Annotated in this window: 118 protein-coding genes, 5 tRNA genes, 2 rRNA genes and 1 pseudogene; 69 read left to right on the top strand and 57 right to left on the bottom strand. The window is 70.7% G+C overall.

What is annotated here, in order from left to right; all coding sequences use genetic code 11:
- Positions 1 to 5: 5 nt before the first annotated feature.
- Positions 6 to 935 (top strand): hypothetical protein, encoded by a 930-nt coding sequence (locus E3328_RS00615; RefSeq protein WP_135362700.1) that lies wholly within the window; start codon positions 6 to 8, stop codon positions 933 to 935.
- A 19-nt stretch (positions 936 to 954) separates the two neighbouring features.
- On the opposite strand, the gene E3328_RS00610 is transcribed toward E3328_RS00615, so the two are convergent.
- Entirely contained in the window at positions 955 to 2637 is a 1683-nt protein-coding gene (locus tag E3328_RS00610; RefSeq protein ID WP_135362699.1) for a tRNA uridine(34) 5-carboxymethylaminomethyl modification radical SAM/GNAT enzyme Elp3, read from the bottom strand.
- A 126-nt stretch (positions 2638 to 2763) separates the two neighbouring features.
- Between E3328_RS00610 and E3328_RS22665 the strand changes: the two genes are divergently transcribed.
- From E3328_RS22665 to E3328_RS00595, 4 genes are all read left to right on the top strand, one after another.
- Entirely contained in the window at positions 2764 to 2898 is a 135-nt protein-coding gene (locus E3328_RS22665; protein WP_281275746.1) for a hypothetical protein, read from the top strand.
- Positions 2899 to 3003: 105 nt separating this feature from the next.
- A complete protein-coding gene (locus E3328_RS00605; RefSeq protein ID WP_135362698.1) occupies positions 3004 to 3375 on the top strand; it encodes a winged helix-turn-helix domain-containing protein in 372 nt (123 codons plus the stop codon).
- Positions 3376 to 3705 (top strand): type II toxin-antitoxin system PemK/MazF family toxin, encoded by a 330-nt coding sequence (locus tag E3328_RS00600; RefSeq protein WP_135362697.1) that lies wholly within the window; start codon positions 3376 to 3378, stop codon positions 3703 to 3705.
- Positions 3706 to 3780: 75 nt separating this feature from the next.
- The gene (locus E3328_RS00595; RefSeq protein WP_135362696.1) at positions 3781 to 4158 is read left to right on the top strand and encodes a cupin domain-containing protein; all 378 of its coding nucleotides are present in this window, start codon (positions 3781 to 3783) and stop codon (positions 4156 to 4158) included.
- A gap of 60 nt (positions 4159 to 4218) precedes the next feature.
- On the opposite strand, the gene E3328_RS00590 is transcribed toward E3328_RS00595, so the two are convergent.
- The 6 genes from E3328_RS00590 to E3328_RS00565 form a co-directional block, all read right to left on the bottom strand.
- On the bottom strand, positions 4219 to 4800 hold the full coding sequence (locus E3328_RS00590) for a hypothetical protein (RefSeq protein WP_135362695.1): 582 nt from the start codon (positions 4798 to 4800) through the stop codon (positions 4219 to 4221).
- A gap of 59 nt (positions 4801 to 4859) precedes the next feature.
- On the bottom strand, positions 4860 to 5384 hold the full coding sequence (locus E3328_RS00585) for a cupin domain-containing protein (protein WP_135362694.1): 525 nt from the start codon (positions 5382 to 5384) through the stop codon (positions 4860 to 4862).
- A gap of 36 nt (positions 5385 to 5420) precedes the next feature.
- Positions 5421 to 5813 (bottom strand): hypothetical protein, encoded by a 393-nt coding sequence (locus E3328_RS00580; protein WP_135362693.1) that lies wholly within the window; start codon positions 5811 to 5813, stop codon positions 5421 to 5423.
- A 149-nt stretch (positions 5814 to 5962) separates the two neighbouring features.
- A complete protein-coding gene (locus E3328_RS00575) occupies positions 5963 to 8176 on the bottom strand; it encodes an OB-fold nucleic acid binding domain-containing protein (protein WP_135362692.1) in 2214 nt (737 codons plus the stop codon).
- A gap of 134 nt (positions 8177 to 8310) precedes the next feature.
- Positions 8311 to 8574 (bottom strand): hypothetical protein, encoded by a 264-nt coding sequence (locus E3328_RS00570; RefSeq protein WP_135362691.1) that lies wholly within the window; start codon positions 8572 to 8574, stop codon positions 8311 to 8313.
- A gap of 102 nt (positions 8575 to 8676) precedes the next feature.
- Positions 8677 to 9297 (bottom strand): YIP1 family protein, encoded by a 621-nt coding sequence (locus E3328_RS00565; protein ID WP_135362690.1) that lies wholly within the window; start codon positions 9295 to 9297, stop codon positions 8677 to 8679.
- A gap of 667 nt (positions 9298 to 9964) precedes the next feature.
- On the opposite strand from E3328_RS00565, the gene E3328_RS00560 reads away from it, so the two are divergent.
- The gene (locus E3328_RS00560) at positions 9965 to 10273 is read left to right on the top strand and encodes a transcription initiation factor IIB family protein (RefSeq protein WP_135362689.1); all 309 of its coding nucleotides are present in this window, start codon (positions 9965 to 9967) and stop codon (positions 10271 to 10273) included.
- A gap of 158 nt (positions 10274 to 10431) precedes the next feature.
- On the opposite strand, the pseudogene E3328_RS00555 reads toward E3328_RS00560, so the two are convergent.
- The 5 genes and pseudogenes from E3328_RS00555 to E3328_RS00535 all read right to left on the bottom strand — a co-directional run.
- Positions 10432 to 10911 (bottom strand): annotated as a pseudogene (locus E3328_RS00555) (phosphopantetheine adenylyltransferase); the annotation flags it as partial.
- 83 nt (positions 10912 to 10994) lie between these two features.
- A complete protein-coding gene (locus tag E3328_RS00550) occupies positions 10995 to 11651 on the bottom strand; it encodes a winged helix-turn-helix domain-containing protein (RefSeq protein WP_135362687.1) in 657 nt (218 codons plus the stop codon).
- 223 nt (positions 11652 to 11874) lie between these two features.
- The gene (locus E3328_RS00545) at positions 11875 to 12957 is read right to left on the bottom strand and encodes a glutamate--cysteine ligase (protein WP_135362686.1); all 1083 of its coding nucleotides are present in this window, start codon (positions 12955 to 12957) and stop codon (positions 11875 to 11877) included.
- A gap of 144 nt (positions 12958 to 13101) precedes the next feature.
- Positions 13102 to 13551 carry a DUF7313 family protein gene (locus E3328_RS00540; RefSeq protein ID WP_135362685.1) on the bottom strand — a complete coding sequence of 150 codons (450 nt, stop codon included), beginning with the start codon at positions 13549 to 13551 and terminating at the stop codon, positions 13102 to 13104.
- 132 nt (positions 13552 to 13683) lie between these two features.
- Positions 13684 to 14427 (bottom strand): NAD(+)/NADH kinase, encoded by a 744-nt coding sequence (locus E3328_RS00535; RefSeq protein ID WP_246022840.1) that lies wholly within the window; start codon positions 14425 to 14427, stop codon positions 13684 to 13686.
- Between the two features lie 218 nt (positions 14428 to 14645).
- Between E3328_RS00535 and E3328_RS00530 the strand changes: the two genes are divergently transcribed.
- The gene (locus E3328_RS00530; RefSeq protein ID WP_135362683.1) at positions 14646 to 15446 is read left to right on the top strand and encodes a halocyanin domain-containing protein; all 801 of its coding nucleotides are present in this window, start codon (positions 14646 to 14648) and stop codon (positions 15444 to 15446) included.
- A 126-nt stretch (positions 15447 to 15572) separates the two neighbouring features.
- Positions 15573 to 16241 (top strand): plastocyanin/azurin family copper-binding protein, encoded by a 669-nt coding sequence (locus E3328_RS00525; RefSeq protein ID WP_135362682.1) that lies wholly within the window; start codon positions 15573 to 15575, stop codon positions 16239 to 16241.
- 30 nt (positions 16242 to 16271) lie between these two features.
- On the opposite strand, the gene E3328_RS00520 is transcribed toward E3328_RS00525, so the two are convergent.
- From E3328_RS00520 to E3328_RS00510, 3 genes are all read right to left on the bottom strand, one after another.
- Positions 16272 to 16802, bottom strand: coding sequence for an SRPBCC family protein (locus E3328_RS00520; protein WP_135362681.1), 531 nt, complete (start codon positions 16800 to 16802; stop codon positions 16272 to 16274).
- A 98-nt stretch (positions 16803 to 16900) separates the two neighbouring features.
- Positions 16901 to 17365, bottom strand: coding sequence for a DUF5518 domain-containing protein (locus E3328_RS00515; protein WP_167837261.1), 465 nt, complete (start codon positions 17363 to 17365; stop codon positions 16901 to 16903).
- A 98-nt stretch (positions 17366 to 17463) separates the two neighbouring features.
- Positions 17464 to 17886 carry a universal stress protein gene (locus E3328_RS00510; protein ID WP_135362680.1) on the bottom strand — a complete coding sequence of 141 codons (423 nt, stop codon included), beginning with the start codon at positions 17884 to 17886 and terminating at the stop codon, positions 17464 to 17466.
- Between the two features lie 186 nt (positions 17887 to 18072).
- On the opposite strand from E3328_RS00510, the gene trpB reads away from it, so the two are divergent.
- Complete coding sequence (trpB, locus tag E3328_RS00505; protein ID WP_135362679.1) at positions 18073 to 19230, top strand: tryptophan synthase subunit beta; 1158 nt, start codon at positions 18073 to 18075, stop codon at positions 19228 to 19230.
- 39 nt (positions 19231 to 19269) lie between these two features.
- On the opposite strand, the gene E3328_RS00500 is transcribed toward trpB, so the two are convergent.
- A complete protein-coding gene (locus E3328_RS00500; protein ID WP_135362678.1) occupies positions 19270 to 20334 on the bottom strand; it encodes a M48 family metalloprotease in 1065 nt (354 codons plus the stop codon).
- A 94-nt stretch (positions 20335 to 20428) separates the two neighbouring features.
- On the opposite strand from E3328_RS00500, the gene E3328_RS00495 reads away from it, so the two are divergent.
- The 6 genes from E3328_RS00495 (at position 20429) to coaBC (ending at position 27546) form a co-directional block, all read left to right on the top strand.
- A complete protein-coding gene (locus E3328_RS00495) occupies positions 20429 to 21541 on the top strand; it encodes a DUF4129 domain-containing protein (RefSeq protein ID WP_135362677.1) in 1113 nt (370 codons plus the stop codon).
- Between the two features lie 44 nt (positions 21542 to 21585).
- Positions 21586 to 22218 (top strand): DUF7269 family protein, encoded by a 633-nt coding sequence (locus E3328_RS00490; protein WP_135362676.1) that lies wholly within the window; start codon positions 21586 to 21588, stop codon positions 22216 to 22218.
- The gene (locus E3328_RS21640; RefSeq protein ID WP_167837260.1) at positions 22215 to 23810 is read left to right on the top strand and encodes a DUF58 domain-containing protein; all 1596 of its coding nucleotides are present in this window, start codon (positions 22215 to 22217) and stop codon (positions 23808 to 23810) included. Before E3328_RS00490 ends, E3328_RS21640 begins: the two co-directional genes overlap by 4 nt.
- Positions 23807 to 25249 carry a hypothetical protein gene (locus tag E3328_RS00480; protein ID WP_135362675.1) on the top strand — a complete coding sequence of 481 codons (1443 nt, stop codon included), beginning with the start codon at positions 23807 to 23809 and terminating at the stop codon, positions 25247 to 25249. Before E3328_RS21640 ends, E3328_RS00480 begins: the two co-directional genes overlap by 4 nt.
- A gap of 44 nt (positions 25250 to 25293) precedes the next feature.
- Entirely contained in the window at positions 25294 to 26079 is a 786-nt protein-coding gene (locus E3328_RS00475) for an NAD(P)/FAD-dependent oxidoreductase (RefSeq protein ID WP_135362674.1), read from the top strand.
- Positions 26080 to 26388: 309 nt separating this feature from the next.
- On the top strand, positions 26389 to 27546 hold the full coding sequence (coaBC, locus tag E3328_RS00470) for a bifunctional phosphopantothenoylcysteine decarboxylase/phosphopantothenate--cysteine ligase CoaBC (protein ID WP_135362673.1): 1158 nt from the start codon (positions 26389 to 26391) through the stop codon (positions 27544 to 27546).
- Positions 27547 to 27577: 31 nt separating this feature from the next.
- On the opposite strand, the gene E3328_RS00465 is transcribed toward coaBC, so the two are convergent.
- The 11 genes from E3328_RS00465 to E3328_RS00415 form a co-directional block, all read right to left on the bottom strand.
- Positions 27578 to 28918, bottom strand: coding sequence for a glycosyltransferase family 87 protein (locus tag E3328_RS00465; protein WP_135362672.1), 1341 nt, complete (start codon positions 28916 to 28918; stop codon positions 27578 to 27580).
- A gap of 121 nt (positions 28919 to 29039) precedes the next feature.
- A complete protein-coding gene (locus tag E3328_RS00460; RefSeq protein WP_135362671.1) occupies positions 29040 to 29807 on the bottom strand; it encodes an SAM-dependent methyltransferase in 768 nt (255 codons plus the stop codon).
- Between the two features lie 119 nt (positions 29808 to 29926).
- Positions 29927 to 31687: a Na(+)/H(+) antiporter subunit D gene (locus tag E3328_RS00455; protein ID WP_135362670.1), complete on the bottom strand. Its 1761-nt coding sequence runs from the start codon at positions 31685 to 31687 to the stop codon at positions 29927 to 29929.
- Complete coding sequence (locus E3328_RS00450) at positions 31687 to 33444, bottom strand: cation:proton antiporter (RefSeq protein WP_135362669.1); 1758 nt, start codon at positions 33442 to 33444, stop codon at positions 31687 to 31689. The genes E3328_RS00455 and E3328_RS00450 overlap by 1 nt, the downstream gene beginning before the upstream one ends.
- On the bottom strand, positions 33441 to 35006 hold the full coding sequence (locus E3328_RS00445) for a monovalent cation/H+ antiporter subunit D family protein (RefSeq protein ID WP_135362668.1): 1566 nt from the start codon (positions 35004 to 35006) through the stop codon (positions 33441 to 33443). Before E3328_RS00445 ends, E3328_RS00450 begins: the two co-directional genes overlap by 4 nt.
- A complete protein-coding gene (locus E3328_RS00440; protein ID WP_135362667.1) occupies positions 34999 to 35355 on the bottom strand; it encodes a cation:proton antiporter subunit C in 357 nt (118 codons plus the stop codon). The genes E3328_RS00445 and E3328_RS00440 overlap by 8 nt, the downstream gene beginning before the upstream one ends.
- Positions 35352 to 35846 carry an MnhB domain-containing protein gene (locus E3328_RS00435; protein WP_135362666.1) on the bottom strand — a complete coding sequence of 165 codons (495 nt, stop codon included), beginning with the start codon at positions 35844 to 35846 and terminating at the stop codon, positions 35352 to 35354. Before E3328_RS00435 ends, E3328_RS00440 begins: the two co-directional genes overlap by 4 nt.
- Positions 35843 to 36379, bottom strand: a complete 537-nt coding sequence (locus E3328_RS00430) for a DUF4040 domain-containing protein (RefSeq protein ID WP_135362665.1) — start codon at positions 36377 to 36379, stop codon at positions 35843 to 35845. Before E3328_RS00430 ends, E3328_RS00435 begins: the two co-directional genes overlap by 4 nt.
- Positions 36376 to 36690: a monovalent cation/H(+) antiporter subunit G gene (gene mnhG, locus E3328_RS00425; RefSeq protein WP_135362664.1), complete on the bottom strand. Its 315-nt coding sequence runs from the start codon at positions 36688 to 36690 to the stop codon at positions 36376 to 36378. Before mnhG ends, E3328_RS00430 begins: the two co-directional genes overlap by 4 nt.
- Positions 36690 to 36965 carry a cation:proton antiporter gene (locus E3328_RS00420; protein ID WP_135362663.1) on the bottom strand — a complete coding sequence of 92 codons (276 nt, stop codon included), beginning with the start codon at positions 36963 to 36965 and terminating at the stop codon, positions 36690 to 36692. The genes mnhG and E3328_RS00420 overlap by 1 nt, the downstream gene beginning before the upstream one ends.
- Positions 36962 to 38002 carry a monovalent cation/H+ antiporter subunit E gene (locus E3328_RS00415; RefSeq protein WP_135362662.1) on the bottom strand — a complete coding sequence of 347 codons (1041 nt, stop codon included), beginning with the start codon at positions 38000 to 38002 and terminating at the stop codon, positions 36962 to 36964. Before E3328_RS00415 ends, E3328_RS00420 begins: the two co-directional genes overlap by 4 nt.
- A 408-nt stretch (positions 38003 to 38410) precedes the next feature.
- Here E3328_RS00415 and E3328_RS00410 point away from each other — a divergent pair, with 408 nt between their 5' ends.
- The 6 genes from E3328_RS00410 to hpt all read left to right on the top strand — a co-directional run bounded on the left by E3328_RS00410 (position 38411) and on the right by hpt (position 43621).
- The gene (locus E3328_RS00410; protein ID WP_135362661.1) at positions 38411 to 38881 is read left to right on the top strand and encodes a type IV pilin domain-containing protein; all 471 of its coding nucleotides are present in this window, start codon (positions 38411 to 38413) and stop codon (positions 38879 to 38881) included.
- A gap of 216 nt (positions 38882 to 39097) precedes the next feature.
- Positions 39098 to 39682 carry a DUF7344 domain-containing protein gene (locus E3328_RS00405; RefSeq protein ID WP_135362660.1) on the top strand — a complete coding sequence of 195 codons (585 nt, stop codon included), beginning with the start codon at positions 39098 to 39100 and terminating at the stop codon, positions 39680 to 39682.
- A 237-nt stretch (positions 39683 to 39919) separates the two neighbouring features.
- The gene (locus tag E3328_RS00400) at positions 39920 to 40462 is read left to right on the top strand and encodes a type IV pilin domain-containing protein (RefSeq protein ID WP_135362659.1); all 543 of its coding nucleotides are present in this window, start codon (positions 39920 to 39922) and stop codon (positions 40460 to 40462) included.
- An 88-nt stretch (positions 40463 to 40550) separates the two neighbouring features.
- On the top strand, positions 40551 to 41039 hold the full coding sequence (locus E3328_RS00395; protein WP_135362658.1) for a hypothetical protein: 489 nt from the start codon (positions 40551 to 40553) through the stop codon (positions 41037 to 41039).
- Positions 41036 to 43012, top strand: a complete 1977-nt coding sequence (locus tag E3328_RS00390; protein WP_135362657.1) for a hypothetical protein — start codon at positions 41036 to 41038, stop codon at positions 43010 to 43012. The genes E3328_RS00395 and E3328_RS00390 overlap by 4 nt, the downstream gene beginning before the upstream one ends.
- A 39-nt stretch (positions 43013 to 43051) precedes the next feature.
- Positions 43052 to 43621 (top strand): hypoxanthine/guanine phosphoribosyltransferase, encoded by a 570-nt coding sequence (gene hpt / locus E3328_RS00385; RefSeq protein ID WP_135362656.1) that lies wholly within the window; start codon positions 43052 to 43054, stop codon positions 43619 to 43621.
- Positions 43622 to 43640: 19 nt separating this feature from the next.
- Here the strand turns inward: hpt and E3328_RS00380 are convergent, their stop codons facing one another.
- The 5 genes from E3328_RS00380 to E3328_RS00360 form a co-directional block, all read right to left on the bottom strand.
- Positions 43641 to 43880 carry a hypothetical protein gene (locus E3328_RS00380; protein ID WP_135362655.1) on the bottom strand — a complete coding sequence of 80 codons (240 nt, stop codon included), beginning with the start codon at positions 43878 to 43880 and terminating at the stop codon, positions 43641 to 43643.
- Position 43881: 1 nt separating this feature from the next.
- On the bottom strand, positions 43882 to 44679 hold the full coding sequence (locus tag E3328_RS00375) for a M48 family metallopeptidase (protein WP_246022838.1): 798 nt from the start codon (positions 44677 to 44679) through the stop codon (positions 43882 to 43884).
- A 339-nt stretch (positions 44680 to 45018) separates the two neighbouring features.
- Positions 45019 to 45093, bottom strand: a tRNA-Met gene (locus tag E3328_RS00370).
- A 69-nt stretch (positions 45094 to 45162) separates the two neighbouring features.
- Entirely contained in the window at positions 45163 to 45690 is a 528-nt protein-coding gene (locus E3328_RS00365) for a GtrA family protein (protein WP_135362653.1), read from the bottom strand.
- Entirely contained in the window at positions 45683 to 46447 is a 765-nt protein-coding gene (locus tag E3328_RS00360) for a glycosyltransferase (RefSeq protein WP_135362652.1), read from the bottom strand. The genes E3328_RS00365 and E3328_RS00360 overlap by 8 nt, the downstream gene beginning before the upstream one ends.
- A 151-nt stretch (positions 46448 to 46598) precedes the next feature.
- Between E3328_RS00360 and E3328_RS00355 the strand changes: the two genes are divergently transcribed.
- The gene (locus E3328_RS00355; protein ID WP_135362651.1) at positions 46599 to 49034 is read left to right on the top strand and encodes a DUF2298 domain-containing protein; all 2436 of its coding nucleotides are present in this window, start codon (positions 46599 to 46601) and stop codon (positions 49032 to 49034) included.
- Between the two features lie 4 nt (positions 49035 to 49038).
- Here the strand turns inward: E3328_RS00355 and E3328_RS00350 are convergent, their stop codons facing one another.
- Positions 49039 to 50082, bottom strand: a complete 1044-nt coding sequence (locus E3328_RS00350; RefSeq protein ID WP_135362650.1) for an Mrp/NBP35 family ATP-binding protein — start codon at positions 50080 to 50082, stop codon at positions 49039 to 49041.
- A 191-nt stretch (positions 50083 to 50273) separates the two neighbouring features.
- Here E3328_RS00350 and E3328_RS00345 point away from each other — a divergent pair, with 191 nt between their 5' ends.
- The 4 genes from E3328_RS00345 (at position 50274) to E3328_RS00330 (ending at position 54019) form a co-directional block, all read left to right on the top strand.
- Complete coding sequence (locus tag E3328_RS00345; protein ID WP_167837259.1) at positions 50274 to 51599, top strand: PKD domain-containing protein; 1326 nt, start codon at positions 50274 to 50276, stop codon at positions 51597 to 51599.
- 44 nt (positions 51600 to 51643) lie between these two features.
- Positions 51644 to 52444 (top strand): hypothetical protein, encoded by an 801-nt coding sequence (locus tag E3328_RS00340; RefSeq protein ID WP_135362648.1) that lies wholly within the window; start codon positions 51644 to 51646, stop codon positions 52442 to 52444.
- 94 nt (positions 52445 to 52538) lie between these two features.
- A complete protein-coding gene (locus tag E3328_RS00335; protein ID WP_135362647.1) occupies positions 52539 to 53255 on the top strand; it encodes a proteasome subunit beta in 717 nt (238 codons plus the stop codon).
- Complete coding sequence (locus E3328_RS00330; protein WP_135362646.1) at positions 53255 to 54019, top strand: archaeal proteasome endopeptidase complex subunit alpha; 765 nt, start codon at positions 53255 to 53257, stop codon at positions 54017 to 54019. Before E3328_RS00335 ends, E3328_RS00330 begins: the two co-directional genes overlap by 1 nt.
- A 27-nt stretch (positions 54020 to 54046) precedes the next feature.
- Here the strand turns inward: E3328_RS00330 and E3328_RS00325 are convergent, their stop codons facing one another.
- Positions 54047 to 55204, bottom strand: a complete 1158-nt coding sequence (locus E3328_RS00325) for an ArsR/SmtB family transcription factor (RefSeq protein ID WP_135362645.1) — start codon at positions 55202 to 55204, stop codon at positions 54047 to 54049.
- A 147-nt stretch (positions 55205 to 55351) separates the two neighbouring features.
- Here E3328_RS00325 and moaA point away from each other — a divergent pair, with 147 nt between their 5' ends.
- Positions 55352 to 56434, top strand: a complete 1083-nt coding sequence (gene moaA / locus E3328_RS00320) for a GTP 3',8-cyclase MoaA (protein ID WP_135362644.1) — start codon at positions 55352 to 55354, stop codon at positions 56432 to 56434.
- Positions 56435 to 56518: 84 nt separating this feature from the next.
- Here moaA and fni read toward each other — a convergent pair whose 3' ends face one another.
- The 3 genes from fni to E3328_RS00305 form a co-directional block, all read right to left on the bottom strand.
- Complete coding sequence (gene fni, locus E3328_RS00315; protein ID WP_135362643.1) at positions 56519 to 57589, bottom strand: type 2 isopentenyl-diphosphate Delta-isomerase; 1071 nt, start codon at positions 57587 to 57589, stop codon at positions 56519 to 56521.
- A 420-nt stretch (positions 57590 to 58009) separates the two neighbouring features.
- Entirely contained in the window at positions 58010 to 58558 is a 549-nt protein-coding gene (locus tag E3328_RS00310) for an NUDIX domain-containing protein (protein ID WP_135362642.1), read from the bottom strand.
- 39 nt (positions 58559 to 58597) lie between these two features.
- Entirely contained in the window at positions 58598 to 58885 is a 288-nt protein-coding gene (locus E3328_RS00305) for a hypothetical protein (RefSeq protein WP_135362641.1), read from the bottom strand.
- Positions 58886 to 59104: 219 nt separating this feature from the next.
- Here E3328_RS00305 and E3328_RS00300 point away from each other — a divergent pair.
- The 31 genes from E3328_RS00300 (at position 59105) to E3328_RS00150 (ending at position 84424) form a co-directional block, all read left to right on the top strand.
- Positions 59105 to 59189: transfer RNA gene (locus E3328_RS00300), tRNA-Ser, on the top strand.
- Between the two features lie 22 nt (positions 59190 to 59211).
- Complete coding sequence (locus tag E3328_RS00295; protein WP_135362640.1) at positions 59212 to 59736, top strand: 30S ribosomal protein S13; 525 nt, start codon at positions 59212 to 59214, stop codon at positions 59734 to 59736.
- Positions 59736 to 60254, top strand: coding sequence for a 30S ribosomal protein S4 (locus tag E3328_RS00290; RefSeq protein WP_135362639.1), 519 nt, complete (start codon positions 59736 to 59738; stop codon positions 60252 to 60254). The genes E3328_RS00295 and E3328_RS00290 overlap by 1 nt, the downstream gene beginning before the upstream one ends.
- A 1-nt stretch (position 60255) precedes the next feature.
- Positions 60256 to 60645, top strand: coding sequence for a 30S ribosomal protein S11 (locus E3328_RS00285; RefSeq protein WP_135362638.1), 390 nt, complete (start codon positions 60256 to 60258; stop codon positions 60643 to 60645).
- Between the two features lie 2 nt (positions 60646 to 60647).
- Positions 60648 to 61415 carry a DNA-directed RNA polymerase subunit D gene (locus E3328_RS00280; protein ID WP_135362637.1) on the top strand — a complete coding sequence of 256 codons (768 nt, stop codon included), beginning with the start codon at positions 60648 to 60650 and terminating at the stop codon, positions 61413 to 61415.
- Positions 61416 to 61592: 177 nt separating this feature from the next.
- Positions 61593 to 61677, top strand: a tRNA-Leu gene (locus tag E3328_RS00275).
- A gap of 15 nt (positions 61678 to 61692) precedes the next feature.
- Positions 61693 to 62043, top strand: a complete 351-nt coding sequence (locus E3328_RS00270; protein ID WP_135362636.1) for a 50S ribosomal protein L18e — start codon at positions 61693 to 61695, stop codon at positions 62041 to 62043.
- The gene (locus E3328_RS00265) at positions 62040 to 62477 is read left to right on the top strand and encodes a 50S ribosomal protein L13 (RefSeq protein WP_135362635.1); all 438 of its coding nucleotides are present in this window, start codon (positions 62040 to 62042) and stop codon (positions 62475 to 62477) included. The genes E3328_RS00270 and E3328_RS00265 overlap by 4 nt, the downstream gene beginning before the upstream one ends.
- Positions 62471 to 62869: a 30S ribosomal protein S9 gene (locus E3328_RS00260; protein WP_135362634.1), complete on the top strand. Its 399-nt coding sequence runs from the start codon at positions 62471 to 62473 to the stop codon at positions 62867 to 62869. The genes E3328_RS00265 and E3328_RS00260 overlap by 7 nt, the downstream gene beginning before the upstream one ends.
- 7 nt (positions 62870 to 62876) lie before the next feature.
- Positions 62877 to 63077, top strand: coding sequence for a DNA-directed RNA polymerase subunit N (locus E3328_RS00255; RefSeq protein WP_135362633.1), 201 nt, complete (start codon positions 62877 to 62879; stop codon positions 63075 to 63077).
- Positions 63074 to 63250 (top strand): DNA-directed RNA polymerase subunit K, encoded by a 177-nt coding sequence (locus E3328_RS00250; RefSeq protein WP_135362632.1) that lies wholly within the window; start codon positions 63074 to 63076, stop codon positions 63248 to 63250. The genes E3328_RS00255 and E3328_RS00250 overlap by 4 nt, the downstream gene beginning before the upstream one ends.
- Positions 63247 to 64452, top strand: coding sequence for a phosphopyruvate hydratase (gene eno, locus E3328_RS00245; RefSeq protein ID WP_135362631.1), 1206 nt, complete (start codon positions 63247 to 63249; stop codon positions 64450 to 64452). Before E3328_RS00250 ends, eno begins: the two co-directional genes overlap by 4 nt.
- Entirely contained in the window at positions 64449 to 65237 is a 789-nt protein-coding gene (gene rpsB, locus E3328_RS00240; protein ID WP_135362630.1) for a 30S ribosomal protein S2, read from the top strand. The genes eno and rpsB overlap by 4 nt, the downstream gene beginning before the upstream one ends.
- An 88-nt stretch (positions 65238 to 65325) precedes the next feature.
- Positions 65326 to 65913, top strand: a complete 588-nt coding sequence (locus tag E3328_RS00235; protein WP_135362629.1) for a TetR/AcrR family transcriptional regulator — start codon at positions 65326 to 65328, stop codon at positions 65911 to 65913.
- 153 nt (positions 65914 to 66066) lie between these two features.
- Positions 66067 to 66717, top strand: a complete 651-nt coding sequence (locus tag E3328_RS00230; RefSeq protein ID WP_135362628.1) for a DUF2306 domain-containing protein — start codon at positions 66067 to 66069, stop codon at positions 66715 to 66717.
- A gap of 89 nt (positions 66718 to 66806) precedes the next feature.
- Positions 66807 to 68417 (top strand): molybdopterin-dependent oxidoreductase, encoded by a 1611-nt coding sequence (locus tag E3328_RS00225; RefSeq protein ID WP_135362627.1) that lies wholly within the window; start codon positions 66807 to 66809, stop codon positions 68415 to 68417.
- A gap of 93 nt (positions 68418 to 68510) precedes the next feature.
- Positions 68511 to 68888: a DUF5518 domain-containing protein gene (locus tag E3328_RS00220; RefSeq protein WP_135362626.1), complete on the top strand. Its 378-nt coding sequence runs from the start codon at positions 68511 to 68513 to the stop codon at positions 68886 to 68888.
- A 79-nt stretch (positions 68889 to 68967) separates the two neighbouring features.
- A complete protein-coding gene (mvk, locus tag E3328_RS00215) occupies positions 68968 to 69951 on the top strand; it encodes a mevalonate kinase (RefSeq protein ID WP_135362625.1) in 984 nt (327 codons plus the stop codon).
- Positions 69948 to 70694, top strand: a complete 747-nt coding sequence (locus E3328_RS00210) for an isopentenyl phosphate kinase (RefSeq protein ID WP_135362624.1) — start codon at positions 69948 to 69950, stop codon at positions 70692 to 70694. The genes mvk and E3328_RS00210 overlap by 4 nt, the downstream gene beginning before the upstream one ends.
- 79 nt (positions 70695 to 70773) lie before the next feature.
- Positions 70774 to 72381: a hypothetical protein gene (locus E3328_RS00205; RefSeq protein ID WP_135362623.1), complete on the top strand. Its 1608-nt coding sequence runs from the start codon at positions 70774 to 70776 to the stop codon at positions 72379 to 72381.
- A gap of 280 nt (positions 72382 to 72661) precedes the next feature.
- Positions 72662 to 74002 carry a ribonuclease J gene (locus E3328_RS00200; protein WP_135362622.1) on the top strand — a complete coding sequence of 447 codons (1341 nt, stop codon included), beginning with the start codon at positions 72662 to 72664 and terminating at the stop codon, positions 74000 to 74002.
- A gap of 1 nt (position 74003) precedes the next feature.
- Complete coding sequence (gene idsA3 / locus E3328_RS00195; RefSeq protein WP_135362621.1) at positions 74004 to 75050, top strand: geranylfarnesyl diphosphate synthase; 1047 nt, start codon at positions 74004 to 74006, stop codon at positions 75048 to 75050.
- A 52-nt stretch (positions 75051 to 75102) separates the two neighbouring features.
- Positions 75103 to 76836, top strand: a complete 1734-nt coding sequence (locus E3328_RS00190; RefSeq protein WP_135362620.1) for a glutamate--tRNA ligase — start codon at positions 75103 to 75105, stop codon at positions 76834 to 76836.
- Positions 76837 to 77010: 174 nt separating this feature from the next.
- On the top strand, positions 77011 to 77664 hold the full coding sequence (locus tag E3328_RS00185) for a helix-turn-helix domain-containing protein (RefSeq protein ID WP_135362619.1): 654 nt from the start codon (positions 77011 to 77013) through the stop codon (positions 77662 to 77664).
- Positions 77665 to 77828: 164 nt separating this feature from the next.
- Positions 77829 to 78158 carry a 4Fe-4S dicluster domain-containing protein gene (locus E3328_RS00180; RefSeq protein WP_135362618.1) on the top strand — a complete coding sequence of 110 codons (330 nt, stop codon included), beginning with the start codon at positions 77829 to 77831 and terminating at the stop codon, positions 78156 to 78158.
- Positions 78159 to 78402: 244 nt separating this feature from the next.
- On the top strand, positions 78403 to 79299 hold the full coding sequence (locus E3328_RS00175) for an electron transfer flavoprotein subunit beta/FixA family protein (RefSeq protein ID WP_135362617.1): 897 nt from the start codon (positions 78403 to 78405) through the stop codon (positions 79297 to 79299).
- 2 nt (positions 79300 to 79301) lie between these two features.
- Positions 79302 to 80972: an electron transfer flavoprotein subunit alpha/FixB family protein gene (locus E3328_RS00170; protein ID WP_135362616.1), complete on the top strand. Its 1671-nt coding sequence runs from the start codon at positions 79302 to 79304 to the stop codon at positions 80970 to 80972.
- Between the two features lie 2 nt (positions 80973 to 80974).
- Positions 80975 to 82642, top strand: coding sequence for an FAD-dependent monooxygenase (locus tag E3328_RS00165; RefSeq protein WP_135362615.1), 1668 nt, complete (start codon positions 80975 to 80977; stop codon positions 82640 to 82642).
- A gap of 39 nt (positions 82643 to 82681) precedes the next feature.
- The gene (locus tag E3328_RS00160; RefSeq protein WP_135362614.1) at positions 82682 to 83080 is read left to right on the top strand and encodes a DUF8055 family protein; all 399 of its coding nucleotides are present in this window, start codon (positions 82682 to 82684) and stop codon (positions 83078 to 83080) included.
- A gap of 109 nt (positions 83081 to 83189) precedes the next feature.
- Positions 83190 to 83921: a GNAT family N-acetyltransferase gene (locus E3328_RS00155; RefSeq protein WP_135362613.1), complete on the top strand. Its 732-nt coding sequence runs from the start codon at positions 83190 to 83192 to the stop codon at positions 83919 to 83921.
- 149 nt (positions 83922 to 84070) lie between these two features.
- The gene (locus E3328_RS00150; protein WP_135362612.1) at positions 84071 to 84424 is read left to right on the top strand and encodes a DUF7344 domain-containing protein; all 354 of its coding nucleotides are present in this window, start codon (positions 84071 to 84073) and stop codon (positions 84422 to 84424) included.
- Between the two features lie 53 nt (positions 84425 to 84477).
- On the opposite strand, the gene E3328_RS21635 is transcribed toward E3328_RS00150, so the two are convergent.
- Complete coding sequence (locus E3328_RS21635) at positions 84478 to 84642, bottom strand: DUF8014 family protein (protein WP_167837258.1); 165 nt, start codon at positions 84640 to 84642, stop codon at positions 84478 to 84480.
- Positions 84643 to 84922: 280 nt separating this feature from the next.
- Here E3328_RS21635 and E3328_RS00145 point away from each other — a divergent pair, with 280 nt between their 5' ends.
- Positions 84923 to 85267 (top strand): hypothetical protein, encoded by a 345-nt coding sequence (locus E3328_RS00145; RefSeq protein WP_135362611.1) that lies wholly within the window; start codon positions 84923 to 84925, stop codon positions 85265 to 85267.
- A 6-nt stretch (positions 85268 to 85273) separates the two neighbouring features.
- On the opposite strand, the gene E3328_RS00140 is transcribed toward E3328_RS00145, so the two are convergent.
- From E3328_RS00140 to E3328_RS00090, 11 genes are all read right to left on the bottom strand, one after another.
- Entirely contained in the window at positions 85274 to 86671 is a 1398-nt protein-coding gene (locus tag E3328_RS00140; RefSeq protein WP_135362610.1) for an FAD-dependent oxidoreductase, read from the bottom strand.
- Positions 86672 to 86981: 310 nt separating this feature from the next.
- Positions 86982 to 87065 (bottom strand) — tRNA-Ser (locus E3328_RS00135).
- Between the two features lie 95 nt (positions 87066 to 87160).
- The gene (locus E3328_RS00130; RefSeq protein WP_135362609.1) at positions 87161 to 87919 is read right to left on the bottom strand and encodes a glycosyltransferase family protein; all 759 of its coding nucleotides are present in this window, start codon (positions 87917 to 87919) and stop codon (positions 87161 to 87163) included.
- Positions 87920 to 88006: 87 nt separating this feature from the next.
- The gene (locus E3328_RS00125) at positions 88007 to 89641 is read right to left on the bottom strand and encodes a M61 metallopeptidase family protein (protein ID WP_135362608.1); all 1635 of its coding nucleotides are present in this window, start codon (positions 89639 to 89641) and stop codon (positions 88007 to 88009) included.
- Between the two features lie 79 nt (positions 89642 to 89720).
- Positions 89721 to 90263 carry a DUF5804 family protein gene (locus tag E3328_RS00120; protein ID WP_135362607.1) on the bottom strand — a complete coding sequence of 181 codons (543 nt, stop codon included), beginning with the start codon at positions 90261 to 90263 and terminating at the stop codon, positions 89721 to 89723.
- Positions 90264 to 90287: 24 nt separating this feature from the next.
- Entirely contained in the window at positions 90288 to 91505 is a 1218-nt protein-coding gene (locus tag E3328_RS00115; RefSeq protein WP_135362606.1) for a tRNA sulfurtransferase, read from the bottom strand.
- 93 nt (positions 91506 to 91598) lie between these two features.
- Entirely contained in the window at positions 91599 to 92801 is a 1203-nt protein-coding gene (locus E3328_RS00110) for a methionine adenosyltransferase (protein ID WP_135362605.1), read from the bottom strand.
- 60 nt (positions 92802 to 92861) lie between these two features.
- The gene (gene cyaB, locus E3328_RS00105) at positions 92862 to 93437 is read right to left on the bottom strand and encodes a class IV adenylate cyclase (RefSeq protein WP_135362604.1); all 576 of its coding nucleotides are present in this window, start codon (positions 93435 to 93437) and stop codon (positions 92862 to 92864) included.
- 106 nt (positions 93438 to 93543) lie between these two features.
- A complete protein-coding gene (locus E3328_RS00100; RefSeq protein ID WP_135362603.1) occupies positions 93544 to 94320 on the bottom strand; it encodes a ZIP family metal transporter in 777 nt (258 codons plus the stop codon).
- 153 nt (positions 94321 to 94473) lie between these two features.
- Positions 94474 to 95811 carry a class-III pyridoxal-phosphate-dependent aminotransferase gene (locus E3328_RS00095; protein ID WP_135362602.1) on the bottom strand — a complete coding sequence of 446 codons (1338 nt, stop codon included), beginning with the start codon at positions 95809 to 95811 and terminating at the stop codon, positions 94474 to 94476.
- Between the two features lie 93 nt (positions 95812 to 95904).
- Positions 95905 to 97182, bottom strand: a complete 1278-nt coding sequence (locus E3328_RS00090; RefSeq protein WP_135362601.1) for an MgtC/SapB family protein — start codon at positions 97180 to 97182, stop codon at positions 95905 to 95907.
- 105 nt (positions 97183 to 97287) lie between these two features.
- Here E3328_RS00090 and E3328_RS00085 point away from each other — a divergent pair, with 105 nt between their 5' ends.
- Entirely contained in the window at positions 97288 to 98544 is a 1257-nt protein-coding gene (locus E3328_RS00085) for an AI-2E family transporter (protein WP_135362600.1), read from the top strand.
- Here the strand turns inward: E3328_RS00085 and E3328_RS00080 are convergent.
- Positions 98541 to 98816, bottom strand: a complete 276-nt coding sequence (locus tag E3328_RS00080; protein ID WP_123539147.1) for a PadR family transcriptional regulator — start codon at positions 98814 to 98816, stop codon at positions 98541 to 98543. The two genes, E3328_RS00085 and E3328_RS00080, sit on opposite strands and share 4 nt — an antisense overlap.
- 257 nt (positions 98817 to 99073) lie before the next feature.
- Between E3328_RS00080 and E3328_RS00075 the strand changes: the two genes are divergently transcribed.
- Both E3328_RS00075 and E3328_RS00070 read left to right on the top strand, forming a co-directional pair.
- Entirely contained in the window at positions 99074 to 99352 is a 279-nt protein-coding gene (locus E3328_RS00075; protein WP_135362599.1) for an amphi-Trp domain-containing protein, read from the top strand.
- A gap of 473 nt (positions 99353 to 99825) precedes the next feature.
- A complete protein-coding gene (locus E3328_RS00070; protein WP_135362598.1) occupies positions 99826 to 100545 on the top strand; it encodes a DUF7117 family protein in 720 nt (239 codons plus the stop codon).
- Positions 100546 to 100566: 21 nt separating this feature from the next.
- Here E3328_RS00070 and E3328_RS00065 read toward each other — a convergent pair whose 3' ends face one another.
- Complete coding sequence (locus tag E3328_RS00065) at positions 100567 to 101457, bottom strand: tetrahydrofolate dehydrogenase/cyclohydrolase catalytic domain-containing protein (protein WP_135362597.1); 891 nt, start codon at positions 101455 to 101457, stop codon at positions 100567 to 100569.
- Between the two features lie 107 nt (positions 101458 to 101564).
- Complete coding sequence (locus tag E3328_RS00060) at positions 101565 to 101747, bottom strand: hypothetical protein (protein WP_135362596.1); 183 nt, start codon at positions 101745 to 101747, stop codon at positions 101565 to 101567.
- A gap of 205 nt (positions 101748 to 101952) precedes the next feature.
- On the opposite strand from E3328_RS00060, the gene E3328_RS00055 reads away from it, so the two are divergent.
- The 3 genes from E3328_RS00055 (at position 101953) to E3328_RS00045 (ending at position 104831) form a co-directional block, all read left to right on the top strand.
- Entirely contained in the window at positions 101953 to 103029 is a 1077-nt protein-coding gene (locus tag E3328_RS00055) for an mRNA surveillance protein pelota (protein ID WP_135362595.1), read from the top strand.
- Positions 103030 to 103182: 153 nt separating this feature from the next.
- The gene (locus E3328_RS00050) at positions 103183 to 104343 is read left to right on the top strand and encodes a sensor histidine kinase (protein WP_135362594.1); all 1161 of its coding nucleotides are present in this window, start codon (positions 103183 to 103185) and stop codon (positions 104341 to 104343) included.
- A gap of 41 nt (positions 104344 to 104384) precedes the next feature.
- The gene (locus E3328_RS00045; protein ID WP_135362593.1) at positions 104385 to 104831 is read left to right on the top strand and encodes a pyridoxamine 5'-phosphate oxidase family protein; all 447 of its coding nucleotides are present in this window, start codon (positions 104385 to 104387) and stop codon (positions 104829 to 104831) included.
- A gap of 10 nt (positions 104832 to 104841) precedes the next feature.
- On the opposite strand, the gene E3328_RS00040 is transcribed toward E3328_RS00045, so the two are convergent.
- Positions 104842 to 105042 carry a hypothetical protein gene (locus tag E3328_RS00040; protein WP_135362592.1) on the bottom strand — a complete coding sequence of 67 codons (201 nt, stop codon included), beginning with the start codon at positions 105040 to 105042 and terminating at the stop codon, positions 104842 to 104844.
- Between the two features lie 211 nt (positions 105043 to 105253).
- Positions 105254 to 105337: transfer RNA gene (locus E3328_RS00035), tRNA-Leu, on the bottom strand.
- 228 nt (positions 105338 to 105565) lie between these two features.
- On the opposite strand from E3328_RS00035, the gene E3328_RS00030 reads away from it, so the two are divergent.
- Both E3328_RS00030 and E3328_RS00025 read left to right on the top strand, forming a co-directional pair.
- Entirely contained in the window at positions 105566 to 106660 is a 1095-nt protein-coding gene (locus E3328_RS00030; RefSeq protein ID WP_167837257.1) for a S1C family serine protease, read from the top strand.
- 66 nt (positions 106661 to 106726) lie between these two features.
- The gene (locus E3328_RS00025; RefSeq protein ID WP_135362591.1) at positions 106727 to 107050 is read left to right on the top strand and encodes a DUF7967 family protein; all 324 of its coding nucleotides are present in this window, start codon (positions 106727 to 106729) and stop codon (positions 107048 to 107050) included.
- A gap of 12 nt (positions 107051 to 107062) precedes the next feature.
- Here the strand turns inward: E3328_RS00025 and E3328_RS00020 are convergent, their stop codons facing one another.
- Positions 107063 to 107470 (bottom strand): acyl-CoA thioesterase, encoded by a 408-nt coding sequence (locus E3328_RS00020; protein ID WP_135362590.1) that lies wholly within the window; start codon positions 107468 to 107470, stop codon positions 107063 to 107065.
- Between the two features lie 124 nt (positions 107471 to 107594).
- Between E3328_RS00020 and E3328_RS00015 the strand changes: the two genes are divergently transcribed.
- Complete coding sequence (locus E3328_RS00015; RefSeq protein WP_135362589.1) at positions 107595 to 108089, top strand: DUF309 domain-containing protein; 495 nt, start codon at positions 107595 to 107597, stop codon at positions 108087 to 108089.
- A gap of 173 nt (positions 108090 to 108262) precedes the next feature.
- The gene (locus E3328_RS21630) at positions 108263 to 108433 is read left to right on the top strand and encodes a hypothetical protein (protein WP_167837256.1); all 171 of its coding nucleotides are present in this window, start codon (positions 108263 to 108265) and stop codon (positions 108431 to 108433) included.
- A 246-nt stretch (positions 108434 to 108679) separates the two neighbouring features.
- Here the strand turns inward: E3328_RS21630 and rrf are convergent.
- Positions 108680 to 108801 (bottom strand): 5S ribosomal RNA (gene rrf / locus E3328_RS00010).
- A 142-nt stretch (positions 108802 to 108943) separates the two neighbouring features.
- Positions 108944 to 109122 (bottom strand): 23S ribosomal RNA (locus E3328_RS00005); the annotation flags it as partial.

Raw genomic sequence — 109122 nt, 5'->3', positions numbered from 1 at the left:
CTGATATGAGACGCAGGACGACCCTCGCTCTCGCGCTCGTCGCCCTCCTCGCGGGACTGGGCGGGTGCTCGGCGGCGGGGTCGCTCTCGCTTACCCCCGTCGACGACCGGGCGCTCGCCGAGGAAGCGAGCCGTCCCGCACCCACCGACGCGCCGCCGGACGCCGACGAAGGCGTGGTGCAGCGAGCGATCGACAACGGGACCGCCACGGCGGTCGGTGACCACCCGCCCGTCGACGAGCGACTGCCCTTCCGTTACGACGGGCGCTTCTACGCCGTCGACTACGCCGAGAACGGGACCGCACCGGGATACGACGTCGGGATCCGGATCGACTTCAACGCCTCGGCGGTCGACGGGACGGTCGTCGACTACGACGAGTTGCCGGCCGTCGACAGGGAGACCCTGGAGTTCGTGCTCTCCCAGGAGCCGCCCGACGAGGAGCGCCTCGAACCGGGGTACGACTTCGGCGTCGGCGCCACCTACACGGAGAGCGACGCCGAGTCGTCGGTGCTGGCCCCGACACAGGAGTACGACGCGGTCAGATACGAGGGGGAGGTCTATCCCATCGACGTGGAGGCCGAACGGGAGACGCTGACCGTCTACCGCTACGAGGCCGAACTGGTCGCCGAGAGCCACGAGGCCTACGCCGAGTCGCTCCGGGAGCGTCACGAGTTCGAGCTCTCGGGCCTCTCCGACGCCGAGCGGACTGTCGTCGAGGACGCGCTGAACGGCACCAACTACATCGAGGACAGCGACAACGAGGCGTTCGACTCGCTGGTCGACCGGTTCCGCGCACAGGAGCCCGTCGAGGAGACCGACTACGGCGGCTCCTACGTTGTCCGCTACGACGGCCGGCTCTACTGGGCCGAGATCGACTACGGGAGCTACGTGACCGACGACGACGGCCCCACGCGACCGGCGGAGACGCCGCCGTAGCTGTGACCGGGACCGCCGGTCACAGTCGCTTGCTGACGTACGGGCCGTCCTGACGGTAGCCGAGCTTCTCGCGGTAGTACTGCCGGACGCCGATCCCAGAGAGGACGGCCAGTTTGCCGTAGCCGGCGTCGGCGGCCAGCCGCTCGGCCTCCCGGAGGAGTCGCCTGCCGTACCCCTGATGTTGGTGGCTCCCGTCGCCGTCGCCCGCTGACTGCCCCACACCGACTTCGCTCCCGTAGACGTGGAGTTCGCGGACCACGGCGGCGTCCTGCAACTCGCGGCGCACGGGGTCGTTCGGGAACCGCAGCCGGCAGAACCCGACGAGGATCCCCTTCTCGCGGTCCTCGAAGCTGATGAAGTGCTCGCGGCCGCCCGCCACCTCGTAGGTGTCGGTGTCGAGCGTGACCTCATCGGGTTCCTCGTCGTGGTGGCCGACCTCCCGACAGCGGATGCAGTCGCAGGACCAGCCGTGCTCGTCCATGCGCTGGCGGGCGAGCTGGCGGAGGTTGGACTTCCAGACGCCGCCCTCGATGAAGTCGGCGGGGATGTCGCGCTGGACGCGCTGGAGGCGCGTGTATTCGGGGATCATGGACTTGATCTCCGCGACGAGTTCGGCGGCTTCGTCGTTGTCCAGCGGTTCGAACTCGTCCTTTCGCCACCAGTCGTAGGTGACCGTCCCCTCGACGACGAGGGTGGGGTAGATCTTCAGGAAGTCCGGCCGCCAGTCGGTGTTCTCGAAGATCCGCCGGAAGTCCTCCAGGCACATCTCCTTGCTCATCCCGGGCTGGCCGGGCATCATGTGGAAGCCGACCTTGAAGCCCGAGTCGCGCAGCCGTCGGTTGGCGTCGATGGAGGCCTGGACGCCGTGCCCGCGGTGCATCTCCCGGTTGATCCGCTCGAAGGTGGTCTGGACCCCCACCTCGACCTTCGTCGCGCCGAGGTCGAGCATCCGGTCGATCTGCTCGGGGTCGCACCAGTCGGGCTTGGTCTCGAAGGTGGTCGCGACGTTGCGCACGTCGGCGGTCTCGTTCTCGGCGATCACGTCCTCAAGGTAGCTGAACTCGTACTCCTCGGGGTCCTGCGCGAAGCTCTCGTCCTCGGCCGGTTCGGGCTCGCCCTCGGGGTCGTACTCGTTCATCGCCTCCAGGGCGCGCTTGACGAACCACTCCTGGTAGTCGTGGCTCCGGGCGGTCATCGTCCCGCCCATCAGGATCAGCTCTACTTTGTCGACGGGGTGGCCGATCTGCCGGAGCTGTTCGAGCCGCAGGCGCACCTGCCCGTAGGGGTCGTAGTCGTTCTGTACCCCGCGGGCGGCCGCGGGCTCGTGGCCCGTGTAGCTCTGCGCGCTGGAGAACTCGGAGTCCGGGCCGCCGGGACAGTAGAGACACTTCCCGTGGGGACACCGTTTCGGCGAGGTCATGATCGCCACCGGCGAGACGCCCGAGGCGGTCCGGACGGGCTTGCGCTGGAGGACCTCCGCCAGTTCCTCGCGGCGGTCGTCGGGCCCGAAGTCGATGAGGTCGGAGTTGCGCGGCACCTTCGGCGAGGAGTACTTGCCGCAGACCTCCTTCTTCGCGCTCTCCACCTCCTCGCTCTCGATCTCGCCCGCGAGGATCCGGTCGACGAGCTCCCGGCAGGCCTGCAGGAAGGCCTCGGGCTCGTCGGGCTCGGAGTCGGTCGCGTCCGGCGTCTCGGTGCTCATCGCGTTGTCAGGGATCGTCGCCTGGCGCGAATAAGCGTGTCGCTCGCCCGAGAGCCGCCGGCGACCCGTGCGGTCGCCGCGCACATCGACGGTACTTTCTTGCCCGGCGAGTCCTCCCGTTCGACCATGATCGCCACAGCCGACGCGAACGAGTCGGACGAAGGGCCGAGCAGGCCGAAGTTCCGCGGCTGCGTCTTCTGTTACTCGGCCGAGTGGGCCTACTACGGCGCGAAGAAGGGGATCCGCGCGGTCCGGGACTGACTCGCGGCCGCTCCCGGAACGCGGGCGGGCGACTCCGAGCCCCCTCGCTGGTCGTGACGTGCGACGCTCCGAACGCCTAATACAGTTCGCGTACAATTCTCGTATATGCCCGTCGACTTCGAGACGCACGACCCCGGGGACCCGCGCATCGACCTGTCAGAGGGTACCAACGCGCGGCGGTTGCTGGAGTTCCTGCTGGAGACGCCGACCGTGGGGTACACGCCGGCGGAACTGGCGGAGGAGACCGGCGTTCCCCGCGGGAGTGTCGGCCCGACGCTGAACCGGCTCGAATCCGCGGGGCTCGTCCGACACAAAGAACCGTACTGGGCGGCCGCCGAGGACGACCGGATCGCGTCGGCCGCTGCCTCCTTCCTCGGGGTCGAGGCGGCCGCCGACGCGTACGGCGACGACTGGTACGCGCGGAACGACGGCTGGGCCGAGGAGTTGCCCGACCTGAGCGACGAGGAGCGGGACTGAATGGCGTACTCGCAGGGGGCGGTCGTCGTCGCGACTGACCCGTTCGGCGACAATCCGAAGCGCCCGTACCTGGTGCTCTCGAACGATACCGTTCCCTTCCACGGCCAGGAGTACGTCGCGGCGGTCGTCACGACGACGGCCCGGGACGAGGCCGTCGAACTCACCGACGACAGGTTCGAGCGCGGACGGCTGCCGCGCACCTCCTACGTCTCCCCGTGGTCGGTCGTGACGCTCAAAGACTGGATGGTCGACAAACAACCCGCGGAAGCAACCGATGCGACCGTCGACGAGGTGCGCCGGGAGTTGAACACGTATCTCCACACCGGATAGGTCGGAGAGCGCCCGTCGACGGGACCGAACCGATTCGGCCCAGCGGCCTTTCCGCGCGGCGTCGACGTTCTAGCCATGCCAGCGACGGACTTCGACGCCGAACGGGAGTACGACGACGACCAGTTCTCCGCGCAGGGGGTCTTCAAGAGCGACCACCTGAAGGCGGTCTGTGGCTACTTCGAGCCCGGCCAGTTCATCCCGGTCCACGCGCCCGACAGCGACGTGGTCGTCCACGTCCGCGAGGGCACGGGCGTCGTCCGCGAGGGCGACACCGACCACGAGGTCGCCCCCGGCGACGTGGTGGCGGTCCCCGCGGGGGTCGACCGCGGCGTGAAGGCCGACGGGGGCGGTCGGCTGGAGGCGTTGCTCGTGACCGCGCCGCCGCCGACCGACGCCGAACACGACCCCGTCCGCGAGGGGCTACGCCGCGGCGTGTTCGACCCAGGCGAGTGAGCGCGGGCGGCCGGAGCGAGGAACGGACCACCGCCGGCGGGTCGGCCGAGTCTGTGGCCGTCAGTCGCCGCCGTCTGCCGTCGGCTCCGACGCCGTACCGACCGAACAGGCCATCGACGTGGTGAACGTCCCGTACTCGACCGGATCCGACTCGGGGACCCGGACGGTCGTCCGCGAGTCGTTGCAGTCGACGTAGCTCGCCGCGATGTCGAACCCGTACCACGTCCCGCCCTTCACGTGGACGGCCACCTCGTAGTCGACTCGCTCCGTCAGCTCGAACAACAGGTACGCGCCGGGTTCCAGCTGGGGCGTCGGCGAAACCGCGATGTCGGCCGCCGGCGCCGACACCTCGACGGTCACCGGGCGCACCGGGCCGTCCCGCCAGACGACGAGTTCGTGCGCCTGCGCGCCGCTCGGCGGCCCGTCGCCGAGCCGGTACGTCTCGTCCGGCGATTCCGCTTCGGGGTCCGACTGGGGGGCGCGCTGCTCGGCCGGTTCGACGGTTCGGGTCCTCCCGTCGCTCGCGGACGGTCGCTCGGTGTCGGTTCCGCTGTCGGTCGACCCGTCGTCCCCCGGCCCGCTCCGACCAAGACAGCCCGCCGACCCGAGCGCCAGGGCGGCCACGAAGGCGCGTCGTCGCATACCCGTCGAGTCGTTCCCCACCGGAAAACGGCTTCCGTTGGCTCAACTAGACCGTTGAGCTACCCGTCCCAGTAGTCGACCTCCGCGTCCAGGTCCACGGTCTTCGAGATGTATCGGTCCTCGTAGTTACCGGGCGCGCCGCCCGCGAACAGCATCGCCGCGTCGCGCTCGACGAGGACGGACAGGTCGGGCTCGTTCATCGTCGAGACAACGAGAAATCGGGCAGTCTCGTCGCCGCGCGCCTCGACCTCGTGGGCGTGGTCCGGCCCGCTCGGCAGGGCGGCGTAGTCGCCCGGTTCGAGGACGTGTTCACTCACCTCGCCGTCGTTCTCGTCCGCGCCGCGCTCCAGATACAGCGTCAGTTCGCCGCCGAGCACGTAGATGGCTTCCTCGTTGCCGGCGTGGTAGTGGCGGGGCCACGTGCGATTACCGGGTTCGAGTTCGTAGAGGCTCGTTCCTAACTCCTCGCCGCCGGCCGCGACGCCGAGTTGCTTCCGACGGAACTGCCGGTCACCGTGGTCGTACTCGTCCCACTCGAGGTCCGATTCGGAGACGACGGTCGCGTCCTCGCTGTCGTCGCTCATGGCTCGACCCAGCGGCGCGACCGACAAAAACCGTCGCTACAGTTCCAGGGAGACGAACTCGATGTCCTCTTCGATCATGTACTCCCGGAAGTCGGCGACGATGGCCGGCAGCGTCGCGAAGATCCCGCGGTCGAAGGCGGCGACCGCGACCGTGTCCTCGACGAACCCCGTGAACAGCACCTTGTCGTCGGCGACCTTGATGATCTGGTTGACGTTCGTCGCGTCCATCGCCGCCTCGTAGGACGCCTTCGCGGTGAGTTCGTGGAGCTCCTCCTCGACCTCGCGCTCGCGGGCGTCGGTCCAGTCGAGCCCGTCCCGCCGGTGGTGGACGGTCACCGCCCGCGACTCCGGCTCGACTTCCGCGAAGTACCTGAGCGACTCGCCGGCGTGGTCGGCGGTGATCTCTGCCATGTCGGCGACGACGGACATACCGACACGAACGAAATGATGGGGAAAAAGCTTCGGCCGCGACTGTCGGCTGTGATACTCGGCCGCTCATACGGAGTATTGCAAGCGTTTACCGAGTCGACCGCACGACCGCGTGCGGTCGATCTCGGAATGTCTTGCAATACTCCGTATCAGGCCACTTCGTCGGCGACCACGTCGATGACGGTGTCGAGCACCGCCGAGCGCTCGCCGGCGATGTATTCGAGTTTGCCGTCGCGGGCGGAGGAGGCCGTGAGGCCGGCGTTGGGCACCCACTCGCGGGCGCGGTCGGCCACGTCGCGCACGTCGATGGCGCGGTCGCTGCGGATGTGGAGTTCGTCGTCGGAGACGCCGATGACCGCGCTCACGTCGTCGCGGTGGCGGCGGTGCAGCTCGTCCAGCAGCAGCGTCGTCGGCGGGAACTCGTAGCGGTGGGTGAACGCGTCGGTGTCCAGCACCGCGATGTCGGTCCCCTCGACGGTCTGGGTGTCGAGGTTGGCCTCCGCGGTCTCGATCTCCGCGTCGAGCTTCTCGCGGAACTGCTCGCTGACGTGGCCCGCGAGCCCGCCGGGGCCGTCGCCCTCGCCAAAGAGGAGGTCCGTGATGAGTTCGCGCTTGTCCTCGTAGGACTGGTAGTAGGCCTCCAGCGCGACGGCCTCGCGGACCTCGCGGACGGCCGCCTCGTCGTAGCCCGCCTCGTCCGCGGCCTCGGCGTAGGCCTCGGGGGTGTCCTCCCAGTAGCTCACCGCCGGGAGGTGCTGCAGGTCCTCGCGCACGCCGTCGTTGACGTGGGCGGCGACGTTGGCGGCCAGCGTCGCGGCGGTCGTCTCCGGCGCGTCGGTGCCCTCGGGCGCGACGGCGGCGTCGACCGCCGCCTCGATCTCGGGGTCGACCGCCACGTCGTCGACCAGCGCGCGGCCGGCGCCGTACAGGTCGAGCAGCTCGAAGCCGTCGAGCGACTCGCCGGTGGCGCCGGCGGCGACGAAGACGAACAGCGGCAGCTTCTCGTCGTGGCGCTCGCGCGCTTCGAGCATCCGCGTCGCGTCCTTCGTCGCGTCGTCCATGTCGTAGACGCCCTCCTCCAGCGGCCGGCGGTCGAAGTAGTGGTAGACCGCGTCGTGCTGGTCGTGCTGGTCGCGGACGAGCGGGAGCGTCGCCCGCTCCAGGGCGACGCCGCCCACGTAGCCGTCGGCGGTCGCCGCGTGGCGGACGACGACGGGCCGCTCCTCGAGGACCGCGCGCCGGACCGCGGTCGCGACCTCGCGCACGTCCTCGCTCAGCGCCTCGACCGTCTCGTCGGCGGCGATGGGCTCGACCGCGTCGGGCTCGGCCTGCGCGGTCAGCGCGTCGGCCAGCCGGTCGGCGACGGTCTCGCGCTCCTCGCCCTCGAGTTTCACCAGCGCCTCGGTCTCGACCTGGAGCTCGCCGCGTCGCTCGCGGACCTCGCCGTCCAGGCGGACCACGTCGTCGGTGTCGATCTCGGGGTAGGCGCGGACGCCCGCCTCCTTGAACGCGGCGCACTCGACGCTGTCGGTCTCGTCGCGGATCTCGAAGACCGTCGGACCGCTCGTCTGGCGCGCGCTCTCGACGACGCCCTCCAGTCGAACCGTCTCGCCGACCCGGTCGTCGAGCGTCTCGACGGCGACGTGTGTCGGCTCCGCGTCCGGTTCGGCGTCCGGCTCTTCCCCGGAGACGGCGGTCGCGCCGCCCCCGCTGGCGGCCGCCGCGCCGCCCTCGCCCGAGCCGGCCCCGGCGTCGCCGTCGGTCGCCGTCGCCGGCGTCTCGGTCGCGGCCGCGGCGGCGGGCGGCGGTTCGGCGGCCGCGTCGTCGCGCTCGTCGCCGCGGGTCGTCTCCGACTCCGAGTCGTCGCCGCGGGTCGTCACGTCGGAGTCGTCGGACCCGGCTCCGGCGTCGCTGTCGGTGTCGGACGCGTCGGCAGCCGAACCGTCGTCGGCTGCCGCGTCCTCATTTCCCGACTCGTCCTCTTTGAGATACGGTGCGCCCTGCTCGGGGTCGTCGACGAGGGTGCCGCGGAACTCGTTTTCGGCCTGGCGGATCGACCAGCCCAGGTCCACGTTCCCGTTGTCTCGCACCTGCTGGACCTGCACGAAGACGGTGTCGCCGGACTCCCAGTCGAGGCTCTCGAGCCGCTGGTCGAGCTCGCTCCGGTGGAGCAGTCCGGTGACGCTGTCGCCGATGTCGACGAACACGCCGAACTCGGCGTAGCCGTCGACGGTCCCGCGGTAGTAGCGGTCGACCGTCAGCTGGTCGGGCTGGTTCCCGCGGAACTCGAAGACGACGTCTTCCTCGTGGAGGTCGCAGATGCGACCGTCGACAGACTTCCCGCAGATGATACACGAACCCATTGGCAGGTAGAAATGCCCCGGGCCTAAAACGGTTGTCGAAACGCGTCCGTCGCTCGTCCGCACGTTCCGGCGCTCGCGTGCCGCACGATATTCGCGCCCTCAGGCCCGAAAACCGGCAAACAGGCCGCCACGGATCACTCGAAGACCGGACTGTCGTCTTCGAGCGCCTCGATCCCGCGTGCGACCTCCGCGGCCGCCTCCGGGAACAGCGCGACCTCCACCTCGTTGCCGTCCTCGTCCGCGAAGGCGAGCTTGACGCGCTTGTCGCCGAACTCCCGCACCTCGACGCCCTCCACGTCGTACAGCTTCGCCGTCGCCGCCGAGTTCGACGGGCCGACGTGCTTGACCGCGCCGTCCTTGAGTTCGAACGCGAACTCCTCGAAGTCCAGCGTGAGCATACCGGCGATCCGACCGGCGCGCGCTTAAACGGCCGTGGTCGCCTCGGGCGCGGCGCCGCGTGCGGCCACCGACCGGGCCCGCGTCGGCCGGGCACGGAGCCGTCACCCGAGAGCCCCGAGCACGTCGGCCCACGTCAGGCCGGTCAGTTCCGACAGCGCGGCGAACCCCCGGAAGCCGTAGCCGAAGACGAGCGCCGCCGGGAGGGCCGTCAGGACCGCGGCCCTCGGCAGCGACACGTCGTGCACGGCGCTCACGCCGACCGCGAGGAGGACACTCGCGTACGCGGTCGCGGCCACGCGGACGCCCGGATAGGGGAGGCCGGCGAAGGCACAGGGCGCCGCGGCGTAGGCGATGACCTGCACCGTCTCGCTGACGCCCGCGCGGTCCGGCGCCGCCGCGATGAGGATCAGCGTCTGGAGCGCCGCCGTCAGGTGCAGCGCCGCCGGCGCGACGAGGACGACCGCCAGCGCCAGAAAGAGGAGCGTCGAGAGGAGGGGCCGCCCGCCCAGGACCGGGTAGGCGGCCGCCCCCGACGCGACCCGGGTCAGCTCCTCCGCGAGGACGACCGCGCCGGCGAACACCAGCCCGGGAGCCTGGTCGCCCGGCGCCACGCCCGACCGGAACAGCCGACGGGGCCTGACCAGCACCTCCGCCCACGCGCGCGCGAGTGCGACCGCTCCCCGGTCCCGCCCGCCCGTCGGATTCTCGACCCACTGAGTCACGCCCGCAAGTAGGGAGTGGGCCCCAATCACGCTTACTCATCTGTTTCGAGCGGCGACTCTCCGCGCTGTCGCGTCTGCGTGTTCGGTGCAGGTGACGGCTGTTGTAGTGAGCGGTTGCGGTGCGGTTGGCGCGCGCTGGAGCGCGCTCTTGTGCGCGCGACGACACCGCGCGAGGGATTCGCGACTCGCGTGTCGCGAATCGGCTGGGGAGGCTCGTGGCCGTCTGCGGTGCCGTGCGGGGTGGTTGGGGTGCTGTGCGGGGTGGTTGCGGTGCAGTGCGGTGCGGTCCTGGCGGACTGAAAGGGCGAGGCGCGCTCGCGCCGAGAGTCGCCTGAGCGGGCACTATCCGCGCGGGCGGTGCGGAGAGCGCGGATATCCCGCTTGGTTCGAGAGAGCTCCGCTCTCTCGTCATCCCGAAAATCTTCGATTTTCGGCGACAGCGACCGCGAGCGCGTCGAGGGCTTTCAACGCTTGCTGTCCCCTGCAGTAGAGACTCCAGATAGCGAGCGGGCCGAGGGCTTTCAGCGCTCACCGGCGACTGCGGCCACTCCGAGACGACTTCCCTCCCCGACAAGCCCACCAGAAACCACTACTCGACTCGCAGAACGAACCGAACGATTCGGGGCGCGTCGTGCATTTATGTATCCCGAACGCGAACGTCACGGTGATGTACAGCGCCCGCGACCAGGTCGAGAACGCGGAGTGGCTCGACGAGATCGAGGCGACCGCCGAGCGCCTCGACATGGACGAAGCCGCCCGCTCGCGGGCGGCCGATCTGTTCCTCTCGAACGTCCCGGAGACCGACCGCTCGAAGCGGGCCGTCCTCGCGACGAGCGTCTACGTCGCCGGGCTCGTCGAGGGCGACAGCCGCAGCCAGCAGCGCGTCGCCGAGGCCGCGGACGTGTCCCGGCTCACCATCTCCCAGCGCTACGAGGCGATGCTGGAGAATCAGGGGCTGGACGCGCCGGGCTGGTAGGTCGAGTCGGCGGTCGTCGGCGGCGCGCCCGCGACTCAGGCGTCGTCGGAGTCCGCGCCGGGGCCGCCGTCGGCGGTCGCGTCCGTAGCCTCGGTCGCGTCCACTGGTTCGGTCGCGTCCACGGCGCCGCTGGCGGTCTCGGCGTCGGTCTCCCCGGGGGCGTCGCGGCCGTCGCGGTCGGGGGTGAGGTTGCCGTGCTCGTCGATCTCGCCGCGGACGATGCGGGTGCTGGAGATGATCTCGCCGTCCTCGGCGTGGACGTGGTCGACGACCTCGATGTCCAGCGGTTCGACCCCGTCGTCGCGGCGTATCTCGTTGATGCGCTTGGCGCCGGTCACCGTCTCGGGGGAGACGACGATGGCGTCGAACTGCGGCTCGGGTGCGAAGCCGGTCGGGTCGTCGATCCGGCGGATCTCGTAGTCGCGGTCGTACTCCTCCGCGAGTTCGGCGAGTTCGGCGTCGAGGTCGCGGTGGCGCCGGTCGTACGGGCGGACGTAGCGGTCCTCGCGGCGAGTCTTCGGCGCGAGGTCGTCGCTCGTCAGACCGACCGTCGCGTCGCCCAGCTCGAAGGCGCGCCTGAACAGCGCGCGGTGCCCGTCGTGAACCGGGTCGAAGGTGCCACCCAGCGCGACCTTCATACTGGCTCAGTCGGGCCAGGCCGGTAAAGTGCCTTCGGCTTCCGGTGCCCGCCACACCACCGAACGGAACGGTCTCCGGACGGTCAGCCGTCGGTCGCGTCGTCGCCGTCCTCGTCCGCTTCGGCGCCGTCCGCGTCGTCGGTCGGTCCCTCGTCCGTGTCCCCGGCTTCGCCCGTGGCGCCCCACTCGTCGGTCCCGTCGCCGGCCTCGTCGCCGTCTCCGTCGGCGGCCCCGGGGTCGTCCTCGACGGTGATGGTGACGGGCTCGGAGTCGACGGTGGGGTGGTCGTCGTCGCTGCCGAGGATCTCGTCGAGATTGAAGACGGTGTTGAGCTCCGCCTGCACGTCGTCGACGACGTTGCCGACGAGGTCGCTCGGCGCCATCGCCGCGTACTCGTAGGGGTTGTTGCCGGCGCCGTCGTTCTCGCGTTTCCCCCGGGTGACCTTCCCCTCGTCGTGGAGTTCCGCGAGGGCCTCCCGGACCGTGCTCGGGTACAGGCCGGTCCCCTCGGCGATCTCGTCGCTCGTGCTGTCGGGGTTCTGCCGGAGGAAGACGTAGATGCGGGCGCGGGTCTCGGTCTCCAGCACCCACGAGAGCATGTCCACGATCCCCTCGTCGAAGCCCGTCACCGCCCTGTCGGCCTCCTGTTCCAGCCGTTCGCGGACGTTCCCGCCGTCCTGTGGGTCCGCCTCGGGCTCGTCGCTCCCCTCGCCGTCGTCCGCAGGATCGTCTGTAGACATACGTCGCCTCTACGAGGACGAAAGCCCCAGCCGGGTAAAAATCTTGCCGACGTTCCCACGCGCCCGAAATCTCGGGATAGCGCACCAGCGACCGGTCGGGGCCCCGCCGTCCCGCGACGGGCGGCCGGTCCCGTCGTCCGCGCCCGACCCGGATCCGACCCGCGCCCGATCCGGAGCCGACTCGCACCCGGAGCCGACCCGTGCCCGGCCCGGTGCCCCGGCGTCACTCGTACTGCAGCCGCAGCGAGTCACACAGCGCGTCGACGCCCTCCTGTTCGCGCAGCCGGCGCTGGCGCTCGGCGCCGCTCTCGGCGTCGTAGACCTCGCGGATGCCCGAGACGCCGAGCCGTTCGGCCTCCCGGTCGACGAGCTCACCGAGGTCGACCGTCGACTCGAACGATCGGTCGAGCAGCGCGGCGTCGTGGCCGTGGCGCATCGCGCGCCACTTGTGCTCGTCGTACAGCTCCCGCCGGGCGTCGGTGCCGGACTCGCCGTCCTCGTAGCGGGCGGCCAGGTCCTCGACCAGGGCGTGGGTGTACTCGACGAACGCCAGCACCACGTCCGGGTCGGCCTGGCCGTCCGGCGTCCGGACCTCGACGGTGCCGTGGCCCGAGTGGGGGCGCACGTCGAACCACAGTTCCCCGCGGTCGTCGATGCTCTCGGTCTCCAGCATCCGCCGCTCGTAGTCGTCGAAGGCGTCGTAGTCCTCGAAGGCGGTCGGCATCCCGGTGTTCGGGAGCGCCTCGAAGATCTTCGCCCGCGCCGACTGGAGCCCCGTGTCGAAGCCGTTCCAGTACGGGGAGTTGGCCGACAGCGCGAGCATCACCGGGAGGTGCCAGCGCAGCTCGTTCGCGATCCACACCGCCTTGTCCGCGTCGTCGACGCCGACGTGGACGTGCAGCCCCGCCGTCGTGTTGCGGTGCTGGGGGTACTGGATGCGGTCGAGCTGTGCCTTGTACCGGGGTTTCTCCGCGTGTTCGAGCTCGCGCCACTTCGCGAGCGGGTGCAGCCCGGCGGCCGCGATGTCGAACCCGCGGGCGGTGGCGTGGTCGACCAGCGCCTCGCGGACCGCGAGCAACTGCTCGCGGGCGTCTGCGAGGTCCTCGATGACCGGCGTCTGGGACTCGATGACGCACTTGAACAGCTCGTGGTCGAGCCGCCCCGCCAGAATTTCGGGCGGCTCGGACTCGTAGACGAGTTCGTCCGTGCCCGAGGTCGGCCGGCCCTCGTCGTCGACGACGTAGTACTCCTCCTCGATGCCGATCGTGCCCATCCGGCTGAACGCCTCGCGCGAGCCCCGGTCCATCGCTCCGTACGACGGGTCGACGGCGCTAAAAATTTCCCTTCGCGGCACGGAGGCCGCCAGCGTCACCGCGCGCCGACCGCACCGCGCCCTGTCTCTCCGATACCTGTCTGCGAGTCGCGAGCGGAAAACCGGGGGAGAGCGGGCCTACAGGAACTGCCCGAGGGGGCCGTAGAAGAACGTGACGTAGGCGACGTACAGCAGGGCGACGACGGAGGCGCCGATGGCGGCCTTGGGGCGCTCGACGTCGATCTCGCGGCGGACCTCGACCTTGCGGGACTCGAACTCGAAGATGTCCGTCAGGAGGACGAAGACGGCGATGACGGAGAAGACCATCCCGGGGTGGTGGGCGACGGTGAGGTAGTAGAAGCCACCGAGCACCAGGGCGACGTTGGTGAGGACGTGGAAGGGGTGCCGGGAGAGTTCGTCGGCGTCGCCGCTCTCGGCCTGGGAGAGGTGGCGTCGGTGCGCCAGCGCGCGCGCCGCGATGTTCAGGACCACCAGACCGAGGAGGACCGCCTCGATCACGAGGACCTCCCCGGTGATGTGGCTGTCGAGGACCGCGTCGACCGGTCCGAACAGCTCGTATGCAACCATACCGGGAAGATCCGTCCGTCGCCCATTAGAGCTTTTCCAATCCCGCGCGCTCTCGGCCCCGCTCGCGCGCCGAACGTGTGCGAGGCGGTGCGGGACGACCCGTGACGGCCCCACAGCGAAGGGCGGGCGCGCTCAGGCCGGGGGGAACGGCGACCGGCCGGCGGCGACGACGGCGACCGAGACCGACCCCGCGGGGACCACGCGGACGGGCTCGTCGGGCTCGACCGGGCCGACGACCCTGTCGTCGGCGAGGAGGTGGACGGCGGTCTCGTCGCGTTCGACGGTGACGCCGAGGCCGTCGGCGGGGAGGACCCAGTGGTCGATGTCCGTCTCGAAGGGCGCGACGGGGACGACGGCGACGGCGTCGGTGTCGGGCGCCAGGACGGGCCCGCCGGCGTCGCTGGCGTAGCCCGACGAGCCAGCGGGGGTGGCGACGACGACGCCGTCGGCGCGGAACCGGGCCACACGGTCGTCGCCGCGTTCGACCGTGTACTCCGATATCTGTGCGGGCTCGGCGCTGACGAGCATCAGGTCCAGCAGCGCCGTGGCGCGGGTCCGGTCGGCGACGCGCACGTCGACCAGCGGGTGCGAGGCGCGCTCGTAGTCGCCGGCCACCAGGTCGGCGACGGCGTCGGCGACCGCCGCCCGGGGCACCGAGCAGACGCCGGCGCCGGCCTCGACCGGGAGGACGGGGGCGTCCGTGCCGGCGCGGGCGACCGCGAGCAGCGCGGGTTCTCCGACGGCGACGACGGCGTCGCTCCCGTCGACCACGCGGCTGGCCGTCCCCGCGGTCGCGCGGCCGCCTGCGGACTCGACGGCCGCGACGGCCGCGTCGGCGTCGGGCCCCACGACGCCGACGAGCGGGCTATCGCTCATCACCGGAGCGTGGCGGTGACTCGGCAAAAAGGCACCGCACCGCGGGCGCGTCGCCCGCCGGCCGGCGGTCGGGGCTCGGGGCTCGGGAGGTCGTCCGGCGGCTGGCGATACCGTCCGGCGGTCGGACGGGGGGCGCGGAAACTGCGCCGGACGGTCGGACCCCGACCGGTTGGCGTTGCAAGCCGCGGACTCACGCGCGTCGCCGACCGATCGGGGGTATGCGAGAGACCACGCGACGCGGCTTCGTGACCGGCCTGGCCGGCGTCGGCGCGGCCGGAGCGGCGAGCGCGACCGCGGCCGCCCAGGAGACCGAAACCGACGGCGGCGGCGACACGACGACCGGGGAGGGGACGCCGACCGGAGGGGGGAACGGCACGGCGACCGACGGTGGGACGGCGGCCGGCACGGCGACCGACGGGGGGACGGCCGACGGCGGAGGCGGGGCCGCGGACGGCGGAACGGCCGGCGGTGGCGGGGGCGGCCAGCCGGACTTCGACGGCTGGTTCGAGGGCGTGGGCAACTACACCGGCGAGGTCGTCGACCTGCGCGACGAGTCGGACCCGGAGGTCCAGGTCGGGACCGAGGCCAACGGCGGGGCCTTCGGGTTCGGCCCGCCCGCGGTCCACGTCGAGAACGGCGCGACGCTCACCTGGACCTGGACCGGGGAGGGCTGTCCGCACAACGTCGTCGAGGACGAGGCGGTCTTCGACTCCGGGGAGCCCGGCTGCGAGGGGGCCTCACCGTTCGAGTACACCTTCGAGGAGGACGGCATCTACCCGTACGTCTGCGAGCCGCACGTCCAGCTCGGGATGAAGGGGGCGGTCGTCGTCGGAACCGACTACCCGACGGTCGACGCCGGCGGGGGCGGCGGGGGCGGGGGCGGCCCCGGGATCCCGGAGGTGCCCGACGCGGCGCGGACCCTGGGGGTCGCCACGGGCGTCGCGATGGCCGCGACGCTCGGGCTGACGTACCTCTTCATCAAGTACGGCGGCGACTACGGCGAGTTCGAGGAGGCCTGAGTTGCCGGTCCCGCCCGGAGACGCCCTCAACATCCGATCGCGGGGAGTGTGGCGGGGCCGGAGATATCACCGTGAGCCCGGCGCCGTTCCGGTGGATTCACTACGGGCGGGTCCATACGGCCGGGCATGAGCGACCAGAGCGCGGACGTGTCACGGCGTGCGTTCCTGCGCGCCGGCGCAGGCGCCACAGCAGCCGCGGCCGGTGCGGGCACCGCGGCCGCACAGGAGGGGACCGACTCCGGCGGCGGTGGCGGCGGCAACGTCAGGCCCGTGTGGCCCGACTACGTCAGCGACGCCAACGGGGGCGACTACGAGGACCTGCGCGGCCAGTCCGAGGCGACCGTCGAGGTCGGCGTCGGCTCCGGCGGGTTCGCGTTCGGCCCCACCAACATCTGGATCGATTCGGGCACGACGGTCGTCTTCGAGTTCGTCGAGGCGGGCCACAACGTCAAGCCCGAGAGCCAGCCCGACGGCGGGGGCCTCGACGGCACCGAGGGCGGCGAGTTCGCCACGATCGCCGCGGGCCAGACCTATGAGGTCACGCTGGAGACCGGCGGGATGTACACGTACAACTGCGCGCCCCACGCGGGCCAGGGCATGAAGGGCGCCATCGCCGTCGGCAGCGACGTGGAGACCGAAGAGGTCGACACCGGCGGCGGCGGGGGCTCCCGCCCGGAGGTCCCGGACGCGGCGAAGTCGCTCGGTATCGCCACCGGCTTCGGGATGGCCGCGACGCTCGGGCTCGCCTACTTCTTCGTCAAGTACGGCGGCGACTACGGCGAGTACGACGAGTAGACTGGGGCAGTCCCGGTCTCTCCGCTCGGCTCACAGCGCGTCCGGGCGGGTGTGGACCGTCAGGTCGACCTCGCGGGGCCGACCCTCGATGTCGGCGACGATCCGCTCGACGACGCGCTCGGCCTCCTTCTGGATCAGCGGCTTGACCTTCTCGACGACCCACGACAGCGAGACGAACCGCGGGAGGTCGATGCTGCCGGCGTTGACGGAGCCGGGGTCGTACTCGATACGCAACGAGACTCGCGAGGCCGCCTCGACCCCGTCGGGCGCCTCGTCGGCCGCCTCCTCGATGCGCCAGTGGCCGTCGGCGTCGATGTTCCTGGTGACGCGCCAGTCGAGGCGCTGGGGCGGGTCGGCGTCGACGACCTCCGTGTGGGCGGTGTAGGTGAGCTTCCACCAGGCGAAGCGCAGCGCGTAGCGGGTGCCGGGCGACCCGTCGCCGTCGCGGCGGACTTCCTCCAGATACTCGGAGTAGTCGGCGTACCGCGGGAAGTCGACGATGAACTCGTAGGCCTCCGCGGGCGGCACGTGGATGACCGTGCTGACCTCGACTTCGTCCACACCCGCCCTGGGGCCCGCTGGTACTAATAGCCTCGCGACGCGGGCGTTTCGAACGGATCGTGCGGACGGCAGGGAAGGAAAACGGGGTCGGTCGCCGCTCAGGGCGCGGTCTCGGGGTCGACCTCGACGGTCGGATCGACGGCGGCCGGCCCGTGGTCGTCGGCGTCGTCGTCGGTGCGCTCCCGGAGGTAGACGCCGAGGTAGCCGCCGACGGCGCCGGTCCCGGCGACGACCGCGGCGGTGACCGCGAGCGCGAACAGGAGTATCGCGGCGAAGACGGCGGCCCCGAACGCCTCGCCCCCTGCGACCGCGCCGAAGCTGAACACGCTGAACACCAGTACGAGCACCGCGAAGACGGGCACGGCGGCGAGCAGCCCGGAGACCGCGCCGATCCTGGCGCCCTCCGTGCGGGTGCCCCGCTGGAGGTAGCCCGCGACGCCGCCGCCCAGCACCGTCGCGAACGGGATCCACGACAGGACCACCATCACGACCGCGCCGATCAGCGCGTTTACCCAGAAGTCACCCTCGCGGCGCTCGACGAACGAGTCGGATCTCGTAGCCATGAGGAAGTGTACGCTCGCTCACACGATAAAGCTATGTGCCAGTTCGTCCCCGCTTCGGGCTCTGAGACCCGATATTCCGTGTCCGGCCGCGCCGGCGGTCACCGCGTGACGGTCACCGGGACCGACGCCTTGTCGATGACGCTCTTGGCGACGCTCCCGACCGCGCCCGGCGTCTCGGAGCGGCCGCGGTGACCGACGAAGACGGCGTCGACGCCGGCGTTCTCGGCGTACTCGGTTATCGCGCTCGCAGGCCGTCCGGTCAACAGTTGCGTCTCGATCGCGACGGCGCCGCCCTCGGCGGCGTCCGCGGCCGTCTCGACGGCGGCGTCGAGGATCCCCTCGGCGTGGTCGACGGCCGAGGCCTCGCCCGGAAGGACGATGTCCCCGTCGACCAGTTTCGTCTCCGGGGTCAGCACGTGGACGACCTCCAGGTCCGCGTCCCGGACGCTCGCTTCGTCGGCGGCGTGTTCGACGGCGCGGTCGCTGACTGTCGACCCGTCCGTTGCGACGAGGTAGTGCATACCCGACCGTTCGCCGCCGACGCTATAATCGCCTCCGGCCGTTCCCCCTCGCTGAGAACCGGAGCGTGGCCCCCGGTGGGTGCCGGAAGGGTCCGGTGGCGGCCCGACGGACCTCTTGTGGCGGCCCGACGGACCCGCCGCGCCCGCCCGATAGACCTATTGTCGAGAGCGTGGACAGGGGCGGGTATGAGCGACAGCGAGGAGTTCGGCGAGTTCGGCGGCCGACACGTTCCGGAACCGATGCAGGAGCCGCTGGCGCGGCTGGCCGACGCCTTCGAGACGGTGGCACAGACCGAGGAGTTCCGCGCGGAGTTCCGCGCGATCCTCGAAGAGTACGCGGGGCGGCCGACACCGGTCTTCCACGCGGAGAACCTCAGCGAGCGCTACGGCGCGGAGATCTACCTCAAGCGGGAGGACCTGCTCCACGGCGGCGCCCACAAGATCAACAACGCCGTCGGGCAGGCGCTGCTCGCGGCAAAGGCCGGCAAGTCGCGGCTCATCGCCGAGACGGGCGCCGGCCAGCACGGCACCGCGACGGCGATGGTCGGCGCGCTGTTCGACCTCGACACGGAGATCTACATGGGGAAGAAAGACGCCCGGCGCCAGCGGATGAACGTCTTCCGGATGCGCCTGATGGGCGCGGAGGTCAACGAGGTCGAGCGCGAGGGCCAGGGCCTCTCGGAGGCGGTCGACGCCGCCCTCGAAGATTTCGTCGAGAACATCGACGACACGCACTACCTCGTCGGCTCCGTGGTCGGCCCGGACCCGTTCCCGCGGATGGTCCGGGAGTTCCAGTCGGTCATCGGCCGCGAGGCGCGCGAGCAGTTCCTGGAGCGGGTGGGCGAGTTGCCCGACGCGGCCGTCGCCTGCGTCGGCGGGGGGTCGAACGCCATCGGCCTGTTCCACGCGTTCCGCGACGACGACGTGGCGTTCTACGGCGGCGAGGGCGGCGGGGAGGGCGCCGACTCCGGCCGCCACGCCGCGCCGCTGGACGACGGCCGGGAGGACGTGCTCCACGGGATGAAGACCCGCGTCATCGACGACGACACCGAGGTCCACTCCGTCTCGGCGGGGCTGGACTACCCGGGCGTCGGCCCGGAACACGCCATGTTCCGCGAGATGGGCCGTGCGGAGTACCGGGCGATCCCCGACGACGAGGCGCTCGAAGCCTTCCGCGCGCTCAGTGAGGAGGAGGGGATCATCCCGGCGCTGGAGACGGCCCACGGGCTGGCGATGGCAAAGCGGGTCGCCGAGGAGACCGACCACGAGACGATCCTCGTCAACCTCAGCGGCCGGGGCGACAAGGACATGGAGACCGCCGCCGAGCGGTTCGACCTGTCCTGACGGTTCGCCGGTCCCCCGCCCGCGGTCGCATCGCCATCCTCACCGCCGGTCGACCAACTCGCGCAGCCGCGCGACCCGCTCGTCGGTGGGCGGGTGCGACCGCGTCTCGACGTGGAACTCGTCGGGGTCGGCCGGCTCGTCGGCGCCGAACCCGGCGGGAAGCAGACAGAGGCCGCGCACCTCGTCGTAGGCGAGGCGCTTGTCGACGGTCGGGGCCGCGGCCGTCTCGTCGTCCAGCGTCGCGAGCGCGTCGGCGAGAGCGGCGGGGTCACCGGTGAGCCGTCCGGCCGCCCGGTCGGCGGCGAACTCGCGGTAGTGTGATAGCCGACGGGCGACGGCGGTCGTCGCCGTGGCGAAGACGCCCAGGGCGACGCCGCCGAGGACGACCGCGGCGAGTAGTCCGCCGGCGAAGCCCAGCGCGTAACCGGGGTCGAGGGGAGTCGTCCCCGTTGTGACCGCGCCCAGGAGGTAGAGCGCGGCGACGCCGGCGGCCCAGGCGGCGCGGCTGCGGGCCCACGGACCGAGGGAATCCAGCAGGGAGTAGCGGTCGCCGGTCAGCGCCGGGAGGAACGAGGCGAGGGTCATGACGGTCGCGTCGCGGTGCTGGAGGTGGGCGAGTTCGTGGGCGAGCACGCAGTCCAGCCGGTCGCCGTCGAGCGTTTCCAGCAGGCCGGTGCTGACGACGACCGCGGGCGGGCCGGCGCCGTCGAGCGCGAAGCTGTTGGGCGTCTCGCTGTCGACGACGTGGCAGTCGGGCGCCGGGACCCCCGCCTGCGCGGCCAGCCGGGTTATCCGGCTGTCCAGGTCGGGGTACGCGTCGGGGTCGGCGGGTTCCGCGTCGACGGCGGCGAGGGTCTCCCGGCGGACGTAGCGCAGCTGCGCCCAGACGCTGGCGGCGACGAGCGCGGCCGCCACCGGGAGCCACCACAGCGCGGCGACCGACCCGGGGAGGCCGACCGAGCGGGCGACCCGCTCGGCGAGGGCGCCCAGCCACGGGGCGGCCAGCGTGAGGAGGACGCCCACGAACAGGGCGTTCGCGGCGACGACGACGACCAGCGCCGCGGCCATCCGAACGGCGAGCCCGCGGTCGTTCCGGAGGGACACGCGCTCCCGTACACCCCGTCGGGTGAAAAACTGTACGGTCGCTGAACTGTGTCCCGGACGGAAAGGTTTTGACGGGGAGCCCCGACTGTCCGATGTGAAGCAGACGGGTCCCCGCACCGTCCTCGTAGCGCTGGCCGTCCTCGCGGTCGCACTGGGCGGCGCCCTCTTCCCGGCCTCGGGGTTCGGCTCGGCGCCCGCCGACGAGACCGACCTCGTCGGCGTCGACGCCGCCGGCGACCCCGGTGACGCCGCCGACGCGACGCCCGAACGGGCCGGCCGGGCGGTGACCGACGCACCGGAGCCGGCGAACGACGACGCGCCGCCGACGGCCACGACCGTCTCGTCGACCGTCGTCGACGGGACGACGCCGACGGCGACAGCGACGCCGACGGCGACGGCGACAGCGACGCCGACGCCCGGATCCGACGGGGGCGACACCGGCAGTGGCGGCCTCGCGCTGGGGCTGTGGGCGCTCGCCGGCGTGGTGGCCGCGGTCGTCGCCGCGGCGGCGCTCGGCGGACTGTCCTTCGGTTCGGGGGGCGGCTCCGGCTCCGGTCCGGGTCTCGGGCCGGTCTCCCTGCCCTGGCCGTTCGGCGGTGGCGGCGACGGCGACGCCGGCGTCTCGCCGGCCGGGCTGGTCAAGCGGGTCCCGCAGGCGACGATGGTCGCGCTCGTCGGCGCCTCGACCGGGACGGCGCGGGTGCTCTCGACCGCGGGGTCGGCCGCGAGCGACACCGCCTCGGCGCTCGCGACCGTCGTCGCCGGCGGGTCGCGGGCGACCGGCGGCCTGCTGGCCGGCCTGAGTGGACTGTTCTCGGTCTCCGGCGGCTCGCTGCTGTCGGTCACCGGCGTCCTGTCGGGGCTGGCGACCGGCGGCTCCGACGGTCCGGCCAGCCGCGCGCCCGACGCCGACGCGCGGGCGACCGCGCCCGTCGAGCCCGAACCCGACGACGACCCGATCCGGACGGTCGAGGGCGCGTGGGCGGCGTTCGCCGACCCGCTGCCGGTCGCCGACCCCGAGGCGCGGACGCCCGGCGAACTGGCGCGGGCGGCGGTCGAGCGGGGCGACCCGCGCGAGCCCGTCGAGCGGCTCAGGGACGTGTTCAGGGACGTGCGCTACGGCGGCGCGCCGGCGACCGACGACCGGACGCGGGCCGCCGTCGAGGCCGCCAGGGCCGTGCTCGCCCGGCGGGAGGACGAGGGATGAACCTGCCGCCGTCGGTTGGGCCGGACCGCGGGCGCAGCCGGCCGATGGACGTCGACCTCGGGATCGGCGGTCGCCGGACTCGACTCGCCGCGGCCGCGGTCGGCGCCCTCGCGCTCGCGACGGCGGCGGCGCTCGTCGCGGGCGTCGGCGGGGAGCGGTTCGCCGAGGCGGTCGACGCGGTCGTCTGGCCGGCCCGCCCGCTCGTGTACTTCGTCGCGCACTTCGCGCTCGTCCTCGGCGCGTGGTCGCTGTGGCGCGCCCGCTCGACCGGCGGCGGTCCCGACGTGTCCCTACCCGCGCCCGACGACGCCGACCGCGACGGCGAACAGCTGGTCGGCGACGACGTGGACGGTGCGCTCGACGCGCTCACCGACCCGGAGGCGCCCCGGAACGGCTGGAAGCGCGCCGACGTACGGAACCGGATCCGCGGGGTCGCAGTCGACGTGCTCGAAGCGGAGGTCGACGGCGACGCCGACGACGCGGCGCGGCTCCTGAAGACCGGCGAGTGGACGGACGACCCGCGCGCGGCGGCGTATCTCGGCGAGGACGTGGCCGTTCCGGTCCGGATCCGCGTGACCGACTGGGCGAGCGGCGACCCCCACCGCCGGCGGGTCGAGGCGACCGTCGCGGAGCTTGCGGCCCGCGCCGGCGTCGAGACGGAGGTGGTCGAGGCGTGAGCGACACGGTTACCGGGACGACCGACGCCGACGAGGCCGAGGGACCGGCCGACCGCGACGGGGGCGACCAGCGGACCGACGCCGACGAGGTCGAGGGACCGACAGATACCGACGGGACGGCCGCGGAACAGCGGAGCGGCGACGCGGACGCGGGCACGGACGCCGAACCCGACGCGGAGACCGGGTCGTCGCTCTCGGGCGACGGGTCGGGCGTGACGCTGGCGGCGACCACCGGGTCGGAGACGACCGCCTCGGGCGTCGAGGACCGCTGGCTCGCGGGCGCGGTGTTCGCGCTCGCGTCGGTGGCCCTGGGGGTGTTCCTGTCGAACACCGGCCTCTTCCTCGCAGCGATCGTCGGGCTCGTCTACGCGGCGTACGGGTCGGTCTCGCGGCCGCCGTCGCCGTCGCTGGTCGCGGAACGGCGCGTCGACCCGGCGGACCCGAACCCGGGCGACCGGATCGCGGTGACGGTCCGGGTCGAGAACGCCGGCGAGGTCCCGCTGGCGGACGTGCGCGTCGCCGACGAGCCGCCCGCTGACCTCGACGTGGTCACGGGCGACGCCCGCGGGGCGGGGACGGTCGAGCCCGACGACCACCTGACGGTCGAGTACGAGCTCCGGGCGGCCCGCGGCAGACACGAGTTCGGGGACGTGACGGCGGCCGCGCGCAGCGCGGCGGGCGAGGCGGTCCGGCGGACGACCTTCGAGGCGGGCCAGTCGCTGGTCTGTCACGCGACGGTCGACTCGCTGCCGCTGGCCGCCCAGACGGGGATCGGCGCGGGCCGGGTCGAGACAGACTCGGGCGGCGAGGGCGTGGAGTTCTACGCCACCCGGGAGTACGCGCCGGGCGACTCGGCCAGCCGCGTCGACTGGAACCGCTACGCGTCGACGGGCGAGCTGACGACGGTCACCTACCGCGAGTCGAAGGCCGCGACGGTCGTGTTCCTCGTCGACGGCCGGCTCCGGCGGCGGGCCGCGCCGGGCGACCCCGACGCCCGGGACCTCTGTGGCTACGCGGCGGTCAGGCTCGCCGACGACCTCCTCAACCAGGGGACGCAGGTCGGGGCCGCGGTGCTCGCGACGGGCCGGGGCGACCGGTTCGCGACGGGCGGCACCGTTCCGCCCGCGACCGGGACCGAACAGTCGCTGCGCCTGCGAGCGCTGTTGCGGACGAAGCTCGACGTCACGGTGGACGACCTGGACGAGACGGTCGGACGGTCGTCCGCCGCGACAGGCGGCGCCGACGCGGCCGGCCGCGCCGGGCGGACGGACGGGCACCGGGGGATCGCCGGCGGACGGCGCCGGCTGACCGACGGCCTCCCGGCCGGCGCGCAGGTCGTCTTCGTCTCGCCGCTGCTGGACGACGAGGCGGTCCGGGTCGTCGAGCGGCTGGTCGCGCACGACCACGCGACGACGGTCGTCAGCCCGGACCTGACGGGGCGGGGGACGGCCGGCGCGGCGGTCGAGCGGATCGAGCGGTCCGCCCGCGTCCGCGCGGTGACGGGCACTCGCCGCGCGCGAATCGTCGACTGGTCGCCCGCCGAACCGCTCCGGGTCGCGGTCGACCGCGCGGCCGCGAGGTGGGAGCGATGAACGGGCACCCGCGGGCCGGCGTCGTGTCGGCGCGGGGCGCCCTCGCGGTCGCCACGGTCGTCGCGGCGGCGGTGCTCGCGCTCTCCGGGGGACGACCCGCGGCCGTCGGACTCGTCGGCGCCCTCCTGCTCGGGTGGGGCGTCGGGGCGCTGGACCCGTCGCGGACGCGCCGCCTCGCCGCGGGCAGCGTCGCGGTGGTGGTCGGGACCGGGGCGCTCGCGGCGGGGGTCGGGCTCGTGGTCGCCCGCGGCCGGGCGGGCCACGCGGTGGTGCTCGCGGGCGTGGCGGCCGTCGCGGTCGCGGCGCTGGCGGGGCTCGACGGCGAGACGTTCGACCGGCTGACCCGCACCGTCTCGGAGTCCGGGTTCGTCGCCCTGGTGGGGCTCGGGCTCGCGGTCGGGTGGTTCCTGCTCGTCGGGACCGGGTTCGCGCCCGCGGCGGTCCTGCTGGCGTTCGAGGGGGCGACCGCGACGCCCGTCGCCGCCGCGGTCTGGCTGCAGGTGGTCGGCGTCGCCGCCGGCCTCGCGGCCGACCGGGCCGCCCGCGCGCTCGACTCGCTGGTGCCCGGTCGGAGCGGTCCCGAGTCGGACCTGGCCGCGGCGTTCAGGCTGACGCTCGCCGACGTGCCGCGGTGGTACGTGGCGACGCTGGTCGTCGTCCTCCTCCTGGGGTCGACGGCGCTCGTCCGCGACGCGGTCGCGTCGGCGCTGGCCGCCCGCCCGCTGGTCGGCCGCGTCGTCGACGCGGTGTTGCTCACCGGCGTCGCCCACGCGACGCTCGGGGTCGTCCTGGCGCTGTCGCTCTGCGTCGCCGCCGCGCCGGCACTCCACCGGGCGGTCGTCTTCTGGACCGGCTACTCCCCGGGCGACACCGTGGGCTACGCCGCCGGCGGGCTCGTCGCGGTGGCCGTCACCTACCTCGCGAGCGTCGCCGCCGGGCTCGCGCTCGACCGCTCGGTCGGGACGGGGACGGTCCCGGGCCCGGTCGTCGTGGCCGTCTCCGCGCTCGTGGCGACGCTGTGTGCGCTCGTGGCCGTGCTGGCGTTCGTCCGGGGGCTGGGACTCGCGACGGCGACGCTCGTCCGCCGGGCGGAGGGCTTCGCGGTCGGCGCCGCCCTCCTGGTGGTCGGGACGGCGCTGCTCGCGGACGCGCTGCCGACGCTCGTCGTCGTGGCGGGCGCGGCCGGTGCGCTCGCCGTCTGGGACCTGGGCGTCCACGCCGTCGGGTTCGAACGCGACCTGCGGGGCGTGCGGCCGCCGACGCGGACCGAACTCGTCCACGCGACCGCGACCGGGGGCGTGCTGGCCGTCGCCGTCGCGGTCGCGCTCGTCGTCGGCTACTTCGCGGTCCCGGTCCGGGTGCCCGACGAGCGGGCGACGGTCGCGCTCGCGCTCGTGATGGTCTCGCTGGTCTCCTTCGCGGTCGCGCTGCGAGAGTAGCCGCGGCCGCATCGCTTAACCGGACACCCGGGGAACCGACTCCCATGACCGACGAGGACGTGCTCGTGGTCGGCGGCGGCCTGGCCGGCCTGACGGCGGCGCTGTTCACGGCCCGCGCGGGCCTCGACACCCGGGTGGTCTCGACCGGCGAACCGATCCTCCGGCGCAACGCCCACCTGGAGAACTTCCCCGGCTTCCCCGCCGGCGTCAACCCGCGGCTGCTGCTCGACTCGACGCGCGAGCAGGCCGAGCGCAACGGGGTCCGGTTCACCGACGCCCGCGTCGAGCGGGTCTCGCCGCTCGACCCCGACGATCCCTCCTACCCCGAGGACGGCGACCTCGGCCCGGCCGACGAGACGGCGGGATTCACCGTCTCGGTGCCGGACGGCGACGCGCTCACGGCCACGTACGTCGTCGCCGCGTCGTGGTCGGACCCGTCGTACCTCGACGACCTCGACGTGTCGCTGGTCCAGCGCGGGTCCAAGCAGTTCGTCGGCGTCGACGACCTCGGGCGGACGGAGGTCGACGGGCTGTACGCCGCGGGGCGACTCGCGAAGCAGTACCACCAGGCGGTCGTCGCGGCCGGCCACGGCGCCCAGGTGGCGATCACCCTCGTCGAGGACTCGGACCGCCCCTTCTACCACGACTGGGTCGTCCCGGAGGGATACTTCACCGGCCGCGACCGGGAGGTCCCGCCGGGCTGCGAGGAGATCGACGAGGCCGAGCGGCGCCGCCGCGAGGACGAGGCCCGCGCGGCTATCCGGGAGTCCGTGGCCGACCCTCACCCCGACGAGCCGACCATGCACCCAAGCGTCGCCGACGAGGAGTGAGGCCCCGGACAGTCGCGGAACCGGGCGGTCGAATATCCGCCGCTGCGGCCCCGGAGCGCCGCACAACCGCGATCCAGCGGTCGTGCGCGCCCGATGAACGAACGGAACACTGAATAGGTCGCTCGCGACGACTATCCGATGGGTGTCAGAGGCATCCCCCATCGGATCGGGCACCCACTCTCCCCCCTCTCTCGGTCCCCGCTCTCGTCTCTCGACCCGACCAGCGGCGGGTCTCCCGGGTCGCCGTCGCCCGCTTCCCGGCCGCGCGAGCCACCTCTTATAAGTCGCGGCGCGGCCAAGGTGGGGGCGATGCTGGACGGCGTCAACGTCGCGCTGGGGGTCACCGGCTCGATAGCCGCGGTGAAGACGGTCGAACTCGCCCACGAGCTGCGCCGCCGCGGCGCCGATGTCAGAGCGGTCACCACCGACGCCGCCGAGGGGATCGTCCACCCGTGGGCGGTCGAGTTCGCGACCGACAACCCGGTCGTCACCGAGATAACCGGCGCCGTCGAGCACGTCGAGCTCTGCGGCCGCGAGGGCTGGGCCGACGTGCTGCTGGTCGCGCCGGCGACCGCCAACACCGTCGGCAAGATCGCGGCCGCGGTCGACGACACGCCGGTCACCACCTGCGCGACGACCGCCCTGGGCGCGGACGTGCCGGTCGTCGTCGCGCCCGCGATGCACGAGCCGATGTACGACCACCCCGGGGTCCTCGACGCGATCGACCGCGTCGAGTCGTGGGGCGTCGAGTTCGTCGACCCGCGCGTCGAGGAGGGCAAGGCCAAGATCGCCACGGCGGACGCCATCGCGCTGGCGACCGCCCGCGCGGCGACGCCGGACCCCCTGGCCGGCCGTCACGTCGTCGTCACCAGCGGCGCGACCACGGAGTCGATCGACCCGATCCGGACGCTCTCGAACCGGGCGTCGGGCAAGACCGGCCGGGCCGTCGCCCGCGCCTGCTACGTCCGCGGCGCCGACGTGACCCTCGTCCACGACGGCGACGAGGTGCCCTACGCCGCCGTCGAGTCGGTCGAGTCGGCCGCGGAGATGCTCGAAGCCACGCGCGGGGCGGTCGCCGACGCCGACGCGCTCGTCTCGGCGGCGGCCATCTCTGACTACACCGTCGAGCGGCGCGACTCGAAGATCCGCTCGGGCGCCGAGTCGCTGACGCTCGAACTCGAACCGACGCCGAAGCTCGTCGACACGGTTCGCGACGACCACCCCGACCTCCCCATCGTCGGGTTCAAGGCCGAGACCGGCGGGGACGACGACGCCATCGTCGCGCAGGCCCGCGAGCTGCTGGAGCGTGCGGGGATGGCGTTCGTCGTCGGCAACGACGCGAGCGTGATGGCCGCCGACCGCACCCGGGCGCTGGTCGTCCGCCCCGACGACGTGACCGAGTTCGAGGGCGAGAAGGCGGCGCTCGGCGCGCGGATCGCCGAGGAACTCGCCGCGGAACTGGACTGAGGGGTTCGTTCCCCACCCGGTCCAGTGCTTTTCAGTCCCCGTCGGCCGCGCCGGCCGCCGACGTGTTCCCGACGGGCAGGAGGTCCGTCGAGAGGTCGGTCGCCTGAACGACCCGGACGGCGGCGAGGCCGACGAGGACGGCGTTGCCCCACAGGCCGGGCTGGAGGAGCAGATAGACGGGCCGCAGCGCCTCGAAGGCGGGGACGGCGTTCGGGACGGTGACCACGAGGAAGCGCAGCCCGTAGGCGTGGACGTGCAACAGGAGGACGCCCAGGAGGACGAGTTCGGGGGACCCGTCGCGTTCGATTTCGACGGCGAGCAGGACGACCGCCGCCGGCAGCAGGGCGACGAAGTAGTAGGTGTAGGTCTGGGGGGTGAGCAGGGGGAACGCCGCGACGCCGAGCGCGAAGGCGGTCCGGCGCGCTCGCGGCGGCGCGAGGACGGCGAGGCCGGCGATAGCGGCGGAAGCGGCGACTCTGAACGCCTGAGCCGTCCCGAGCGTCGCGTTCGCGGGGAGCCACGCAAGCGGCTTGTAGTACGGCGCGAGCCACAGCGTCGGCGAGCGGGCGCCGTCGCTCCCCTGGGAGACGCCCCACCGCAGCACGTCGAGGTAGGTCTGGTGCGCGTCGACGCCGAAAAACCGGATCGACAGCCAGACGACCGGCGGGACCACGAGGACGGCGCCGACCAGCCGCCGCCGGTCGTGGAGGAGGTGCGCGCCGACGGGCGCGCAGGCGAACTTGACGACCCCGACGACGGCGGTGGCGGCGCCGGCGAGCAGCGCGAGCGGACGGTCCCACAGGTCGGCGTCGGTGGGTCCGTCCGTCGGGCGCCGCGAGCGGCCGTCCCGGACCAGCGCGGCCCCGGCGAACGCGAGCAGCCCGCCCATGAACAGCGCCGTCTGGCCGAGCTTCGCGGTCAGGACGACGGGGTGGAAGCCCGCGACCAGGAGCGCCAGCCCGAGTCGCTCGTACCACCGGAGGTCGTAGCCCAGCGCCGCGACCAGCGCCTGGAGACCGGTCCACAGGAAGACGCCGGTCGCGAGCAGCCACGCCATCGCCCCGTCGCGGAAGGCCAGCAGGGCCTCGAACGGCCAGAACAGCAGGACCACCACGGGCGGGTAGAGGTACGTCCCCCAGAACCCGCCGTCGTCGGTCCGCCGGTACAGCGGCTCGCCTTCCTGCCAGCGGTCGACGGCGCCGGCGTAGGCGCCGAAGTCGCCGAACCGGAAGTCCGAAGCGAACTCGAAGGTCGCCCGGAGCCACCAGTCGACGACCGGGTAGGCCGCCAGCGAGACCGCGAGGAGGGCGGCGACGGCGACCAGCGCCGGCCGCTCGCGGCGGCGCGCCCACAGCCTCCGCAGCAGGGACATGGTCGGCGCTACTGTCGGGTCGTATGAGTGTTTTCCTTGCTATCAAATACCTCTTTGATCCTTCGCAGTCGGGCGATTTCGGTGGTGATAAACGGCGGTCCGCTCGGGGTTCGACCCGCGGTCAGGGCTCGGCGACGACGACCAGCCGCGTCGACTCCCGTTCGAGGGGGTCGCCGTCGAGACCGGTGTACAGCGAGACCGACCCGAAGCCGGCGTCGCGACACAGCGCCGCGAGTTCGGCGGGCGCGTACAGCCGCACGTCGTAGACCATCTCGCCCTCGTAGTCGTACCCCTCGTCGGTCTCGGCGAAGACGCGCCGGGTCGTCTCCATCCGGGCCGTCTCGGGGTCGTACTCGGCGGATTCGACGACGAGGGCGTCGTCGTCCTCGGGGACGGCGGCGGGCCGGAAGTCGGCCAGCACGCCTTCCCGGTTGACGAGTTCGAGGACGAGCGCGCCGCCCTCGGCAGTGCGCTCCGCCATGCCGGCCAGGATCTCGCGGTTCGTCGCCTCGTCGTAGTAACCGAAGGAGGTCCAGATGTTGGCGACGAGGTCGTACTCGTCCGTTCGCTCGTCGAGGTCGCGCATGTCTGCGCGTTCGAGGGTCACCGCGTCGCCGACGCCGCGCTCGACGACCCGCTCGCGCGCCCGGTCGAGGTACGACTCGGAGATGTCGATCCCGCGGACCGGGACGCCGCGCTCGCCGAGTTCGACCGCGTGGCGGCCGATGCCGCAGGCCACGTCCAGCGCCGACGCCGGTTCGATCCCGTGCTCGGCCAGCAGTGCGAGCAGGGCCTCGGTCTCCTCGGCGGCGTCGTCGACGCGGTCCTCCAGGTGGCGGCGGAACACGTCGGGGTTCTCGCGGTAGACCGATTCGGTCCAGTGGGTCATACCGGCGGGTCGACGGCCGGTGTGAAAAGCGACGCGGCGGTGTGAGAACCCGTGGCGGGACCGGGACGGCGGACGGCCACTTCGGTCGGGCGGTCCCGACCACCGGACGGGGTCGCCGGTCAGACGATCAGGACGAAGAGGACGGCGACGGCGACCAGCGCCACGAGCACGACGCTGGTGCCGATGCCCGCCCGCAGGGAGTCGGGCGCGTCGCCGGTCGTCCCCTCGATGGATTCCCGCGGCCGCGTGGTCACGGCGACGGAGCGCTCGGCGAGGCCGACGACGGCGCGGTCGGCCGCGGCGTACAGCTCCGTGACGCCGACGACGAGCGCGCGGGTGCCGTACAGCGCCGCGGGGTTGTACAGGCTGTCGATGTCGGGGACCCGGCCCACCTTCGACAGCGGCTTCTTGATGAGGACGAACCCGACGAGACCGATCGCGGCCAGCGCGACGCCCTCGACGACGTGGTCGACGGTGTACGTCTCGTAGACATGGCCGACGGCCGCGTCGCTGGTCACGTCGAAGGGGAGGATCGCGAACAGCGCGCCGTCGAACAGCCCGTAGAAGACACAGAGGGCGGCGACCGTGACCATCGCGACGGCCTGGCCGCGGTTGGCGTCGGGGACGCTGCCGTCGTACTCGCCGTGGAGGAACGCGTAGTAGCCGAACTTGATGAACGAGAGGAAGGTGCCGACGCCCCCGACCAGGAGGAGCAGTTCCAGGGTGTGGAAGTCGCCGATAGCGAGGGGGCCCGCCGGGAACTCGTAGTGGCTCGCGGAGATGACGATCCCCTTGCTGACGAAGCCGTTGAACCCGGGGAAGCCGGCGATCGACAGCGCGGCGACGGCGAACGAGACGGCGGTGATCGGCATCTCGCGGCCGAGGCCACCGAGTTTCTTCAGGCTCTCCTTGCCCGTCCGGTAGATGACGACGCCGGCGGTCATGAACAGGAGGCCCTTGTAGAGGATGTGGTTGAACACGTGGGCCATCGCGCCGGCCTGGCCGAGCGCGGTGCCGATGCCGACGCCGGCGACCATGTATCCGACCTGCGACTGGATGTGGTAGGACAGCAGGCGGCGCATGTCGTTCTGGAACAGCGCGAAGGTCGCGCCGAAGACAGCCATGATACCACCCATGTAGGCGACGGCGACGTGGCCGTCCGGGAACGCGCGGTACATGCCGTAGACGCCGGTCTTCGTGGTGAACACGCAGAGGAAGACGCTGGCGGCGACGTGCGGGCGCGGGTAGGTGTCGGGCAGCCAGGCGTGCAGGCCGACGAACCCGACGTTGACGCCGATGCCGACCGCCGCCAGCAGGGGGGCGACCTCGCCGGCCATCCCGCCCTCTGCGGCAGAGAAGAGGAAGGATCCGACCTCGACGTAGTGCCAGATCACGGCGCCCAGCAGGAGCGTCCCGCCGACGCCGTGCAGCAGCGCGTAGCGGAAGCCCGCGCGGACTGCCCGGCCGCCGTAGTACCAGACCAGCAGCGTGCTGGTCACGGCCATCAGCTCCCAGAAGAAGATCAGCGACAGCCAGTCGCCGCCGAAGACGGCGCCGAGGCTGGCGGCGACGTAGCTCAGCGCGAAGGCGGTCTGGACCGAGTCGGCCTCCGAATAGTAGGAGTAGACCACCGCCGCGGCGGCGATGAACCCGAAGATCAGGCCCATCAGCGTCGAGAACTCGTCGACGTTGTACAGCACCGCCCGGAAGCCGAACAGCGACACCTCCCAGTGGGTCCCCGCGTCGGTCAGCCAGACGTAGGGGACGACCGCGGCCGACGCGAGGGCGCCCAGCGCGTGGCCGAGTTTCCGGCCGAGGAACGGCAGCAGCAGCGCCGCGACGGCGACGGGGAGGAACGGCGGGACGAGGGGGTCGACCATCAGACGCTCACCCCCGTCACGCCGGAGACGACCAGTCTCACGATCCGCAGGAAGACGGCGGCGTCGGGGACGATCCCGAGGACGACGGAGCCGGTCGCGGCGAAGCAGATGGGGCCGAGCATCAGCCAGGTCGACTCCTCGCCGGTCCACCGGCGGTGTTCCCAGGCCGGGCGCTCGTCGGGACCGTGTTCGCGCTCGATGTGGGCCGCGGCCTCGGCGTCGTCGAGCGGCCCCTGGCCCTCGTGGTCGTCGGCGTAGCCGTGGTCGTCGGCGTGGCCGCGGTCGTCGGCCGGGCCCGCCGACTCACCGTCGGGGTCGTCGTCCGGCCGCCCGCCGTCGGCGGCCACGTCGCGCTCGCCGAAGCGGCCGCCGAGGACGGCCTCGACGAGTGGTTTGGGGTCCTGTTCGCCGGGCGACTCGAAGAAGGCCGTGTAGACGACCGGCCAGAAGTACGCGACGTTGAGGATTCCGGAAACGAGCAGCGCGAGCGTGAAGACGATATCGCCCGTCTCGACGGTGCCGATGAGCAGGAAGTACTTGCTGACGAACCCGGCGGCCAGCGGGATGCCGGCCATGCCGATCGACGCGACGCCGAAGGCGGTCATCGTCAGCGGCATTCGCCTGCCGATGCCGGCCATATTGGAGATGTCGTCGGTGTGGGTCTCGACGTGGATCGCCCCCGCGCAGAAGAACAGCGTGAGCTTCATGAACGCGTGGGCGGGGATGTGCAGCAGGCCGCCGACCAGCGAGTACGGGTGTAACACCGCCAGTCCGAGCACGATGTAGGAGAGCTGGCTCACCGTCGAGTAGGCCAGCCGGCGCTTGAGGTTGTCCTGGCGGAGCGCGATGACGCTGGCGGTGACGAGCGTGAACGCGGCGATCGACGCCAGTATCGTCCCCATCCCGAGCTCGCCCACCAGGTCCGGCCCGAACACGTCGAGCACAACGCGCGCGATGCCGAAGACGCCGGACTTGACGACCGCGACCGCGTGCAGCAGGCCGGAGACGGGCGTCGGCGCGACCATCGCGTCCGGCAGCCACGAGTGGATCGGCATGAGCGCGGCCTTGACGCCGAAGCCGGTGATCAGCAGGGCGAAGGCGACGCGGGCGACGACGGGGTCGGCCGTCGCCAGGTCGGCGATCCCGCCGGCGGCGAAGGCGGTCGTCCCGGGGCCGGCGGGCGAACTCGTCAGCCAGTAGACCAGCACCGCGCCCGCGAGGACGGCGACGCCGCCGCCGAAGGTGTAGGTGAGGTACTTCCGGCCGGCGGCGCGGGCCTCGTCGGTCTCGTCGTGGGCGACCAGCGGGTAGGTAGCGACGGTCAGCAGCTCGTAGAAGACGAACAGCACGAGCAGGTTGCCGGCGAAGGCGATGCCGATCGCCGACGCGAGGCTACCGGCGAACGCCGCGAAGTAGCGCGTCTGGCTGTGTTCGTCGAGCCCGCGCATGTAGCCCATGCTGTAGAAGCTGGTCACCAGCCACAGCAGGCTCGCCAGCAGAGCGAAGAGGATCCCAAGCGAGTCCGCCCGGAGGACGAACTGGACGCCGGGGACGAACGTGCCGAAGTCGGTGACGTAGGTGTCGCCGGCGAGCACGCCCGGCACCATGCTGGCGACGATCCCCAGCTTGGCGAGCGCCGCGAGCACCGTCCAGGCCTCGCGGAGGTTGGGCCGCCCGCGCGAGGCGAGGATCGGGACGATGGCGACTGCCGATACGAGCACTGCGGCGACCGGTCTGAGCGATGTGAGTTCCGTCATGACAGGAGCCGTTCGATGGTCGGTTCGAGGAGCTGTCCGTACTGGAACGCGGCGACGCCGAGGACGATAGCCAGGACGGCCGCGGCGACGACCGTCGCGCGCATCCCGAGGGAGACGCGCGCGGCGGCGAGCGCGTCGCCGGCGGGGGACGAGCCGGCCTCGTCGCCCGTCGGCCCGGTGCCGTCGGTGGCGACGGCCGTCCGGGTCCCGCGCTCGGCGCCGGCCGGTTCGACGTTCGCGTCGGCCGCGGGCGCCTCGCGGAAGTACATCCGCTCGACGATCCGGGCGAAGTACGCGAGCGTGAGCAGCGTGCTCGCGAAGATGACGACCGCGAGCGGCCAGGCCTCGGCCTCGACGGCGCCCAGGGCGACGTACCACTTGCCGACGAACCCGACGGCGGGCGGGACGCCCACCATCGCGAGCGCGAGGACGCCGAACGCCCCCGCGCCGGCGGGCAGGCGCTCGGCCAGCCCGTCGTAGCCGTCGATCGAGCGGGCGCCCGTCTCGGTCGCTATCAGCCCGCTCGTCAGGAACAGGCCGCCCTTCATGACGGCGTGGCCGACGAGGTGGATCGCCGCGCCCGTCAGCGCGGTGGTGTTGGCGACGGCGACCGCCGCGAGGACGAGCCCGAACTGCGACACCGACGAGTAGGCGAGCATCCGCTTGATCTCCGTCTGGCTCACCGCGAGGACGCTCCCGGCGACGATGCTGACGACGGCCGCCGCGGCCAGCAGGGTCCCCGCGAAGCCGTTCGCGGCGAGGAAGTCGACGGTGAAGACGGTGAAGACGATCCGGATCAGGGCGTAGGCGGCGACCGTCGAGACCAGCGCCGAGATGAACGCGCTCACGGAGTCGGGCGCGCCGGCGTAGGCGGTCGGCTGCCAGGTGTGGACCGGGAACACCGCCACCTTGACGAACAGGCCGACGACGAGCAGGCCGAACGCGGCCTGGACGAGCGGGTCCGCGTAACCGACATCGGCGAGCTGGGTCGACAGGTCGTGCATGTTGAGCGTCCCGGTCGCGACGTAGGCGTAGCCGATCCCCAGCAGGAACAGCGACGCGCCGACCGTGCCGACGAGCAGGTACTTCAGCGCCGCCAGCGCGGAGCGGCCGCCCTCGCCGCTGGCGACCAGGGCGTAGGCGGTCAGCCCCGTGATCTCCAGGAAGACGTACATGTTGAACACGTCCCCGGTGATGCTCATGCCGGTCAGGCCGGCGACCAGCAGGAGGTAGGTCGCGTAGAAGGGGTTCGACCGCGGGCCCGCGGTGCGGGCGTACGCGAGGACGCCGACGGAGACGACCGCGACGAGCAGCGCCATCGAGGCCGACAGCCCGTCGACGTAGAGTTCGATCCCGAAGGGGGCGGTGAACCCGCCGACGACGTAGCGGACCGGGTCGTCGCCGAACGCGCGGGTCGCCAGCGCCCCGACCGCGACGACCTGGCCGACCGCGGCGAGGACGGTGATCGGCCAGCCGGTCCGCGGGCGGACGAGCCCGGCGAGCAGCACCGCGACCGACCCCAGGATCGGGAGCGCGACGACGAGGGCGGGCAGGTCACTCATCGTGGCTCACCCGCCTGATGGCGTCCTCGTCGAGCGTGCCGTACGCCTCGTAGACGCGGACGACGAGCCCGAGCGCGACCGCCGTGAGGCTCACCCCGACGACGATGGCCGTGAGGATGAGGACGTGGGGGAGCGGGCTCACGCGCGGCGCGGGCGCGGTGAGCAGCGGCGGGCTCGCGCCGGTCACGAACGCCGACGTGATGAAAAACAGGAAGATGCCGGTCTGGAAGACGTTCATCCCGATCACCTTCTTGACGACGTTGCGGCTGCCGATCAGGGTGTACGTCCCGACGCCCAGCAGCAGGAACGAGACGACGTAGTAGAGGCGGTCGGCGAGGAGGTCTATCATGCGAGATCACTCCCACTGTCGCCCACTCCCGCGGCGATGACGAAAAAGAGGCCGGTCACGATTCCGGAGACGACCAGCCCGATCGCCAGCTCGACGAGCTCGATGCCGTACTTGGTGGCGTGGTAGATGCCGTAGACCTCGTACTCCAGGAAGTCCCCGCCGAGCGCGACCGACCCGAGTCCGATCAGGAGGAACGCGAGCACGCCCAGGCCGACCAGCGCGACCGCGAGGCGCGGGCCGACCCAGTCGCGGGTCGTCTCGATGCCGAAGGCGATCCCGAGCATGAGCACGACCGTCCCGACGATGACGCCGCCCTGGAACCCGCCGCCGGAGGAGTCGGCCCCGTGGAACATCACGAACAGCCCGAGCGTGAAGACGAACGGCGTGATCACCCGGACGGTGGTCATGATGATCGGGCTCTCGACGTAGAGCCCCTCGCCGCTCTCGGCCACGGGCTCGTCCTCGACGGGCGCCCCCTCCGCGTCGCTCATCCGAGCACCTCCCTGTCGAGGACGACCAGCAGGCCGATCCCCGCCGAGTAGACGACGACCGCCTCGCCGAGCGTGTCGAACCCGCGGTAGGCCGCGAGCACGGCCGTCACCGCGTTCTGCACCTGGGTCTCCTCGTAGGCGTTGTCGAGGTAGTACTCGGTCACGTTGTCGGTCGCGACCGCGGAGTCGGCCGACCCGACCGCCGGGAGCGCGACGAGCGTCGTCGACAGGGCCGCGACGAGCGCGACCGAGACGGCCAGCGCGCGCAGGTCCACCGACTCCAGGACCGCCTCGTCGGACGGCCGGACGGTCTTCGCGATGGTCAGGAGCAGGAGGATCGTCATGATCCCGGCGCCGACCGCCGCCTCGGTGAGGCCCACGTCGGGCGCCCGGAGGAACACCCAGATGACGGCGATCCCGAGGCTGTACGCCCCGAAGGCGATGATCGACCCGAGCACGTCCCGGAGCATGGCCGTCGCGAGGGCACAGCCCAGGACGAAGACCACGAGTCCGACCTCGAGCAGCCCGGTCATTGTCCGTCGTCCTCCTTCGTCCACGGTTCGATCCCCTGTTCGGCGGCCGCCCGCGTGATCGCGTGGGCGGCGGTCGGGTTCGTGATGAACATGAATACGAGCAGGAGCACCGCCTTCACGGTCGACATGGTCGTCCCGAAGGAGAGGGCGACCGCGGAGAGCGTCAGCACGGCGCCGAGCGTCTCGCTCTTGGAGGTGCTGTGGGCGCGCGTGTACAGGTCCGGCAGCCGGACGAGTCCGACAGCGGCGACCAGCGCGAAGAACACGCCGCCGGCGGCCAGGCCCAGCACCGCGAGCTCGCGGGGCGTCATCAGAGCACCCCCCCGCGCTCGACGGTGAACTTCGAGATGGCGATGCTCAGCAGGAAGTTCAGCAGCGCGTACACCAGCGCGATGTCGAGCGCGCCGGGTTCGCCGATCGCGGCCGCCAGCAGCGCGATGACGATGACGACGTTCGACCCGATGACGTTGACCGCGATGACCCGGTCGGGCATCGTGGGCCCGTCGACGATCCGGTAGAGCGCGACCAGCGACGTGAGGACGAACGCGGCGGCGGCCCCCAGCAGGACGTTCTCGACGAGCGTCACGACTCCTCACCCTCCTCCGTCGAACGTTCCTTCGGCGAGGGGATGCGCGCGCCGCCCCGGCCGTAGAAGACGAACCGGACCGCCCGCTCCAGCGACCCGCCGAACAGGTCCTCCCGGGCGTCCCGCGTCAGCGTGTGGACGGTGAAGTGCCGCCGGGACACGTCGACTGTCAGCGTCCCCGGCGTGAGCGTGATGCTGTTGGCCAGCGTCGTGACCGACAGCGGCGACCACACGGCGGCGTCGAACTCGACCATCTTCGGGTCGATCGGCAGCGACGGGTGGAGCACGACGTAGGCGATACTGAGGTTCGCCAGGGCGATCTCCCAGAGCAGGTACGGCACGTACAGCAGCAACCGCGCGAGCCGCTGGACCGTCCGGACGGGCTCGACCGGCTCGGTCAGCGAGACGCCCCACAGCGCGACCGCGACGATGCCGGCCGAGATGGCGCCCGTGACGAGCTCGAACCTCGCCAGCGACCCGGCCAGCAGCAGATAGAAGAGGAAGGAGACGCCGAACAGCGCGAAGAACTGCGCGACGGTCCCGCGTTTGACCAGCAGCGGACTCCGCCGCTGGCGCTGGACCGGAGCCTCCTCGACGTCGAGGCCGGCCCGCCGGACCTCGCCCTCCAGCGGCGGGAGCAGCGGCGTCGTCCCCAGGGGGTTGAACTCCGGGTCGAACACCGCGCGGTCGAGGTCGTGGCCGTCCGCGTAGCTGGTGAGCACCTCGGCGTAGTCGCCCGGGCTGAACAGGTACTCGCCGGTCCCGACGAGACCGGTCTCGACCGCCACCGCCCCGGCGTCGTCGCCCAGGTCCTCCTCCGCCCAGACGGTCACCTTCTCCAGGAGCTCGCGCGCCCGCTCGGTCTCCCGGGAGTCCTCACCGATGGTCAGCCGCTCGGAGACCGGGTAGACGAAGTGGACCGCGGCGCGGTCGCCCGTCGCGTCGGCGGCGTCGAGCGCCTCCCCGACCGCGTACGCGACGGTGTTCCGGAGCGTCGGCGACTCCGAGACCGGCACGAGCAGGCGGGCTCCGCTCACTGGGCCGACCCACCCGGTTCGACCGGCGCCGTTCGGACGAAGATAGCTGGCATCAATCGTTCGGTTGGTTCTTATCCGGAACTCGTTAAAGGATTTCTTTCTCCCCCGACAGCGCGTCGATCTGTCCGGTCTCCGCCCGGCCGTCGGCGGTTCGTCCGACCGCCGGTCGCCGTCGCCGCCCCGGGTCACCGCACGTCGGTCGACCGGACCCCGCCAGAATCAGTTTTCGATACGCGGATAGCCGGGATTGAATTTGCGATTTTGATAATACGGTAGTGAGCCTTATGTGTCGTGCTGGGAGAGTCACAGGTGACACGCACCGAACGCCGCCGGGACCGTCGAGGATGGCTCGGTCCGGCCGGCGACCTCGCTGGGGATCCCCCCACGCATCGGGCGTGACGACAACCCATGAAACTCAAGCAACTACTCAACGACGACGACGCGGTGTCGCCGGTCATCGGCGTCATCCTGATGGTGGCGATCACGGTCATTCTGGCGGCCGTCATCGCGACCTTCGTCCTCGGACTCGGCGACCAGGTCAGCAACACCTCCCCCCAGGCATCGTTCAGCTTCGAGTGGAACGGCGCCAGCGGCGAGGAAGCGACGCTGCGCGTCACGCACGACGGCGGCGAGACGATCCAGGCCCAGAACCTCTACCTCCGCGGGTCGGAGGGGAGCGCCGGAAGCAACGACGCCGACCCGGCGCTCGGACAGAGCTGGAACGAGTACAGTTCGGCCGGCCCGACCTCCGAGGTCCAGGCCGGGATGACCGCGAGCGTCGACTACATCGGTTCGGACGGCGAGATCAGCCTGGTCTGGCAGAGCTCGACCGGCGAGAGCTCCACCACGCTGAAAGAGTGGACCGGCCCCACGGCCTGACCGACGGCGTCCACTCTCCGCCCGGTGGCCCGGGCGGTCCGACCTCATCTCTCGGTTCTGATTTCTCGCGCCGGTCTCACTCGTGAGAACTGAGATCGGTCACGGTTTCGACCCCTAGTCTCGACCGACGGCTCCGAAACGCTCTTAGCACATGCCCATAGAATCACACATCATCGACGGGGCGGAGACGACCTCTCACGAGGACGGGTCTGACACATGAGCAACGAGACGAGACGGTTTTCGACCGGAGCGGACGGGAACGAGGAGCTGTCGAAGGGGGAGATCTTCGACGTGTTGCAGAACCAGCGCCGGCGGTACGTCCTGGAGTATCTCAAGCGCTTCGAGGAGCCGGTGGGGCTGAGCGACCTGGCCACCCAGGTCGCCGCCTGGGAGTACCAGCGGCCGGTCGAGGAGGTGACCAACGACCAGAAGAAGCGGGTCTACACGACCCTCCAGCAGACCCACCTCTGCAGGATGGAGGAGGCCGGGATCGTCGAGTACGACACCGAGAACAACACGGTCGCGCGGACGCCCTACACCGAGGAGCTGACCGTGTACCTGGAGATCGTCCCGGGCTCGGAGTTCCCCTGGCGGGAGTTCTACCTCTCGCTCGGGTCGATCAGCTGCGCCGTCGTCGCCGCGCTGTGGACCGACCTCTACCCGCTCACGCTGCTGACGCCGCTGGAGTGGGCGACAGTCATCGCCGCGACGTTCACCGTCGCCGCGGCCTACCACACCTACAGCGGCGCCGACATGCAGCTCGGCGACGACGAGTACGTCCCCGACGAGTTCGACCGGTAGCACACCGGCGGTCCGGTCGACCTGTCGTCACGGCTCGGCACGGCCGGACCCGGCGATTGCGACGCCTTCGCGCCCAATTTTCCGAACTGATATCTGGAAGGCCTCCGCTCAAGGTGCGTCTGAACCCACGGATCCCGGTGAACGGTGGTCGGGATTAAGTACTGATACCGCCGGAGGTGCCGACAGCATTCCCGGCTCGCGGCGGGCTCGCGCCGGCCGGACGGGGTGCAGGCACACATGAGACTCAAGCAACTACTCAACGACGACGACGCGGTGTCGCCGGTCATCGGCGTCATCCTGATGGTAGCGATCACGGTCATTCTGGCGGCGGTCATCGCCTCGTTCGTCCTCGGACTGGGGAACCAGGCACAGCAGGGCGCACCGACTGCGACGATCGGGATGGACTACGAGGAGATCGAGGAGAACTCGGGGGGCTCGAACTGGGGCGCGCTGGTCGTCTCGCACGACGGCGGCGACTCCGTCTCGAGTAACGAACTGTACATCCGCGGGAGCGGGTTCAACGGGACGGCTATAAGTGGGACTACGATCGACAGCGGGACCGATCTGGAGACCTTCGTCCGCAACAGCGGCGGCCCGCAGATCCACCACACCAGCGCGGGCGCCTGGAACGGCACGGCCAGCGGCGACGACAGCGCCGTCGTCTCGGGCGACCGCGCCGGCGTCTACGCGAGTTCGGACTACGAGATCAGCGTCGTCTACCAGGCCCAGGAGGGCGACACCTCCTCGACGCTCAACGAGCAGGAAGGCCCCGACGCCTGATTCGGGCCACCGCTTCTCGGTTTTGCGGTTTCGACGGTCGCCGGCCGCGGCCGTCGGCTTTATTCCGGTCGGGCGCAGTCATCCGCCAATGGATCGGGGTCGAGTCGCCGTCTACGCCGCCGCCGCGGTCATCGTCGCGGTGACCGTCCTCAGCGGCCCCGCCGTCGGCCTCGTCGACCTGACGACGCCGCGATACGACATGTCCGGCCTCGGCGAGGGGTCGGTCGCCGTCGACGAGGTCGACCTCCCCGCCTCGGTCTCGCTCGACCGCGGCTACCAGTCCCGGTCGTACTACCTCACCGTCCCCGACGCGCGGGTCCGCCTCGCGGCCGTCGACGGCAAGCCGACCGTCGCCTACGGGATCGACATCCCCGCGCTGGGCTACTCCCGGTCGACGACGCACTTCCTGCGCGACGGCGACGCCGGCTGGGCCTCGCTGTCGCTGCGCGAGGACACCTTCGCCGAGGACGCCGTCGACGCCGACCGCTACGAGGGGGAACTGTCGCTCGTGGTGCGCGACAGCAACGGGAAGTCAGTCGTCGCCAACCGGACGGTCCCGGTGGAGGTGCGCGAATGAGTACGGGACGGGGCCGGGCGCTCGCCACGGCAGACGCCCGCGAGCGGCTGGGAGCGGCCCGGACGCTGCTCGTCCGCGCGCTCGTCGGCGACCGCCTCGGCCTCGTCGTCTTCCTCGGGACGCTGCTCGCCGTCGGGACCACCTGGCGGCTCGGCGTGTTCATCAACGACAGCTACACGCTGGCGAACGCGCTGGTCGCGCTCGCCGACGGGAGCCTCGTCGTCGACGAGGCGGTCTACGGGTCGCTCGAAGCGCCCGGGATGCAGGTCCACGACGGGCGGCTCTACGGACGCAACTACGGGCAGGTCGCGTTCGCCCTCCCGCTGCTGTGGGGCCTGCGGGCCGCGACGGCGGTCGCAGACCCGGGGCTCGTCTTCGCGACAGCGTGGTCGCTGCTCGCGCTCGCGTTCGCCGTCCAGGTCGGCCGTCTCGTCGGCCGGGAGTCGCTCCTCGGGACCGCGGGTGCCGTCCTCGCGCTCGCTGCGTTCGCCGGCAACGCCGCGCTGGCGGAACCGATCCCCGCACAGCTTTTGGCGCTCGCGGCGCTCCAGCTCGGGACCGTCCTCGCCGCGGCGTTCATCGCGACCACGGTCTATCGACTCCTCGCGCGCGTCCACGACCGCCGGGTCGGCGTCGCCGCGGCCGTCGGCGCCGCGCTCGCGACGCCCGTCGCGTTCTGGGCGGCCATCCCGAAGCGCCACGTCACCGTCACGGCGCTCGTCGTCGGCGTCGTCTACGCGTTCTACCGGAGTCGTTCGGACGCCCGGGGCGCCGACGCCGCCGGAGACCCGCTGCTCTCGCCGACCGGGTTCCGCGCGCTGGCCTACGCCCTCGTCGGGCTCTGCACCTGGGTCCACGCGGGCGAGGCGTTCGTCCTCTTCCTCGCGCTGGTCGCCGTCGACCTGCCGACCGCGCCGTCGAACGACCGGCGGACCCTCGCCGTCGTCGGGGCGGCCTTCGCCGCGTCGCTCGTCCCCTTCTTCGTGACGAACACAGCCATCTCCGGGGACCCGGTCCGCCCCCCGCGGATGCTCTCGGAGTTCGGCGCCCCCACCGCCGACGCCACGTTCGGCGGCGGTAGTGGTGGGAACGGCGCCGGGGACGGGAGCGCCGCGAGCGGCGGCGGCGCCGCGCCGCTCCTGCCGGCCCCGGTCCGCGCGCTCGCCGCGACGGCCGTCGAGCGGCTCGGGCTCCTCTTCGGCCCGTTCGTCGCCGGCGCGAAGTCGCTCGTCTCCGACCCCGAGTCGCTGTACCGGACGTTCGTCCGCGCCGGCTACGACGGCTACATCGGCCGCCACGACAACGACCAGGCGATCAACCTCTCGGTCCTCGAATCGGCGCCGCTGTTCGCGGGCGTCGCCGCGCTGGCCGCGACCGGCGGCCGCCGGGCGGCCGTCGCCGTTCGCCGCGACGCGGCCGAACCGCTCGGCGCCCGCGTTCGACGGACGGTCCGGACCGTCCGCACGGCTCCGACGACGGCCACCGACGCGTTCGTCGCCGTCCTCGCCGTGCTGTTCACGCTGGTCTACCTCCCGAGTCTCCCGCTGTTCGCGCAGGTGACCGTCCGGTACCTCCTGCCGGTGTACGTCCTGGCCGTCTACGCGCTGGCCCGCCAGCGGTGGGCCCGCCGGGTCCTCGCCGAGCGCGGGCGGACGGTCCTGTGGAGCTACCTCGGCGGCGTCCTCCTGGGCGCGCAGCTGCTGTTCGTCGTCGTCACGGTCGGCTCGTTCGGCCGCGGCGGCGCCTTCCAGCTCCACGCCGTCGTCGGGCTGGTCGTCGGCGGCGCGTTCGCCCTGTCGGCCGCCGGCAGCGCCCTCGACGAGCGGTTCGACCCGGCGACGGCCGCCGCCGGCGGGCTCGCCGCGGCGCTCGGAACGGACCTGGCGCTCTGCTCGGCGCTCGTGTACTTCCGGTACGGGCCCCACGTCCTGCCGGTCGTCGACTGGCTCGCGGACCTGCTGGCGTCGGCGTAGCTAGTCAGGCTTTTGGCCCCCCGTGGTCATTCCCCGGGCATGAACCGCCTGAAGCAGTCGCTGCTCGACGCCCCGATCGTCGAAAAAGAGGGGTACCACTACTTCGTCCACCCGATCAGCGACGGCGTGCCGATGCTCCACCCCGAGCTGCTCCGGGAGATCGTCATCAAGATCATCCGCAAGGCCGAGCTGGAGAACGTCGACAAGATCGTCACCCCCGCCGCGATGGGCATCCACATCTCCACCGCCGTCTCCCTGATGACCGACATCCCCATCGTCGTCGTCCGCAAGCGCCAGTACGGCCTCGACGGGGAGGTCGCGCTCTCGCAGGTCACCGGCTACTCCGAGTCGGAGATGTACGTCAACGACGTCTACGAGGGCGACCGCGTGCTCGTCCTCGACGACGTGCTCTCGACCGGCGGCACCCTCTCGGGCATCACCGGCGCCCTCGAGGAGATCGGCGCCGACATCGTCGACATCGTCTGCGTCATCAAGAAAGACGACGGCCAGAACAAGCTCGCCGACGCGGGCTACGAGGCCAAGACGCTCATCAACGTCGTTGTCGAGGACGGCGAGGTCGTCATCGTCGACGACCAGGGCGACGACTGACCCGGTAGCCGCTTCCGTTCTACGCGACTCCCGCCGCGACCGCGCCGAAGTACAGCCCCGCGAGGATCAGCGCCGCGCCCACTGCCTGCACGAGCCGCCGGATCCGGCCGTCTAACTCGTCGTCGCTGCCGTACTCGCCGCCCCGATCGCCCGGGACGCGCCCGACCGTGTGCGCGCGGACGACGGCCTCCGGCACCGCGATCAGGACGGCGCCGAGGCCGGCGCCGAGGACCGCGGCCAGGAGCGTGCGGTAGTCCATCTCAGCTCCGCAGCTTCTCGATGCGCTTCTCCATCGGCGGGTGGGTGGCGAACAGCCGCGCGAGCCCGCGCTCCTCGCCGAAGATACACAGCGCGTTGACCTGCTCGTCGATCGCCGAGTCGCTGGCGCGCTCGTTGCCGCGGCTGATCTTCTCCAGCGCGCGTGCGAGCGGTTCGCCGGAGCCGATGGCGCCCGCGGCGTCGCTGTCGGCGACGTACTCGCGGTACCGCGAGATGGCCATCACGAACAGCATGACGAGCATCTGGACGATCTGGCCGACGACGATGGCCAGGAAGAAGTCCGCGATGTCGTTGTCGCCGGTCAGCAGGACGACCCACTGGGCGACGATGGCGACGATGGAAGCGATCCCCTGGCCGAGCACCATCATCACCACGTCGCGGTTCGCGATGTGGGCCAGCTCGTGGGCGAGGACGCCCTCGACCTCGTCGGCGTCGAGCGTCGCGAGCAGCTCCCGCGAGACGACGACCGTCCCGGCGCCCTTCCGGCCGACGGCGAAGGCGTTGGGCACGCCCATCCGCGCGATCATGAGCCGGGGTTTGTCGATGCCCATCTCCTCGGAGAGCGCCTCGACCTGGCGGTGGATCTCCGGGTACTGCTCCTCGGGCATGTCTTCGGCCCCGACGCTGCGGATCGCGGCCCACTTGCCGACCTTGTACTGGACGCCGACGAACAGGACGCTGCCGACCAGTACCAGCCACAGCGGGACCGAGAACGCGCCCATCGCCACGACCGCGGCGACGGCGTAGAACGCGAACAGGATCGATCCCACGATCGCCATCCGCGCGGTGAGACTCGGGTGACGCATACGTGACGTGTCTGTGTCGCGAGGCCCTAAGTACTCTCCGTTTGTGGTCACTCAGCCGTGAAGTCGGCCCGCGAAGTCGTGACAGCCCCGGGACCAGTCTCCCGGCGCTCGTGTCGGGCGGTCCGAATCGCCTCGCTGGGCGGTGATGTTGCGGGAATACAGGGAGGTAGATTCGAACCGGAGGCGGACGTGCTCGCCCGCTCCGTTCGCTGCGCGCGACTCGTCCAGTTCAAATCTACTCCGAGTGATAATCACGACGCGTTCGCAGGGCTCGGCGATGAAACGCCTCGCGAGGAACGCGTCGCAGAATGATAGCGGGAGGTAGATTTGAACTACCGATCTGCGGGTTATGAGCCCGCCGGAATCTCCTGGCTATCCCATCCCGCTACCTGTTCATATCCCCGACCGCCCATTAAGGGTTGTGATTCGTTCGCCGTCCGTGAATTAGTCCCGCGGTCACGCCTCGTGGACCTGCCAGGTGAACAGGCTCTCGAAGACGTAGTTGACGAGCATGCCGACCGCGATGCCGGTGCCTTTCGCCACGAGCAGCCACAGGTCGAGTCCCGAGAGCACCGACGCGATCCCGACGACGCCGGCCGCGTTCGACAGCACCGCCACGTCGCCGAACGACAGGTCGACGAACAGCGGGTTGTAGATGCTCCACCAGATGACGAACTGGGTCGTCACGCCGACGGCGCGGACGGCGTGCGAACGCTTGAGCCGCGAGAGGAACGACCCCCGGTCTCCCTCGCCGTGGTCGGCGAACGTCCAGTTCTCGTTGATCAGAAACATCACGAGGATCGCCGTCTCGACGCCGGCCGCCCAGGCCAGCGTCGCGGATGCCTTGAGGACCTCCGAGAGGAAGACCAGCACGGCCGTGTCGCAGAGCGCACCGACGACCCCGACAGAGACGAACTTGCCGAACCGGATCCCCGACACGAGCGACGACAGACGCGCCCGCGCCGACCGCTCGCCGTCAGTCATGTTTGTCCACCAGTGCGGTCGGGTCCTCGCGGGTCGCCGCGATGGCGTTGTGGACGCGGCTGTTCCGGATCTGTTTCGCGCGGTGGCGCGAGGAGACCAGTGCGCGGGCGAGCCGCAGCGACGTGCGGACCGGCGAGACGGTCGAGCCCGGCTTGTCCTCCCAGGTGAGCGGTACCTCGGCCACGTCGAGTTCCAGCGCCCCGGCCATCGCGACCAGCTCCACGTCCCAGGCGAACCCCGGTTCGTAGAGGTGCTGCCGGACGGCCTCCCACGACTCGGCGGTGATGGCCTTGGCGCCGCACTGGTAGTCGTAGAGGTCGGCGTCGAGCATGCGGCGGGCGAGCCAGGCGAAGCCATCGCCGAGAAAGCGGCGGGCGAACGTCTGGTGGCTGGTGATCGTCGAGTCGGGGTGGCGCCGGGAGCCGACGGCCACGTCCGCGCCGGCCTCGATGGCGGCGAGCACGTCGGCGAACTCGCCCGGCGCGGTGGAGCCGTCGGCGTCGACGAACCCGAGCACGTCGGTCTCCAGCGCCTCGAACCCGGCGGTGACGGCGGCGCCCTTGCCGCGGCGGTACGGCGAGACGTTGACGGTCGCCGGGAGGTCGGCGAGGGCCGCGACGACCCGCTCGTCGGCGTCGTCGAGTTCGATCCGGATCGCCTCGGGCGCGAGTTCGGCGTCGAGCGAGCGGACGTAGGCCGCGAGCCGGTCCACGTCGGGACGGAAGGCGGGGACCACCAGACCGACGGACGCGCTCATTGTCTGCCGTGACCACCGCGGCGAGTAAAAACCGTTCGGAACGCGACATCTCGACGACGGAAGGGTACCGAATTCCGGGAGCAGGTGGCGAATGCGCGGGCGGTCGGGCGGTCCACAAGAGGTATAGGCTCCGGAGACGGCCACACTGGTAATGGAGTACGGTCTGGTCCTCTGGTGGCTCGTGGCCTACCTCGCCCTGCTGGCCGTGGGGATGCCGCTGGCGGCGACCCTGTTCCCCCGCCTCGCCGACCGCGGCGCGGGCGTCGCGCTCCCGGCGGCGCTGGCCGTCCTGTGGATCGTCGCCTACCTCGTCGGCCACCTCTCGCTGACCGCCGGGCTGCTCGTCGGCCTCGCCGCGCTGGCGGCCGCCGCCGGTGCCGCCCTCTACCGCGCCAGCGAGACGGACGGCGTCCCGCTGTTCGACCGCCGGCGTTACGGCGAGGCCGCAGCCGTGTTCACCGTCGCGTTCCTGTTCATGATCGCCGTCCGCGCCGTCGACGCGGGCGTCCACCCGTTCCTCGGCGAGAAGTTCCTCGACTTCGGCATGCTGCAGTCGCTGCTGCGCGCCGGCCGCCTCCCCCCGGAGGACATGTGGTTCGCCGGCCGGCCGGTGAAGTACTACTACGGCGGCCACCTGATCGCCGCGCTGCTGACGAAGATCACCGGCACCGAACCCCGGTTCGCCTACAACCTCGCGCTCGCGGGCTTCTACGGAATGGTCGTCACCGCCGCCTACGGGCTCGCGGGCTCGGTCGCCGCGAGCCGCGGCGTCTCCCGGGTCCGCGCGGGCGCGTTCGGCGCCTTCTTCGTCGGGTTCGCGAGCAATATCTCGACGCCCGTTCAGGTCGTCGCCTGGCTGCTTCCGGACGGCATCTCGTCGTTCCTCGCCGGACTCACCGGGACGGAGCTGGGCCGCGTCGGCCGCGAGGGACCGGGTGCGTTCCGCTACTGGGACGCGAGCCGGGTGATCAGCGACGGGGGGTACAACACGATCAACGAGTTCCCGCTGTTCGCCTGGCTCAACGGCGACATGCACGCCCACATGATGAGCACGCCGTTCGTCCTGCTCGTCGCCGCGCTCCTCTTTAGCTACTACCGCACGCCCGAGGCCGACCTGATGCGCCGGCGGCTGCTGGTGTTCGCCGTCGTGCCGCCGCTCGCGGGGTTGCTCGCGGTCGTCAACACCTGGTCGTTCGCGACGGCAGGCGGGCTGACGTTCCTCACGCTCGCACTCGCGCCAGCCGACCCGGTATCCCTGCTCCCGAAGCCGCTCGCCGAACGGGTACCGCGCGGGGAGGAGTGGCAGCGGGAACTGTCCCGTCACTGCGTCGCGCTCGCCGGCGCGGTCGCTGTCGTCCTCGCGGGCTTCGTCTGGTCGCTTCCGTTCTGGCTGGGGACCGCCAGCGGCGGCGGCCGGACTATCGCCTTCTGGACCGACAGGAGTTCGCTCGGTGAACTCCTCCTGGCCCACGGCGCCTTCGCGCTGCTTTTTGCGCTCCATCTGGCCCGCAACGCGCTGCCCAGGATAGACCGCGGGGACCTCGGCGAGTCGGCCACGATGCTCGCGCTCGCGCTCGCTGTCGCTTGGATCGGCGGCGGGGCAGCGCTCGCACTGTTCGGCCCGATGATCGCCGGCGCGTGGGTGCTCCTGCGGTCGCAGGCCGATGCGGTCGTTCGCGCGACGGCCGACGCCGCCGGGACCGCCCGGCAAGCGGTCACCGACGGCGGCCCCGCGACGGGTGAGGCTGCCCCAGCGGACGACGCCGGCCAGCCGGTGCGGCTCCGCGACGTGGTCGGCTTCGAGACGCTCCTGATCGTCGCCGGCGCCGGGATCGTCGTCATCGTCGAGTTCGTCTACGTCAAGGAGCAGGCCGGTCCCGGGCGGATGAACACCGTGTTCAAGACCTACGCGGACGTGTGGGTGCTCTGGGCGGTCGCCGCCGGCGCGGTCCTCGCCCACCTCGTCGAGAACCACTCGCCCGAGCTTGCGCTGTCCGGCGAGCAGTGGGCCGGGGTCTTCCGCGTGCTCGCGGTCGTTCTGGTCGTCTCGACCTCGCTGTACGGCGCGCTGGCCCTTGGCGGCCACTTCAGTGGCGACAGCTACTTCAGCAGGTACAACCACCCCGACGACCCCACGCTCGACGGGTTCACCTACATCAACGAGACCCACCCCGAGGAGTACGCCGCGATCCAGTGGTTCGAGGACCTGGAGGGCCAGCCCAACACCGCCTCGGCCCCCGGACAGGACATGTATCGGTGGACCAACCCGATAGCGAGCCTCACCGGCGTCCCGACGCTGGCCGGGTGGGCCCACGAGGTCGGCTACCGCGGTGGCGAGGCCTACCGCGCCCGCGTCGACGACGTGAACACCATCTACACCGGCACCGCCGAACAGCGGGCCTACTACCTCGACGTCTACGAGGTCGAGTACGTCTACGTCGGGTCCAACGAGCGCGACGAATACACGAGCGACGACCTGGCTGTCTTCGAGTCGATGGCTGGCGTCACCGTCGAGAAGCAGTGGGACGGCGCGACGGTCTACAGCGTCGACCGGAACGCGCTGGAGTATCCCGGACGGAACGAGTAGCCGCTCAGCGCCGGTCGGCGTGGCGCCGCCGGTGGACGATCCCCTGGTTGTTCGCCGCGTTCTCGACGAACGACCGGAACGCCTCGCCGGTCCCGCTGTCCTCGTCGAGCACCATCGGTTCGCCGGCGTCGCCGCCCTCGCGGACGGCCGGGTCCAGCGGGATCTCGCCGAGGAACGGCATCTGCGCCTCCTCGGCGAACGCCTCGCCGCCGCCCTCGCCGAAGATGGTGTGTTCGCCGCCGCAGTCCGGACAGCGGAAGGAACTCATGTTCTCGACGATCCCCAGCACGGGCGTCTCGTGCTCGCCGAACATCTCCAGGCCCTTCCGGGCGTCGTCGATGGCGACCTCCTGGGGAGTCGTGACGATGACCGCGCCCGTGACGGGGACGCTCTGGAGGAGCGTCAGCTGCGTGTCGCCGGTCCCAGGGGGCAGGTCGACGACCATGTAGTCGAGACTCCCCCACTCCACGTCCTCCCACAGCTGGGTGAGCACCTTGTGGACCATCGGACCCCGCCAGATGACGGGGTCGTCCTCCCCGACGAGGAAGTCCATGCTCATCAGCTTCATCCCGTACTGCTCGGGCGGGACGAGCGTCTCGTCGGGGGTCGCCTGGGGCTGCTGATCCGCGTCGAGCATCCGCGGCACGTTCGGCCCGTACACGTCCGCGTCGAACAGCCCCACGCGGGCGCCCAGTTGCGCCAGCCCCGCCGCGAGGTTCACCGCGATGGTGCTCTTGCCGACCCCGCCCTTCCCCGACGCGACCGCGATGACGTTCTCGACGCCCGGCAGCACCGACCCCTCGGCGACGAGCCCGCTGTCGACCTCCGCCTCCAGTTCGACCCGCCGGTCCAGGTCCGACAGCGCCTCGCGGACCCGTCCCGCGATCTCGGTCTCGGTCGGGGAGTACGGCGCCCCCAGCGCCAGCGAGACGCGCACCTCCTCCTCGTCCAACTCGACCGAGTTGACCAGCCCCAGCGAGACGATATCGTCGCCCAGATCCGGGTCCTCGACCGTCCGGAGACGGTCGAGCACGTCGTCTTCGTCCATGGTTCGGTTTCCGGCGGTCCCGGCGAAAAGGGTTGTGGAGCGACCGTTGTCCGGCTGGATTCCGCCGCAAGCGGTCGGTCGGCCGGTCGTGATATGGGTACTGCCATTACTGCGAACATTTTTATGATAGCGGGAAAGCAATTCTCGACAACCGAACGATGCGCTGGGAACAGGGGGTTCCGACGGTCGTGATGAGTGCCGTGCTGGTCGTCAGCGCGGCGTTCGCCGCTGGTCCGGTAGCCGGCGGAGCGGTCGCAGCGGCCGGGAGCGGCCCGGACGGCGGAGGGAACAAAGCCCCGCTGGCGGACGCGGGGCTCGACCGGACCGTCAGCGCCAACGCGACGGTGTATCTGGACGCGACCGGGTCCCGCGACCCCGACGGGGAGATCGACAGCTACCGCTGGCGGCTGGAGAAACCCGACGGCAGCTACACGACGCCGTCGTGCGAGACCTGCGGGCGGACGCGGTTCGTCCCGCGCGCGACCGGCACCTACAACGCGACGGTCACGGTGACCGACGAGGACGGTGCCACCAGCACGGACACACTCCGGGTCCACGTCGAGCCGTCGAACGGACCGTCGGTGTCGATCAGCGGTCCGGACAGCGTGGTCGAAGGCGCCGTCGCGCAGTACACGGCGACCGTCTCGGCCGGTGCGAACGACCTCGCGGCGGTCGTCTGGCGAGCGGACGGACGGCGAGTCAACCGGACGACGCTCGCGGGCGAGAGCGCGTCGGTCGACAGGCTCCACGCGTTCAGGCACGACGGGACCGTCACGCTCCGGGTCACCGCCGTCGACCGGCTCGGTCGCCAGCGCACGGCGACGAAGAACGTCACGGTCACGGCCCCGAGTTCACCCGGTAGCGGCGGCGGCAGTGGATCGATCGGAGTCGGTTCCGGCGGCGGGTCCACTTCCGGCGGTGACTCGGGCGGCGACGACGATGGGTCGGAATGCTCGCACTACAACAGGGACGACGACCGCTACTGCGACAACGACCGGATGACGATCGACAGCAACGGCATCGTCATCTCCGACGCCGACGACGACGGGTCGGTCCAGTGGGCCCAGGTGAACGTAGACGAGGAGTTCGCCCAGAACAACGACGGCGTGTCCTACGACTCCGTGGACGACATGGTGACCTTCGACAGCCAGGAAGCGTACAAGGAGGCGCTAGGTGTCGATACTGTGAGCGTCGATCCGGAATCTGAGGTGAATTCGGATGGAAGAGTTATTTCTATGTCTGGTGAATCAGGTAATCTTTCTGGAGGTTCGCCATCTAACAATAAATCAAGTTCTGATGACGATGATTCCTCAACTGAGACTACTGGATCTAACAATGGAGATTCTGGCACTTCGTCAAACGCTGGTAGTGGCGATCTCGGAAATATACCCGATAGAATACGTAACACGATACAAGAAAAACAGTCGGGGACCACGACCAACAGTGGAAACGATACAGGTACTACAAATACCAAAACTGGCCGGGTACCACCTGATCGGTATCGGGCAGGGATTTAAACAAAATGAATAAATTCATGGCCATCAGTTTAAGTACTAAATGGGTGAAACAAGTTGGGCTGGTACTCCTCCCTGTGTTAGTTGTATCTACGATCATTATTACTAATCCAGGGATCCACTTTTGGTCTAGTGAGGGTGGAAATAATAAGTTTGGGAATACACCAACCCCAAATTCAACCGAGATTCAAAGGTCAGATATCACAACCACAACGTTTCAGGAAACACCGTTGACCACGACACAGATCGTTTCTCCAGTACCAACTTCTAAACCAACACTTTCACCAACACCAACATCGGTCCCAACGCCTACACAATCTCCGACGGAAGTGCCTCCGACGGCATCAACTTCTTCAACTTCAACAGAAACTTATGCGAATAAAAAATATCATGATTTTGTCAGCGTGGTAGCTGGAGAAACTGGAGTGGATGCTGAAACACCCATTAGAATCCAGGGTTGGACAGTCGGAGAAGAGAACTCTCTAGTCATGATCCTTAATCTGACTGCGCGATCAAAGAATGATTCTAAACGGGTTAAACAGATTAACACGCTTGTAACCAGTGGTTATTCGCAAGCTGTAGCTCACTACGATACGGGAAAAATTGACGGGAAGATAACTTCAGGTCTTCAGATTATTGAGGTGAATAATACTGGTTCTGCGCCAAAGTCCATCTATGTAAATAATTCATTGGTTCGGGAATACTATACCGGTCAAATTGATGCCGTAGAATTTACGGAACAGTATTGGGAGACTGAACGGAATATGACCTCTAATGAGATAGAATTTGCCTATAGTTTGAGTAGGAGAACGGGAAACCTCACACTCCATAATGAGACGGCTAACTGAAGTTCCCCGACCGACATACCACTTCCCACGCTCACTCGCCGCTAAATCATTTTTTAGCTAACATATATTTCTGTCCGGCCCCGACACCCTGTCGATGACGCCACTCGACTTCGGTCCCGCGGACGAACCGCTCCACGAACTACCGCACGACAACCTCCCGAACGGAGACCAGGCCGACCACGACGCGCCGACCTTCGACACGGGGACGACGATCGTCGCGGTCGCAGCCGACGAGGGCGTGGTGATGGCGGCCGACCAGCGGGCGAGCCTCGGTGGGAAGTTCACGACGAACAAGAACGCCGAGAAGGTCTCGCGGGTCCACCCGAGCGCCGCGCTGGCGATCTCGGGGTCGGTCGGGCCGGCGCAGAACCTCGTCCGGTCGCTGCGGGCGGAGACGAGCCTCTACGAGTCCCGCCGGGACGAGCGGATGAGCATGCGGGCGCTCTCCCAGACTGCGGGCCACCTCGTGCGGGGGCTGCCGGTCGCGCCGATCCTCGGTGGAGTCGACAGCGAGGGAAGCCACGTCTACGAGCTGGACGGCGGCGGGAGCGTGATGGCGACCGACTACGCCGCGGGCGGAAGCGGGATGCAGGTCGCCTACGGCGTGCTCGAACGGCGGTTCGACCCCGGGGCGAAACTCGGCGAGGCGACCGACGCCGCCGTCGCAGCGGTCGAAGCGGCGAGCGAGCGCGACACCGCGAGCGGGAACGGCGTGACCATCGCGACGGTCACCGCCGGCGGGGTCGACATCGAGGGATACGACGAGGCGGGAGCCGCTGACGGTTCCGACGCCGCCGAGGAGGTGGCCTGATGCAATCGAACGACCAGCAGGCGTACGACCGCGGGGTAACGGTGTTCTCCCCCGACGGTCGGCTGTACCAGGTCGAGTACGCGCGCGAGGCGGTCAAGCGCGGGAGCCCAGCCGTCGGCGTGGCGACCGAGGAGGCGGTGGTGTTCGCCGCACACGCCCGACCGCGGTCGCCGCTGATGGAGACCGACAGCATCGAGAAGGTCCACGATCTGGACGGCCGGCTTGGCGTCGCAACAGCCGGGCACGTCGCCGACGCGCGGCGGCTCGTCGACTTCGGGCGGCAGTTCGCCCAGCGCGAGCGGCTGCGCTACGGGGAGCCGCCGGGCGTCGAACCGCTGGCGAAGGCCGTCGCCGACCGGATCCAGGAGTCGACCCAGACCGGCGGGACGCGGCCGTTTGGCGCCGCGCTCCTCGTCGGCGGCGTCCCGGAGGCGTCCCCGGCGATGGAGGGAACTGCCGAAACCGATGTCGACCCGCGGCTCTACGAGATCGACCCCTCCGGGACGCCCACGGAGTGGCGCGCGACGGCGGTCGGGCGCGGGAGCGACGCCGTCCGCGACCACCTCGAAGCCGAGTACGAGCGCGGGCTGGACACTCCGGCGGGCCTCTCGCTCGCACTCTCTGCGCTCGCGGAGAGCAGCGACGAGACGCCGACCGCCGAGGAAGTCGACGTGGCCGTGCTGGACGAAGCGGGCTTCGACGCGTTCGACCGCGACCGGCGCGAAACAGTGCTGGCAGACGCCGGGTTCGACGGGGCGTCGTAACACCGGGCGGACGATCGCGACCGAGCGTCAGGACCCGGCGGTACCGGACTCTGCAGCCGTGTCCTCGGCGCTCACGGCCTCGGAATCCGCCTCGACCGTTTCCGATCCGGCGTGGGAAGTCACGTCGGCGGTCGTGTCCGCGGGTCCATCGTCGGCTACGCCGGAGTTCGTCTCCGGACCGTCGTCGTGGGAGTCCCGTCGGTGATCGACCACGCGGCCGTCGCCCGCGACGTAGCAGACGAGGTCCTCCCCGTCGAGGCGGGCACTGACGACGATACACCAGGGGTCGCGGGAGACGACTCGTTCGCGCCACTCGCTGCCCACGTTCCAGATGGGCCGGTCGCGAACGTCCCGGTCGTGGTCGTGGTAGAACGAGACGACGGCGGGGTGGTCGAGCAGCGTCAGCGCGACGGGACAGCGCAGGTCCGCGCCGCAGGTGTCGCACTCGTAGACCGCCTGGACCGGGACGTGCTCGCCGTCGTCGTGTTCCCGGTCGAGTTGGTCGCGGTCGATGTCGGCGCCACTGTCGCCGTCGACGCTGTCGACGACCGGCTCGACCCGGGTCGAGACCGTCCCGGTACACTCGGGGCAGACGCCGTCGTCGAACGACTCGATGCGGCGGCGGTGGTGGGCGTCGAGCGCGTCGGCGAAGCCGTCAGCGTCGCGGGTCGCGTAGCCGCCCGGCGGGAGCGAGAGCCGGAGGACAGTCCCGTCGCAGCGTTCGCAGCCGACCTCGGTGACGTTGTCCGCGACGGCTGCGACGAGCCCGTCGTCGCCGCACAGCGGGCACGGCTCGTCCAGTTCGACGGGCTCGCGGTCGATGCTGGCAGTGTAGGTGCCGGCCGCGAGCGCGCGGGCGACCGACCGGCCGGCGTCGGTCAGCTCGTAGCGCTCGTCGGCCCGCTGGCGGACGAACCGGCCGGTGAGCTGGCGGAGGTGGTAGGCGAACCCGGCGGAGGTGTCCGCGCCGGTCGCGTCGACGAGGTCGGAGAACGTCCGCGGCGACGCCTCGTCGAGCGCCTCGACGACGGCCAGCCGCGTCTCCCCGCCCAGCGCGCCGAACGCGTCGCTGGGCGCCGGCCCGTCCGGGTCGGGATCCGCGGCACCAGTCGCGGCTTCGTCCGCCGACGTTCGGTCCGGGGATCCGTCTCCGTCCGACGCCCCGTCCCGCCGTCCCGAGGTCATGACACGGGACTGGGTGTCACGGCGGTTTGAACCTGTCGCCGGCGGCGATCCCTGCGCCGCGGCCATCGGCCTCGGCCGCGGCTGTCGGGTCTGTAGAAACCTTGCAACGGGCACCGGCCTTATTACCGCCGGGCCGAAAGAGCCGGTATGCTCGCGGACGAGTTCGGCCGGGAGGTGACGGGGGTGCGCGTCTCGCTCACCGACCGGTGTAACTTCGACTGCGTCTACTGCCACAACGAGGGGCTGGGCGACACGCGCGGCCCCATGGCACCCCGCGAGCACGAGATGTCCACCGACGACGTGGTCCGCTTTCTGGAGGTCGCCGCCGAGTTCGGCGTCGACTCCGTGAAGTTCACCGGCGGCGAGCCGCTCCTGCGCGACGACCTGGAGGAGATCGTCGCCCGCACGCCCGAGGCGATGGAGGTCTCGCTCACCACGAACGGGACGATGCTCCCGGGCCGAGCCGGAGACCTGGTCGACGCCGGGCTCGAACGGGTCAACGTCTCACAGGACGCGCTTGACCGCGAGACGTTCAAGCAGGTCACCCAGGCCGGGGCCTACGACGCGGTGATGGACGGCGTCGACGCGGCCCTGTCCGCCGGGCTCGCGCCGGTCAAGCTCAACATGGTCGTCTTCGAGCAGACCGCGGGGTACGTCCCGGAGATGGTCGAACACGTCGCGGAGAACGGCGGGCTGCGCCTGCAGCTCATCGAGTACATGCCGGAGATCGCCGGCCACCCGGAGTGGGCGGTCGACATCGGACGCGTCCACGACTGGCTCGAAGAGCAGGCCGACCGGGTCGAGCGCCGGGAGATGCACGACCGGCGGCGCTACTGGGTCACACCGGAGGACAGCGACCTCGCCGGCGACGACATCCTCGGCGCGGACGGGTCGGTCGACGAGTCGAAGGCGGGGATGGTCGAGATCGTCGACCCGGTGGAGAACCCCACCTTCTGCGCGAACTGCCACCGCGTGCGCGTGACCCACGAGGGGTATCTGAAGGGCTGTCTGAACCGCAACGACGACCTGCGGTCGATGGGCGAGATGAGCCGCGCCGAGATCCGCGAGACGTTCCGTGAGACGGTCGCCGAGCGCGTCCCCTACTACGGCGAGTACATGGTGAAAGAGGACGGCGAGTGGGTCGTCAACGAGGAGTACCTGGACGACCCGCCGGCCGGCGGCGGCGCGTACCCGACCGTCGACGAGACCCCCGCAGAGAGCGACGACTGAGGCCAGCGGAAACCGGCGACCGACCCGCCGGTCGGGCCGCGGCGGCGCGGTTCCGGCGGCGGCACAGGCGGTCTTTCGATGCTCTCAGTAGCCGACGCCGCGCTGGTCGAGGTACTCCCGGGTGGGTCCGCCGACGACCACGTCGGCGTCCCGGAGGTCCGCCACCGTCCGCGATCCGGTGACGAACATCGCGGTCTCCAGCTCGGCGATCAGGTCCTCGGCGGCCTCGACGACGGCCCCGGTCCCGCGGGCCGCGGGGGAGAGGAACGGCTTGGCGAGCCCGCCGGCGGTCGCACCGAGCGCGACGGCTTTCGCGATGTCGATACCCGAGCGGACGCCGCCGCTGGCGATCACCGTGTCGTGGACCTCCAGGCACTCCAGGGTGCTGGCGACCGTCGGGATCCCCCACCGGCGGAACCGCTCGCCGAGGCGCTCGCCGCGGGGCTCGTCCCTGGCGGCGGCCCGGTAGGCCTCGACGCCGGACCACGTCGTGCCGCCCTTGCCGGCCACGTCGATGGCATCGACGCCCGCGTCCGCAAGCTTCCGGGCCGTGTTCCGGGAGAACCCGTTGCCCGTCTCCTTGACGATCACGGGGACCGACAGCCCGTCGGCGACCCGCTCGATGGCGTCGAGACAGCCCCGCGCGTCCACGTCGCCCTCGGGCTGAACCGCCTCCTGCAGGAAGTTGCAGTGAACGGCGACGGCGTCGGCATCGATCATCTCGACCGCGCGCTCGACGCCCGCGACGCCGTACTCCTCCAGTTGCGCGGCGCCGATGTTCCCGTAGAGGAAGGCCGTCGGCGCGGCCTCCCGCACCACCGAGTAGGACTCGACGGTGTCCGCGTCCTCCAGGCCCGCGCGCTGGCTGCCGACGCCCATCGCGATGCCGACCGCCTCGGCGGCCGCCGCGAGCGCCCGGTTGAGTTCGGTCGTGTTCGGGTGGCCGCCGGTCATGCTCTCGATGACGACCGGCGCCGCGAGTTCGTGGCCGAGGAAGTCGACGCTCGGGTCGACCTCGTCGCGGTGGATCTCCGGGAGGGCCTCGTGGACCAGCGACACGTCGGCGAACCCGGTCCCCGGCTCCTCCACGTCCTCCTCCCGCACGATCCTGACGTGGTCGTCCTTCCTGTCTACCGTCTCGTCGGGACCCGTCATCTTGCCCGGAGTTCCCCCGGCCACCCCTTACAACTACCTCTTCCGCGTGAACGTGTGTCGGTCCGGGTACTCTTCCCGGAAGGGACGTGTGTCGGCCCGGGTACCCCTCCACGTGGCGCGCGCTGTCGCGCGCTCTTGTGCGCGCGACGCAAACCGCGCGAGGGATGAGCACCGCACGCCGCAGGCGCGCGGAGCACAATCGGCTGGGGAGGTGTGTGGCTCTCTGCGGTGCTGTGCGGGGCGGTAGCGGTGCCGTCCTGGCGGACTGAAAGGGCGAGGCGCGCTCGCGTGCAGTTCAGTCGCTTGAGCGACCCCTACCCGAAGCGGCCTCCGGCCGCGAGGGTATGTCGCTCAGCGACCGTGAGCGCGCCGAGGGCTTTCATCGCTTGCTGTCTTCTGCTGTCGAAACCACATCGTTCCTCAACCCAACTCAGAGAACGTTTTCTCGACGATCTCGTCCACGTCGGTCGTCCCGTAGCGCTTCCGAGACACGTCGCGCATCCGCTCGTCGGCGGCCCGCCACTCCTCGGCCGACCAGAACCGGGCGTCCTGCGCGTCGGAGCCGGCTTCCAACACTCCGTCCGTCGCGTCGCGGTGGACCGCGTACTCGAAGGCGACCATGTGCTTGCCCGCCTCGGGCCAGGTCCCGCGGCCGGCCACCAGCGTCAGGTCCCGGCGGTCGACCGAGAGGCCGGTCTCCTCTTCCAGTTCTCGCGCGGCCGCGTGGTCGGGGGACTCGCCCCAGTCGACGTGGCCGGCGGGGGTGCCCCACTGGCCGGCGTCGTCGCCGACCGCCCGCTGGACGAGCAGGACGCGCTCGCCGTCGACGACAGTGACGCTCGCGCCGGGCGTGGGGCTGTGGAAGACGTAGCGGTCGCAGGACTCGCAGACGTACGCGCCGGGCGCGAGGTCCGCGTCGCGCAGTTCGCTTCCGCAGTAGCCACAATGGTCGGGCGGGTAGTTCGTCATCGGCGGTCGGTCGACTCCCGACGTGTTAGCTCGGTCGGATCACGGCCGCCGGAACGTGTAGGAGACGCCGTCGCGCTCGACGTGGAGTTCGCCGGCGTCGTGGTCGACGACCAGCCGGTCGGGGATCCCCGAGAACTCGTGGAGGGGCATCCCCGTCTCGACGCGGCCGTCCGGCCGGACGGTGACGTGCGTGACGCCGCGGAACTGCGCGACGACGGCGCCGTCATCGCGTTCGGAGACCGCGTCGGTCCCCGCGAAGCGTTCGAGCGCCCGCCGGACGGCCGCGCTGTCGCCGGGATCGACGGACTCGGTGTCGGGGTCGGCCATAGCCACACGTCGTGCCGGGCGGCCAAAGCGGTGACGGCGACCCTCCGGTCCGGGACCGTGCCAGGTGTTCGCGCGTCGGGCCCACTCCGTGATGTTTAAATAGGGGCCAGGAGGTAATTCAGGTACGCTCGTGCAGGGGCGCCGGGCCCCGAGTCCCGCACGTGACCGACGGTCACGCGACGCGAGGGCGACAGTATACAACCGCACGCCGCAGTGCGTGTCGTGGTAGCCAAGCCTGGCCCAAGGCGCAGGGTTGCTAACTCTGTGGCGTACAGCCTCCGGGGTTCGAATCCCCGCCACGACGCTCACACCCGAATCACAGACACATGAGTGCAGAAGACCAAGACCCGGACGAGGAAGAGGAGGACATCCAGTACTTCGTCCGCATCGGCCAGACCGACCTCGACGGCACGAAGTCCGTCGAGCGGTCGCTCACCGACATGAACGGTATCGGCCATCGCGCGGCCCGCATCATCGCCGAGGAGGCCGGCATCGACCGCCGGGCAGTCTTCGGCAAACTCGACGAGGAGGACATCGACGAGATCGTCTCGCTCGTGGAGGGCTTCGCCGAGGAGGCGCCCGAGTGGCTCACGAACCACCGGAACGACTTCTTCGCCGGCGAGACCACCCACGAGACGGGCAACGACCTCGAACTGACCCGCCGTCAGGACATCAACCGCATGAAGATGATCGACTCCTACAAGGGGGTCCGACACAAGCGCGGCCAGAAGGTCCGCGGCCAGCGAACCAAGTCCACCGGCCGCTCCGAGGGCACCATCGGCGTCAACGTCGAGGCCATCAAGGAGGAGCAGGCCGAGGAAGCCGCCGCCGAAGAGGGGGATGAGGAGTAATGGCGCTCGGTAGCAACACCAAGTTCTACGAGACGCCCAACCACCCCTACCAGGGCGAGCGCATCAGCGAGGAGTCCGGCCTCGTCGGCCAGTACGGCCTGAAGAACAAGGAGGAGCTGTGGCGCGCCCAGTCCGAGCTGCGCGCCTACCGCCGGGAGGCCCGGAAGCTGCTGGGCCAGACCGACGCCGAGGGCGCCGGCAAGGAGACCGAGGAGTTCCTCGCCCGCCTGAAGCGCATCGGCGTCCTCGACGAGACGGACTCGCTGGACGACATCCTGTCGCTGGACGTGACGGACATCCTCGAACGGCGGCTGCAGACGGTCGTCTACCGGAAGGGGCTGGCCAACACGACGAGTCAGGCCCGCCAGTTCGTCTCCCACGGTCACATCACCGTCGAGGGCCAGCGCGTCACGCGCCCCTCGAAGAAGGTCGACGTGAGCGAGGAGGGCGCCGTCGAGTTCGACTCGGGGAGCCCGCTGACGGACGAACTCCACCCGGAACGCGCGGAGGAGCAATAACATGAGCGAAACGCAGGACGACAAGTGGGGCATCGCCCACGTGCACGCATCGTTCAACAACACGATCATCACGATCACCGACGAGACGGGCGCCGAGACGCTCGCCAAGTCCTCGGGCGGGACCGTCGTCAAGCAGAACCGCGACGAGGCCTCGCCGTACGCGGCCATGCAGATGGCCGAGGTCGTCGCCGAGGAGGTCCAGGCCCAGGGCGTCGAGGGCGTCCACGTCCGCGTGCGCGGACCCGGCGGCAACCAGCAGACCAACCCCGGACCGGGCGCGCAGGCGACCATCCGGGCGCTGGCGCGAGCCGGCCTCGAGATCGGTCGCATCGAGGACGTGACCCCGATCCCCCACGACGGCACCCGCGGTCCCAAGAACGCGGGATTCTAACGATGGAGGACTACGAGGTCGAGTTCGTCGAACGCGGCGACCGGGAAGCCCGCTTCCTGGTGCGGGGGATCACCCCCGCGTTCGCCAACGGCATCCGCCGCGCGATGATCGCGGACGTGCCCACCTTCTCCATCGACCAGCTGCGCGTCGTGGAGAACTCCAGCGTCATGTTCGACGAGCAGATCGGACTCCGGCTCGGGCTGGTCCCGCTGACCACCCCCGCCGACGAGTTCGAGGTCGGCGACGAGGTGACGCTGGCGCTGGACGTGGAGGGGCCGAGCCGCGAGGAGACGACCGAGACCGTCACCGCGTACTCGGGCGACATCGTCTCCAGCGACGAGATGGTCCAGCCGGCCGACGACAACATCCCGATCATCGACCTCAAGGCCGGCCAGCGGCTCGAAGTCGAGGCCGACGCGGTGCTCGACCGCGGTCGGGAACACGCCAAACACCAGGGCGGCGTGGCCGTCGGCTACCGGCACCTCCAGCGCGTCAACGTGGTCGGTGACAAGGGCGAGTTCGCCGACGACGAACCCAACATCCTGCGCGGGGTCATCGAGGACGACGGCGAGCTGGTGGCCACCGAGGAGTTCGACAACGACCTGACCGAGCGCTACCCCGGCAAGGAGCTGGAGGTCGAGGACGTGCCCAACGCCTTCGTCTTCCACGTCGAGACCGACGGGTCGCTGACGGTCGAGGAACTCGTCGTCCGGGCGGTCGACTCGCTGCGGGACCGCGCGGACGAACTGCGACAGTCGGTGCAACTGTAACGATGAACGGACCCCTTCGAACCCACGGCGCTCGCATCCGGTCGTCGGGCAGCAGTTCCGACGGCCACGAGCGCCCCGCTCGTCCGGCTGCGAACGCGCGGACGGAGCGGCGGTCCGGCGCGGCGAGCGTCTGGATCGAAAGCGGTTTGAAGGGGCCGACGAAAGTAGAAATCGCGAGCAGGGATAGCCAAGTCAGGCCAACGGCGCAGCGTTCAGGGCGCTGTCCCGTAGGGGTCCGCAGGTTCAAATCCTGCTCCCTGCACTTTTCTAGAAACGTATGAGCAAGAGCAATCCGAGACTCAGTAGCCTCATCGCCGACCTCAAGACGACCGCCCGGAACTCGGGCGGCGACGTCTGGGGCGACGTGGCCGAGCGCCTGGAGAGCCCGCGGCGCACCCACGCGGAAGTCAACCTGGGTCGTATCGAGCGATACGCCCAGGAGGACGAGACCGTGGTGGTGCCCGGCAAGGTGCTCGGCAGTGGCGTCCTGCAGAAGGACGTGACCGTGGCCGCGGTCGACTTCTCCGGCACCGCCGAGCAGAAGATCGACCAGGTCGGCGAGGCGGCACCGCTAGAACAGGTACTCGAAGACAATCCCGAGGGATCGAACGTGCGGGTGATCCGATGAGCCTCGCCGAGTTCGAGGCCGACGTGGTCGTCGACGCGCGGGACTGCATCCTCGGTCGCGTCGCCTCGCAGGTCGCCGAGCGCGCGCTCGACGGCGAGCGCGTCGCGGTGGTCAACGCCGAGGCGGCGGTCGTCACCGGCAGCGAGGACGACGTGATCGGCACGTTCGAGACGCGCCGCGAGGTCGGCTCCGACCAGGGGCCGGCCTACCCGAAGCGGCCGGACGGCATCCTCAAGCGGTCGATCCGCGGGATGGTGCCCTACAAGACCGACCGCGGTCGCGAGGCGTTCGAGAACGTCCGCGTCTACGTGGGCAACCCCTACGACGAGGACGGCGAAGTCCTCGACGGGACCTCGCTGGACCGACTGTCGAACATCAAGTTCGTCTCGCTCGGCGACGTGAGCGAGGCGCTGGGAGCCAAGCAAACATGGTAACGAACACATCAGGCAAGAAGAAGACGGCCGTCGCCCGCGCGACGATCCGCGAGGGCGAGGGCCGCGTGCGCATCAACGCACAGCCAGTCGAGTTGACCGAGCCGGAGCTGGCCCAGCTGAAGATGCTCGAACCGTTCCGCCTGGCCGACGACGACCTCCGCGAGGGCGTCGACGTCGAGGTGGACGTGCAGGGCGGCGGCGTGATGGGGCAGGCCGACGCGGCCCGCACCGCCATCGCCCGCGGGCTGGTCCAGCACACCAACGACGCCGAGCTGCGCGACGCCTACATGGAGTTCGACCGCTCGCTGCTCGTCAACGACGTGCGCCAGAGCGAGTCCAAGAAGTGGGGCGGCCCCGGCGCACGGGCCCGCTACCAGAAGTCCTACCGGTGATCTCGCCATGATGGTCCCGGTCCGGTGTTTCACGTGCGGCAACGTCGTCGGCGAGCACTGGGAGGAGTTCAAGGCCCGCACCCGCGAGGCCGACGACCCCGAGGACCCCGAGAAGGTCCTCGACGAGCTGGGCGTCGAGCGGCACTGCTGCCGGCGGATGCTCGTCTCGCACAAGGACCTGGTCGACATCGTCGCCCCCTACCAATGAGCCAGTCGTACAACCGCTACGAGAAGGCCCGCATCATCGGCGCGCGAGCGCTGCAGGTGGCCTACGGGGCGCCCGTCCTCGTGGACACCGAGCAGACCCAGCCCATCCTGATCGCCGCCGAGGAGTACGACGCGGGCGTGCTCCCCTTCACCGTGCGGCGGGGTGAGCAATGACGCTCGTCACCGACGTTCGACTGCGTCGCGTGCTCGACTCGCGGGGCAACCCGACGGTCGAGGCGGACGTGCTCACCGAGGAGGGCGGCTTCGGCCGCGCGGCCGCGCCGAGCGGCGCCTCCACGGGCGAGTACGAGGCCATCGAGCTGCCGGCCAGCGAGGCCATCGCCGCCGCCCGCGAGGACGCCGTCCCCCGACTCGTCGGGGAGGTCCACGCGGGCAACCAGCGCGAGGTCGACGCGGCACTGCACGCCGCGGACGGCACCGACGACTTCTCGGGCATCGGCGCCAACAGCGCGGTCGCCATCTCGATGGCCGCCGCGAAGGCCGGCGCCAGCGTGACCGGCGCCCCCCTCTATCAGCACCTCGGCGGGACCTTCCGCGGGAACACCTTCCCGGTCCCGCTGGGCAACATCGTCGGCGGCGGCGAACACGCCGCCGACGCGACGGACATCCAGGAGTTCCTCGCAGCGCCCGTCGGGGCGCCCTCCGTGTCGGAGGCCATCTTCGCCAACGCCGCGGTCCACCAGAAGGTCCACGACATCCTGATGGAGCGCGACGAGCCCGCGGGCAAGGGCGACGAGGGCGCGTGGGCCCCCTCCATCGACGACGCCGAAGCCTTCGAGATCATGGACGAGGCGACGAAGGCCGTCGCCGACGAGGTCGGCTTCGAGATCCGCTTCGGCCTCGACGTGGCCGCCGCGGAGATGTACGACGAGGAGGAGGGCGGCTACGTCTACTCCGACCAGGTCCGCTCCACCGAGGAGCAGGTCGAGTACATCGCCGACCTCGTCGCCGAGTACGACCTCAAGTACGTCGAGGACCCCCTCGACGAGGACGACTACGAGGGCTTCGCCGACCTCACCGATAGGGTCGGCGACCGGACGCTGGTCTGTGGCGACGACCTGTTCGTGACCAACACGGACCGGCTGGGCGACGGCATCCAGCAGGGTGCGGCCAACAGCATCCTGATCAAGCCCAACCAGATCGGGACGCTGTCGGACGCGTTCGACGCCATCGAACTGGCCGTCGAGAACGCCTACGGACACGTGGTCTCCCACCGCAGCGGCGAGACGGAGGACACGACGATCGCACACCTCGCAGTCGCGACGGACGCCCCGTTCATCAAGACGGGCGCGGTCGCGGGCGAGCGCACTGCCAAGCTGAACGAACTCATCCGAATCGAGGACAACGCAGTATGAGCGGAAACGAAAACGAAGGTCTCGACGCCAGCGAGTCCGACGTCGACCCCGAGGTCGACGAGGACGCGGCGGCCGAGACAGAGACTGAGGAACCGGCCACTGGGGCCGAGGAGCGGGTCGCCGACGAGGCGGCCGAGGACGAGGACGCGGCCGAGGAGGCCGACGAGGGGCCCGCCCTCGACGAGGACGTCATGCCCGACGACGAGGCTGACCTCCTCATCCCCGTCGAGGACTACCTGGCCGCGGGTGTCCACATCGGTACCCAGCAGAAGACCAAGGACATGGAGCGGTTCATCCACCGCGTCCGGACCGACGGCCTGTACGTGCTCGACGTGAGCATGACGGACCAGCGCATCCGGACCGCGGCGGACTTCCTGGCCAACTACGACCCCGAGCAGATCCTCGTGGCGTCGTCGCGCCAGTACGGCCGCTTCCCCGCCGAGAAGTTCGCCGACGCCGTGGGCGCCCGCGCCCGCACCGGCCGCTTCATCCCCGGGACGCTGACCAACCCCGACTACGAGGGCTACATCGAGCCCGACGTCGTGGTCGTCACCGACCCCATCGGCGACGCCCAGGCCGTCAAGGAGGCCATCACCGTCGGCATCCCCGTCATCGCGATGTGCGACTCCAACAACCAGACCTCCAACGTGGACCTGGTCGTCCCGACGAACAACAAGGGGCGCAAGGCCCTGTCGGTCGTCTACTGGCTGCTGGCCAACGAGACGCTCGACCGCCGCGGCGCCGAACCCAGCTACGGTCTCGACGACTTCGAGACCGAGATTTAACCCCGTTTTTGGCGCGTTTCGCGCTGTTTTCCGCACGTCGAGCGGTCGTAGCACAACGCTGAAAGCGAGTGAGCGCTCACTCACGGGTATGAGCGACGAGGGAGTGCCGGCCGAGGCGCGGGCGGAGGTCGCGCTCGCGGTGCGGGACGCGCTGGCCGAACACGGCTACGAACGGCTGACGACTGCCAAGATCGCCGAGGCCTATCCCAAGAGCGAAGCCGGGCTGTACTACTACTACGACACGAAAGACGAGATGATCGCGGCGTTCCTGGCGTTCGCGGTCGGCCGGTTCGGCGAGGAACTCGACGGGATCGAGGCCGCCGACCCCGAGGCCCGGCTCCGCGCCGCGTGCGAGCGGATGTTTCTCTCCCCGGGCGAGGAGGAGGCGGACCTGCACGTCGCGGTGATGGAACTGCTCTCGCACGCGCCGCACAACGAGACGCTGCGCGAACCGCTCGTCGCGCTCCAGTCGGCGAAACTGGACGTGCTCGCCGAGACGGTCCGCGAGGGCGTCGAGGCCGGCGTCTTCCGCCCGGTCGACCCCGAGGCCACCGCCGCGTTCCTCCTCGCGGCCGGCGACGGCTCGACCGGAATCCACGTCGCGCTCGGCATGGACGTGGGCGACGACCTCCACACCGGCTGGTCGAGCTACGTCGACGGACTGCTCGCCGACTGACCCCCGCTCGACCGGATTCTCGGAGCCCCCGACGCGACCCGGCGAAGTGACGTTCCGGTCGCCGTTACGAAGTAAGTACTCACTCAGTAATTTTAAGTCGCTGGTCGCACAACGACGAGGTATGCGAGCCGACGATCCGGCGGAGGGCCGGGAATGACGCCCGAGGAACTGACGCTGTGGGCGCACATCGCGGCGGGGTTCGTGGCGCTGTTCGCGGGGCTGGGCGCGTTCCTCACGGAGAAAGGCGGACGGCGGCACCGCCGGCTGGGTCGGGCGTACGTCTACGCGATGGCGTTCGTCTCCGGGTCGGCGCTGGTCCTGTTCGCCTTCGACCCGACGTTCCTGCGCCGGTTCCTCGCGCTGGTGGCCGTGTTCAGCTTCTACTTCGCGTTCTCGGGCTACCGGGTGCTGGGGCGCAAGCGGCCGACCGACGGGGCGGCGGCGGTCGACTGGCTCGCGGTCGGGCTGGTGGGGGCTGCGAGCGTCCCGCTGCTCGCGATGGGCGGGGTGCTGGCGCTCGGCGGCGACTCGTTCGCGCCGATGGCGCTGGTGTTCGGCGGGATCGGCGCGGTCTTCGCGGGGACGGACGCCCTGAAGTTCCGGCGCGAGCGCGACCGCGGCGCCTGGGTGCCCGAGCACGTCACCCGGATGGGCGCCGCCTACATCGCGACGGTGACCGCGTTCGCGACCGTCAACTTCGGGTTCCTCCCGACCGTCGTGCGGTGGCTGGGGCCGACCGTCGTCGGGACCCCGGTCCTGATCTATCTCTCGGCGACCTACAAGGAGCGGTTCGCGCCGGCGTAGCGGGCGAGGGGTCCGACCGCCCGGCGACCTCGGACGCGAGGGTGCCGCGGCGCACAAAGTATTACCGGCGCCAGTCCTGAGGGCGGGGCATGGACGGACAGGAGCGCGCCGCCGTCGGCTGGGCCGCGGCGGCGGCCGTGTGGCTGGTCGGGATCCTCGCGGCGGCGCCGCTGGTGGGCGGCCATCCGCTGGCGGTCGCCGCGCAGGTCGTCATCGAGAGCGCGCCCGGCGCGGTGGCGACGCTGGCGATCGAGACGCTCGGCGCGGCCGCACAGCCCGCGCTGATGGCCGGGATCGCGATCGCCGCGGTGGCCGGCGCCGCGGGGATCGCCGCCTTCGCCGAGGGGTACGGGACGACCCGCAGGCAGGACCGCTACCTCGTCACCGGCGTCTCGATACTCGCGGTGGTCCTGACGGCCGCGGGCTTCCGGGCGGCGGGCGACGGCGTCCTCTGGCGGTGGACCGCCGCGACGGCGCTGGCGCTGGTCCCGCCGGGCCTCCTCCGGGCCCTGGGCGACCCCCACCGCCCGAGCGTCGGTCGGCGCCGGACGCTCCGGAACCTCGGCGGCGCGGTCGGGCTGGCGGCCGGCGGCGGGCTGGTCGCCCGGAGCCTCGGCCGGCCGGCGACCGCCGGCGACGGGCCGCAACCGGGAGAATCGCTCGACGCGGTCGCCGAGAAGCGCGACGAGGGGACGACGACGCCCGACTCCGGGCGGACGGCGACGCCCTCCGGGAACGGCGAGCGCCTCGAATCCCGCAGCACCACCGAGAACGTCGTCGTCTCGGTCGCCGAGACCGGCACCGACCCGGACTTCGGCTACGACTTCGCGGGGATGCCCCCGGCGGTCGGGACCGCCGCCGACCACTACGTCGTCGACAAGAACGTCTCCAACCCGAGCGTCGACGCCGGCCGGTGGTCGCTGTCGGTCCGCGGCGCGGTGGAGGAGTCCTACGAGCTGTCGTTCTCGGACGTGGTCACTCACCCCGAGGCCCGCGACATGACGGTCACGATGGCGTGTATCTCCAACTCCGTCGGCGGCGACCTGATCAGCACCGCCGAGTGGCGCGCGGTGCCCGTCCGGGCGCTGCTGGCGGAGGCAGGGGTCCCGGACGCCGCCGAGGACGTGGTGACCCGCGCGGCGGACGGCTACACCGAGGCGATCCCGTGGGACGCCGTGCGCGACCGCGAGGACATCGTGCTCGCGGTGGGGATAGACGGGGAGACCCTGCCCAAGGAGCACGGTTTCCCGGCGCGACTGCTGATCCCCGGGCGCTACGGGATGAAGTCGACGAAGTGGGTCGAGACCATCGAGGTCAGCGCCGGCGACCACGAGGCCTACTGGGAGGCCCGCGGCTGGGTCGAGGAGGCCGTCGTCAACACCCTGTCGTACGTCCGGGGCGTCCAGCGCCGCGGCGACCGCGTCGCGGTGGGCGGGGTGGCCTACGCCGGCCGGCGGGGGATCGACCGCGTCGAGGTGAGCCTCGACGGCGGCGACACGTGGGCCGACGCGGATCTGGAGGAGCCGCCCTCGCCCCACGCCTGGCGGCGCTTCCGCCACGTCGCCGAGCTGCCGGACTCGGGCCCGAAGGACGTGGTCGTCCGCGCGACCGACGGGACGGGCGAGCGCCAGACGCGCGAGGAGAGCGGCGCCCACCCCGGCGGATCGACGGGCTGGCACTCGGTGACCGTCTCGCTGTGAGCGGTCGCGGGGCCGCGCGGGCGCGAGTCGGTCGAGTGCCCCGCGGTTTGACCGAGTGACACTTTTAAGTCAGAGGTGGGAGAACGGGGGCGCATGAAGGAAGGCAACACGTTCGTCAACGCGCTGGTGGGAGCGGTGGTCTCGGCGGTCGCGAGCAGTTTCATCCCGTTCGCGCCGGTACTCGGCGGGGCGCTCGCGGGCTACTTCCAGGGCGGGACCCGCTCGGACGGGCTGAAGGTCGGCGCCATCTCCGGTGCCATCGCGTCGATCCCGCTCCTCGGGATCGCCGTCCTCATCTTCAGTTTCCTCGGGTTCGTCTCGCTCGGGAGCGGCGAGGCGCTACCGTTCGCCGTCGGCGGCTTCGTGGTCGTCATCATCTTCGTCTTCGTCCTCGTCTACACCGTCGGCCTGAGCGCCCTGGGCGGCTGGATCGGCAACTACGTCAAGTACGACACCGACATCGACCTCTGACCGGGCGGACGGATCGGGGGCGGGCGCCGTCCCCCGCCCTTCGGAAACCATTACTTCCCCGCAGGTGCGATGAGCGGACATGGTTACCGCGAGCGCCCCCGGGAAGGTGTACCTCTTCGGGGAGCACGCAGTCGTGTACGGCGAGCCGGCGGTCCCCTGCGCCATCGACCGCCGGGCGCGGGTGACCGTCGAGCGGCGGACCGACGACCACCTCCGCGTCCACGCCGAGGACCTCAGCCTCGACGGGTTCACCGTCGAGTACGGCGGGACGACCGACGCCGACCCCGACGTGGACGTCTCCCAGTCGCTCGTCGAGGCGGCGACCGGCTACGTCGACGCCGCGGTCGAGCAGGCCCGCGACGCCGCCGACGCGCCCGGGGCCGGCTTCGACATCACCATCGAGAGCGAGATCCCGCTCGGCGCCGGGCTGGGGTCGTCGGCGGCGGTCACCGCCGCGGGCATCTACGCCGCCGCCGAGGAGCTGGGGACGGAGCTGACCCCGGCGGAGGTCGCCGACCGGGCCTACCGGGCCGAACTCGCGGTCCAGGAGGGCAACGCCTCCCGGGCGGACACGTTCTGCTCGGCGACGGGCGGCGCCGTCCGCGTCGAGGGCGACGACTGCCGCTCGCTCGACGCGCCGGAGCTCCCGTTCGTCGTCGGCTTCGACGGCGGGGCGGGCGACACGGGCGCGCTCGTCGCGGGCGTGCGCGAGCTGAAGGACTCCTACGACTTCGCCGCCGACACCGTGGCGGCCATCGGCGACCTGGTTCGCAACGGGGAGCAGGCGCTTTCGGCCGGCGACCTCGCGGAACTCGGGGAGCTGATGGACTTCAACCACGGCCTGCTGTCGGCGCTGGGGGTCTCCTCGCGGTCGCTGGACGCGATGGTGTGGGCGGCCCGCGACGCGGGCGCGCTCGGGGCGAAGCTGACCGGGGCGGGCGGCGGCGGCTGCGTCGTCGCGCTCGACGAGACCGAGGAGACGGAGACGGCGCTGCGGTACCTGCCCGGCTGCGAGGAGACGTTCCGCGCGGCGCTGGACACCGAGGGAGTCCGCCTCGAATGACCACCGTCCTCAAACTCGGCGGGAGCGTCGTCACGGAGAAGGACTCGCCCGAGACCGTCGACGACGACGCGCTGGCCCGGGCGGCCGAGGCGGTCGCGGGGTTCGACGGCGACCTGGTCCTCGTCCACGGGGGCGGGAGCTTCGGTCACCACGCCGCGGCCGAGCGCGGGGTCAGCGCGGACTCGGGGACCCGGTCGGCGGCGGACGCCCGCGCGATCCACGACGCGATGGGGCGGCTCAACGCCGCCGTCCTCGACGCGCTCCACGAGGCGGGGGTCGAGGCGCTCCCGGTGCGACCGCTGTCGCTCGCCAGCCGCGGCGCCGACGGCGACCTCTCGGTGCCGACGGGGAGCGTCGCGACGATGCTGGCGGAGGGGTTCACGCCGGTACTCCACGGCGACGGGGTCGTCCAGTCGGGGGCCGGTGTCACGGTCACGAGCGGGGACGATCTCGTGGTGGCGCTGGCCGCGGACGGGGGGCTGGACGTGGACCGGGTCGGGCTCTGCTCGACGGTGCCGGGCGTCCTCGACGCCGAGGGCGCGGTGATCGAGCGGATCGAGCGGTTCGCCGACGCCGCCGACGCGCTCGGGGGGAGCGACGCGACGGACGTGACCGGCGGGATGGCCGCGAAGGTGGAGAAACTCCTCGCGCTCGGCGCGCCGGCGCACGTCTTCGGCCCCGACGGGCTGGACGCGTTCGTCGCCGGCGGGTCGCCGGGGACCGTCGTCGCCGGCGAGGGGTGAGGCGGGGCCCCACCGCGCGAGTCTCGCGGTCGATACGAACGGCGTAACCTATTAGGCCGGGCTATGCAATGGTCGCGATATGACATCGGTCCCCCGTCGCGCGGCGTTCGGATACGGCTTCTATCTCTTCTCGTACTGGCTCGTGCTGGTAGCCGTCTGCGCCGCCCTGGTCGGCGGCGGCCTCTGGCTGCTCACCGACGGGACCCTCGCGTCGTTCGACGTGTCCGCGGACGGCGCCCGGGCGGCCGCCGGCGGCTTCGCGGTCGTCCTCGGCGTCCTCGGCTACGGCGCCGGCCAGACCGGCCTCGCCTACAAGCTCGTCGCGGACGGCACGCGGGCGGGCGTCGCCGCCGCCGCGGGGTCGTCCGCCGACACCGGGGACGACGCGACGGAGGAGCCGCGGGCGACCGAGGACGCGCAGACGGACCCGGAGCGGACGGACGAGGGCGGCGCGCCCGCCGCGGGCCCGGCCGCCGAAGGCGACGACCCGCTGTCGGGCGGCGAGGCGAGCGCCGACGAGCGACCGGACCCGGAACCCCGGGAACGAGCCGCCGAGCCCCGGACCGGTCCCGCGGCGACCGACGAGGACCGGGGTGTCGATGCGGACCGCGGCGCCGACGGCGACGAGCGTCGAGGGGCCGACCCCGACGAACCGAGCGGCGAGGAGGGGTCCGACGGCGTGTCGGAACCGACCGAGCCCGCGGCCGACGAAGGCTCCAGCGAGACGACGGCCGACGAGTGGGTGTCGCCCGGAACCGTGAGCGAGCGGGAGACGCCGGCCGACAGCCCGACCGAGTCCGGACAGACGGGAGAGGCGGACCGGCCAGCGGAGGGGCCCGGGAGCGACGACGACGACCCGATCGACGGCGGCACGGACGCCGACCCATTCGACAGCGGTACCGACGCCGCGACCGGCCCGGATGACGCCGACGGCGCGAGCGACGGGGCTGGCGACGGCGCCGAAGACCCGGAGCAGTCGCCGGAAGACGTGGCCAGCGAGAGCGACATCGCCGAGGAACTCGGCTTCGGACAGCCCGGCGACCCCGCCCGAGAACCCGGCGACGCGGCCCGGGAGCCCGGAGACGACGGCGACGCGGACGGGGACGCCGGGGCCGGCGGACCGGACGGGGACGCCGGCGACGGTGCGTCAGGTGACCCCGGGGGCGCGGACCCGCTGGCGCCGGACGAGAGCGGGGCCCCGCAGACATCGGACGGGGACGACCCGCTGGCGGGTGCCGACGGGGACGCGTCCGGCGACCCGGTCGCCCCCGGGAGCGGGGGAGAGTCCGACGAGCCGGCCGCCACCGGAGACGAGACGCCGGCCGCGGTCCCGGACGACCCCGCCGACGAACCGGAGCCGTTCCCCCTCGACGACGAGGGCGAGCCCGACGACTCGCCGGGGGGGGACGAACCCGACGACCCGCTGGCGCCGGACGAGAGCGGGGACCCGCTGGCTTCGAGCGGCGGCGACGACCCGCTGGCGCCTGCCGGCGGTGACGGGTCCGGGGATCCGCTGGCCCCGGGGTCCGACGACTCATCGGCACCGGACGGGAGCGGGGACGAGGAGGGGAGCGCGGGCGACGGAGACGGCCGAACCGGGGACGGAGACGGGCAGAGCGGCGACGACGGGGACGACGAGAGCGGAGACGGCTGGACGACGGGACCGGACCACGTCGGCGGGGAGTGACAGGTTTCGGAGACGAGTCGCACGCTTTTTAAAACCTCGCCGTATAGGTTGAGGTAACCGAGCATACGGCCGCCCGGGTGCGGAGTGGGCGGCCGGCTGACGCATCGGGCGCCGATGCGGACTGGGCTCCGACCGCGCCGGTGACGCGGGGGCCGCCGGGACCGCCCGACGGCTCGCGGGTCGACCGACCGGGACGGTCCGGAGCGAGCCAGTCACGCCAGCGTCCACTGTTCGCCGGTCGCACCGCCGTCGCGGGCGAGCCTTCCTCGGAGTGCAAACCATGGAAATCGAAATCGCAACCATCGGCGGCTACGAGGAAGTCGGCCGCCAGATGACGGCAGTTCGCGCAGGCGACGACGTCGTGATCTTCGACATGGGCCTGAACCTCTCGAAGGTCCTCATCCACGACAACGTCGAGACCGAACGGATGCACAGCCTCGACCTGATCGACATGGGCGCGATCCCCGACGACCGGATCATGTCCGACCTCGAGGGCGACGTGAAGGCCATCGTGCCGACCCACGGTCACCTCGACCACATCGGCGCCATCTCCAAGCTGGCCCACCGCTACGACGCGCCCATCGTGGCGACGCCGTTCACGATCGAGCTGGTCAAACAGCAGATCAAGAGCGAGGAGAAGTTCGGCGTCCAGAACGACCTCCAGAAGATGGAGGCCGGCGAGACGATGCAGATCGGCGACCAGAACGAACTGGAGTTCGTCAACGTCACCCACTCCATCATCGACGCGATCAACCCGGTCCTGCACACGCCCGAGGGCGCTATCGTCTACGGCCTCGACAAGCGGATGGACCACACGCCGGTCATCGGCGACCCCATCGACATGAAGCGGTTCCGCGAGATCGGCCGCGAGGGCGTCCTCTGTTACATCGAGGACTGCACCAACGCCAACAAGAAGGGGCGCACGCCCTCCGAGTCCGTCGCGCGCCGGCACCTCAAGGACGTGATGTACTCGCTGGAGGACTACGACGGCGGCATCGTCGCCACGACCTTCTCCAGCCACATCGCGCGGGTCACCTCGCTGGTCGAGTTCGCGGAGGACATCGGCCGTCAGCCGGTCCTGCTGGGCCGCTCGATGGAGAAGTACTCCGGCACCGCCGAGCGACTGGACTTCGTCGACTTCCCGGACGACCTGGGGATGTACGGCCACCGCAAGTCCGTCGACCGGACGTTCAAGCGGATCATGAACGAGGGCAAGGAGAACTTCCTGCCGATCGTGACGGGCCACCAGGGCGAGCCGCGCGCGATGCTCACCCGGATGGGCCGCGGCGAGACGCCCTACGAGATCGACGACGGCGACAAGGTCATCTTCTCGGCGCGGGTCATCCCCGAGCCGACCAACGAGGGCCAGCGCTACCAGTCCGAGAAGCTGCTGGGCATGCAGGGCGCCCGCATCTACGACGACATCCACGTCTCGGGCCACCTGAACAAGGAGGGCCACTACGAGATGCTCGACGCGCTCCAGCCCCAGAACGTCATCCCCGCCCACCAGGACCTCTCGGGCTTCTCCGACTACGTCAACCTGGCCGAGAGCGAGGGGTACAAGCTGGGCCGTGACCTGCACGTCACGCGCAACGGCAACATGATCCAGCTGGTCGAGTAGCATGAGCCGACAGTCCCAGGCGGCCGTCGAGCGGGCCATCGCGACGCGCCGCGAGCGGGTCAACCAGGCGATCCCGGAGGAGCTGCCGATCGACGAGCCCGAGCGGCTCTACGAGGCGACGCGGTACCTGCTCGACGCCGGCGGCAAGCGACTCCGGCCGACCGTCCTCCTGCTGGTCGCCGAGTCGCTGGCCGACGCCGACGTCGACCCCGAGACCGCCGACTACCGGTCGTTCCCCGCCGAGGGCGGGACCGTCGACGTGCTCAAGGCCGCGGTCGGCGTCGAGGTCATCCAGTCCTTTACCCTCATCCACGACGACATCATGGACGACGACGACCTCCGTCGCGGCGTCCCCTCGGTCCACCGCGAGTACGACCTCTCGACGGCGATCCTCGCCGGGGACACCCTCTACTCGAAGGCCTTCCAGTACCTCGTCGAGACGGGCGCCGCCCCCGAGCGCACCAACGCCGCGCTGATGGAGCTGTCGACCACCTGCACCCAGATCTGCGAGGGGCAGTCGCTGGACATCGACTTCGAGTCCCGCGAGGCCGTCGCCACCGACGAGTACCTCGAGATGGTCGAGCTCAAGACCGCGGTGCTGTACGCCGCCAGTGCGGCCATCCCGGCCATGCTCGTCGGCGCCGACGACGAGACGGTCGACTCGCTGCACGGCTACGGTCTCGACGTGGGTCGGGCCTTCCAGATCCAGGACGACCTGCTGGACCTGACGACGCCCAGCGAGAAGCTGGGCAAACAGCGCGGGTCCGACCTCGTCGAGGGCAAGCAGACGCTGATCACGCTGCACGCCCGCGAGCAGGGCGTCGACGTGGACGACCTGGTCGAGACCGACTCCGTCGAGGCCGTCGACGAGGCCGAGATCGAGGCCGCCGTCGACGAACTGCGCGAGGCCGGCTCCATCGAGTACGCCCGCGAGACCGCCCGGGACCTCATCGCCAGCGGCAAGGACAACCTGCGGGTCCTCCCCGACAACGACGCCCGCGCCCGGCTGGAGGACATCGCCGACTACCTCATCGAGCGCGAGTACTGACCCGCGGCCGAACCCAACGCGGTTTTTACGCGGGGGCCAGAAGTTCCCCGTAATGGACGACGACGTACGCGAGCGGGCCGAGGAGGCCGCCGAGGTCGACGCGCTGTTCAACGCGCTGAAACACGACAGCGACGCGCAGGTCGGGGCCATCATGGGCCCGCTGATGGGAGACAACCCCGAGTTCCGCGAGTACGGCGACGAGATGGCCGGCGTCGTCGCGCCGGTCGTCGAGCGGGTCAACGACATGGACGCCGCCGAGAAGCGCGAGCGCCTGGAGGAACTCGCGCCCGAGCGCGTCGAGGAACTGGCGGCCGAGGACGAGGAGGACGACCAGGCGCTCCCGGACCTGCCCAACGTCGAGGAGTACGACGAGGTGCGGATGCGGCTGGCCCCGAACCCCAACGGGCCGTGGCACCTCGGGAGCGCGCGGATGCCCGCGGTCATCGGGACGTACAAGGACATCTACGACGGCTGGATGCTCTGCCGGTTCGACGACACCGACCCCGAGACGAAACGTCCGGATCTGGACGCCTACGACGAGATCCTCGACGCCATCGACTACCTCGGGTTCGAACCGGACGAGGTGATCAAGGCCAGCGACCGGCTCGACATCTACTACGACCACGCGCGGGAACTCATCGACCTGGGCGGGGCCTACACCTGTTCGTGTCCGGGCGAGGAGTTCTCGGAGCTGAAGAACTCGGCCGAGCCCTGTCCCCACCGCGACAAGGACACCGAGACAGTTCGCGAGGAGTTCGAGGCGATGGTCGACGGGGAGTACGACAGCGGCGAGCTGGTCCTGCGGGTCAAGACCGACATCGAGCACAAGAACCCCGCGTTACGGGACTTCGTCGCCTTCCGGATGATCGACACGCCCCACCCCCGGGAGGAGGCGGCGGAGTACCGCTGCTGGCCGATGCTGGACTTCCAGAGCGGGATCGACGACCACCTCACGGGGATCACGCACATCATCCGCGGGATCGACCTGCAGGACTCGGCGAAGCGCCAGGCGTTCGTCTACGACTACTTCGGCTGGGAGTACCCCGAGGTCGTCCACTGGGGCCACGTCCAGATCGACGCCTACGACGTGCCGATGAGCACCTCGACCATCATCGAGAAGATCGAGGCCGGCGAGCTCACGGGGTGGGACGACCCGCGAGCGCCCACCATCGCGAGCCTGCGCCGGCGGGGCATCCGCGGCGAGGCCATCGTCGACGCGATGGTGGAACTGGGGACCTCCTCCTCGAACGTCGACCTGGCGATGTCCTCGATCTACGCCAACAACCGGGACATGATCGACGAGGAGACCGACCGTGCCTTCTTCGTCCGCTCCGAGGGCCCCGGCACCGAGGGGAGCGTCGAACTCCCGGTCTCTGGCGGTCCCGACGAGGGCGAACCCCTCGTCCACCCCAACCACGAGGACCGCGGTCGGCGGTCGATCCCCGTCGAGGGGGGCGTGGTGGTCGAGACGGCCGACCTGCCGGCCGAGGGCGACCGCGTCTGGCTCAAGGGGTACGGCCCCGTCCGCTACGAGGGCGACGGGCTCGTCGCCACGGGCGACGACCTCGACGTGGTGCGGGACGGCGACGTGGACGTGGTCCACTGGGCCCCCGCCGACGGCCCGCGCCTGCGGCTCCGGACGATGGACGGGGACGTGACCGGCGTCGCCGAGCCGGGCGTCAGCGACTACGACGAGGGCGAGACGGTCCAGTTCGAACGGGTCGGGTTCGCCCGCCTCGACGACCTCGACAGCGACCCGGCCGTCGCCTACTACGCCCACCCGTGACCGCTCGCGCGTGTCCGGCCGTCCCCGGACCGCCCGGACCGAGCGGGCGATCCAGTGTCACGAAACGAGTTACAGCCCCGGCTGACGCGGCCGTATTCACGAACGATAACGCTGCATGATGTGTCATGCTGGGGCGCTTTCGGGCGGGACGTGTAACACGGAAGCGTTGTCTATATGAGCGTCATCGCCGAGATTAGCATTCCCGCGACGGAGTTCGAGCTGGGACGTATCATGGACGTGTCTGATTCGGGGACGGTCGAGCTGGAGTCGCTCGTCCCCACGGGCGAGCGGGCGGTCCCCTTTTTCTGGGTCTACGGTGCGGACTTCGAGGCGTTCGAGGCGGCGGTGTTCGAGGCGCCCTCGGTCGACGACCTCGTCCAGATCGACACCTACGACGACCGCGTCCTCTACACCTTCGAGTGGTCGGTCGAGAACGACGCCGTCTTCCGGGCGATCCGCGCGGTCAACGCCTACATCCTCAACGCGACCGGGACGGGCGAGTCCTGGCGGTTCGAGCTGCGCTTTCCCTCCCACGACGCGATGTCGACCTTCCAGGAGCGGTGCCGCGAGGGCGAGATCGGCTTCGAGGTCATCAGGGTGTACAACCCAAGCAAACCCGACCTGGGGCCGTGGTTCGGGCTGACCGAGCGCCAGCGGGAGGCGATCGTCCTCGCGGTCGAGGAGGGCTACTACGACATCCCCCGCGACTGCACGACCGTCGAGCTGGCCGAGCAACTGGACATCTCCGACCAGGCGGTCACCGAACGGCTCCGCCGGGCCATCGTCAGGCTCGTCACGAACACGATCCTCACCTCCGCGGACCGCTGACCGGCCTCGGCGTCGCGAGCGATCGGGGAACTTCGTCGTCCGTCCCGAGGCCGCTCGACGTGGGGTCGTTCGGCCGCGAGACGGGCGCTCGCACCGATCGGGGCGCGGTCGGGCGGTCGGTCGGGGCAAGGTTTACGTGTACACGAGTGGACCGTGTAGACACCATGGCCATCGATCCGGAGTTCGAGACCAACCGCGAGATCGCCGAGGAACACGAGGGCCACAAGGTCTGGGGCCCGGTCGACGAACCGGAGACGCTGGGCATCCACGGCACGCACGTCGCCGTCGACTTCGACATCTGTCTGGCCGACGGCGCGTGCCTGGAGGACTGCCCGGTCGACGTCTTCGAGTGGGTCGACACGCCCGACCACCCCGAGAGCGAGATCAAGGCCGACCCCGCCCACGAGGACCAGTGCATCGACTGCATGCTCTGTGTCGACGTCTGCCCGGTCGACGCCATCGACGTCGACCCCGGCCGCGCCGGCCGCATCTGACCGGTCCCGGTTCGGTGGCCGACCGCCGTCGCGTCCCGCACTTTTTCCGGTAGTCGCGTCCCGTACTTTTACCGCCGCCGCATCGTCAGTCGCGTCGCCCTCGTCGTCCGACCCGTGAATGGCCCCGCACAGCCGCGTCTCCGCGGACCGATCACGATCCCGGGACGCGTCCCGGATCCGTGGGTTTCGGTGGACGAAAAACTTACCCACTGTCCACTCGGCTACCAAACTGTGTGCTACCAATATGCATAGTGTCGTACTGACCAAAGGCGTCCCCGACTTCAGGGAGGGCCAGGTCTCGTTCGACGAGGACGGCCACCTGGAGCGGGGGAAGACGCCGACGGTGATGAACCCGAACGACAGACACGCGCTCAGGGCGGCGCTGCAGACGAAGGTCCGGCGGGGCGGCACCGTCTCGCTGATGAGCATGGGGCCGCCCGGCTACATGGAGGTCCTGCAGGAGGGCATGCGTGACGTGTACGCCGACGACCTCTATCTGCTCTCGGACCGCGAGATGGGCGCCGCCGACACATGGGCGACGGCGATGACCGTCGCCACGGGCATCCAGAAGCTGGAGGAGCCGCCAGACCTGGTGTTCGCGGGCTTCAAGACCGCCGACGGGGAGACGGGCCACACCGGCCCCCAGACCGAGTGGTGTCTCGACATGCCGCTGGTCACCCACGTCATCTCGCTGGACATCGACGAGGAGGAAGGCACCCTCCGCGCCAAGCGTCTCGTCGAGGGCGACGTGGAGGAGATCGAGACCGTCGAAGCGCCGCTGCCGGCGTTCGTCGTCGCCGACCCCGAGTTCGAGCCCACCTACCGCCGGGCCGAACACCGGCTGAAACACAAGGACCTGCGCGAGACCACCCAACAGCGGGCCGACGAGTTCGGGGAGTATCTCGACGACGATTCGGATCTCGACCCGACCGACTGGGACCGGTTCACGATGTGGGACCACGCCGACCTGAACCTCGACCCCGACTACATCGGGCTCGACGGCTCGCCGACCATCGTCGCCGGCGTCGACCCCATCCCGAAGGCCCCCAGCGAGCGGGAGGCCACGGTGGTCGACCCCGACGACGACGCCGAGATGGAAGGGGTCGTCGAGGAACTCGAACCGTACGCGGCGGGTGACTGACCATGCCCGAGATAGACCCCACAGACCACGAGATAGCCGAACTGGGCCCGGAGATCAAGGACATCGACGACGCCGACGAGCTGCGGGAGATGCTGGAGCTGGAGGAGGAGGGCGAGGACCGCGCTCCCGTCAAGACGCTCATCGAGGACCGCATCGAGAAAGTCGAGGGCGACGACGGGGAGGTCGACCCCGAGTCCGTCGACCTCGAGGACCTGACCGTCGCGGACATCGCCAACATGGTCCGCGACATCGACGACGTGGCGGTCCTCGAAGACCTGCTCGAACGCGAGAAGGAGGGGCAGGACCGCAAGACTGCGAAGGGCCAGATCGAGGACCGCATCGAGTCCGTCGAGGGCAGCGGCGAGGAGGAGGGCGAGGAGCTGGAGTACGTCCCGCCCGAGGAGAAACACCCCGACCTCGACCACCCGACCAACGACAAGCAGTGGGTCGAGAGCCTCGAAGACGCCGAGTACCGCGACATGTGGGTCTACTGCGAGACCCAGCACGGCGAGCTCATCGACGTGTCGATGGAGATGCTCGGCAAGGCCCGCCGGCTGATGGACGACTACAACGACCAGTACGGCGGCGACGAGGACGGCGAGCCCGAGGACGTGGTCGCGGTCCTCATCGGCGACGAGGTGAGCGACCTCACGGAGCAGGTCATCGAGTACGGCGCCGACCGGGTCGTCTACCTCGAAGACGACCGGCTGGAGCGGTTCCGGCACAAGCCGTACACGGAGATCTTCTGCTCGATGGCCCGCGCGGGCGGGCAGGTGGCCGACGAGGGCCACGAGGACGTGGACTGGAAGGACTACGACGAACCCCGGTACACGGTGTTCCCGGCGACGAACAACGGCCGGGACCTCTCGGCGCTGGTGCAGGGCGAACTCGACTCGGGGCTGGCCTCGGACTGCTCCGGACTCTACATCGAGGAGGCGATGATCTCCAACCCGGCCAAGACCGGGAAACCGGGCGACAGCAAGGAGTTCGAGCGCATCCTGCACATGAAGCGCCCGGACTTCTCCGGGTTCGAGTACTCGACGATCCTCTGTATCGACAAGCCGTTCCGGGACTTCCACCCGCAGGGCGCCTCCGTCATCCCGGGCAGTTTCGACCTGCCCGAGCCCGACCCCGAGCGCGAGGGCGAGGTGGTCGAGTACGGGATGGACCTGGACGACGAGTGGTTCCAGGTCGAGGTGACGGAGTTCGACACGCTCGACTCGGGCGTCGACCTGACCGGCCACGACGTGGTCGTCGCGATGGGTCGCGGCATCGGCGACGCCCCGACCGAGGGGATCGAGCTCGGGCTCGACCTCGTGGACGCGTTCGACGACGCCGCGTTCGGCCTCTCGCGGGGGGTGATCACCTCCTCGTACAACTTCGAGGGCCACGTCGAGAGCTACATCGGCGAGGACCGCCAGATCGGCGAGTCCGGGCAGGTCGTCGAACCGGACGTGTACATCGCCGCGGGCATCTCCGGGGCGATCCAGCACAAGGTCGGGATGGACGAGTCGGACACGATCATCGCGGTCAACACCGACCCCGACGCGGACATCCGCGGCTTCTCCGACTACTTCATCGAGGGCGACCTGTTCGAGGTGTTGCCCCGCTTGACCGAGGCGGTCGAGTCGGGCGAACTGGCTGCGGCGGTCGCGGAGGCGAGCGACGACTGACAATGACGGACGACTACGAACACTACGAGGCGGTCGTCGTCGGCGCCGGCCCCGGCGGCGCGGCGGCGGCCGCCACGCTGGCGCGCAACGGTATCGAGACGCTGGTCCTGGAGCGGGGCGTCGACGCCGGCTCCAAGAACGTGTCCGGCGGACTCCTCTACGCCGAGGAGTCCTCGCCGTACACCATCGACGAGCTGTTCCCCGGCTTCCGCGAGGCGGCCAGCGACCGTGAGGTCACCGACCACTACATCCACAACGTCGCCGGGCGGAACGTGAAGACGTTCGACCTCGGGGACCTGCACCACCACGACACCGAGTGGGCCGACTCCGTGCTCCGGCGGAAGATGGACTCGTGGCTCGCCCGCGAGGTCCACGAGATGACCCGCGAGACCGGCGGCGGCCTCCTGACCGAGGTCCGAGTCAACGGCCTGCTGCGGGAGGGCGCCGAGATCGTCGGCGTCACCTGCGACGAACTCGATCCCATCAGGGCGGACGTGGTCATCGCCGCGGACGGCGTCAACTCCGAGCTGGCCCGCGACGCCGGCCTGATGGACTGGGAGGAGCCCGACGAGTGGTTCCAGGGCGTCAAGGCGGTCGTCGACATGCCCGACGGCGCCATCGAGGACCGGTTCAACGTCGACGAGGACGAGGGCGTCGCGCACCTGTTCTCGGGCGATCTGTTCCGGAACGTCCGCGGCGGCGGGTTCCTCTACACGAACGACGAGTCCCTGTCGATCGGGACCGTCTTCCACCTGGACTCCATCGCCGACGAGCGCGCCGAGCCCCAGCAGCTGCTCGACGGACTGCTGACTCACCCGCTACTGGCGGACTGGCTCGGCGACGACTACGAGGAGCTGGAGTACTCGGCGAAGCTCGTCCCGGACTCGAAGAAGGTGGCCCACCCCTCGCCCTACAGGGACCGGCTCCTGCTCGTGGGGGACGCGGCCGGGCAGATGCAGGCCCAGGGGCCGATCATCAAGGGGATGAACCACGCCGTCACCGCGGGCGCGCTCGCCGCCGAGGCGTTCGTCGACGCGAAGTCCCGCGGGGACACGTCGGCGGCGGGCGAGCGCTACGTGGCGAAACTGGAGAACGAGGGCGTGATGGACAAGCTCCGGCCGACCCGCTACAGGACGCTCGGCAAGCTCGGCGAGGTCGGCCCGGTCGCCTCGGCGATGAACGCCGTGGCCGACTCGGCCGTCGGCCGCGCGGCCGTCTCGGCGCTCGGGGATCGGGCCGAGTCGCTGTTCAACTCCCCGTTCCTGATGGGGATGCTCCCCGACACGCGGATGGGCTACGTCACCGTCCCGACCGTCATCGCGGAGGAGCTCGGCGAGCCCGTCGAGGGGGTCAACACGGTCGAGCCGCCGGAGCTGGACGACCGCATCGGCGACCTGACCTACGACATCGACGAGGGCAACCCTCACATCGAACTGCGGGACAACTCCTTCGCCGCCAGCGGGACGGCCGTGACGGCCTGTCCGGTCAGCGCGAAGGACTTCGGCGGGGGCTGCTACCGCGACGAGTACGTCGGGTCGAACGGCACCGAGGAACACGTCGTCAGCCTCGACACCCAGCCCTGCGTGGAGTGTGGCACCTGCGCCGTCGTCGCCGACACGGACTGGACCCACCCCCGCGGCGGCAAGGGCGTCGAGTACGAACAGGGCTGACACCGTCGCTCCCGACTCTCACGTCCCCTCTCTCACCCCATGCCATCACAGTACCGCGACCGCATCGACGAGCTGGCCGACGAGGCGGCGGCCGCCCGCGAGTCGTTCGATCCGCCGGCAGACCCGCCCGACGAGGAGCGCGCGATGGCGTTCTGCCGGGAGGGGGTCGGCGAAGCGGTCGCCGTCTACGTCGACGCCCGCTCGGGCGAGTGGGACCGCTTCGGCGAGGCGGAGTTCGAGCGGCTGGAGCGGGCGCTGAACACCTACCTCGAACTGTACGCCCGCTGTTACGGCGTCGACCTGGCGACCGACCACTCCGTCCGCACGGCCGCCGAGGCGCTGCTCGACACCCACGACGTCGCCGACGTGGCCCGGATCCTGACCGGCGTGCCCGAGCGCGACGGCGATGCGTCCGGGACGGGACCCGGCGAGTCCTGACGGCGAGCGAGTTCCCGGCGAAACCGCAACGGACCTTCCTCGCGCCGGACGTATTCTATCTCGATCAACCGTGATAAACGCTAAGTATCGTGGCGTGGTATCATCCCACATGGAACTCACAGCGGAGCTCTCGTTCGACCACGACGACCGGCGCGACATCTACGACTACGTCGAGCGCCACGGGTCGGTGAAGCCCCAGAAGGCCCGGCGGGCGCTGGACATGGAGCCGCGGGCGTTCGGCCACCACGTCGCCATCCTCAAGCGGGACGGCGTCCTGCTGGAGTCGGAGGGGGAGCTGCGGATCGCCCACGACGACGAGCTCGAGACGGAGTTCAGTTCGGACGGGCTCCAGGTGACGATCCGCCGCGCCCGCGAGGAGGACCTGACGGGGCTCGTGGGCGTGATCCGCCAGGCCATCGGCGACGGGACCTACGTCGACGCCGAGACGGTCGCCGACGTGGTCGAGTCCGAGGAGGTGCTGTTGCGGCACAACGAACTGCAGTCGCGCGTGTTCTTCGTCGCTACCGTCGACGGCGAGGTCGTCGGCTGGGTCAACCTCACCACCCACGAGACCGAGAAGCTCGACCACACGGCCGAGCTGACGGTCGGCGTCCTCGAACAGTACCGCGGCCACGGCATCGGGGGCGAACTCCTCGAACGGGGCGTCGAGTGGGCCAGCGACAACGGCTACGAGAAGATCTACAATAGCGTCCCCGACGCCAACGAGGGCGCCATCGACTTCCTCGAAGCCCACGGCTGGGAGGTCGAGGCCGTCCGCGAGGACCACTACAGGATCGACGGCGAGTACCTCGACGAGGTGATGCTCGCGACGACGGTCTGAGGTCGGGTGTCGACGACCCGCCACCCGCAGTTCGCGGCCCGTCCGTCAGTCCGTCGTCCGGCGGCCGGGTGACCGACCTGTCGATTCGGCTACGGTCTCCGGGTTAGCACGGTAGTCTTTTATACAGCGTTTCCACAAAGTCGTAGGCGATGACGGCCGACGACGGGGACGAAGACGACGAGTTGGACACGGCCTTCGAGTTGCTCGCGGACCGGCGGCGACGGGCGGTGATCGAGGTGCTCCGCACGGCGCCCCGGGGAGCGCTGGAACTCCCGGCGCTCGTCGAAGCGGTCGCCACCGAGTGTGGGGTCGACGCCGACGCGCTCCGCTCGACCCTCCACCACCAGCACCTCCCGAAACTCGACGAGGCCGGTATCGTCGACTTCGACCGCGAGGAGGGCGTCGTCAGCTACGACCCCCACCCGCTCGTCGAGCGCTGTCTCGACGTGGCCCAGTCATACCGGTCGGACCAGTGGATGCGCGGCTCCTCGGGCCCGGACTGACGGCGGCTCGCCTCGCCCGGCTCGCCGCCGACCCGTTTCCGACCCGCCACCGCTCAGGGCCACTCGTCCTCCTGGCCGTCGAGCGGGTCCGCGACCACGCCGTCCTGCCGTGCGATCACCCGCGCGTGGCCGGCGCAGACCCGCCGGTTGTCGGCCCAGGGGACGTGCAACTCCACGACCGCCTCGGCCCCGCAGCCGTCCTCCGCGCACTCGACCATACCCGACCTACGGGCCCCGCGACGAGAGTCTTTGGTGGGCTCCGGGACGTTCAGTACAGGCCATCTTTTTGCCGGCGGAGTTTCCTCGGTCGCTCCGCTCCCTGCGGGGAACCCCGCCGGCAAAAACATGGGTGAAAAAGGCCACCTCCGCCGTCTCCGACGGCTCCGGTGGTCGAACCGCGCGCCACAGGCGCGCGGATGCCGACGGTAAGTACGCACGTCGAATCGAACGGACAGGTCGGCCAGAAGACCTTTTCCCCGTCGCACCGAACGTCCGACGATGGCCCGAACAGTCGACCTCTCGGTGCCCCGCTGGGTCCGCGTCGTCGCGGTGTTCTTCCTGCTGGGTGGCGTCGTCGTCACCGGCGCGGCGGCCCTGCTGGACCTCCTCGTCGAGGGCCTGGGACTGGCCGAGAACGCCTACGTCCCGAGCCTCGCGCTGGCCATCGTCGCCTACCTCGTCGTCTGTGCGGTCTGGTTCGCGCGGACCACCGAAACCGGGGAGAGCTCCGTCTGGTCGGCGATCCCCGACTCGCAGTACACGGGCCGCCACGCCGAGAGCGGCGGGATCGCACGGAAGGAACAGGAGGACGCGATCCGGGAGCTGCAGGACGGGGAGGAGTAGCGGTTTTCAGTCGTCGTCGGCGGCGACGCCGGCCGCGCCGTCGGCGTCGACCGACGGGCCGCCGGCGTCGGCGGTCGGGAAGTGGCCGATGGTCTCGGCGCGGAACGCCTCCTCGTCGAAGGCGTAGTCGCCGTCGAGGAAGTCGACGACGGTGCGGGCGTCCCGCATTGCGTTCTTCAGGCAGGTCGAGGCGCCCGGCGATGGGGTGATGTTGAAGATGATGTCCTTGCCGACGATCTTCGCCTCGCCCATGTCGAGCGAGCGCTCGCTCGTGTCGACGATCTGCGGGCGGACGCCGCCGTAACCCTCCGCGCGCTCGATGTCGTCGAGCTCGACGCTCGGGACGACCTTCTGGACGTGGGGCAGGAACTGCCGGGGGCCGACCTCCGGCAGATCGTAGACGAGGTTCCGGAGGACGTAGGGCAGGAGCACCCTGTCGGAGAGGATGTTCGCGTAGCTGAGAAACGCCGCGGCGTTCAGGCCGAACACGTCGAGGAAGTCCGAGACCGTCGAGATCCGGCCCCGCTCCAGCGTCGGGACGAGCTTGGCCGTCGGGCCGAACCGCGTGATCGACCCGTCGTGTACGTCCGCGTCGCCGTGGACCGCGGCGAAGGGGAGCTTCTTCATCTGGAGGGTGTAGACCTTCCCGTTCAGCAGGTCGTCGGCGAGGAAGAAACTCCCCGCGACGGGCAACAGCACCTTGTCCTGGCCGTAGCCGAGTTCCTTGGCGATCTGGAGGCTGTGGGAGCCGGCGGCGACGACCGCCGCCTCGCACTCGAAGTCCCCCTCGGAGGTCGCGATCTCGTAGCCCTCGCGGGTCGGTTCGACGCTCGTGACTTCGGTCCCGGTGTAGATGTCGACGCTCGCCTCCTCAGCGGCCTGCTCGACGAACGACTTCGTCGTCATCCCGTAGTCGACGACGTAGCCGTCCGGCGTCTGGAGCGCGCGCATCTCCACGTCGGGGTCCCGCCCCTCGACGACCTTCGGTTCGAGGTCGGCGATCTCCTTGCGGCCGATGGGCCGGAGCTTCGGGAACAGCTCGCCGAAGCCCTCCTCGTCGTAGCGGCGGTCGAGCTGGGCGACCTCCTCCTCGCCCACGCCCAGGACCATCTTGGACCGCTTCGAGTGCATCTCCCGGTCGGAGTCGTGGTGTTCGAGGTAGCCCGCCAGCAGTTCGGCGCCCTCCTTGACCTCCCGGGCCTTCTCCAGCGTGTAGTTGGTCTCGATGTCGCCGAAGTGTAGCGTCTGGGAGTTGTTCGTCCGATGGGAGTTGATCGCGGCGACCTCCGACTCCTTCTCGACCAGCGCGATGGAGTCGATGTCCGTGAACTTCGCCGTCGTGTACAGGAGCGATGCCCCACTGATTCCACCGCCGACGATAACCAGGTCGTAGCTGTCTGACATTGTTACGCGGTCGCTATCTCCATCGGTGTGCTCCTCCCTCATAACTCGTCTTCTTTCGGCCGCCATATCGACGGTCGTCGAACCAGTATTCGACTCCCGAGGCGCTCACGCGGCGATCGAGCGGGTCGAGGGGTGCCGGGCGCGGTCGCTCACCGCCGGGAGCGACACGGCAGAACACGGTGGGAAGGGGATTCGAACTCGATGCCAGACCTCCCCTCGTCGGTCTGCCGTAGTTCAAATCCCGCCGCCGCGATCGTCGCTCACGCTGGCGAGCACACGAGGCGCTCGCCGGTGTGTTCGCGACAGGAAGCGGTGGGAAGGGGATTTGAACCCCTGGGTCCGTGAGGACACCTGCTCTCAAGGCAGGCGCGTTAGGCCACTTCGCTATCCCACCGCGGTCGGGGGTTCTCGCCGTCGACCCTAAGGCCTGTCGGTCAGCCCCGCGGGACGCCCTGCGTCCCGCGACCATCGCGGCGATCGGGTCGCCGCTCAGTCCCGCCCGACCGCGAGGCCGTCCGCCGTCGCGGTGGCGACCAGCCCGATGTCCTCGACGACCGCCGCGGTGTGGGGCGGCACCCACAGGTCGGCCCGGCCGCGGGCCCGGAGCTGGGAGACCAGCGTCGCGAAGCCGCCGGGCGTCTCCGCCACCGGGAGTGTCTCCAAGAAGTCCACGTCCAGGCCCGCGTCGCGGCCGCGGTCGGTCAGCGTCTCGACCGCCGGCTGGGCGAACGCGTCTTCGAAGTCGACCGGCTCGGTGAACGCGGCGTAGGAGACCCGGCCGTCGGTCGCCGGGCCGAGGACGACCTCCGACTGCCGGAGCTTCATCGCGGCGCTGTCGACGATTCGGCGCTGGACGAAGGGGGCCGACGGCCGGACGACCGCCGCGCTCTGGACCGCCTCGCGGTCGAGCAGGTGCGTGACCGTGTTGCCGACGCGGGCCGACAGCGACGAGCCGACCTGCACCTCGTAGCGGGGGGCGTCGGGGTCGTCGAGCGCGGGGGCGAGCATCGAGCGCACCGCGTCCAGCGACTCCTCGTCCTCGGCGGGTTCGGTCGGGTCGTCGGCCCCGACGGGCAGGTAGTTGACGAGGAGGTCGCCGCCGCTGGCCCGGACGGCGACCGCCACGTCGCGGGCCATCGCGGCGTAGAGGTCTGCCGCCTCCGCGGCGGTCACCGCCCCGCTGTCGACGAGGCGGTCGAGGACGGTCCCAGGCTCGGGCGGCCTGACGAGCAGGGCGACTGTGGTCATACCCGGATCGCGGGCCGACTGCACCTTGAAAGCGCCGTTCCGGGCCGGTCCCGTCCGGGACGGCGCCGCCCCGCTCCCCGCCCGGCGCTACCCCGTCGTTCCGCTGCCCGCCCCGTCCGTCGGCGAGGCGGTCGCATCCCGCGCAGTCGCGTTCGCGGCGGTCGCGTTCCCGAGCGTCCCGTTCCCGACGGCCGGCGTCGAGTAGGGGTCGGTCGGGTCGGTCCCGAGGCGGAGTTCGACCCCGTCGTCGACGCCGTCGGCGTCGGTGTCCGCGACGAACGGGTGGGTCCCGTTCGCGCGCTCGGCCGCGGCTGTCAGTCCGTCGCCGTCCGCGTCGAACTCGCCGCCGGGAGCGGTGTAGGCGTAGGGCGACGCCGGCGGCGAGACGGGCGCGCCGCCGCGGACGTGGTCGTCCAGCCACTCGCGGTGGGACTCGCCGCTGGCGTTGGCGACGGCGGCGGCGAACACGTCGAACGTGACCAGCCCCTCGTGGTCGTTCAGCCGGCGGAAGACCGACTGGAGGGTCCGGTTCCCGCCGGTTGACGCCCGGATACGGCCGTCGAGCGCGGCGAGGACGCGGGCGCCCTTCGCGTAGGGGACGTACGTGGTCGACCACGACGAGCGGTCCGACAGCGTCGCGTTCGCGCCGCGTTCGGTCCCGAGCCTCGCGCGGAACCGGTCGAACTCGCCGGGTCGCGTCGGCGGCACCCGGACCGAGAGGACGGCGGCGTAGTAGCTCGCGCTCGCCTCGCGGAACCACGTCATCTCCTGGCCGAGGACGAACGACTGGCGCGTGTGGACGTACTCGTGGATCCAGGTGTTGGGCGGGACGCCCGCGTCGGAGCCGGCCGACACCCAGAAGTCCTGGCCGTCGCCGGTCCCGAGCGCGGCGGTCCCGCCGTGGCGGAGCGGCCGCGGCCCCGCGAAGGCGTTGACCACCTCGTCGCGGGCGCCGACGCGGAGCTGGTCGGCGGCCACCGACAGCACGCGGAGCACCCGGTCGGGCTCGTCGGCCAGGTCGGCGGTCGTCGGCCGGACCAGCCTGATCCGCTGGGCGGTCGCGTTGGTCGTCGACGCCTCAAACTCGCCGAGGTAGACGATCGACGGGCCGGCGAAGCCGCGCTGGTCGGCCCCGACGCGGGTGCGGCGGTCGACGCGGGCGCTCGGCGCCCAGGAGTAGACCCACCGGTCGCGGCCCGCGTCGCGGTAGGCGAAGTCGGTCTGGGGGTTGGCGAGCGCCCAGTCGCCGGTGTCGACCCACCGCAGGCCGCCGAACTGCCGGCTCGACCGGTTGACCCCGACCCGGAGCCGCACCGACGGGTCGGTCGTGTTCCCGTCCCAGACCCAGCGGCCGTTCGGCCGCTCCGCGAACCCGGTCGCGTTGACCACTCGCCCGCGGGTGTAGTTGTAGACGACCAGCGCCGAGACGTTCGCCCCGACCCGGTAGCGCTGGGTCGCCAGGATCGTCCCCGACGCGTTCGGCACCTGCCGGTAGGTGACCGTCTGGACGACCGCGGGTGCGGTCTCGTTGTCCCCGACCGAACCCGCGGGCCCCGGATCGGCCGCCCACCCGGTTTCGCCGACCCACTCGGATCCGTCCACTCCCCACGGCGCGGGGGAGCCGGGCCCGCCGTCCGTCCGGACGCCACCCGCCGGTCCCGGGAGGACGCTCGCGAGCGCGAGCACGACCACGACCCCCGCGACCGATCGGGGCGATGACACACTAGCCGTGTGTGACAGCGCGTCGCATAAATCTGCTGGCGGCACGGTCCGGCCGCGGCGAGCGGCCGAACGGCCGGCCTCAGGCGCCGAACTCCGACTCGGTGACGCGCTCGACGACCGTCTCCGCCACGTCCCGGAGGTCGTACTCCGGAACGTCCCCGCCCGTCCGCGTGACGTACATCGGCTCGACGAGCCGTCCGGGTCCGTCGGCGTCCCGGCCGGCGGTCGGCCCGTCGTCGGCGGCTTCGGAGCCGTCGCCCGCGTCGGTCTCCTCTCCGGCGGCGCTCGCCGGTTCGAGGCCGTAGATCTTGAGGAAGCGGGCGGCCTCGTCGGGGGCGACGGCGTCGTCCCGGAGCGCCGTCGCGAGGTCGCGGGAGAGCCACTCCTCCTCGCTGACGCTCGGTTCGAGCACCATCGCCTCGTCGACGAACCGGACGAGGTACCAGTCGAGGTCGTTCAGCAGCGCCACCGCCGCCCCGAGGCTCACGGTCTCCAGGCCGACCGCGTTCGCGAACGGCTCGCGCAGGTCGTAGGTGGCCAGCGCCTCGCGGGCGGTCTCGCGGGAGAGCAGCTCGTAGCGGAGGTTCACGTCCTCGTCGCCGACCAGACACACCCGCGTCATGCTCGGGTCGAGACGCGGGCGCCCCTAAGCGGTTTCGCCTTCCGGGGGGTCGCCGACGCCGCCGCCGTCGAGGACCTCGACCCCCTCGGCGACCTCGCGGGCCCGCTCCGCCAGGCCGTCGGGTTCCCGCTCCTCGATCTCGCCGACCCGCGCCCGCGTCTCGGGGTAGTCGGGCGCGAGCCGCTCGCAGCCGGCCGGGATCGTCGACTCGTCGAACGTGCCGATCTCGTCGGCGCGGGCGGTGATGTCGGTCTTGTCGACGGTCAGCAGCGGCCGGTGGACCGGCAGGTCGACCGCGGCGCTCGTGACGGCGAGGTTGGCCGTCGTCTGGCTGGACTTCTGGCCGACCGCCTCGCCGGTGACGACCCCGACGGCGCCGTACTCCTCGGCGACGGCCGCCGCGACCCGGAGCATGAACCGCCGGAGGACGAGCATCCGCCCGGCGTCGACGGCCTCGGCGATTTCGGCGACGGCGTCGCCGGCCGGCGCCACCCGGAGGCGCATGTCGTAGTCGGGCGCGTAGGGGGCCAGCGCCTCGGCCGTCGAGACGGCCCGCGCCCGGTGGTCGACCCCGCCGTAGTCGCCCAGGTCGACGTACAGCGGGACGACGGGCGCGCCGCGTTTCATCGCCTCCCAGGCGGCGACCGGAGAGTCGATCCCGCCGCTCAGCAGGGCGACGAGCGGATCCTGGGTCCCGAGCGGCAGTCCGCCGGGGCCGGCCCGCTTCTCCAGGAAGACCAGCGCGTCGTCCGCCCGGCAGTCGACGAAGAACTCGGTGTCGGGGTCGTCCAGATCCACCTCGGGGTCGACCCCCCGAGATTCGGCGGCGTCCCAGACGGCGCTGCCGCCCTCGCGTTCGATGTCCGCGCTGGAGAAGGGGTGTGCGGACTCCTCGCCGGCCCGCCGCGCGGAGACGCCGAAGGTTCCCCCGTCGTAGCCCTCGCGGGCGGCCTCGGCGAGTCCCTCGCGGACGGATTCGAGGGTCGCGTCCACGCGGGCGGCCGGACTGGCCGAGACGACGCCGAACGTGTCGGCGGCCGCGGCCGTGACGCCCTCGGGGTCGTCGGTGTGGAGCCACAGGCGGAAGCGCCGCTGTTCGATCTCGGCGTCGAGCCCGCGGTCGTCGAGGACCGCACGGAGGTTCTCGCGGAGCCGCCGCTCCATCTTCGCGCTCACGTGCTGGCTCTTGGTCCCGATCTCGCCGTGGCGGACCACGACCACGTCTGCGCCCGGCGGGTGCATGGCTACCCGTTGACGACCCCGCGTATAAACAGCCTTCGTACGGCGGCCGGCGGCGACGGGCCGCCGACCGGACGCTCGTCCGGCGGCGGCCGCTCAGAACGTCGAGAGCTCGCCGTCGATGACGCGGCGGGTGATGTCGGTGACGTTCGCGAGTTCCTCGTCGATGGCGGCGGCGACCTCGTCCTCGATGTCGGCGACGGAGACGCCGTCCTCGGTGACCAGCGTCGCGTCGGCGACGTGCGGCTCGTCGATGGGACTGCCGATCTGACTGAGCAGCCGCAGCTGGAGCTGGCGGATGCCGTCCACGTCCGCGACGACCGACTGGGCGATCTCGGTGCTGAGGAGGTTGTAGATCTTCCCGATGTGGTTGACGGGGTTCTTGCCGCTGGTGGCCTCCATGCTCATCGGGCGGTTCGGCGTGATGAGGCCGTTGGCGCGGTTGCCCCGGCCGACCGACCCGTCGTCGCCCTGCTCGGCGGAGGTGCCGGTCGTCGTGAGGTAGATGGCGCCCTCGTCGTAGTCGTCGGCGGTGTTGACGTGGACGGTGACCTCTCGGTCGGTGTACTCGGCGGCGACCTCGCCGACGTACTCGCGGACGCCCGCGACCGTCTCGCGGTACTCCTCCAGGCTCCCGACGTGGGCGTCGACCGCGGCGGCGGCGACGGTCACGTCGATGCGGTCGCCCTCGCGCTTGCCCATGACCTTGATGTCCTGGCCGACCGCCGGGTTCTCGTCGCTGTACTCGCCGTTGAGCCGGCGCTCGACGTTCAGGACGATCTCCTCGGTCTCCGTGAGGGGGGCGTGGCCGACGCCGTAGCTCGTGTCGTTGGCCATCGGGACCGACCCCTCCTCGCCGAAGACCTCCTGCAGGTCGCCGCTGCCCTCGCCGAGGCGCACGTCGACGATCACGTCCGTCCCCACGTCCAGGTGCGGGAAGTTCGCCTGCAGGTAGTCGCGGGCGGCCTCCAGCGCGATGGTCTCGGCGGGGATCTTCGTCCCCTCGTACTCCTTGGTCGCCCGACCGACGATCAGCAGGTAGATGGGCTCCTGCACCTCGCCGCCGCCGAACGCGGGCGCCGCGTTGCCCGCGACCAGCTGCGTCTCGTCGGTGTTGTAGTGCAGCACCGTCCCCACGCGGTCGAGGTACGTCTGTGCGAGCGCCTGGGAGACGCTCTCGGCGATGCCGTCGCAGATCGAGTCGGGGTGGCCGAGCCCCTTCCGCTCGACGATCTCCACTTCCTGGTCCTCGACGGCCCGTCCGGCCGCCGGCTGGACGCTCACGTTCCTGTTCGTCATTGTCTCCGCGTTGGATACCCCCACTCGTATAACTTGCGGAAACCGGAACGCCTGATCTAATTACTCGCTCGCATCATCCGCGAGGAGGAGCCCGAGGTAGGAGGTGCGGATCTGTTCGTCGGGATCCAGACCGAGGTCGTCGAGGACCGCGCGGGCGCCCTCGCGTGCGGTCTCGATGTCGTCGTCGGCGGTCTCGGTCTCGACCTCGACGAACTCGCCGAGGCCGTCGACGCTGTCGAGCGTGACGGTGTAGCCGTCGAGGCGGTAGTGGGCCCGCTCCTTTCGAACCGTGGCGGCCGGTTCGAAGCCCAGGCCGTCGAAGATCCCCACGACTGCCTCGGCGTCGGCGACGGTCGTCTCGTGCTCCTCGCGCGATTTCGACTCGGCCTCCAGCAGCGGCCCCTTGTAGGTGATCTTCGTCGTCTCCGGGCTGCCCTCGTCCCCGGGCCCGTCCGACGCCGGGCTGTGCTCCCGGCGGATCCGCAGCGCCTCGTCGGTCTCCGCGAAGTCCCGGTGGGGCGCGTCGTAGTAGGTGTCCGCCTGGACGACGCTGTCGACGAACTCGGCGCCCGCGGCCTCCAGGGCCGGCTCGACCGCCTCGTGGTCCGCGCGGACCTTGACCTCGACCTCGTACATGGACGGGCGAACTCGTCTCGGCGGCAAAAGCGCGCCGCTCTCGTGCCGTGGTGCGGGACTCCCACGGCGACCCGTACCGGGACGCTCCAACCCCCGAAGACACCGTTCAGAGCAGGAAGGTCACCAGGAAGCCGACGGCGGTCGCGAGGGTGACGTACGGGCCGGCCTCCTCGTAGGCGTCGGGGTAGATCTCGCCGGCGAGGCTGGCGAGGATGGCGCCGGCGGCGAACGCGCGGACCGCTGCGATCCAGTAGTCCGGGAGCGGCGGGAGCAGGCGGTAGCCGGCGATCACCGCCCCGCCGACGACGACCGCGGTGACGACCCAGCCGGCCATCGTCTTCCGGTCGCCGTGCGTCTCGGCCATGTTCGTGCCCGACATCATCGACTGGGAGCCGTTGGTGACAGCGAGGCCGAACAGCAGCGCCAGCGCGCCGTGGAAGTCGCCGGCCAGCAGCGATCCCATGGCGGCGTTCTCGGGAATGCCGTCCGTCGTCACGCTCGCCCACAGGCCCACGCCGTTCTCCTCGGTGTCGTCGTCGGCCCAGCGGTCGATGGCCACGTCCAGCGTCCCGAAGACGAGGATGCCGACGAGGAAGTAGCCGGAGGCCGGGTACTCGCCGATGTTCCGGAAGGCGGGCCCGAACAGCTCGAAGGCGAGCGAGATGACGAGCGACCCGCCGCCGACGGCCAGAAGCGCCGCCTGCCACCGCCGAGCCGGGCTGACCCAGATCCCGACGGCCGACCCGACCAGCAGCGACAGGGCCGACACCCCCGCGTAGAACCACGGGTTCGAGAGCGGGGCCTCCCCGCCCGCCTGCAGGACCGCGAACCCCACCGCTCCGGGCAGGGACGCTCCGGCGAACCACGGGACGACCGCGAACACGGCCGACCGTCTGGCCGGATCCGAATATCTATTCGGCGATTACCCCGGAGTAGGGTCGGCGTTTGGACGGACCCAGGGCTCGACCGGCTGGGAGTTCGACCGGCCCCGGCGGAATCGAGCGAGGGCGGTCGGGCCGCGTCCCCGATCTGGCGGTCAGGCCACGTCACCGACGGCGGCGGTCAGCAGGTCGACGCCGAGGTCGATCTCCCGCTCGGTCACGTCCAGCGGCGGGAGCACGCGCAGCGTCTTGTGGCCGCAGCCGAGCGTCAGCAACCCCCGCTCCATCGCCGCGGCCTGCACGTCGTCGCGCCGTTCCTTCGTGTCGAACTCGACGGCGAGCATCAGCCCCTTCCCGCGCACGTCGACGACGGGGCCGAGGTCGGCGTCGCGCATCGATTCGAGGAACCCCCGGCCGCGGACGACGGCGTTGTCCATCAGGTCGTAGTCGTCGATCACGTCGAGCGTGAGCGCGCCCTGCAGCGCCGAGACGATGTCGCCGGCGCCCCACGTCGAGGAGAGTCGACTGGTTTGCTCGGGGAACACCTCCTCGCGGGAGATCGTCGCGCCGACGCGCAGCCCCTTCGCGCTCGCGATCACGTCGGGGTCGAACGGGTAGTGGTCCGACGCCCAGAACTCGCCGGTGCGGCCGACGCCGGACTGGATCTCGTCGGCGACGAGCGTCAGGTCGTGCTCCTCGCACAGGTCGGCGATCTCCCGGGCGAACGCGTCGCTCGGGAAGCGGTAGCCGCCCTCGCCCTGGATAGGCTCCACGATCAGGTAGGCCACGTCGTCGGGGTGGACGGCGCCGCGCTTCGGGTCGAGCAGTTTCCGCAACTGCGAGCCCTCGCCGGTGAAGAAGCCACAGGAGCAGGAGTCGGGGCCGCAGGTGCGGTCGTCGCAGAACGGCACGTCGTGGACCTTCGAGATCTCCGGGAACTCGCGGCGGTAGACGGACTTCGAGCGGTTGAGCGAGAGCGCGCCGAGCGTCCGGCCGTGGAAGCCGCCGCGGAAGGTGATCCCGTAGTCGGCGCCGGTGTGGTCGTAGCTGATCTTGATGGCGTTCTCGACGGCCTCGGCGCCGGAGTTCGAGAGGAAGACGGTGTCCATTCCATACTGCGCGCTCCGGTCGGTCAGCCGGTCCATCAGGTCCGCGGGCGTCGGGAACGGGTGGTCGCCCAGTTCGCCGCTGGCGACGTAGAAGTCCTGGCCGGCGATCTTCATGGGGTCTACCAGATCGAACCCCTCCATGCGCTCCATCAGTTTGGGGTTGTTGTACCCCAGCGGGGAGGCGGCGACGTGGCTGGTGAAGTCCATGAGGACGTTGCCGTCGACGTCGGTGCAGAACGGTCCCTCCGCCGGTTCGGTGTAGTCCCAGACGAACTCGTAGACGTAGGTGCTCGGGGCGGCCGTCTCGTGGTGGAACTCGACCCACTCCCGGGCGCGCTCGCCGGGGATCGACGACACCGCGGGCTCCGCCGTGTCCCTGTCCATGCCGGCAGTGAGGCACAGTCGCAAGTTAAGTGATCTGACGGGCGCTCGCCGGTCGGCCGCCGGTCGCGGTGGTCCCGGGCGTCGACCAGCCCCTCACAGCGTCGCGCCGACCGTGACGGCGCCGGCGGCGACCAGCAGGACCGTGCTGACCGTCGCGGTCTTGACGGCGAACTCCCGGTCGGGGCCGGCGAAGGTCAGCCCGGCCTTGACGACGATGCTGGAGGCCGTCGCGAGGAGGATGGCGAAGACGGCCGCCTCGCCGGAGAGGCCGCCGCCGCGGTAGAGGATCACCGCCGAGGTGGTCGCCCCGGCGCTGGAGACCAGCCCCGTCAGCGCGGCGGTCACGTAGAAGCCCAGCCGGCCGAACTCGGCGGCGGCCAGCCCGCCGGCGACGATGACGACCAGGAACAGGCCGCCGAAGCTCAGGACGTTCCGCAGCGAGAAGGGGCTCTCCAGGTCCATCTCCAGGTTCTCCGTCCAGTCGGCGGTGTAGCCCGCGATGGCGATACTCCCGAGTATCACCGCGCCGAGCGGGACCACGGCCCCGAGGAGCAGCCCCGTCTCGAAGGTAAAGACGAGCGCGATGACGAGGTTGCGGGCGGCCATGGCCGCGTCGGCCAGCAGGATGGCCGCGACGGCGTAGGAGCTCACCGCGGGGCGCTGTTCGACGTGGTCGAGCATCGCGCCGACCACCGCCGTCGAGGAGGCCAGTCCGCCGAAGAAGCCGGTGACGGCGATGCCGCGGCTCCCGTAGGTCTGGACGATGGCGTAGTTGACGATGCCGATGGCCGCGACGGTGACGACCATCAGCCAGATGACCCGGGGTTCGACCTCGACCATCAGGTCGGCGGCGCCGACCTCGTAGCTCCGGGCGGGCAACAGCGGGTAGACGACGAACGCGAGGATGGCGAACTCCGCGGCCGACCGGAGTTCGGTGCGGGTCATCCCCCAGGCGAAGCTGTGCAGTTCCCGCTTGAGCACGAGGAGGAGTGCGGAGAAGACCGTCACCGTCACCGCCTCGATGGTGTAGGCGCTGGCGACGAGCGTCCCCACGGCGTAGGCGACCAGCATCGACATCGACGTGGTCAGCGACAGCCCCTCGTCTTCCGCCTCGTCGGCAAGCAACCCCCTGACCGCCAGCAGCGTCCCCTGGACGATGACGAGCGCGCCGCCGACGACTACCAGCGGCGTCGAGCCCAGCACGGTGAACGCCGCGCCGAGCATACTGATCAGCGAGAACGTCCGCACGCCGGCGGACTTGTGCGACCACTCCCGCTCCAGCCCGAGGAACAGGCCCAGCACGCCCGCCAGCGTGATCTGGAGCACCTCCTGGTCCAGCGGGACCGACGACAACTGCGCGACTCCGAACACTGCCCGACGTATGCCGTTCTCACGTATAAATAGCGGGGCGTTACCCCGGCCGGGTCCGTGACCGGACTGGCCGTTTTATGCCCGATCCGACCCACTGCGCGGACGATGGTCGAGTTCGAGTTCGACCCCGACTGGGGGCGAATCGGCTGGGCGGCGGTGGGGATAGTGCTCGGGCTCGCCCTGCTGTGGGTGCTGTACTCGTTCGTCGGTACCTTCGTGTTCGCGCTGTTCATCTACTACTCGACGCGGCGGGTCCACGGGGAGATCCGCGACCGGGTGGGCCAGCGGTCCGTCTCGGCCGCGCTCGCGCTGGTCACGCTCGCGCTCCCGGCGGTGCTACTGTTGCTGTACGCCACGGCCATCGGCGTCCAGGAGCTCCAGGAGTTCGCCGGGACGACCGACCTGGGCGAGTACATCGCGGTCGCCGACCCCTACCTGAACGTCACGCAGGCGGTCGAGAACCCCCGCGGCGTCTTCGAGGGCGCCGGCGGGATGGACCTGGTCGGCCCGTTGCTCTCCCGCGGGACCAGCTACCTGGGCTTTCTCGGGACCGGGCTCCTCCACCTGTTCGTCATCTTCGCCGTCGCCTTCTACCTGCTGCGCGACGACCACCGGCTCGCCGCCTGGGTGGCCGACTTCGACGACGACGGCCCGACCGTCTTCGAGGAGTTCGCCCGCGAGGTCGACGACAGCCTCGAACTCATCTTCGCCGGCAACATCCTCAACGCCGTCGTCACGGCGACGGTCGGTGCGATCACCTACAGCGTCCTCAACGTCTTCGCGCCCCCCGAGGTCGCCGTCCCGTACGCCGCCCTGGTCGGCCTGCTGACCGGTATCGCCAGCCTGATCCCGGTCGTGGGGATGAAACTCGTCTACGTGCCCGTCTCGATCTACCTCGCCGCGACCGCGTTCACCGAGGGGACGGGCTGGGTGTTCGTCGGCGCCTTCGTCGCGGTCTCGTTCGTCGTCGTCGACGTCATCCCGGACCTCATGGTCCGGCCGTACGTCACCGGCGGGTCGCTGCACACCGGGAGCGTGATGTTCGCGTACATCCTCGGCCCGCTACTCTTTGGCTGGTACGGCCTGTTCCTCGGGCCGATGATCCTCGTCTTCCTCACGCACTTCGGCGGAGTGGTCGTCCCCGCCCTGCTCGGCCGGGACCGACCGGACGAGGGCGACGGCGCAGCGGCTGACGGGTCGGCGACGGAGGACGAAAGCGGGGACGGCGTGACCCGCGACGCGGACGCGGCCGCCGGTGGATCCCCCCCGACGGACGACGAAGCCACTACACCCGGCGGGGAAGCCGCCGGGAGCGACGACGGACCGGACGCGTCCGGCGATACGTCACGCGGTGACCCCTAGAGGTCGACGTACTGCTCTTCCCACTCGCGGCGGGCCTCAATCTCGCGGCGGCCGCGCCGGGTGAGGCTGTAGAAGTTCGTCCGCCGGTCGCGCTGGCCCTTCTCGACGAGCCCCTTGTCGACGAGCGTGTCCAGGTTCGGGTACAGCCGGCCGTGGTGGATCTCCTTCTCGTAGTACTCCTCGAGCTCCTCCTTGATCGCCAGCCCGTGTGGCTCCTCCTTCCCCGCGATGACGTACAGCAGGTCACGCTGGAATCCTGTCAGGTCGTACATCGGTAATGTCCGTTCGTAATTTACTGTCGGATATTGATAAATATATCGACTGATGAGCGGGGCAGGATATGCGAACGCCCGGATTACTCCGGCGTTACCCGCTCTCCCATTGCTAAATCCGCTGACGAATACGCGGTAGCGCTCGTATTCGCTGGATTTCAGGTATCGCCCTCGAAACGTCGTCCCGCCGGTCGACGGACGGCGGCGCTGCCCCGACGGGGGCGGACACTTATCTCCGGTGGGCGCGTACGGGGAGTATGCCCGAGACAGTCCTCTTCGAAGACGAGCGGCGACTCTCCCGGACGGACACCGCCTCGTATCTCCGGACCGTCGCCGACCGACTGGAGACCGGCGAACCGCTGACGCTCGAAACCGGCGCGGACTCCATCACGGTGGACGTGCCCCGCGAGGTCGAGTTCGAGGTGAAAGTCGAGCGCGAGGGACCGGCCGACGGCCCCGGCGAGCTCGGCCTGGAACTCGAACTCGAGTGGGACGAGGACGCCGACGCGTCCGACGACTCGCTGTCGATCAGGTGACGCGGTCGCTCGCCCGCCGCCCGTCCGTTCGACGGCTGGTTCCGGTCGACGCACGGTCGTCCCGGTGACGACCGGCGACGGAGCGACCGCTGTGTGGCGGTAACGGCGACCTACCGGGCGCGCCCCCGGGGTATCGGCTCCGCACACTGCACGCGCCGGTGTCCGATCCGGTACAGCGAGCGTAGCCTCGGCTCGCGAGTCGAGGTCACGAAAGGAATGGAAAGCGGCCGTGTGGGGGAAAAACCCACGCGGCCGCTTGCCGCCCTGAATTGGTCCCCGCTGACGCTTCGGCCCTCCAAGCGAAGCGTCACCTGTACATCCGGCCGGGAACAACTTAAAGATACCGACCCAGGATCGCATCGCCATCTGACGGTCGGCTAACGTGTTTCCGGCCGGGGTGCGAGCGGGGACACGACTGCCGTTTCGGCCGTTCGACCGCGTCGACTTTAGGCGTTCGGCCGCAAGGCCGACGTATGAAGATCCGCGGCGAGCGCGAGTGCCAGGAGTGCGGGACCCGCTGGTCGTACTACGAGACGGGGAGCGTCGTCTGCCCGGACTGCGGCAGCATGCGGAGCGTCGGGCTCGACGACCCCACCGAGCACACCGCCGGCAGCGCCGAGTTGGACCTGACCGAGATCCGGGGGCTCGTCGACGACCAGCCGCTGGCGGACGTGGCCGAGGCCGCCGCCGAGCGCTGCCGGGAGTACCTCCGCCGGTCGGGGTTCGTCAGCGGCGGCGAGTTGCGCCCGCTCGACGACACCTACCTCGCGGCGGCCGAGCTCCGGCTCGCCGGCGAGGCGGTCGCCCGCGCGATGCGCCTCTCCGACGACGAGGGGTACTACTTCCTCGAACTGCTCCGCGGGGCCGACGCTGGCGAGCGCCCGCCCGCCGACGCGGTACCCGAGTCGATGCGGACGGTCCGCGGGCTCGCCTACGCCCGCGCGGTCGACGCCTACCGCTCGGACCTGCGGCGGTACCTCGACGACAACCCCGACGAGACCGTCGGGTCCCTGCTCGCGACGCTGCGCGACCACCAGAAGCGCATCGAGGCGCTCGACGGCGACGTGTCCCCCCGCAGCGCGGGCGAACTCGTCTACATCGTCCGCGCCATCGGCCGCGCGCTGGCCGACGACGACGAGACCGCCCTCGCCGAGGCCCAGCGGCGGCTCGACGGGTTCGAGGTCGACCTCTGAAAGGACGGGGCGGGAAACCCGTTACAGCGCGCGCTCGACGCCGGACTGCAGCGCGGCCGCGTTGACGGTGTTGTACAGCAGCATGGCGCGGGTCATCGGGCCGACGCCGCCCGGGACCGGGGTGATCGCCGACGCTTTCTCCGTCGCGCTCTCGAAGTCAACGTCGCCGACCAGCTCGTAGCCCTTCTCGGTGTCGGCGTCGACCTGGTTGATGCCCACGTCGATCACGACCGCGCCCTCGCCGACCATCGACCCGTCGATCATCTCCGGGACGCCCGCCGCCGCGACGAGGATGTCCGCCGACCGGGTCTGCTCGGCGAGGTCCTCCGTCCGGGAGTGACAGACGGTCGTCGTCGCGTTGCCGCCCGCCGCCTTCTGGATGAACAGGTTCGCCATCGGCTTGCCGACCAGCCGCGAGCGGCCGACGACGACGGCCTCCGCGCCCTCGGTCTCCACGTCGGCCGCTTCGAGCAGGCGCTGGATGCCGTGGGGCGTGCAGGGCTTGTAGCGGGCGTCGCCGGCGACCAGGCGGCCGATGTTCTCCGGGTGGAGCCCGTCCACGTCCTTCTCGGGGTCGATGCTGCGGAGGACCCGCCGGTCGTCGACGTGGTCTGGCACCGGCATCTGCACGAGGATGCCGTTCACGTCGTCGTCGGCGTTCAGCTCGTCGATTGTGTCGTACAGCTCCTCGGCGTCGGCGTCGGAGTCGATGTCCACGTCGACGGTGTCGATGCCGACCTCCTCGCAGTCGCTCTGTTTCATCGAGACGTAGGTCTCGCTGGCGGGGTCGTCGCTCATCAGCACCGTCGCCAGCGTCGGCGTCACGCCCTCGGCTTCGAGGGCGTCGACCGCCTCGCTCACCTCGTCGCGCACGTCCTCGGCGACCGCGTTGCCGTCGATGGTCTCGGTCATACTCCAACGGGCGCGACCCGAGGGCAAGAAGGTCCCGGAAACAGGGCCGGGACAGTCGACACAGTCGACACAGTCGCGGACGGCCTCGCTCGCGACCGACGCGGCGGTCAGGGCAGCAGTTGCTCCTCGCAGGCGCCACAGACGAACAGGCCGTGCGACTCGGTGAGGTCGGTCACCGTCTCGCAGAGGTCACACTCCCGGTAGACCGTCCGCGAGTAGCCGTCGGCCGCTTCGACGGGGTCGTTCGGGCCGAGCGACGCGCCGCCGGCCCCGGAAGGTGGGTGGGTCACTGTCGCCCGAACTAGCGGGTGCGGAGTGAAAACCGTAGCGCCGAACGGGGCCGTGGTGAGTGGTCGGGGACCGTGGCAGGCATTCGGGGACCGCGGTGGGTGTCCGATGGCAGAGCGGGCAGCCCCGCTCCGGGCGGCCACCGTCGCGGACGCTCCCGTCGCGCGGAATAACAGCACACTTGCCGCCGGAGGCAGAGATGCGAGTATGCAGGTCAACGACCGCCACCCGACGACGGAGGGTCGGGAGCGGGTCACCCTCGTCCCGGAGAGCCTGGACGACCTCTGGCATCTCACCTACGTCGTCGAGCCGGGCGACCTCGTCTCGGGCGACACGACGCGGCGCATCCAGCGCAACGACGACGACATGCGCGACACCGGCGGCGAGCGCGAGCACATGTGGGTCGAACTCGAAGTCGAGACCGTTGAGTTCGCCAAGTTCGCCAACCGCCTCCGGGTCGGCGGCGTCATCGTCGACTGCTCGCGGGAGGACCAGCTCGACTTCCACCACACGCTCAACGTCGAGCCCTTCGAGGAGCTGGAGGTCGAGAAGGTCTGGAAGCCCGACCAGGAGGACCGGCTCGAGGAGGCCGTCGAGGCCGCGGAGAACCCGGACGTGGCCATCGCGACCGTCGAGGAGGGGGAAGCCCACGTCCACACCGTCGCCCAGTACGGGACCGAGGAGCGGGCGTCGATCACGGGCCCGACGGGCAAGGCGGCGTGGGGCGACGGCGCCCGACCCCGCGAGGAACTGTTCGAGGAACTCGGCGAGATCCTCGAACGGATGGACATCGAGGCGGTCATCTTCGCCGGGCCGGGGTTCACGAAGCGGGACGCGCTCGACTACATCGAGGAGAACGCCTTCGACCTCCCGGCGCAGGTCACGACGGTCGACACGACGGGCGTCGGCGACCGGGGCGTCCACGAGGTCCTCAAGCGCGGCGCCGTCGACGAGGTCCAGACCCAGACCCGTATCTCCGCGGAGGCCGACCTCGTCGACGAGCTGACCGAGCGCATCGCGACGGGCTCGGAGGTGGCCTACGGCCCCGACCAGGTCGCCGAGGCCGCCGAGTTCGGCGCCATCGACCAGCTGCTCGTCCTCGACGAGCGCCTGCGCGCCGAGCGCGGCGAGGAGGGCGACTGGGAGATCGACGTCGACGAGCTCATCGAGACCACCGAGCAGAAGGGCGGCGAAGTGACGGTCTTCTCCGGCGAGTTCGACCCCGGCCAGCAACTGCGCAACCTCGGCGGCATCGCCGCACTGTTGCGCTACCGGATCGACTGATGGCGTCGACGAACCGACGGCCGGCCCGGCCGAACGCACGGTCCGCCGTGCCGAACGGCCGACGGCCCGCGACCGCCCCGTCTCACAGCTGATAACGGCGGGGAAAGGGTTTACCTGGGAGTTTCCGAAGGTGGGACAACCACTCGGGGCCTCATGGGATTCGAACAGCGCCAGGACTTCGCGCGGCAGGTCGCCGACCTCAACAAGTACGGACAGGCGCTGAACCAGTGCGAGTCCGTCGACGAGGTCGTCTCGCTGACGCTGGAGGCGATCACGATCCTCTTCGAGCTGAGCGACGTGACCGTCGTCGAGGTCCGCGACGGCGACCCCCACGTCGCCGGGAGCACGAACCCCGAGGTCTCCGCCGGCGGCACGCCCAGCGAGGTGGCGAAGCGGGCCCACGGGACCGGCGAGACCGTCACCGCTACCGGCGAGGCGGCCGGCCGCGACGCCGACGACGACACCACCGCGACGCTCGCGGTCCCCGAGGGCATCGTCGACGAGACCATCTGCGTCATCGTCGTCCGCTCAACCTCGGCCGAGGCGTTCGGCGACGAGGTCGTCCGGCCGATGGAGATCCTGGCGACCCACGCCGCGACGGCCATCAGCAACATCCGCTCGCGCGAGCGGCTCGAACGCGCCCGGCAGGATCTGCAGACCCGCAAGGAGATGGTCGAGCTGTACGACCGCCTGCTGCGCCACGACATCGGCAACGACCTGCAGGTCATCGCCGGGTTCGCCGACGCCGTCGCGGACATGGTCGAAGACGAACAGGCCAGCGAGTACGTCGCCAGGATCGAACGCGCCGCGAGCAACTCCGCCGACCTCGTCGAGCGGGTGGGCGACCTGGTCTCGACGCTCGAATCCCAGCGCGAGCCCGAGCCGCGGGACCTGCGCCCGCTGCTCGAAGAGACGGTCCGCGACGCGACCGACCAGTACGGGTCGCTGTCGGTCGCCTTCGACCCCGCGGCGTTCGAGTACCGCGTCTACGCCGGCGACCTGCTCGACTCCGTGTTCACCAACGTCCTCACCAACGCCGCGGTCCACAACGCGGGCGCGGTGACCGTCGACATCTACGCCGAGGCGCCCGCGTCCGACCGACTGGTCGTCGGGATGGCCGACGACGGGAGCGGGATCGACCCCGACCTCCGCGACGACATCTTCGAGATGGGCGTCAAGGGGCCCGACAGCGAGGGGACCGGGTTCGGGCTCGGGTTCGTCCGCGCGCTCACCGAGTCCTACGGCGGGGCCGTCGAGGTCCGCGAGAGCGACGCCGGCGGCGCCGACTTCCGCGTGGCGCTCGAACGGGTCTGACCATTTATCCCCCTGCCGTCCGACCGTCCGGTAGAGCCCCGATGGACGAGATCACCGGCGACTGGGACCGCGAGCGGACCGAACAGTTCCTCGACGAGCAGACGATCCCGGTCCGGCTCGCGACCCACACGCCGGCGGGCGGCCTCTGGATGCTCTCGCTGTGGTACCGCTACCGCGACGGCCACGTCGAGTGCGCCACCGGCGCGAACGCCACGGTCGTCGGGTATCTCCGCGAGAACGCCGACATCGCCTTCGAGATCTCGACCAACGACGTGCCCTACCGCGGCGTCCGCGGCGCGGGCACCGCCGCCGTCGCCCCCGACAAGGACAAGACCGTCCTCCGCGACCTCGTCGAGCGCTACCTGGGCGACACGGACTCGAAGCTCGCCCGGCAGTTGCTCTCACCCGAGCGCGAGGAGGTGCGCATCCGGATCGACGTCGACCGCGCGTACACCTGGGACTTCTCCGACCGGATGGGCGGCGGGTGACGAGCGGTCGCTACTCCGACCCCTGGGCCTCGTCGGCCCGCTCCAGGATCGACTCGGCGATCTCGCGGGCTTCCTCCGGCGTGTACAGCGTCTGGTCGCCCCACGACTGGTCGATGCGGACGTAGCCGTCCCTGGTGTCGATGTCGAAGAAGGCGGTGTGTTCCAGCGGTGGCACGTCCAGCGGGTTGGCCGCCGTGTCGTCCGTTGCCATACCGCATTCTCCGCGCTGGATTCCCATAAACCTGCCCCCGGCGGCGGGATTTCTGGACGGAGCTTTCGCTCGGGGGACGATTCCGTGAGAAGTTTGCGAGGGAAGACCGCTCCGCTCGCGGGGCGCGCGTCGCGCACCCCGCTCGCACCGAGGCCGTCCGTTCGGCCCCGCGGGCCTTCCGCACTGGCGAGGGACCGCGTGGGTCCTGCAGTGCGAGGGAAGGGATTTGAACCCTTGGACCCCTACGGGAGCGGATCTTGAGTCCGCCGCCGTTTCCTGGCTTGGCTACCCTCGCACGCACGCGGACGTTCGGTTGAGCCGCTTGAATAGGCTACGGTCTCGCCGTCCTGCGACCGACGGACGCTCCCGCTGACCGACGACGGCGGTATCGACCGCTTATCGACGCCGCCGCGCCGGTCGCGCGAGTAACCGCTCCCAACTCCGTTCCCGACCGCGATTTGACCGTGCCAACGCGACGAAACGATTCGGGGTGACTTCCGCGGGGCGAGGCAACGCGGAGACGATGCAACGGACAACGACAGCGGTACTCCTGACGGTTCTGCTCGCGGCGGGAAGCGTCGGCGGCGTGCTGGCGCTCGCCCCCGGGGCGGCACCCGTCGCGGACACCCAACAGGAACAGCCAGCCTGCGACTACCAGTCGCTGTTCGACGAGACCACCGACTCGGTCGTCTCCGTCCGGACGAGTTCCGGGCAGGGCTCCGGGTTCGTCTACGACGCCGGGAACGCGACCGGCGCGAACGCGACCGGCGACACCTACGTCGTGACCAACGCCCACGTCGTCGGCGACGCCGCGGCGGTCGAGATCGAGTTCGACGACGGCGAGTTCCGGTCGGGGTCGGTCGTCGGCCGCAGCGCCTACGCCGACCTCGCGGTGGTGAACGTCTCCGACGCGCCCGCGGGGACGAGTGCGCTCTCGATCGCCGACGCCCCCCAGCGCGGCGAGCGCGTCGCGGCGCTGGGCAACCCGCTCGGCCTCGAAGAGACCATCACCCACGGGATCGTCAGCGGCCTGAACCGGACGCTGCCGACCGAACTCGGGTTCGAGATCCCCGACGTCGTCCAGACGGACGCGCCGATCAGCCCCGGCAACTCCGGCGGCCCGCTGGTGAACTGCGAGGGCGAGGTCGTCGGCGTCAACACGGCCGGCATCGCCCGGCAGGGCGCCGAGAACATCGGCTTCGCCGTCTCCCAGTCCGTCGTCGAGCGGGTCGTCCCCGAGCTCGTCGCCGACGGCGAGTTCGACTACCCGTTCCTCGGCGTCCGGACGACGCCCGTCACCCCCGCGGTCGCCGACGCCAACGACCTCAACCGCACCGCCGGTCTCGCGGTCGTCTCCGTCCTGGAGGACGGCCCCTCGGCCGACGCCGTGCAGGGCGCGACCGAAGTCGAGTCCGTCGGCGACCGTCCCGTCCCCGTCGGCGGCGACGTGATCCTCGCCATCGACGGCCAGCAGCTCGGGAGCGGCGAGGCCCTCGGTACGTACCTCCTCACGGAGACCGAGCCGGGCGACACCGTCGAGTTGACGGTCCTCCGCGACGGCGAGGTCCAGCGCGTCGAGGTCACCGTCGGCGAGCGACCCGACCCGACGGAGACCTGACCCGTCGACTCCCACGCCGTCGGAATCCGACGAACGCCTATCCGCCTCGGGCGCCTACCCGTCGGTATGACCGACGACCCGGTGTCCCCGACGAGCGGAACGGCTTCGACGGCGAGCGAGGAGGCCGTCCGCGTCTGGCTCGTCGAGCGCACCTACTCCGACGACGAGCAGAACATCATCATCCTCGTCTACGCCACGCCGGACGGCCGGCGGTACTTCCGCAAGGAGCGCGCGCTGACGAGCTTCACAAGCGACGTGCGCGAGACGACCGCCGCGGTCGACGTGCCTCCGCGCAACCTCGGGACCGTCACCGACCCCGAGGAACGCGAGCGCTACGCCGCCGAAGCCACGCGGATGGCCGACAGCTACGACCCGGACGATACCGTCTGAGCCGCGCCCCGTTCACTCGTCCAGCCCTTCGAACTCGCGGACCCGCGCGCGCCACGCCTCGGGGATCGGCCGCGACTCCCTGGTCTCGGGGTCGACGAACACCTGTGTCGTCTCCGCCTCCGCCACCAGTTCGCCCCCCTGGCGGAGTTCGTACGCCATCGTGAAACTCGACTCGCCCATCCGGACGACCGAGACGCCCACGTCGACCGTCGTCAGCTCGGTCACCGACGACCGGAAGTCGACCTCCAGCGACGCGACGACGGCGGTGAACTCGTCGATCTCGTCGAGGCCGAGCACCTCCTCGACGTAGGCCACCCGCGCTTCCTCGCAGTAGGTGCCGTAGACGACGTTGTTGACGTGCCCGTACGTGTCGAGGTCGCGGTAGCGGACCGGGACTTCGTGTTCGAACGCGGCGTCCATGGCTCCCCCGTCGAGCGGTAGCGGGTTAACGACCACGGGTTCCGCCGCGCGCCGGTCGGTCGACTCTCCACGACCGTCGCCCGGACCGACGGGATTACACTCCGGGCGCCCCGAGTGTCCGCCGATGGACGAACACACCCGGGACTACGGCGTCGGGCCGCCCACGTCGGGCGATCCCACCGGGTGGCGGGCCGACCGCGGCGCGTCCAACGGGTGGGAACACGGCACGCTCCGGCGCGCGGTCGTCCACGGCGTCGCCCTGTTCAACGCCGGCGAGTACCACGAATCGCACGACTGCTTCGAGGACGAGTGGTACAACTACGGCCGCGGCACCGTCGAGAGCAAGTTCCTCCACGGGATGGTCCAGGTCGCCGCCGGCGCGTACAAACACTTCGACTTCGAGAACGACGACGGGATGCGTAGCCTCTTCAAGACGGCGTTACAGTACCTTCACGGCGTCCCGGATGACTACTACGGAGTCAACGTTCTCGGCGTCAGAACCACGCTCACGAACGCGCTCAACGATCCAAGCGCGCTAGAGGAGTGGCAAATAGAACTAGACGGGGAGCGACCGGAAGCCCGACCGGAGGATTACGAACACGCCGAACGCCTCGAATGAGTCGCTCTCTGTCGGCGAGTTCAGTTCGACATCGGACCTGACGAACAGACCCCGTGGACATTCGATTGCTGTCTGAGGGCACATCGTCCACGTACTATCACGCTGACCAGGGTCATATTTTCCAGCTGCCACAATCTATATTGTCCCCCTGACCGATACCGGACTCTACGGCCATGGTCGACTACTACGAAGTGTATTACGTGAAGAACGGAGAAGAGAAACACCACCCTGTCGCCGCAGACAGTAAAGAAGAGGCCCGCAGAAAGTTTGAGGAGTCTCCGCCGGGTCAAGCGACGGGATACGATTCGATCGACCGCGTCGAGTTCGACCACAGCGTGGAGTAGCCCTCTCCGCCGCGAGCGCAGCTCTGAAGCCACACTCGTCCCCGGCCCGGGCCTCCCGATCCCCCGTCCCGTCACCGCCGAAGTCGACCCCGAACCGTACTTCATCCTCGAACGAGCTGCTTGGCCCGGTTTAGCCGCACTGCGAATACGGCTGTCGCTCCGCGTATAAAAATAGCAAACCCCCGACCAGCCGTGGCTGGTCGAGGGTGATGAATGTGCCCGGCCGGATGATGGCCGGAAGATGAGTGGAGGCGGCGAACCAGGTTTCCCAGAGACTCTCGTACTCCAGTACTCGCCGGAACGCAGGCGGGCTTAACTTCCGTGTTCGGGATGGGTACGGGTGTAACCCCGCCGCTATGGCCGCCCTAACGCCGATCCGCGGAATCGAACCGCGCGCCCGGACAATATCCGGGACGCCAGTATCGGTGATTCGATGGCGACGACCGTAATGTACGTGCAATCCAGGTTCCGCCTGGACCCGTATCACGGGTCCGTGTATCCAATGCGGTATGATTGGTGGCTTCGGTCAGTTAGTGCTCGCGGGCTGAACATCTCGTTGCCTCGATGCGCACACCCCGAGTCTATCGAACTCGTCTTCTACGAGTGACCTCGGCGGTATCTCTTTTCCAGGTGGGTTTCCGGCTTAGATGCGTTCAGCCGTTACCCCGTGTGGCGTGGCTGCCCGGCAG

Origin of the sequence: Halosimplex halophilum (assembly GCF_004698125.1) — an archaeon.
GTDB lineage: Archaea > Halobacteriota > Halobacteria > Halobacteriales > Haloarculaceae > Halosimplex > Halosimplex halophilum.
The sequence above is the reverse complement of the archived record's forward strand: the minus strand, read 5'-3'. Positions and strand labels throughout refer to the sequence as shown.

What these genes read in the sequence shown, in the direction of transcription:
- E3328_RS00535 (WP_246022840.1), bottom strand. Translation starts at nt 14,427, where the DNA reads ATGAGCGATAGCCCGCTCGTCGGCGTCGTGGGGCCCGACGCCGACGCG.
- E3328_RS00250 (WP_135362632.1), top strand. Translation starts at nt 63,074, where the DNA reads ATGAGCCAGTCGTACAACCGCTACGAGAAGGCCCGCATCATCGGCGCG.
- E3328_RS00605 (WP_135362698.1), top strand. Translation starts at nt 3,004, where the DNA reads ATGCCCGTCGACTTCGAGACGCACGACCCCGGGGACCCGCGCATCGAC.
- fni (WP_135362643.1), bottom strand. Translation starts at nt 57,589, where the DNA reads ATGACGGGTCCCGACGAGACGGTAGACAGGAAGGACGACCACGTCAGG.
- E3328_RS00375 (WP_246022838.1), bottom strand. Translation starts at nt 44,679, where the DNA reads ATGGCGATCGTGGGATCGATCCTGTTCGCGTTCTACGCCGTCGCCGCG.
- E3328_RS00050 (WP_135362594.1), top strand. Translation starts at nt 103,183, where the DNA reads ATGGGATTCGAACAGCGCCAGGACTTCGCGCGGCAGGTCGCCGACCTC.
- E3328_RS00590 (WP_135362695.1), bottom strand. Translation starts at nt 4,800, where the DNA reads ATGCGACGACGCGCCTTCGTGGCCGCCCTGGCGCTCGGGTCGGCGGGC.
- E3328_RS00435 (WP_135362666.1), bottom strand. Translation starts at nt 35,846, where the DNA reads ATGAGCGACGCGGAGGGGGCGCCCGTCGAGGACGAGCCCGTGGCCGAG.
- E3328_RS00475 (WP_135362674.1), top strand. Translation starts at nt 25,294, where the DNA reads ATGACCGACGAGGACGTGCTCGTGGTCGGCGGCGGCCTGGCCGGCCTG.
- E3328_RS00465 (WP_135362672.1), bottom strand. Translation starts at nt 28,918, where the DNA reads ATGTCCCTGCTGCGGAGGCTGTGGGCGCGCCGCCGCGAGCGGCCGGCG.
- E3328_RS00410 (WP_135362661.1), top strand. Translation starts at nt 38,411, where the DNA reads ATGAAACTCAAGCAACTACTCAACGACGACGACGCGGTGTCGCCGGTC.
- E3328_RS00570 (WP_135362691.1), bottom strand. Translation starts at nt 8,574, where the DNA reads ATGCTCACGCTGGACTTCGAGGAGTTCGCGTTCGAACTCAAGGACGGC.
- E3328_RS00585 (WP_135362694.1), bottom strand. Translation starts at nt 5,384, where the DNA reads ATGAGCGACGACAGCGAGGACGCGACCGTCGTCTCCGAATCGGACCTC.
- E3328_RS00200 (WP_135362622.1), top strand. Translation starts at nt 72,662, where the DNA reads ATGGAAATCGAAATCGCAACCATCGGCGGCTACGAGGAAGTCGGCCGC.
- moaA (WP_135362644.1), top strand. Translation starts at nt 55,352, where the DNA reads ATGCTCGCGGACGAGTTCGGCCGGGAGGTGACGGGGGTGCGCGTCTCG.
- E3328_RS00140 (WP_135362610.1), bottom strand. Translation starts at nt 86,671, where the DNA reads ATGTCAGACAGCTACGACCTGGTTATCGTCGGCGGTGGAATCAGTGGG.
- E3328_RS00440 (WP_135362667.1), bottom strand. Translation starts at nt 35,355, where the DNA reads ATGATAGACCTCCTCGCCGACCGCCTCTACTACGTCGTCTCGTTCCTG.
- E3328_RS00460 (WP_135362671.1), bottom strand. Translation starts at nt 29,807, where the DNA reads ATGACCCACTGGACCGAATCGGTCTACCGCGAGAACCCCGACGTGTTC.
- E3328_RS00145 (WP_135362611.1), top strand. Translation starts at nt 84,923, where the DNA reads ATGGCCCGAACAGTCGACCTCTCGGTGCCCCGCTGGGTCCGCGTCGTC.
- E3328_RS00265 (WP_135362635.1), top strand. Translation starts at nt 62,040, where the DNA reads ATGAGCCTCGCCGAGTTCGAGGCCGACGTGGTCGTCGACGCGCGGGAC.
- E3328_RS00115 (WP_135362606.1), bottom strand. Translation starts at nt 91,505, where the DNA reads ATGCACCCGCCGGGCGCAGACGTGGTCGTGGTCCGCCACGGCGAGATC.
- E3328_RS00165 (WP_135362615.1), top strand. Translation starts at nt 80,975, where the DNA reads ATGACGGACGACTACGAACACTACGAGGCGGTCGTCGTCGGCGCCGGC.
- E3328_RS00580 (WP_135362693.1), bottom strand. Translation starts at nt 5,813, where the DNA reads ATGTCCGTCGTCGCCGACATGGCAGAGATCACCGCCGACCACGCCGGC.
- E3328_RS00335 (WP_135362647.1), top strand. Translation starts at nt 52,539, where the DNA reads ATGACGCCACTCGACTTCGGTCCCGCGGACGAACCGCTCCACGAACTA.
- E3328_RS00235 (WP_135362629.1), top strand. Translation starts at nt 65,326, where the DNA reads ATGAGCGACGAGGGAGTGCCGGCCGAGGCGCGGGCGGAGGTCGCGCTC.
- E3328_RS00130 (WP_135362609.1), bottom strand. Translation starts at nt 87,919, where the DNA reads ATGACCACAGTCGCCCTGCTCGTCAGGCCGCCCGAGCCTGGGACCGTC.
- E3328_RS00030 (WP_167837257.1), top strand. Translation starts at nt 105,566, where the DNA reads ATGCAACGGACAACGACAGCGGTACTCCTGACGGTTCTGCTCGCGGCG.
- E3328_RS00575 (WP_135362692.1), bottom strand. Translation starts at nt 8,176, where the DNA reads ATGGGTTCGTGTATCATCTGCGGGAAGTCTGTCGACGGTCGCATCTGC.
- E3328_RS00220 (WP_135362626.1), top strand. Translation starts at nt 68,511, where the DNA reads ATGAAGGAAGGCAACACGTTCGTCAACGCGCTGGTGGGAGCGGTGGTC.
- E3328_RS21635 (WP_167837258.1), bottom strand. Translation starts at nt 84,642, where the DNA reads ATGGTCGAGTGCGCGGAGGACGGCTGCGGGGCCGAGGCGGTCGTGGAG.
- E3328_RS00070 (WP_135362598.1), top strand. Translation starts at nt 99,826, where the DNA reads ATGAAGATCCGCGGCGAGCGCGAGTGCCAGGAGTGCGGGACCCGCTGG.
- E3328_RS00405 (WP_135362660.1), top strand. Translation starts at nt 39,098, where the DNA reads ATGAGCAACGAGACGAGACGGTTTTCGACCGGAGCGGACGGGAACGAG.
- E3328_RS00595 (WP_135362696.1), top strand. Translation starts at nt 3,781, where the DNA reads ATGCCAGCGACGGACTTCGACGCCGAACGGGAGTACGACGACGACCAG.
- E3328_RS00280 (WP_135362637.1), top strand. Translation starts at nt 60,648, where the DNA reads ATGGAGGACTACGAGGTCGAGTTCGTCGAACGCGGCGACCGGGAAGCC.
- E3328_RS00400 (WP_135362659.1), top strand. Translation starts at nt 39,920, where the DNA reads ATGAGACTCAAGCAACTACTCAACGACGACGACGCGGTGTCGCCGGTC.
- E3328_RS00600 (WP_135362697.1), top strand. Translation starts at nt 3,376, where the DNA reads ATGGCGTACTCGCAGGGGGCGGTCGTCGTCGCGACTGACCCGTTCGGC.
- E3328_RS00560 (WP_135362689.1), top strand. Translation starts at nt 9,965, where the DNA reads ATGTACAGCGCCCGCGACCAGGTCGAGAACGCGGAGTGGCTCGACGAG.
- E3328_RS00175 (WP_135362617.1), top strand. Translation starts at nt 78,403, where the DNA reads ATGCATAGTGTCGTACTGACCAAAGGCGTCCCCGACTTCAGGGAGGGC.
- E3328_RS00395 (WP_135362658.1), top strand. Translation starts at nt 40,551, where the DNA reads ATGGATCGGGGTCGAGTCGCCGTCTACGCCGCCGCCGCGGTCATCGTC.
- E3328_RS00450 (WP_135362669.1), bottom strand. Translation starts at nt 33,444, where the DNA reads ATGACGGAACTCACATCGCTCAGACCGGTCGCCGCAGTGCTCGTATCG.
- E3328_RS00055 (WP_135362595.1), top strand. Translation starts at nt 101,953, where the DNA reads ATGCAGGTCAACGACCGCCACCCGACGACGGAGGGTCGGGAGCGGGTC.
- E3328_RS00180 (WP_135362618.1), top strand. Translation starts at nt 77,829, where the DNA reads ATGGCCATCGATCCGGAGTTCGAGACCAACCGCGAGATCGCCGAGGAA.
- E3328_RS00225 (WP_135362627.1), top strand. Translation starts at nt 66,807, where the DNA reads ATGGACGGACAGGAGCGCGCCGCCGTCGGCTGGGCCGCGGCGGCGGCC.
- E3328_RS00530 (WP_135362683.1), top strand. Translation starts at nt 14,646, where the DNA reads ATGCGAGAGACCACGCGACGCGGCTTCGTGACCGGCCTGGCCGGCGTC.
- E3328_RS00045 (WP_135362593.1), top strand. Translation starts at nt 104,385, where the DNA reads ATGGACGAGATCACCGGCGACTGGGACCGCGAGCGGACCGAACAGTTC.
- E3328_RS00515 (WP_167837261.1), bottom strand. Translation starts at nt 17,365, where the DNA reads ATGGCTACGAGATCCGACTCGTTCGTCGAGCGCCGCGAGGGTGACTTC.
- trpB (WP_135362679.1), top strand. Translation starts at nt 18,073, where the DNA reads ATGAGCGACAGCGAGGAGTTCGGCGAGTTCGGCGGCCGACACGTTCCG.
- rpsB (WP_135362630.1), top strand. Translation starts at nt 64,449, where the DNA reads ATGAGCGGAAACGAAAACGAAGGTCTCGACGCCAGCGAGTCCGACGTC.
- E3328_RS00095 (WP_135362602.1), bottom strand. Translation starts at nt 95,811, where the DNA reads ATGGACAGGGACACGGCGGAGCCCGCGGTGTCGTCGATCCCCGGCGAG.
- E3328_RS00510 (WP_135362680.1), bottom strand. Translation starts at nt 17,886, where the DNA reads ATGCACTACCTCGTCGCAACGGACGGGTCGACAGTCAGCGACCGCGCC.
- E3328_RS00310 (WP_135362642.1), bottom strand. Translation starts at nt 58,558, where the DNA reads ATGACGAACTACCCGCCCGACCATTGTGGCTACTGCGGAAGCGAACTG.
- E3328_RS00345 (WP_167837259.1), top strand. Translation starts at nt 50,274, where the DNA reads ATGAGTGCCGTGCTGGTCGTCAGCGCGGCGTTCGCCGCTGGTCCGGTA.
- E3328_RS00205 (WP_135362623.1), top strand. Translation starts at nt 70,774, where the DNA reads ATGACATCGGTCCCCCGTCGCGCGGCGTTCGGATACGGCTTCTATCTC.
- E3328_RS00540 (WP_135362685.1), bottom strand. Translation starts at nt 13,551, where the DNA reads ATGGTTGCATACGAGCTGTTCGGACCGGTCGACGCGGTCCTCGACAGC.
- E3328_RS00615 (WP_135362700.1), top strand. Translation starts at nt 6, where the DNA reads ATGAGACGCAGGACGACCCTCGCTCTCGCGCTCGTCGCCCTCCTCGCG.
- E3328_RS00190 (WP_135362620.1), top strand. Translation starts at nt 75,103, where the DNA reads ATGGACGACGACGTACGCGAGCGGGCCGAGGAGGCCGCCGAGGTCGAC.
- E3328_RS00080 (WP_123539147.1), bottom strand. Translation starts at nt 98,816, where the DNA reads ATGTACGACCTGACAGGATTCCAGCGTGACCTGCTGTACGTCATCGCG.
- E3328_RS00390 (WP_135362657.1), top strand. Translation starts at nt 41,036, where the DNA reads ATGAGTACGGGACGGGGCCGGGCGCTCGCCACGGCAGACGCCCGCGAG.
- E3328_RS00075 (WP_135362599.1), top strand. Translation starts at nt 99,074, where the DNA reads ATGCCCGAGACAGTCCTCTTCGAAGACGAGCGGCGACTCTCCCGGACG.
- cyaB (WP_135362604.1), bottom strand. Translation starts at nt 93,437, where the DNA reads ATGTACGAGGTCGAGGTCAAGGTCCGCGCGGACCACGAGGCGGTCGAG.
- E3328_RS00110 (WP_135362605.1), bottom strand. Translation starts at nt 92,801, where the DNA reads ATGACGAACAGGAACGTGAGCGTCCAGCCGGCGGCCGGACGGGCCGTC.
- E3328_RS00355 (WP_135362651.1), top strand. Translation starts at nt 46,599, where the DNA reads ATGGAGTACGGTCTGGTCCTCTGGTGGCTCGTGGCCTACCTCGCCCTG.
- E3328_RS21630 (WP_167837256.1), top strand. Translation starts at nt 108,263, where the DNA reads ATGGTCGACTACTACGAAGTGTATTACGTGAAGAACGGAGAAGAGAAA.
- E3328_RS00380 (WP_135362655.1), bottom strand. Translation starts at nt 43,880, where the DNA reads ATGGACTACCGCACGCTCCTGGCCGCGGTCCTCGGCGCCGGCCTCGGC.
- E3328_RS00285 (WP_135362638.1), top strand. Translation starts at nt 60,256, where the DNA reads ATGAGCGAAACGCAGGACGACAAGTGGGGCATCGCCCACGTGCACGCA.
- E3328_RS00185 (WP_135362619.1), top strand. Translation starts at nt 77,011, where the DNA reads ATGAGCGTCATCGCCGAGATTAGCATTCCCGCGACGGAGTTCGAGCTG.
- E3328_RS00270 (WP_135362636.1), top strand. Translation starts at nt 61,693, where the DNA reads ATGAGCAAGAGCAATCCGAGACTCAGTAGCCTCATCGCCGACCTCAAG.
- E3328_RS00525 (WP_135362682.1), top strand. Translation starts at nt 15,573, where the DNA reads ATGAGCGACCAGAGCGCGGACGTGTCACGGCGTGCGTTCCTGCGCGCC.
- eno (WP_135362631.1), top strand. Translation starts at nt 63,247, where the DNA reads ATGACGCTCGTCACCGACGTTCGACTGCGTCGCGTGCTCGACTCGCGG.
- E3328_RS00085 (WP_135362600.1), top strand. Translation starts at nt 97,288, where the DNA reads ATGGTCGAGTTCGAGTTCGACCCCGACTGGGGGCGAATCGGCTGGGCG.
- E3328_RS00490 (WP_135362676.1), top strand. Translation starts at nt 21,586, where the DNA reads ATGGACGTCGACCTCGGGATCGGCGGTCGCCGGACTCGACTCGCCGCG.
- E3328_RS00015 (WP_135362589.1), top strand. Translation starts at nt 107,595, where the DNA reads ATGGACGAACACACCCGGGACTACGGCGTCGGGCCGCCCACGTCGGGC.
- E3328_RS00545 (WP_135362686.1), bottom strand. Translation starts at nt 12,957, where the DNA reads ATGGACCGGGGCTCGCGCGAGGCGTTCAGCCGGATGGGCACGATCGGC.
- E3328_RS00480 (WP_135362675.1), top strand. Translation starts at nt 23,807, where the DNA reads ATGAACGGGCACCCGCGGGCCGGCGTCGTGTCGGCGCGGGGCGCCCTC.
- E3328_RS00210 (WP_135362624.1), top strand. Translation starts at nt 69,948, where the DNA reads ATGACCACCGTCCTCAAACTCGGCGGGAGCGTCGTCACGGAGAAGGAC.
- E3328_RS00365 (WP_135362653.1), bottom strand. Translation starts at nt 45,690, where the DNA reads ATGACTGACGGCGAGCGGTCGGCGCGGGCGCGTCTGTCGTCGCTCGTG.
- E3328_RS00445 (WP_135362668.1), bottom strand. Translation starts at nt 35,006, where the DNA reads ATGAGTGACCTGCCCGCCCTCGTCGTCGCGCTCCCGATCCTGGGGTCG.
- mnhG (WP_135362664.1), bottom strand. Translation starts at nt 36,690, where the DNA reads ATGACGCCCCGCGAGCTCGCGGTGCTGGGCCTGGCCGCCGGCGGCGTG.
- E3328_RS00230 (WP_135362628.1), top strand. Translation starts at nt 66,067, where the DNA reads ATGACGCCCGAGGAACTGACGCTGTGGGCGCACATCGCGGCGGGGTTC.
- mvk (WP_135362625.1), top strand. Translation starts at nt 68,968, where the DNA reads ATGGTTACCGCGAGCGCCCCCGGGAAGGTGTACCTCTTCGGGGAGCAC.
- E3328_RS00455 (WP_135362670.1), bottom strand. Translation starts at nt 31,687, where the DNA reads ATGGTCGACCCCCTCGTCCCGCCGTTCCTCCCCGTCGCCGTCGCGGCG.
- E3328_RS00260 (WP_135362634.1), top strand. Translation starts at nt 62,471, where the DNA reads ATGGTAACGAACACATCAGGCAAGAAGAAGACGGCCGTCGCCCGCGCG.
- E3328_RS00150 (WP_135362612.1), top strand. Translation starts at nt 84,071, where the DNA reads ATGACGGCCGACGACGGGGACGAAGACGACGAGTTGGACACGGCCTTC.
- E3328_RS00255 (WP_135362633.1), top strand. Translation starts at nt 62,877, where the DNA reads ATGATGGTCCCGGTCCGGTGTTTCACGTGCGGCAACGTCGTCGGCGAG.
- E3328_RS00610 (WP_135362699.1), bottom strand. Translation starts at nt 2,637, where the DNA reads ATGAGCACCGAGACGCCGGACGCGACCGACTCCGAGCCCGACGAGCCC.
- E3328_RS00040 (WP_135362592.1), bottom strand. Translation starts at nt 105,042, where the DNA reads ATGGCAACGGACGACACGGCGGCCAACCCGCTGGACGTGCCACCGCTG.
- E3328_RS00305 (WP_135362641.1), bottom strand. Translation starts at nt 58,885, where the DNA reads ATGGCCGACCCCGACACCGAGTCCGTCGATCCCGGCGACAGCGCGGCC.
- E3328_RS00325 (WP_135362645.1), bottom strand. Translation starts at nt 55,204, where the DNA reads ATGACCTCGGGACGGCGGGACGGGGCGTCGGACGGAGACGGATCCCCG.
- E3328_RS00120 (WP_135362607.1), bottom strand. Translation starts at nt 90,263, where the DNA reads ATGACGCGGGTGTGTCTGGTCGGCGACGAGGACGTGAACCTCCGCTAC.
- E3328_RS00350 (WP_135362650.1), bottom strand. Translation starts at nt 50,082, where the DNA reads ATGGACGAAGACGACGTGCTCGACCGTCTCCGGACGGTCGAGGACCCG.
- coaBC (WP_135362673.1), top strand. Translation starts at nt 26,389, where the DNA reads ATGCTGGACGGCGTCAACGTCGCGCTGGGGGTCACCGGCTCGATAGCC.
- E3328_RS00155 (WP_135362613.1), top strand. Translation starts at nt 83,190, where the DNA reads ATGGAACTCACAGCGGAGCTCTCGTTCGACCACGACGACCGGCGCGAC.
- hpt (WP_135362656.1), top strand. Translation starts at nt 43,052, where the DNA reads ATGAACCGCCTGAAGCAGTCGCTGCTCGACGCCCCGATCGTCGAAAAA.
- E3328_RS00020 (WP_135362590.1), bottom strand. Translation starts at nt 107,470, where the DNA reads ATGGACGCCGCGTTCGAACACGAAGTCCCGGTCCGCTACCGCGACCTC.
- E3328_RS00170 (WP_135362616.1), top strand. Translation starts at nt 79,302, where the DNA reads ATGCCCGAGATAGACCCCACAGACCACGAGATAGCCGAACTGGGCCCG.
- E3328_RS00065 (WP_135362597.1), bottom strand. Translation starts at nt 101,457, where the DNA reads ATGACCGAGACCATCGACGGCAACGCGGTCGCCGAGGACGTGCGCGAC.
- E3328_RS00330 (WP_135362646.1), top strand. Translation starts at nt 53,255, where the DNA reads ATGCAATCGAACGACCAGCAGGCGTACGACCGCGGGGTAACGGTGTTC.
- E3328_RS00025 (WP_135362591.1), top strand. Translation starts at nt 106,727, where the DNA reads ATGACCGACGACCCGGTGTCCCCGACGAGCGGAACGGCTTCGACGGCG.
- E3328_RS22665 (WP_281275746.1), top strand. Translation starts at nt 2,764, where the DNA reads ATGATCGCCACAGCCGACGCGAACGAGTCGGACGAAGGGCCGAGCAGG.
- E3328_RS00290 (WP_135362639.1), top strand. Translation starts at nt 59,736, where the DNA reads ATGGCGCTCGGTAGCAACACCAAGTTCTACGAGACGCCCAACCACCCC.
- idsA3 (WP_135362621.1), top strand. Translation starts at nt 74,004, where the DNA reads ATGAGCCGACAGTCCCAGGCGGCCGTCGAGCGGGCCATCGCGACGCGC.
- E3328_RS00360 (WP_135362652.1), bottom strand. Translation starts at nt 46,447, where the DNA reads ATGAGCGCGTCCGTCGGTCTGGTGGTCCCCGCCTTCCGTCCCGACGTG.
- E3328_RS00160 (WP_135362614.1), top strand. Translation starts at nt 82,682, where the DNA reads ATGCCATCACAGTACCGCGACCGCATCGACGAGCTGGCCGACGAGGCG.
- E3328_RS00550 (WP_135362687.1), bottom strand. Translation starts at nt 11,651, where the DNA reads ATGTCTACAGACGATCCTGCGGACGACGGCGAGGGGAGCGACGAGCCC.
- E3328_RS00295 (WP_135362640.1), top strand. Translation starts at nt 59,212, where the DNA reads ATGAGTGCAGAAGACCAAGACCCGGACGAGGAAGAGGAGGACATCCAG.
- E3328_RS00430 (WP_135362665.1), bottom strand. Translation starts at nt 36,379, where the DNA reads ATGACCGGGCTGCTCGAGGTCGGACTCGTGGTCTTCGTCCTGGGCTGT.